Source organism: Chryseobacterium binzhouense, assembly GCF_007474545.1.
GTDB lineage: Bacteria > Bacteroidota > Bacteroidia > Flavobacteriales > Weeksellaceae > Chryseobacterium > Chryseobacterium binzhouense.
Map to the genome: position 1 here is coordinate 1 of NZ_VKOG01000003.1, position 115,343 is coordinate 115,343.

General features: G+C 34.3%; 103 protein-coding genes, 4 tRNA genes, 1 other RNA gene and 1 pseudogene (1 of these 109 running past the window's edge). 58 read left to right on the forward strand and 51 right to left on the reverse strand.

Annotation, left to right across the window (positions count from 1 at the left end):
* Positions 1 to 12 precede the first annotated feature (12 nt).
* The 7 genes from FNE73_RS08685 to rpsU form a co-directional block, all read right to left on the reverse strand.
* Positions 13 to 86: transfer RNA gene (locus FNE73_RS08685), tRNA-Thr, on the reverse strand.
* 92 nt (positions 87 to 178) lie between these two features.
* Positions 179 to 251, reverse strand: a tRNA-Gly gene (locus FNE73_RS08690).
* Positions 252 to 337: 86 nt separating this feature from the next.
* Positions 338 to 418: transfer RNA gene (locus FNE73_RS08695), tRNA-Tyr, on the reverse strand.
* Positions 419 to 438: 20 nt separating this feature from the next.
* A tRNA-Thr gene (locus tag FNE73_RS08700) sits at positions 439 to 512 on the reverse strand.
* Positions 513 to 616: 104 nt separating this feature from the next.
* Positions 617 to 910, reverse strand: a complete 294-nt coding sequence (locus FNE73_RS08705; protein WP_143884244.1) for an HPF/RaiA family ribosome-associated protein — start codon at positions 908 to 910, stop codon at positions 617 to 619.
* Entirely contained in the window at positions 907 to 1,794 is an 888-nt protein-coding gene (locus FNE73_RS08710; protein ID WP_143884245.1) for a tyrosine-type recombinase/integrase, read from the reverse strand. The genes FNE73_RS08705 and FNE73_RS08710 overlap by 4 nt, the downstream gene beginning before the upstream one ends.
* A gap of 79 nt (positions 1,795 to 1,873) precedes the next feature.
* Positions 1,874 to 2,071: a 30S ribosomal protein S21 gene (gene rpsU / locus FNE73_RS08715; RefSeq protein ID WP_062697349.1), complete on the reverse strand. Its 198-nt coding sequence runs from the start codon at positions 2,069 to 2,071 to the stop codon at positions 1,874 to 1,876.
* 134 nt (positions 2,072 to 2,205) lie between these two features.
* Between rpsU and ssrA the strand changes: the two genes are divergently transcribed.
* From ssrA to FNE73_RS08795, 16 genes are all read left to right on the forward strand, one after another.
* Positions 2,206 to 2,607: a transfer-messenger RNA gene (gene ssrA, locus FNE73_RS08720) on the forward strand.
* Between the two features lie 161 nt (positions 2,608 to 2,768).
* Entirely contained in the window at positions 2,769 to 4,031 is a 1,263-nt protein-coding gene (locus tag FNE73_RS08725; RefSeq protein ID WP_228429989.1) for a site-specific integrase, read from the forward strand.
* A complete protein-coding gene (locus FNE73_RS08730; protein WP_143884247.1) occupies positions 4,021 to 4,809 on the forward strand; it encodes a hypothetical protein in 789 nt (262 codons plus the stop codon). Before FNE73_RS08725 ends, FNE73_RS08730 begins: the two co-directional genes overlap by 11 nt.
* A 74-nt stretch (positions 4,810 to 4,883) precedes the next feature.
* Positions 4,884 to 5,177 carry a helix-turn-helix domain-containing protein gene (locus tag FNE73_RS08735; protein ID WP_143884248.1) on the forward strand — a complete coding sequence of 98 codons (294 nt, stop codon included), beginning with the start codon at positions 4,884 to 4,886 and terminating at the stop codon, positions 5,175 to 5,177.
* Positions 5,178 to 5,205: 28 nt separating this feature from the next.
* Positions 5,206 to 6,177: a hypothetical protein gene (locus tag FNE73_RS08740; protein ID WP_143884249.1), complete on the forward strand. Its 972-nt coding sequence runs from the start codon at positions 5,206 to 5,208 to the stop codon at positions 6,175 to 6,177.
* A 48-nt stretch (positions 6,178 to 6,225) separates the two neighbouring features.
* Positions 6,226 to 6,963, forward strand: a complete 738-nt coding sequence (locus FNE73_RS08745; protein WP_143884250.1) for a hypothetical protein — start codon at positions 6,226 to 6,228, stop codon at positions 6,961 to 6,963.
* 1 nt (position 6,964) lies between these two features.
* Positions 6,965 to 7,402, forward strand: coding sequence for a hypothetical protein (locus FNE73_RS08750; RefSeq protein WP_143884251.1), 438 nt, complete (start codon positions 6,965 to 6,967; stop codon positions 7,400 to 7,402).
* A gap of 65 nt (positions 7,403 to 7,467) precedes the next feature.
* Positions 7,468 to 8,142: a recombinase family protein gene (locus FNE73_RS08755; RefSeq protein WP_143884252.1), complete on the forward strand. Its 675-nt coding sequence runs from the start codon at positions 7,468 to 7,470 to the stop codon at positions 8,140 to 8,142.
* A gap of 535 nt (positions 8,143 to 8,677) precedes the next feature.
* A complete protein-coding gene (locus FNE73_RS08760; RefSeq protein ID WP_143884253.1) occupies positions 8,678 to 9,121 on the forward strand; it encodes a hypothetical protein in 444 nt (147 codons plus the stop codon).
* 67 nt (positions 9,122 to 9,188) lie between these two features.
* Positions 9,189 to 9,668: a DUF4352 domain-containing protein gene (locus FNE73_RS08765; RefSeq protein WP_185147321.1), complete on the forward strand. Its 480-nt coding sequence runs from the start codon at positions 9,189 to 9,191 to the stop codon at positions 9,666 to 9,668.
* Between the two features lie 10 nt (positions 9,669 to 9,678).
* Complete coding sequence (locus FNE73_RS08770; RefSeq protein ID WP_143884255.1) at positions 9,679 to 10,338, forward strand: ATP-binding protein; 660 nt, start codon at positions 9,679 to 9,681, stop codon at positions 10,336 to 10,338.
* Between the two features lie 3 nt (positions 10,339 to 10,341).
* Positions 10,342 to 11,379: a hypothetical protein gene (locus tag FNE73_RS08775; protein ID WP_143884256.1), complete on the forward strand. Its 1,038-nt coding sequence runs from the start codon at positions 10,342 to 10,344 to the stop codon at positions 11,377 to 11,379.
* 1 nt (position 11,380) lies between these two features.
* Positions 11,381 to 11,821, forward strand: coding sequence for a hypothetical protein (locus FNE73_RS08780; RefSeq protein WP_143884257.1), 441 nt, complete (start codon positions 11,381 to 11,383; stop codon positions 11,819 to 11,821).
* Entirely contained in the window at positions 11,818 to 13,320 is a 1,503-nt protein-coding gene (locus FNE73_RS08785; RefSeq protein WP_143884258.1) for an EVE domain-containing protein, read from the forward strand. Before FNE73_RS08780 ends, FNE73_RS08785 begins: the two co-directional genes overlap by 4 nt.
* Positions 13,298 to 13,666 (forward strand): ASCH domain-containing protein, encoded by a 369-nt coding sequence (locus FNE73_RS08790; protein ID WP_143884259.1) that lies wholly within the window; start codon positions 13,298 to 13,300, stop codon positions 13,664 to 13,666. Before FNE73_RS08785 ends, FNE73_RS08790 begins: the two co-directional genes overlap by 23 nt.
* A gap of 139 nt (positions 13,667 to 13,805) precedes the next feature.
* The gene (locus tag FNE73_RS08795; RefSeq protein WP_143884260.1) at positions 13,806 to 17,609 is read left to right on the forward strand and encodes a hypothetical protein; all 3,804 of its coding nucleotides are present in this window, start codon (positions 13,806 to 13,808) and stop codon (positions 17,607 to 17,609) included.
* Between the two features lie 625 nt (positions 17,610 to 18,234).
* Here the strand turns inward: FNE73_RS08795 and FNE73_RS08800 are convergent.
* From FNE73_RS08800 to FNE73_RS08815, 4 genes are all read right to left on the reverse strand, one after another.
* Positions 18,235 to 19,431, reverse strand: a complete 1,197-nt coding sequence (locus FNE73_RS08800) for a hypothetical protein (protein WP_143884261.1) — start codon at positions 19,429 to 19,431, stop codon at positions 18,235 to 18,237.
* A 73-nt stretch (positions 19,432 to 19,504) separates the two neighbouring features.
* The gene (locus tag FNE73_RS08805) at positions 19,505 to 20,884 is read right to left on the reverse strand and encodes a hypothetical protein (RefSeq protein ID WP_143884262.1); all 1,380 of its coding nucleotides are present in this window, start codon (positions 20,882 to 20,884) and stop codon (positions 19,505 to 19,507) included.
* A gap of 55 nt (positions 20,885 to 20,939) precedes the next feature.
* A complete protein-coding gene (locus tag FNE73_RS08810) occupies positions 20,940 to 21,512 on the reverse strand; it encodes a hypothetical protein (RefSeq protein WP_143884263.1) in 573 nt (190 codons plus the stop codon).
* A 10-nt stretch (positions 21,513 to 21,522) separates the two neighbouring features.
* Positions 21,523 to 25,731 (reverse strand): DUF4347 domain-containing protein, encoded by a 4,209-nt coding sequence (locus FNE73_RS08815; protein WP_143884264.1) that lies wholly within the window; start codon positions 25,729 to 25,731, stop codon positions 21,523 to 21,525.
* A gap of 137 nt (positions 25,732 to 25,868) precedes the next feature.
* Here FNE73_RS08815 and FNE73_RS08820 point away from each other — a divergent pair, with 137 nt between their 5' ends.
* Positions 25,869 to 26,495: a LuxR C-terminal-related transcriptional regulator gene (locus FNE73_RS08820; protein ID WP_143884265.1), complete on the forward strand. Its 627-nt coding sequence runs from the start codon at positions 25,869 to 25,871 to the stop codon at positions 26,493 to 26,495.
* On the forward strand, positions 26,492 to 28,453 hold the full coding sequence (locus tag FNE73_RS08825) for a sensor histidine kinase (protein WP_143884266.1): 1,962 nt from the start codon (positions 26,492 to 26,494) through the stop codon (positions 28,451 to 28,453). Before FNE73_RS08820 ends, FNE73_RS08825 begins: the two co-directional genes overlap by 4 nt.
* A gap of 306 nt (positions 28,454 to 28,759) precedes the next feature.
* On the opposite strand, the gene FNE73_RS08830 is transcribed toward FNE73_RS08825, so the two are convergent.
* Complete coding sequence (locus FNE73_RS08830; RefSeq protein ID WP_317129885.1) at positions 28,760 to 29,752, reverse strand: tyrosine-type recombinase/integrase; 993 nt, start codon at positions 29,750 to 29,752, stop codon at positions 28,760 to 28,762.
* Positions 29,736 to 29,999 carry a hypothetical protein gene (locus tag FNE73_RS16890; protein ID WP_228429992.1) on the reverse strand — a complete coding sequence of 88 codons (264 nt, stop codon included), beginning with the start codon at positions 29,997 to 29,999 and terminating at the stop codon, positions 29,736 to 29,738. Before FNE73_RS16890 ends, FNE73_RS08830 begins: the two co-directional genes overlap by 17 nt.
* A gap of 221 nt (positions 30,000 to 30,220) precedes the next feature.
* Between FNE73_RS16890 and FNE73_RS08835 the strand changes: the two genes are divergently transcribed.
* From FNE73_RS08835 to FNE73_RS08870, 8 genes and pseudogenes are all read left to right on the forward strand, one after another.
* Positions 30,221 to 30,604: a hypothetical protein gene (locus FNE73_RS08835; protein WP_143884267.1), complete on the forward strand. Its 384-nt coding sequence runs from the start codon at positions 30,221 to 30,223 to the stop codon at positions 30,602 to 30,604.
* 375 nt (positions 30,605 to 30,979) lie between these two features.
* A pseudogene (locus FNE73_RS08840) lies at positions 30,980 to 35,407 on the forward strand (CusA/CzcA family heavy metal efflux RND transporter).
* Positions 35,408 to 35,411: 4 nt separating this feature from the next.
* Complete coding sequence (locus tag FNE73_RS08845; protein ID WP_143884268.1) at positions 35,412 to 36,551, forward strand: efflux RND transporter periplasmic adaptor subunit; 1,140 nt, start codon at positions 35,412 to 35,414, stop codon at positions 36,549 to 36,551.
* A gap of 200 nt (positions 36,552 to 36,751) precedes the next feature.
* Positions 36,752 to 37,138, forward strand: coding sequence for a hypothetical protein (locus FNE73_RS08850; RefSeq protein ID WP_143884269.1), 387 nt, complete (start codon positions 36,752 to 36,754; stop codon positions 37,136 to 37,138).
* A 76-nt stretch (positions 37,139 to 37,214) separates the two neighbouring features.
* Positions 37,215 to 37,658, forward strand: a complete 444-nt coding sequence (locus tag FNE73_RS08855; RefSeq protein ID WP_143884270.1) for a thioredoxin family protein — start codon at positions 37,215 to 37,217, stop codon at positions 37,656 to 37,658.
* 10 nt (positions 37,659 to 37,668) lie between these two features.
* A complete protein-coding gene (locus FNE73_RS08860; RefSeq protein ID WP_143884271.1) occupies positions 37,669 to 38,595 on the forward strand; it encodes an FAD:protein FMN transferase in 927 nt (308 codons plus the stop codon).
* An 84-nt stretch (positions 38,596 to 38,679) separates the two neighbouring features.
* Entirely contained in the window at positions 38,680 to 39,036 is a 357-nt protein-coding gene (locus tag FNE73_RS17065; RefSeq protein ID WP_143884272.1) for a DUF4266 domain-containing protein, read from the forward strand.
* 35 nt (positions 39,037 to 39,071) lie between these two features.
* Entirely contained in the window at positions 39,072 to 40,250 is a 1,179-nt protein-coding gene (locus tag FNE73_RS08870; protein WP_143884273.1) for a DUF3570 domain-containing protein, read from the forward strand.
* A gap of 82 nt (positions 40,251 to 40,332) precedes the next feature.
* Here FNE73_RS08870 and FNE73_RS08875 read toward each other — a convergent pair whose 3' ends face one another.
* Complete coding sequence (locus tag FNE73_RS08875) at positions 40,333 to 40,869, reverse strand: hypothetical protein (RefSeq protein WP_143884274.1); 537 nt, start codon at positions 40,867 to 40,869, stop codon at positions 40,333 to 40,335.
* Between the two features lie 285 nt (positions 40,870 to 41,154).
* On the opposite strand from FNE73_RS08875, the gene FNE73_RS08880 reads away from it, so the two are divergent.
* From FNE73_RS08880 to pyk, 5 genes are read left to right on the forward strand one after another with little or no spacing between them, the layout of a single operon-like run.
* Positions 41,155 to 41,394 (forward strand): acyl carrier protein, encoded by a 240-nt coding sequence (locus tag FNE73_RS08880; protein WP_002976354.1) that lies wholly within the window; start codon positions 41,155 to 41,157, stop codon positions 41,392 to 41,394.
* Between the two features lie 31 nt (positions 41,395 to 41,425).
* On the forward strand, positions 41,426 to 42,670 hold the full coding sequence (gene fabF / locus FNE73_RS08885; protein WP_143884275.1) for a beta-ketoacyl-ACP synthase II: 1,245 nt from the start codon (positions 41,426 to 41,428) through the stop codon (positions 42,668 to 42,670).
* A 10-nt stretch (positions 42,671 to 42,680) separates the two neighbouring features.
* Complete coding sequence (gene rnc / locus FNE73_RS08890; protein ID WP_143884276.1) at positions 42,681 to 43,445, forward strand: ribonuclease III; 765 nt, start codon at positions 42,681 to 42,683, stop codon at positions 43,443 to 43,445.
* Positions 43,423 to 43,896, forward strand: coding sequence for an IPExxxVDY family protein (locus FNE73_RS08895; RefSeq protein WP_143884277.1), 474 nt, complete (start codon positions 43,423 to 43,425; stop codon positions 43,894 to 43,896). The genes rnc and FNE73_RS08895 overlap by 23 nt, the downstream gene beginning before the upstream one ends.
* Positions 43,889 to 45,334 carry a pyruvate kinase gene (pyk, locus tag FNE73_RS08900; protein ID WP_143884278.1) on the forward strand — a complete coding sequence of 482 codons (1,446 nt, stop codon included), beginning with the start codon at positions 43,889 to 43,891 and terminating at the stop codon, positions 45,332 to 45,334. The genes FNE73_RS08895 and pyk overlap by 8 nt, the downstream gene beginning before the upstream one ends.
* A gap of 73 nt (positions 45,335 to 45,407) precedes the next feature.
* On the opposite strand, the gene FNE73_RS08905 is transcribed toward pyk, so the two are convergent.
* The 4 genes from FNE73_RS08905 to FNE73_RS08920 form a co-directional block, all read right to left on the reverse strand.
* A complete protein-coding gene (locus tag FNE73_RS08905; protein ID WP_143884279.1) occupies positions 45,408 to 46,700 on the reverse strand; it encodes an aldehyde dehydrogenase family protein in 1,293 nt (430 codons plus the stop codon).
* Positions 46,701 to 46,862: 162 nt separating this feature from the next.
* Positions 46,863 to 47,783, reverse strand: a complete 921-nt coding sequence (gene hutG / locus FNE73_RS08910; protein ID WP_143884280.1) for a formimidoylglutamase — start codon at positions 47,781 to 47,783, stop codon at positions 46,863 to 46,865.
* Positions 47,784 to 47,795: 12 nt separating this feature from the next.
* Positions 47,796 to 49,040, reverse strand: coding sequence for an imidazolonepropionase (gene hutI / locus FNE73_RS08915; RefSeq protein WP_143884281.1), 1,245 nt, complete (start codon positions 49,038 to 49,040; stop codon positions 47,796 to 47,798).
* 106 nt (positions 49,041 to 49,146) lie between these two features.
* Positions 49,147 to 49,605 (reverse strand): DUF1569 domain-containing protein, encoded by a 459-nt coding sequence (locus FNE73_RS08920; protein ID WP_143884282.1) that lies wholly within the window; start codon positions 49,603 to 49,605, stop codon positions 49,147 to 49,149.
* 294 nt (positions 49,606 to 49,899) lie between these two features.
* On the opposite strand from FNE73_RS08920, the gene ruvB reads away from it, so the two are divergent.
* From ruvB to coaE, 3 genes are read left to right on the forward strand one after another with little or no spacing between them, the layout of a single operon-like run.
* Positions 49,900 to 50,922 (forward strand): Holliday junction branch migration DNA helicase RuvB, encoded by a 1,023-nt coding sequence (ruvB, locus tag FNE73_RS08925; RefSeq protein ID WP_143884283.1) that lies wholly within the window; start codon positions 49,900 to 49,902, stop codon positions 50,920 to 50,922.
* A 43-nt stretch (positions 50,923 to 50,965) separates the two neighbouring features.
* Positions 50,966 to 51,832: an MBL fold metallo-hydrolase gene (locus FNE73_RS08930; RefSeq protein WP_143884284.1), complete on the forward strand. Its 867-nt coding sequence runs from the start codon at positions 50,966 to 50,968 to the stop codon at positions 51,830 to 51,832.
* Positions 51,833 to 51,840: 8 nt separating this feature from the next.
* On the forward strand, positions 51,841 to 52,479 hold the full coding sequence (gene coaE, locus FNE73_RS08935; protein ID WP_143884285.1) for a dephospho-CoA kinase: 639 nt from the start codon (positions 51,841 to 51,843) through the stop codon (positions 52,477 to 52,479).
* A 133-nt stretch (positions 52,480 to 52,612) separates the two neighbouring features.
* Here the strand turns inward: coaE and FNE73_RS08940 are convergent, their stop codons facing one another.
* Entirely contained in the window at positions 52,613 to 57,139 is a 4,527-nt protein-coding gene (locus FNE73_RS08940; RefSeq protein ID WP_143884286.1) for a fibronectin type III domain-containing protein, read from the reverse strand.
* Positions 57,140 to 57,570: 431 nt separating this feature from the next.
* Between FNE73_RS08940 and FNE73_RS08945 the strand changes: the two genes are divergently transcribed.
* Complete coding sequence (locus tag FNE73_RS08945) at positions 57,571 to 59,694, forward strand: Tex family protein (RefSeq protein WP_143884287.1); 2,124 nt, start codon at positions 57,571 to 57,573, stop codon at positions 59,692 to 59,694.
* 10 nt (positions 59,695 to 59,704) lie between these two features.
* Positions 59,705 to 60,283, forward strand: coding sequence for an RDD family protein (locus tag FNE73_RS08950; RefSeq protein ID WP_143884288.1), 579 nt, complete (start codon positions 59,705 to 59,707; stop codon positions 60,281 to 60,283).
* Positions 60,284 to 60,348: 65 nt separating this feature from the next.
* Here FNE73_RS08950 and FNE73_RS08955 read toward each other — a convergent pair whose 3' ends face one another.
* Entirely contained in the window at positions 60,349 to 60,525 is a 177-nt protein-coding gene (locus FNE73_RS08955) for a histone H1 (protein WP_130913526.1), read from the reverse strand.
* A 303-nt stretch (positions 60,526 to 60,828) separates the two neighbouring features.
* Here FNE73_RS08955 and FNE73_RS08960 point away from each other — a divergent pair, with 303 nt between their 5' ends.
* Both FNE73_RS08960 and FNE73_RS08965 read left to right on the forward strand, forming a co-directional pair.
* Positions 60,829 to 62,019: a hypothetical protein gene (locus tag FNE73_RS08960; protein ID WP_143884289.1), complete on the forward strand. Its 1,191-nt coding sequence runs from the start codon at positions 60,829 to 60,831 to the stop codon at positions 62,017 to 62,019.
* Between the two features lie 226 nt (positions 62,020 to 62,245).
* The gene (locus FNE73_RS08965) at positions 62,246 to 63,067 is read left to right on the forward strand and encodes an SMI1/KNR4 family protein (RefSeq protein WP_143884290.1); all 822 of its coding nucleotides are present in this window, start codon (positions 62,246 to 62,248) and stop codon (positions 63,065 to 63,067) included.
* Positions 63,068 to 63,252: 185 nt separating this feature from the next.
* On the opposite strand, the gene FNE73_RS08970 is transcribed toward FNE73_RS08965, so the two are convergent.
* The 3 genes from FNE73_RS08970 to FNE73_RS08980 all read right to left on the reverse strand — a co-directional run bounded on the left by FNE73_RS08970 (position 63,253) and on the right by FNE73_RS08980 (position 66,519).
* Positions 63,253 to 65,394 carry a catalase gene (locus FNE73_RS08970; protein ID WP_143884291.1) on the reverse strand — a complete coding sequence of 714 codons (2,142 nt, stop codon included), beginning with the start codon at positions 65,392 to 65,394 and terminating at the stop codon, positions 63,253 to 63,255.
* Positions 65,395 to 65,567: 173 nt separating this feature from the next.
* The gene (locus tag FNE73_RS08975) at positions 65,568 to 65,795 is read right to left on the reverse strand and encodes a hypothetical protein (protein ID WP_143884292.1); all 228 of its coding nucleotides are present in this window, start codon (positions 65,793 to 65,795) and stop codon (positions 65,568 to 65,570) included.
* 127 nt (positions 65,796 to 65,922) lie between these two features.
* Positions 65,923 to 66,519: a Crp/Fnr family transcriptional regulator gene (locus tag FNE73_RS08980; protein WP_143884293.1), complete on the reverse strand. Its 597-nt coding sequence runs from the start codon at positions 66,517 to 66,519 to the stop codon at positions 65,923 to 65,925.
* A gap of 396 nt (positions 66,520 to 66,915) precedes the next feature.
* Here FNE73_RS08980 and FNE73_RS08985 point away from each other — a divergent pair, with 396 nt between their 5' ends.
* From FNE73_RS08985 to FNE73_RS08995, 3 genes are read left to right on the forward strand one after another with little or no spacing between them, the layout of a single operon-like run.
* A complete protein-coding gene (locus FNE73_RS08985; RefSeq protein WP_143884294.1) occupies positions 66,916 to 67,380 on the forward strand; it encodes a PA2169 family four-helix-bundle protein in 465 nt (154 codons plus the stop codon).
* Between the two features lie 20 nt (positions 67,381 to 67,400).
* A complete protein-coding gene (locus FNE73_RS08990; protein ID WP_143884295.1) occupies positions 67,401 to 67,625 on the forward strand; it encodes a hypothetical protein in 225 nt (74 codons plus the stop codon).
* A gap of 56 nt (positions 67,626 to 67,681) precedes the next feature.
* Positions 67,682 to 68,278 (forward strand): YciE/YciF ferroxidase family protein, encoded by a 597-nt coding sequence (locus tag FNE73_RS08995; RefSeq protein WP_143884296.1) that lies wholly within the window; start codon positions 67,682 to 67,684, stop codon positions 68,276 to 68,278.
* 53 nt (positions 68,279 to 68,331) lie between these two features.
* On the opposite strand, the gene FNE73_RS09000 is transcribed toward FNE73_RS08995, so the two are convergent.
* From FNE73_RS09000 to FNE73_RS09025, 6 genes are all read right to left on the reverse strand, one after another.
* A complete protein-coding gene (locus FNE73_RS09000) occupies positions 68,332 to 68,709 on the reverse strand; it encodes a response regulator (protein WP_143884297.1) in 378 nt (125 codons plus the stop codon).
* Positions 68,710 to 68,867: 158 nt separating this feature from the next.
* Positions 68,868 to 70,331 carry an OmpA family protein gene (locus tag FNE73_RS09005; protein WP_143884298.1) on the reverse strand — a complete coding sequence of 488 codons (1,464 nt, stop codon included), beginning with the start codon at positions 70,329 to 70,331 and terminating at the stop codon, positions 68,868 to 68,870.
* 301 nt (positions 70,332 to 70,632) lie between these two features.
* The gene (locus tag FNE73_RS09010) at positions 70,633 to 70,842 is read right to left on the reverse strand and encodes a hypothetical protein (protein ID WP_143884299.1); all 210 of its coding nucleotides are present in this window, start codon (positions 70,840 to 70,842) and stop codon (positions 70,633 to 70,635) included.
* Positions 70,843 to 70,892: 50 nt separating this feature from the next.
* Positions 70,893 to 71,150 carry a hypothetical protein gene (locus FNE73_RS09015; RefSeq protein ID WP_143884300.1) on the reverse strand — a complete coding sequence of 86 codons (258 nt, stop codon included), beginning with the start codon at positions 71,148 to 71,150 and terminating at the stop codon, positions 70,893 to 70,895.
* 120 nt (positions 71,151 to 71,270) lie between these two features.
* Entirely contained in the window at positions 71,271 to 71,723 is a 453-nt protein-coding gene (locus FNE73_RS09020) for a PA2169 family four-helix-bundle protein (protein ID WP_089744456.1), read from the reverse strand.
* A 109-nt stretch (positions 71,724 to 71,832) separates the two neighbouring features.
* Positions 71,833 to 72,429, reverse strand: coding sequence for a Crp/Fnr family transcriptional regulator (locus FNE73_RS09025; protein ID WP_143884301.1), 597 nt, complete (start codon positions 72,427 to 72,429; stop codon positions 71,833 to 71,835).
* 210 nt (positions 72,430 to 72,639) lie between these two features.
* Here FNE73_RS09025 and FNE73_RS09030 point away from each other — a divergent pair, with 210 nt between their 5' ends.
* Entirely contained in the window at positions 72,640 to 72,810 is a 171-nt protein-coding gene (locus FNE73_RS09030) for a lmo0937 family membrane protein (RefSeq protein WP_130913537.1), read from the forward strand.
* A 499-nt stretch (positions 72,811 to 73,309) separates the two neighbouring features.
* Here the strand turns inward: FNE73_RS09030 and FNE73_RS09035 are convergent, their stop codons facing one another.
* Entirely contained in the window at positions 73,310 to 75,022 is a 1,713-nt protein-coding gene (locus tag FNE73_RS09035) for a helix-turn-helix domain-containing protein (RefSeq protein WP_143884302.1), read from the reverse strand.
* Positions 75,023 to 75,256: 234 nt separating this feature from the next.
* Between FNE73_RS09035 and FNE73_RS09040 the strand changes: the two genes are divergently transcribed.
* The gene (locus FNE73_RS09040) at positions 75,257 to 75,601 is read left to right on the forward strand and encodes a hypothetical protein (protein WP_143884303.1); all 345 of its coding nucleotides are present in this window, start codon (positions 75,257 to 75,259) and stop codon (positions 75,599 to 75,601) included.
* A 162-nt stretch (positions 75,602 to 75,763) separates the two neighbouring features.
* Here FNE73_RS09040 and FNE73_RS09045 read toward each other — a convergent pair whose 3' ends face one another.
* The gene (locus FNE73_RS09045) at positions 75,764 to 77,365 is read right to left on the reverse strand and encodes a pyruvate dehydrogenase complex dihydrolipoamide acetyltransferase (protein WP_143884304.1); all 1,602 of its coding nucleotides are present in this window, start codon (positions 77,363 to 77,365) and stop codon (positions 75,764 to 75,766) included.
* A 109-nt stretch (positions 77,366 to 77,474) separates the two neighbouring features.
* Positions 77,475 to 78,476: a pyruvate dehydrogenase (acetyl-transferring) E1 component subunit alpha gene (pdhA, locus tag FNE73_RS09050; RefSeq protein WP_143884305.1), complete on the reverse strand. Its 1,002-nt coding sequence runs from the start codon at positions 78,474 to 78,476 to the stop codon at positions 77,475 to 77,477.
* A 124-nt stretch (positions 78,477 to 78,600) separates the two neighbouring features.
* Here pdhA and FNE73_RS09055 point away from each other — a divergent pair, with 124 nt between their 5' ends.
* Positions 78,601 to 79,203: a phosphatase PAP2 family protein gene (locus tag FNE73_RS09055; RefSeq protein ID WP_143884306.1), complete on the forward strand. Its 603-nt coding sequence runs from the start codon at positions 78,601 to 78,603 to the stop codon at positions 79,201 to 79,203.
* A 9-nt stretch (positions 79,204 to 79,212) separates the two neighbouring features.
* Complete coding sequence (locus FNE73_RS09060; RefSeq protein ID WP_143884307.1) at positions 79,213 to 79,701, forward strand: BlaI/MecI/CopY family transcriptional regulator; 489 nt, start codon at positions 79,213 to 79,215, stop codon at positions 79,699 to 79,701.
* 31 nt (positions 79,702 to 79,732) lie between these two features.
* On the opposite strand, the gene FNE73_RS09065 is transcribed toward FNE73_RS09060, so the two are convergent.
* Positions 79,733 to 80,095, reverse strand: a complete 363-nt coding sequence (locus FNE73_RS09065) for an RNA recognition motif domain-containing protein (RefSeq protein WP_089744441.1) — start codon at positions 80,093 to 80,095, stop codon at positions 79,733 to 79,735.
* A gap of 412 nt (positions 80,096 to 80,507) precedes the next feature.
* On the opposite strand from FNE73_RS09065, the gene FNE73_RS09070 reads away from it, so the two are divergent.
* The 10 genes from FNE73_RS09070 to FNE73_RS09115 all read left to right on the forward strand — a co-directional run bounded on the left by FNE73_RS09070 (position 80,508) and on the right by FNE73_RS09115 (position 90,755).
* Complete coding sequence (locus FNE73_RS09070) at positions 80,508 to 80,903, forward strand: acyl-CoA thioesterase (RefSeq protein ID WP_143884308.1); 396 nt, start codon at positions 80,508 to 80,510, stop codon at positions 80,901 to 80,903.
* Positions 80,900 to 81,460, forward strand: coding sequence for a helix-turn-helix domain-containing protein (locus tag FNE73_RS09075; RefSeq protein WP_143884309.1), 561 nt, complete (start codon positions 80,900 to 80,902; stop codon positions 81,458 to 81,460). The genes FNE73_RS09070 and FNE73_RS09075 overlap by 4 nt, the downstream gene beginning before the upstream one ends.
* A gap of 152 nt (positions 81,461 to 81,612) precedes the next feature.
* On the forward strand, positions 81,613 to 84,345 hold the full coding sequence (locus FNE73_RS09080) for a heavy metal translocating P-type ATPase (protein WP_143884310.1): 2,733 nt from the start codon (positions 81,613 to 81,615) through the stop codon (positions 84,343 to 84,345).
* A gap of 44 nt (positions 84,346 to 84,389) precedes the next feature.
* Complete coding sequence (locus tag FNE73_RS09085) at positions 84,390 to 85,100, forward strand: DUF72 domain-containing protein (protein ID WP_228430029.1); 711 nt, start codon at positions 84,390 to 84,392, stop codon at positions 85,098 to 85,100.
* 115 nt (positions 85,101 to 85,215) lie between these two features.
* Complete coding sequence (locus FNE73_RS09090) at positions 85,216 to 86,082, forward strand: polysaccharide deacetylase family protein (protein ID WP_143884312.1); 867 nt, start codon at positions 85,216 to 85,218, stop codon at positions 86,080 to 86,082.
* Between the two features lie 211 nt (positions 86,083 to 86,293).
* Positions 86,294 to 86,953 carry a YggS family pyridoxal phosphate-dependent enzyme gene (locus FNE73_RS09095; RefSeq protein ID WP_143884313.1) on the forward strand — a complete coding sequence of 220 codons (660 nt, stop codon included), beginning with the start codon at positions 86,294 to 86,296 and terminating at the stop codon, positions 86,951 to 86,953.
* 56 nt (positions 86,954 to 87,009) lie between these two features.
* A complete protein-coding gene (locus tag FNE73_RS09100) occupies positions 87,010 to 88,194 on the forward strand; it encodes a sigma-54-dependent transcriptional regulator (protein ID WP_089744428.1) in 1,185 nt (394 codons plus the stop codon).
* Between the two features lie 71 nt (positions 88,195 to 88,265).
* Positions 88,266 to 89,630, forward strand: a complete 1,365-nt coding sequence (locus FNE73_RS09105) for an MATE family efflux transporter (protein ID WP_143884314.1) — start codon at positions 88,266 to 88,268, stop codon at positions 89,628 to 89,630.
* Between the two features lie 278 nt (positions 89,631 to 89,908).
* Positions 89,909 to 90,208, forward strand: a complete 300-nt coding sequence (locus tag FNE73_RS09110) for a hypothetical protein (RefSeq protein WP_143884315.1) — start codon at positions 89,909 to 89,911, stop codon at positions 90,206 to 90,208.
* 100 nt (positions 90,209 to 90,308) lie between these two features.
* A complete protein-coding gene (locus FNE73_RS09115; RefSeq protein ID WP_089744421.1) occupies positions 90,309 to 90,755 on the forward strand; it encodes a phosphohydrolase in 447 nt (148 codons plus the stop codon).
* Here the strand turns inward: FNE73_RS09115 and FNE73_RS09120 are convergent.
* The gene (locus FNE73_RS09120) at positions 90,752 to 91,468 is read right to left on the reverse strand and encodes a DUF2490 domain-containing protein (protein ID WP_143884316.1); all 717 of its coding nucleotides are present in this window, start codon (positions 91,466 to 91,468) and stop codon (positions 90,752 to 90,754) included. The genes FNE73_RS09115 and FNE73_RS09120 overlap by 4 nt on opposite strands.
* Before the next feature lie 51 nt (positions 91,469 to 91,519).
* Complete coding sequence (locus FNE73_RS09125) at positions 91,520 to 93,331, reverse strand: TonB-dependent receptor plug domain-containing protein (RefSeq protein ID WP_143884317.1); 1,812 nt, start codon at positions 93,329 to 93,331, stop codon at positions 91,520 to 91,522.
* 371 nt (positions 93,332 to 93,702) lie between these two features.
* Between FNE73_RS09125 and uvrA the strand changes: the two genes are divergently transcribed.
* The gene (uvrA, locus tag FNE73_RS09130) at positions 93,703 to 96,492 is read left to right on the forward strand and encodes an excinuclease ABC subunit UvrA (RefSeq protein WP_143884318.1); all 2,790 of its coding nucleotides are present in this window, start codon (positions 93,703 to 93,705) and stop codon (positions 96,490 to 96,492) included.
* 57 nt (positions 96,493 to 96,549) lie between these two features.
* Here the strand turns inward: uvrA and FNE73_RS09135 are convergent, their stop codons facing one another.
* On the reverse strand, positions 96,550 to 97,956 hold the full coding sequence (locus tag FNE73_RS09135) for an APC family permease (protein WP_143884319.1): 1,407 nt from the start codon (positions 97,954 to 97,956) through the stop codon (positions 96,550 to 96,552).
* Between the two features lie 143 nt (positions 97,957 to 98,099).
* Between FNE73_RS09135 and FNE73_RS09140 the strand changes: the two genes are divergently transcribed.
* Positions 98,100 to 98,609 (forward strand): DUF4920 domain-containing protein, encoded by a 510-nt coding sequence (locus FNE73_RS09140; protein ID WP_143884320.1) that lies wholly within the window; start codon positions 98,100 to 98,102, stop codon positions 98,607 to 98,609.
* A 36-nt stretch (positions 98,610 to 98,645) separates the two neighbouring features.
* On the opposite strand, the gene FNE73_RS09145 is transcribed toward FNE73_RS09140, so the two are convergent.
* Entirely contained in the window at positions 98,646 to 99,755 is a 1,110-nt protein-coding gene (locus FNE73_RS09145) for a M14 family zinc carboxypeptidase (protein ID WP_143884321.1), read from the reverse strand.
* 795 nt (positions 99,756 to 100,550) lie between these two features.
* Between FNE73_RS09145 and FNE73_RS09150 the strand changes: the two genes are divergently transcribed.
* A complete protein-coding gene (locus FNE73_RS09150) occupies positions 100,551 to 101,084 on the forward strand; it encodes a helix-turn-helix transcriptional regulator (protein ID WP_143884322.1) in 534 nt (177 codons plus the stop codon).
* A 57-nt stretch (positions 101,085 to 101,141) separates the two neighbouring features.
* Here FNE73_RS09150 and FNE73_RS09155 read toward each other — a convergent pair whose 3' ends face one another.
* The 14 genes from FNE73_RS09155 to FNE73_RS09220 all read right to left on the reverse strand — a co-directional run.
* Entirely contained in the window at positions 101,142 to 102,308 is a 1,167-nt protein-coding gene (locus tag FNE73_RS09155) for a proline dehydrogenase family protein (RefSeq protein ID WP_143884323.1), read from the reverse strand.
* A 64-nt stretch (positions 102,309 to 102,372) separates the two neighbouring features.
* Positions 102,373 to 103,302: a UbiA family prenyltransferase gene (locus FNE73_RS09160; RefSeq protein WP_143884324.1), complete on the reverse strand. Its 930-nt coding sequence runs from the start codon at positions 103,300 to 103,302 to the stop codon at positions 102,373 to 102,375.
* A 10-nt stretch (positions 103,303 to 103,312) separates the two neighbouring features.
* Positions 103,313 to 104,245 (reverse strand): mevalonate kinase family protein, encoded by a 933-nt coding sequence (locus FNE73_RS09165; RefSeq protein WP_143884325.1) that lies wholly within the window; start codon positions 104,243 to 104,245, stop codon positions 103,313 to 103,315.
* Between the two features lie 65 nt (positions 104,246 to 104,310).
* Positions 104,311 to 105,852 (reverse strand): MFS transporter, encoded by a 1,542-nt coding sequence (locus FNE73_RS09170; protein WP_143884622.1) that lies wholly within the window; start codon positions 105,850 to 105,852, stop codon positions 104,311 to 104,313.
* 304 nt (positions 105,853 to 106,156) lie between these two features.
* Positions 106,157 to 107,335, reverse strand: a complete 1,179-nt coding sequence (locus FNE73_RS09175) for an acetyl-CoA C-acyltransferase (protein ID WP_143884326.1) — start codon at positions 107,333 to 107,335, stop codon at positions 106,157 to 106,159.
* Positions 107,336 to 107,350: 15 nt separating this feature from the next.
* Positions 107,351 to 107,749, reverse strand: coding sequence for a hypothetical protein (locus tag FNE73_RS09180; RefSeq protein WP_143884327.1), 399 nt, complete (start codon positions 107,747 to 107,749; stop codon positions 107,351 to 107,353).
* 148 nt (positions 107,750 to 107,897) lie between these two features.
* A complete protein-coding gene (locus FNE73_RS09185; RefSeq protein WP_143884328.1) occupies positions 107,898 to 108,980 on the reverse strand; it encodes a hypothetical protein in 1,083 nt (360 codons plus the stop codon).
* Between the two features lie 96 nt (positions 108,981 to 109,076).
* A complete protein-coding gene (locus FNE73_RS09190) occupies positions 109,077 to 109,751 on the reverse strand; it encodes a hypothetical protein (protein WP_143884329.1) in 675 nt (224 codons plus the stop codon).
* Positions 109,717 to 110,271: an RNA polymerase sigma factor gene (locus FNE73_RS09195; protein WP_143884330.1), complete on the reverse strand. Its 555-nt coding sequence runs from the start codon at positions 110,269 to 110,271 to the stop codon at positions 109,717 to 109,719. The genes FNE73_RS09190 and FNE73_RS09195 overlap by 35 nt, the downstream gene beginning before the upstream one ends.
* A 107-nt stretch (positions 110,272 to 110,378) precedes the next feature.
* Positions 110,379 to 111,353, reverse strand: coding sequence for a zinc metalloprotease (locus tag FNE73_RS09200; protein ID WP_143884331.1), 975 nt, complete (start codon positions 111,351 to 111,353; stop codon positions 110,379 to 110,381).
* A 180-nt stretch (positions 111,354 to 111,533) separates the two neighbouring features.
* Positions 111,534 to 112,793, reverse strand: a complete 1,260-nt coding sequence (locus tag FNE73_RS09205) for a nucleoside permease (protein WP_143884332.1) — start codon at positions 112,791 to 112,793, stop codon at positions 111,534 to 111,536.
* A gap of 19 nt (positions 112,794 to 112,812) precedes the next feature.
* Complete coding sequence (locus FNE73_RS09210; protein WP_143884333.1) at positions 112,813 to 113,412, reverse strand: bifunctional nuclease family protein; 600 nt, start codon at positions 113,410 to 113,412, stop codon at positions 112,813 to 112,815.
* A gap of 276 nt (positions 113,413 to 113,688) precedes the next feature.
* The gene (locus FNE73_RS09215) at positions 113,689 to 114,636 is read right to left on the reverse strand and encodes an electron transfer flavoprotein subunit alpha/FixB family protein (RefSeq protein ID WP_143884334.1); all 948 of its coding nucleotides are present in this window, start codon (positions 114,634 to 114,636) and stop codon (positions 113,689 to 113,691) included.
* A 108-nt stretch (positions 114,637 to 114,744) separates the two neighbouring features.
* On the reverse strand, positions 114,745 to 115,343 hold the 3' portion of the coding sequence (locus FNE73_RS09220; RefSeq protein ID WP_143884335.1) for an electron transfer flavoprotein subunit beta/FixA family protein. It continues 148 nt past the right edge of the window; the window shows 599 of its 747 coding nt (coding positions 149–747); its start codon lies off the right edge, out of view; the stop codon is at positions 114,745 to 114,747.

Below are 115,343 nucleotides of genomic sequence, written 5' to 3' on the forward strand. Positions count from 1 at the left end.
TATATTAAATTGAGCTTCCAGAGGGATTCGAACCCACGACCCCGAGATTACAAATCACGTGCTCTGGCCAACTGAGCTATGGAAGCAATTTAACTGGTGAACTGAGGCTGTAAGAGAACTCTACTCTACCGCTACATCAGTAGTTAAAAATAATACTTTTAAAAAAAGCATTTATTTGAGCGGAAGACGGGGGTCGAACCCGCGACATTCAGCTTGGAAGGCTGACGCTCTACCAACTGAGCTACTTCCGCAATTTTGTTTCCAAAATTATTGGTAAACGCTGTGCAAACTTAGGAAATTTCCTGTATTTATGCAACTTTTATTATAATATAAAATGTGGGGAGAGCAGGATTCGAACCTACGAAGCCGAAGCAACTGAGTTACAGTCAGTCCCATTTAGCCACTCTGGAATCTCCCCAGATATTTTATATTAAATTGAGCTTCCAGAGGGATTCGAACCCACGACCCCGAGATTACAAATCACGTGCTCTGGCCAACTGAGCTATGGAAGCAAATAAAAAAAGAATTCAAAAGATCGCTGTTCCTTTTTTGCGTGTGCAAATATAGAACGGATTTTTTGAATTCTCAAACTTTTTATGAAGTTTTTTCACATTTTTTATGAGGCTAATTCTTTTTTCTTGATTAACAGTTTCTTAGCAGTATCTACACATAAATCCAAGCTTTCTTCAAAACTTGCACTTGTCTTTTTAACAACGATATCATCTCCCGGAACCGCCAAAATAAGCTCAGTCGTCTTATTTGATTTATCTGAATTATTTTCCACTTTTAAAAAAACCTTGCATTCTATAATTTTATCATAAAATGTGTCGAGCTTACTTACTTTTTTATTAACGTGCGCTTCGAGCGGTTCGTGTGGAGTTAAGCCGATTGCTTGTACTGAAATCTTCATAATTCTTCTTTTTTAATTGCTCTTGGATGAGCCTGATTAAACACTTTTTTCAACTGTTCAATATTGGCATTGGTGTACACCTGTGTGCTTGCAAGACTTGAATGACCCAATATTTCTTTTACTTTCGATATCTCTGCCCCATTGTCTAAAACATGCGTCGCGAAGCTGTGTCTTAAAATATGAGGACTTCTTTTCTGTTTAGAAGTAACAATACTAAGGTACTTATTAACTACTATATAAACAAATTTTTCGGTGAGTTTTTTTCCCAATCTGTTTACAAAAAATAAATTTTCAAATTCTTTCTTAGGCTTTCTCGTTTCCAGATAAGATTTTAACAGACTTCCTAATTTTTCGGAAATAGGAACATATCTCTCTTTATTTCCTTTTCCTAAAATTTTCAATTCATTTTTATACAAATCTACATCCTCAAATTTCAAGCCACAAAGCTCAGCTTTTCTCATTCCGGTCTGGTATAACGTTTCAACAATGCATTCGTCAAGCAGATTTTCAATTTCCGGAAAGACTTTACTATTTAAAATCTCCATTTCTTCCTGTGACACCGGAATTTGTTTTTCAGCATAAAACTTTAGAGAATTGATAGTTTCCAGAGGTGAAACATCAATTTCACCCAGCCTTAAAAGAAATAGATAAAAACTACGCAAAGTAGAAAGTTTGCGGTTAACTGTTCTTTTAGAAACTCCTTTTTCATTAAGATCAACGATAAAATTCCTGATAATTTTCTTATCCGCCTGAATAATATTGTCCGAAGCCTCTGTTTTGAGATGAAACAAGATAAAATCATCAAGATCCCGCCCATAACTTATGATAGTATGAGGAGAATATCTTTTTTCATATTGTAAGTAATCTAAGAATTTATCCCGCATAATGTAAATATAAAAACAAAAAATCACTTACTAAATAAAATTATTTAATAAGTGATTATTGTATGTATTAAGAAAAATTTTAAGCCTGCTCCTCTTTGCTAAGATTTCTTTGCTTATGAGCAGCTTTCAATCTAGCTTGTCTTAATGTTACAGAAGGCTTGATAAACTGTTGTCTAGCTCTTAGCTGACGAACTGTACCAGTTTTGTCAAATTTTCTTTTATATTTTTTTAATGCTCTGTCGATAGACTCTCCGTCTTTTACTGGAATTATTAACATATATTACATCTCATTTTGGATTGCAAAAGTATGTATTTTTAATTAAACGACAAAATTATCGGTTATTAATTTTTCATCTTTAAACAAAATCTTACTTTTTAAACAAAAAATCTTATCTTTGCAGAACAATTCATGGGGTTGACTGGTTTCGACAGCAAGACCAATGGATAAGTAAGCATGCAGAGAACCGCAGCGCAATCTCTTAAATCTTTTGCTGCGAAATTTTAACTGGCAACGAAGAGTTCGCTCTTGCAGCTTAATATCGAAGTATAGTAGATCAAGCGTTTTCCCGAAGATGTTAGTAGGGAAGCAAGATATTCCACAAATGCTCTGTTCTGCGGCGTTTGATTCTGGGATATAGGAATGCGGAAATAAGGCTTTAGATGCTTCGGCTAAAGCTCGAAAACCTCAGAAGATAAGCTGGAAGTTGGGTGTCTGCTCTCTGCTTCCCGTCGAAAACCAATAGCAGAATAAGCATGTAGAAAGCTTATGTATTGCTTGTTTGGACGAGGGTTCGAATCCCTCCAACTCCACTAAGATTAATTTCAGACACCTTTAGGTGTCTTTTTTTATGCTTTAAATACAGGGTTTTACAAAGGTTTTAAGAAAAAGTAAAAACAATTAAAAGTAACTAAACTTAAAAAAACCGTCCCCAATAAATCCCCTTTTCGTATCTTTGATAGATAACCAGAGTTTTATGGGGAATGTAAGTTTTGTTCTTAAAGAACCTAAGTCGATAAAAAAGACTTCAATTGTGCTAATATTTCGATACAGTAATCAAACTGTAAAAATTTATACGAAGCAATCTATTGAACCTATATTTTGGGATAAATCTAAGCAGCGAGTAAGGCAGAGTTTGAAAGTAAATTCTGCAAAAATTAATTCGTTGCTGAATGAAATGGATTCAAAAATTGTAAAGTTGTATGATAAAGTTTTGGAAGACTATGAAAGAAATCCAGAGCCGAAGGAATTTAAAAATTTATTTGAGCTAGAATATTTTCAGAACAAACCTCAGTTTTCTAAAAGAAAAGTAAAACTTTTAATGGAGGTTTTTGATGAATACGGACAAAGAATGATTTCTGAAAACAAACCAAGCTCAGCGGACAAATACAGACAGGCTAAACAAAATCTTTTAGATTTTTCTAAAGATTTAAGTTATAATGTTCAATTTGAAACAATGACAAATGAGTTTAGGAATCATTTTATTCACTATCTAAGGCATAATAAAAAATATGCAGAAACTACAATCCATCGAAAATTAAAATTCATAAAAACGATTGTACACTATGCTTTAGATTGTGGATACATCAGTGGAGTCAAGGTTAATCTTAGGAAATTCGGAGTTGCTGATGTTATTCCAGATAAAATTGCTCTAACACAAAACGAATTAAAGGAAATTGAAAATTTAGATCTAAGTCAAAATCTAAGATTAGATAAAATCAGAGATAGATTTTTGATTGGTTGCTATACAGGACTGCGATTTTCAGATTTCATTAGACTTAACAAAAACCACATTATTGATGAAAGGTATATTCAATTAAAGCAGGAAAAAACCAAAGACGTTAACACGCAACCATTTTGGAGTGAGGTTCGTAAAATTTTTGAAAAATACGATTATGAATTACCAAAACCTATTTCTGAAAGTAACTTTAATCTTTATCTCAAAGAAATCTGCGGATTGTGTGACACTTTAAAAAAAGAACAGGAAATCACAGAATATGAAGGAGGGAAAGCAAAATCTGTTTACAAACCCAGATTTGAATTGGTAACCTCTCACACAGCCAGAAGAACCTTTGTTACACTAAAAGCGGAACAAGGATTAGCTCTGGAAGACATCGCTATAGCAACAGGACATAAAAACATTAAAACTTTACAGGGTTATATGAAGCTTGACGCAAAGCAGAAAGCGGATAGGTTGGCATTAATGAGTAAAAAAATATCAGAGAAAAATGGAAAATAGAATACAACAAGAAAACCGCTTTATTTCAGCAATTTTATTAGGTGTTTTTGTTTCCGATAAGATTCTTGATTACGACGGCTCTGTTGATTCTTTAAAACTAAACGTAAATGGGGAGATTAATTTTATCTACAGACCAGAGATTCTTGAAGACTATCTTTATGTTGCTAACAACTTTTTTCAAAGTTTAACCTTAGACAAAGATTTGGAGGTTGATGATTTGAAATGTTTTGTTCAAAGTCTTTTTGAGGAGCATTTAGAATGTTTTATTTTAACATTAAAAAAAATGCTGAAAAATGAGATTACATCATTTAACAATTTTGATTTCATAATAAAGTTTACAGGAACATATTTCAGCAAATACCTTACAAAAGAATATATTTTGGAAAGGCTTGTTTTTAAATTCAACGATGATAATTTACTCAGTAAATATTCTTTTCTAAAACCATACTTAAACAACACTACAATTCCTCATACTGATTTTGATACTGACATCTTTAAGAACGAAACTGGATTTTTGATTTTTAAAGATTATTATCAATTATATATTGTAAATGAATATAAAGATTTCGGCTTTATCTTTCAAAGTTTGAAAGAAGATAAATTAATCCACAACATTCGTCATATAGATTTTGCAAAATGGTTGAGTACAAAAAAATACATTACCCAAGAAATTTATAACGAAATTGACTTAAAAAAAGGATTTGAAAGTTTGAACAAATTAACTAATGCCGCAAGATTAAATTCGTACATAAATCTTAGGGAGAAACATCTAAAGTGAGTTTTCCGATTATCGGAAAAAACGGACGATAATAAGCAAGTATATAAACTCAATTTGCACCAAAATTTAACAAGATGGTGCAATTAATCACATTATCAGTAGAGGATTTACATACTATTATCAAAAGTGCTGTTGGGGAAGCTTTGCAAAGCTCGCAGCCTCGACAGAAGGAAAATGATGAGGATGCTTACCTGACTCGTCAACAAGTATCAAAATATCTTCATTTATCTTTAACGACCTTAGACACCTACACTAAAGAAGGATTATTGACTAGTTGCAAAATTGGTCACAGGGTTCTATACAAAAAATCTGTTATTACTACTTCACTTCAAGACAAAATTAATGCTGTAAAACACAAGTCTAAATAATAAGTAAAACTTATCTACAATTTTTGGTATGTTAGGCTTTACAATTGACAGCATTAAACTTTTCGTTAGTTGGGAACAACTAGAAAAGTTTGACTATGAAACGTTTAAGAAAAAACTTAAAAAAGTTAAAAATTACAAAAAATATTATAGGGATAAAAATGGCTATATGGCTTGGACAAAAGGTACTTACAGAAATTTTCATATTAATTTTTCTAAAAGTAAAGGAATATATCTGGCTGGAAGTATTTCTAATTATTATAAAGACTACTCTAGCTTACTCAGCTATTTTGAATTGAAGCAAGCTATAGAAAAATTAGGTTTAGAACTCGATTTATGCTTAAATGATGCAAGGATTTATAGGATTGATTTAGCCTTAAATATCCAAACTGATAATCCTATCGAGCAATACTCTCATTATCTTTTTGGTGATCTCTCAAAATTTAAAAGATTAGAGCAAGATAAAGGTGTATTGTTCAAAACCACTAGTAAGTCATTCTGCATTTACAATAAAAGTCTACAATTAAAACAAAAAAAAGGTATTGATTGCCGAGATGTTTTAAGATTGGAATTTAGACTTTTAAAAGGTGTTAGCAAATTCTTTGGAGTAGAGAAAATGAAAACCAGTAATCTCTACAATACTGAAATCTTTTTAAAACTTCTATACGGCTTCCAAGATGTTTATAATAGAATTGAAAAAAAACGCATACCAAAAGACTTTTCTGACTTAGAATATATAAACCCAAAAATATTATCTAGTTGGATGAAGATAAAGAATGTTGTTAGTGAATTTGGGGGTGAATCAGAATTTTACAGAATGATTGAACAAGCTGATTTGGAGGGTAAATTTAAAAACGCCAATGATAAAAGCCGTTGCAGGAAAGTCATCAGAGATTTATCTAATAATGACCTAACTACAAAACCTCATCCCTTTATCTCTGAAATTTCAGAAAAAATCGACCTCGAAATTGAAAAATTCAAAACCAATATAACTAACTCATAATCAATATTTTATATTTCGTGTTTGCGAAAATTTTTGTATATTTAAGTAATGAAAAATACAGATTTACAGATTTTTACAGCAAGCTTTGAGAGTCTAAATACCAAGTCTTACGAAGGTTATACACTTATTAGTGTTGTAGGTAAAGTATATGGTAATTTCAGAAGCTCTGAAAAAATAAGAAAGTTGGTAGGATTTAGCATTTTCAGAATGTACAGCAATCAGAAAGCTGGAGATTTTTTAGCCTGTAACATACTTTACCGAAAAAAGCTTGAGAAAAAAGGAATAGAAAAATTATTAACTAACATAAACCAATTCTGTAAAGAAGAAAACAACAGCAAAGTTGTTTTGCTTGGGTATGGGGAGGGAAGGGAGTTTTGCTACAGGCACATCTTTGCAGATTTTTTAAGGGGCAATCAAATCGCTGTGAAAACAGAGGGATATATTGACCAATCCATCCAACAAAAATACTGGAATGATGACATTTATAAACTCCGAGGTCATTACAATTTAACTAATCAATTCGTTGGAAAGACTTTAGAGAGTATGGAATGGACTTTTGCTAAAACTATGCAAAACAACCCTCATTTCTATTGTATCCGTGAGAAATTCAATGATAACTTCAGCTTTTTGCAGATAGTTTCCCACATAAGAAGTTTTGGAACTTTAGTTGAGTTTGAAAATATAATTTATAGAGTTTGGACTTACAAAAATCACTCCTATTGGACGATGCCAAGTGATTTACTTGATGAGGACGTAGACTTAATTAACAGGAAAATCAATTTGTAAAATGGACAAATTAGACACATACAAGGAGGCTGCTAAACAAAACAGGGATTCCACTACCTCTAAAAAGAAAAAGCTCTTGAAGGTACTAGAAAAGACCATGGGAGTTATCCAACCTGCTTGCAAAATGGCAGGAATAAATAGACAGACTTTCTACAACTGGATAAAGTCTGATTCTCAATTTTATGAAGATTATCAAGATTTATTAGAAAAATCATTAGACTTTGCAGAAACATCTTTACTTAAGCAGATTGCCGATGGAAATACAAGAGCAATAATCTTTTTTCTGAGTAATAGAGGAAAACATAGAGGCTATCGTCTTAGTAATTCAAAGAAAGCCAATTATCGCAATAATCAGAAATGTTATAATGAAGTGGAGAATATGTCTGATACTGAACTAATGGAAATTATATGTAAAGAATATCACATAAAGACAGCTTGAATTTAATTCATTACATTTCATAAACGAGCGTTCAAGAATCATTACAAAATTATCAAATTAAAAAAATGAAAAAATATATTGCCTATTACAGAGTTTCAACAAAACAACAAGGAAGTTCTGGCTTGGGCTTAGATGCTCAAAAAACAATGGTCAGAAATTATCTCAAAGAAGATGATATGTTGATTGATGAGTTCGAGGAAGTGGAGAGTGGCAAAAATGACAACCGACCTCAGCTACTTACAGCCATAGAAAAAAGCAAGAGTGAAAGTGCAACCTTGCTCATCGCCAAATTAGATAGACTTAGCCGTAATGCTGGGTTTATATTTTTACTGAAGGATAGCAATGTGGATTTCAAATGCTGTGATATGCCAGAGGCAAATTCGCTTACTATTGGGATAATGGCTGTACTTGCACAGGAAGAACGTTTATTGATAAGTAAGCGTACTATTGATGCTTTGCAAGAACTAAAATCCAAAGGCGTAAAACTTGGCAACCCAAAGAATTTAACTCCAGAAGCCAGAAAGATGGGCAGTGAAGCGATGAGGTTAAAAGCTCTACACAATGACAACAATAGAAAGGCAACTGCACTAATAGTTTCTTTACGAAATGCAGGGAGTAGTTATGGCAAAATCGCAGATGAACTCAATAAGAGTGGTTTCAAGACCAGTAGAGGCTGTGAGTTTAGCTCATCTCAGACTCTGGTTTTGTATAACCGATTTTTGCAATGTCAAAATGCTTGACGAAAAAAGACTTCAAATAAAACCCTTAAATCATCTGGAATTTTAATAACAGCGGAGATAAGAAATAAAGTGTTTATATCGCATTAAAAAGCACCAAATTTACGATAAGTTATAAACTAAATCACTTCAAATACTTATGGATAAAGAGATTTTTGTATCAACGAAAATTAATTGAAAATAATTTATATATTTGTTAATAACGAAAAAACATAAAAATTATAAGAACAAATTAAGGTTGTAAATAACATATAGATATTGCGTTAAGCAGTTCATTTTCTTTGCTCAAATACTGGTAATATTTTAAACAAAAAGAAAAATGGCTGTAAGATGCACCCGACTGGGTGTGTTTTGCTTCATTTCTTTTTGTGGGTTATACCAGTAGCCAGAGCAGAGGATGATGTCATTTCACACCCTTTCTCATTCTGGTAAATCAAATCTATATGAAAAAAAATCTTACTCAAAAATCCATTAAAATAATCTTAGCTACGGTAAACCGTAAAAAACTTCCAAGAATTAACTTTTATTTTGCATTCTGATGAAATATAATAAGTTGATTTTTGGAAGTGTTGCAAGTCTCATTCTCGGGACTTTAATTTATATTCTTTTCAGGTCATCCACTCTTAAAGTCTTCACATGGCTGGATTTTGTAGGAATACATATTCTTGATAGTAAAATTAGAAAATCGGCTCTGGCAACTTCTAACTACATTCCAGATTGGGTTTTGATGTCTCTTCCAGACGGATTGTGGCTGTTTTCCTACGTGTGCCTAATGCTTTATATATGGAAAAATTCTATTACTTTTTTTAATCTCTTTTGGATTAGTGTCATTCCAGCTATCGCCATTGCTTCCGAGGTAGCCCAAGGCTTGGGGATTTTACAGGGTACTTTTGATACTATGGACTTAATATTTTATTTATTTGGAGGTGTGCTTCCTCTCTATATTTTTAAAGATTCAATTAATTATAAACTTAAATTTTAACCTCATGAACAAAAATTTTAAACATTTAGCTTCTGCCTCTGCATTCGCATTTTTCTTATTCATTGCTATGGGCAGTGGAGATGATAAAAAATCTTCAACAACATCATCTACCAGTTCTGCAAGTGCGGAAGCAGCCAGCTACAAGAAAGTAGGGGAAACTCTACCCACAGAATATTTTGATGTAACAGTAAATACAGTGAATGTCAAAAACTCTGTTAGTACAGGAAATGAGTTTGTGGATTTATCTGCTGAATCAGGAACACGTTATCTCATTATTAATACGACATTCAAGAACACAAGCAACGAGAGCCGTACACTAATAGATGGAGAAGTTTTGGTAAATTATAAAGGAAAGGATTACACATTTGACAAATCCGAAACAATAATGTTAGATGGCTGGGGTTTGATGCTTGATCAAATCAATCCTCTTACAACCAAAACTACCAATTTAGTTTATAAAATTCCAGCAGAATTGATAGGAACGGCATTCTATAAGCCTGGACGTTCTGGAAGCGATGACTTGATTGATTTGGGTACAATTAACTAATAACAAAATTGTGAAAAACCTTTTTGCTGTTCTAATTTCAGAACAGCATTTTTTATTTGATTTTAACTGTTTTTGCTTTTGTAAGACTAAAAAATATTATTATTTTGTACAAAGGAAATTACTTAAATCGATGTTCAAAAATATTATTTTCATAGGAGGTATTCATGGAGTTGGAAAAAGTACAATTTGCAAACATATTTGCAGCGAATTATCTATGGAATATTTGTCCGCAAGCGAACTATTAAAATGGAACGGCATTAATCAAGATTCAAAAAATAAAAAGGTTAAAGACATTTCCGATAATCAAAACCGCCTAATTGTTGGGTTGGAAAATATTATTCAGAAGGGTAAATTTTATTTGCTCGATGGGCACTATTGTCTACTCAATAGTAATAACGAAATTTTAAAAGTTCCAATAGAAACCTTTGAACAAATCAATTCGATTTCTTTTAATCTGGTTTTAGGTAATATCTCTGAGATTAAGCAACGCCTTGAAGCAAGAGACAACAAACCTTATGATTATGAATTACTACAACATTTTCAGGATGAAGAATTGGCTTATGCAAAATATTTGTCGAAAAAATTTAATGTACCTTTGAATATTGGAGAAAATAACGATTATTTGAATATTTTGGAGTCACTTTGTAAAACAATTAAAAGGACTAATTAAATAATGGAAAACTCTTTCTTCGTTTTTACAGATAAAAACAATCCCGTTCAATTAGAGCGTTTTCACATCTGCACATGGGAGTTTAACAACAACAGTTCGTTAGTTGAGTTTGGTTTTGAAATATCTAGAGATTCAATAAAAGATAATAATTTAACTATTTCTCTTTTTATCCCTTGGGTTACAAGGACTTGTGAAGCAAAAGATTTATATGAAAAACTGAGTATTCCAGAAAATAGTCGTTTTATTTTTAATGATTCGGTTGCAAGTACAGATTCATTGGATGGAGGGAGAAATAAATTAGGTGTTATTCATAAATTCAGCGGAAGGAATGAGCTCTGTATTTTACCTGTAAAGGTTGAAATTGTGAACGAAAATTTAGTTTCAGCCACTTTAAACCTTCAACCTTATCAAGAATATAATTCAGATTCCAAACCAAATATTTATTTTCGATTTTGGATTAAACCATCAGTGCCTTATATATCTATGAGAAAGAAGGGAATAAGTAAATCTACAATCATTTATGATATTAAGGTTAACGAACAAAGAAATATTCCGGATAATAAAATCTCTTATTTCAGCGACAAAGCACTATGTGCAATAAAGAATTGTTTTTCGTTTAATATTGTTCCTAACAAATATGATATTGTATTTTTTGATAACTCTTCCTTAAAGAATGTAAGAACTTTAGAATATGATTCTTTCAATAAATATTTAGGAGACAAGAGGGTTAAAAAAGATGAATTGATTGTCGTTTTTAATAAAAAGCAAAGTATTGAATCCTATTCTTTTTTCTCAATTTATTCAATGGAAAGAATAGGTACAGGGCAGTTTGCTTTGGCAATACTTATAAGTATTATTTGTGGTATACTATTATTTATTCCCTCTTATCGCAAGACTTTTAATCCTGAAATTTCATTTCTAAAAGTTTGGAACAAATTGCCCTTTGAGATTTACTTAGCAATTACTATAGCATTTGGAATGATTATATACTTTGTTTTACCATGGTTAAAAAACATTTTATATAAAATTAGAAATTTATAATATGAGCGAAATATTTGATTGTCCAAAAGAAGAGATTTGGGAAAAACGTAGAATGTGGGTCTATGATGAATTAGAAAAAGCAGAAGTCGGGATTCACTCTGTGAGTGATCACTCTACTGCTCTTTTTATGGATTTGCAAAAAGCATTTTGTGCTGGTGCTTGGATTTCTGTAGTCGTAATGTCAATATCTGTTATTGATTCACATCTCCGAGAAGAAATTTCTGATAAGTCTATCGGTACGGCAAAGTTACTACAAGAATTCTATGAAGGAGAGGGGATAGACTGGCTAAGAAAACTACGAAACCGATATGTACATCATAATATTGATAATCCTTTTCTTGAAACGAATTGTTGGTATGATGAGCAAACAAGTTTAGAAAAAGATGCTTACAAGGCAATGAGAATGACAATTTCTGCATTATTTCAAAATCCATTTATATGAAAGCACTACTAGATACTAACATTATAATTCACAGAGAAGCATCCAAAGTCATTAATCAGGATGTAGGTATATTATATCGTTGGCTGGAGCGTGCAAAATATACTAAATGCGTTCATTCCTTAACGATCGCTGAAATTGAGAAATACAAAAATCAACAGACAGTTGAAACTTTTCAAATAAAATTGGGCAGTTACGAACAATTAGAAATTCCATCACCTTTGCAAGAAGAAGTTAAAGTTATTTCAGAAAAAGTTGATGTTAATGATAATGATAAGAATGACACACAACTATTAAACGAAGTATTTATTGGTCGAGTTGATATATTAATTACAGAAGATAAAAAAATTCGTAAAAAAGCCATTGAGTTAGGTATTGAAGATAAAGTTTTTACTATAGATTCCTTTCTTGAAAAGACTTTTGCTGAACATCCAGATTTAGTAAATTATAAAATACTAAATGTTCAAAAGTTAAAATTCGGAAGAATAAATCTTGATGATGACTTTTTCGCAAGTTTAAAAGAAGATTATTACGGTTTTGATAAATGGTTCATTAAAAAATATGATGATGAGGCGTACATAACTGTAAATTCTAACAATGGATTACTTCTTTCTTTTCTTTATCTAAAAGTTGAAGATAAAAGTGAAAGTTATGCAGATATAAGTCCTTTATTCATTCCAAAAAAACGATTAAAAGTTGGAACATTTAAAGTTATCAATAATGGTTTTCGCTTAGGTGAGCGGTTCATGAAAATTATTTTTGACAATGCCTTAAAGAATCAAGTGGATGAAATTTATGTAACAATTTTTGATAAAAGAGATGAGCAAAAAAGATTGATAGAGATGCTGCAGCAATGGGGATTTATTTTATGGGGAAAAAAAAATGAGGAATTAGTTTACGTGAGAGATTTCAGCAAAAAAATTAATGAAAGCAATTTAAAGCATACTTACCCATTTATTTCAAGAAATAATGACTCTTACATTGTACCAATTTATGAAGAATACCATACAGAATTATTGCCCGATTCAATTCTAAATACTGAATCTCCAGAAGATTTCGTAGAAGATTTCCCACATAGAAATGCTATAAACAAAGTGTATGTTTCTCGTGCAATATTACCCCATCCCAAAAAAGGAGATAATATTATATTTTACATGACGGGAGGTTATTACAAAAGCGTTGTTTCTACAATTGGTATTGTTCAAGAAGTAAAAACCGATTTTACTGATGAAAATGATTTTATTATATATTGTAGAAAAAGAAGTGTTTTTCCAGAAGACAAATTACTTGCAATATGGCGTTACAAAGACTCAAAGCCTTTCGTAGTTAGTTTTTTATATGTCTATTCATTCCCACATAGAATTAATATGAAGGAGCTAATCGATTTAAGGGTTTTAGGTGGTGTAAATGATGCCCCTAGAGGATTTAAGCCCATTACAAAAGAACAATTTAACATTATATTACAAGCAACAAAAAGCGATGAGAGTTTTATTATCGATTAAACCAGAATTTGCATTCAAAATATTTGAAGGAGTTAAAAGATTTGAATTTCGTAAAGTAATTTTCAAAAACCCAAATGTACGGACAGTAGTTGTATATGCATCTTCTCCTGTTCAACAAGTTATCGGAGAATTTGAAATTGACGATATATTAAGTTCTAATCCAAATGAAATTTGGGAACAAACAAAAAAATATTCTGGAATTTCAGAAGACTTTTTTTACGAATACTTTGCAGATAGAGAGATTGCTCACGCAATTAAAATAAAAGAAATTAAAAAATATAAGACACCTCTTTCTTTAAAGGAGGATTTCAACGTTTTACCTCCACAATCATATTTATATTTGTGAAAATTGGTTTCCTTTAGTAAAGAATATCAATAAGAAAAATTAAATGCTGTCCTAAAACTAGGACAGCATTTTTTTATCTATAAGCAAAATGGGTAATCAGTCTCTTGTTTATTAAATTTGTAATATTAAAATAATTTATATGAGATTTATAAATACAAATGACATAGAAATGTGGTCTAATAGTGTTGATTGCCAATGCCATTTACCACATTTAATTAGGAAATTGATTTTGGCAACCGCAGACCAAACTAAAATTAGAAGTATTCAGTTTCCCTACGGAGAAGATGTGCAAGTTGGCGGATATGATGGAGAACTTACAACAGAAGTTGGGAATATTTTTGTCCCTGATGGAGAAAGTGTGTGGGAGTTTGGTACAACCAATAAAAAAGGAGGAAAAGCAAATGATGACTACGATAAAAGAAAAAATAACCCATTAGGAAAGATGTCATCACAAACAACTTATATAAATGTTAGTGCAAAAAAGTATCGAGATAAGAAGAAATGGGCAGATGAAAAAAAAGGAGAAAATTTTTGGAGAGATGTTAGATATTATGATGCTATTGATATTGAGCAATGGTTAGAGTTATCTCCTACTGTTGAGGTCTGGCTTGCAGAAAAATTAGGAAAGCCTATTACAGGTATTTATACGCTTGATGAGTATTGGAGACGTTGGAGTGAAAATGGTAAAATAAAAATAGCTCCCGAAATCTTATTAGGTAATAGCAGGGAAAAAGAAATTGATTCATTAAAATCTTTTCTTAGCAATGACCAAAACAAATTGTATATAAAATCTAAAACTATAGATGAAGCGACAGCATTCCCATTGGCATTTTTAAGACATAATGAGAACGATTTTCAAAAAGCAATTGTTGTTATTGATAATCGGGAAACTTTTAGCAAATTTATTCAAAATGATGTCGCATCAATTATTTTAATAAGATTTAAGGCGGAAGGCACAGACCTGTCTGGAGCAACACAAAGAGGACATAAATTAATCATTCCGATTAGTATGTCAGATGAGCCAACAGGTTCAGAAAAAATACAACTACCATTAGTATCGAGGGATACGTTTGAAAATGGATTAAAAAAAATGGGTGTTGATTCTGAAAAAGCACGTCTTCTCACAAAAAATTCAGGTAGAAATATTTCAGTACTAAAAAGGCTTCTCCAATTTGATGATAATACAAAACCAAAATATTTGAAAGATGCCGAAGTCTATGATATTCTTCCAATTCTTCTTGTTAACAAATTTTCTGAGCAGAGAGAAGGAGATAGAGAAATAATTGAAAAATTGAGTGGAAAACCTTTTGCAGAGTATATCAAGTTTTTGAAAGAATTAATTAATCTGGAAGATTCTCCAGTATATAGCATTAATGGAATTTGGCAGTTAGTATCTCCTCCTGATACTTGGTTATATTTTGCAAAATATATTACAAAAGAACAACTTGAAATTTTTAAAGAAATATGTTTAACCGTTCTTAGTGAAACTCGTCATAAATACACTATTCCTTTAGAAAATAGAGGTATATATTTTGAAACCCCAGAAAATAGGTCTAAATATTCTTCTGAACTGAAGACTGGTTTGTCAGAAACATTAGCCATAATTTCTGTATTCGGCGAAGAGAATGGATTAAATTCAATACTGAGTGTTATGTATTATGTGGATGGGATTGTGCAAAAAATTCTTGAAAATAATATTCTTGTATGGAGGTCATTGTCTCGTAACTTAATGATTTTAGCAGAAGCCTCTCCAGATGTTTTTTTAACTAACCTTGAAAGAATAATAAAAGATAATTCCGCTAAAAGTTTCTTTGAAGAAGAAAAAAGTTTTATAGGGGGAAATGCTAATGACCTTCCCACTATTTTATGGTGCTTGGATATTATAGGTTGGATGCCTGAACATCTTCTAAGGGTTTCTATGTTGTTATGTGAACTCATTAAATTATCTCCAGAAAAACTACCTACCTTAAATACGCCTATCAGTAGTTTACAAAGTCTTTATAGGGTCTGGTATCCACAAACAAATGCAAATGTAGAAGAGAGAAAGGTAATTCTTGAAATTTTAATTAAAAAACATCCCGAAATTGTATTTGAATTGTTACATCTTCTAATAGATAAAGGTTTTGATACTGCTTTTCATACGCCAAGACCAAAGTGGAGGTTGTTTTCAGAAATTAAAGAAATTAGAGTAACTCAACAGGAAGTTTTCTATATGAGAAACTTCTGTATAGATAATTTTATTGTCCTATCAGAAAATAATTTAGAAAGAATTCTTATTCTTATTGATGTTCTTGATAAATTTTATTGGGATAAGATAGACGTTGCTCTAAAAACAGTAGAAGATAGTTGGCAGAATTTCTCAGAAACAGACAGAAATATAATATATAATGAGTTTAGAAAACAAATTGGAAAACATAGAAGCCATCCAACAGCGAGATGGGTATTACCCCCAAATATCTTACAAAAGTTAGAAAATATTGCTTTCAAGTTCAAAAGTAAAGATGAAATATTATCTGATTCTTATCTATTTGAAGAACAATATCCAGAGTTTATAGAAGGAAAGCAAATTAGAAATTGGAAGAAAAACAATGATGAAATACTTCAACGGAGAATAACATTTGTTGAAAAAATAATAGAGAAATATGGTGTAGTTAAAATTTTTGATATGGCAAACGAGACAGAACATCCGTATTTATATGGGAATACTTTAGCTCTATGCATGAATCTAACCGATGATGATGTTTTATTAGTATATGGATTAATTGGCTCTCAAAATCAAAAACATTATTCTTTATCAAGTAACTTTATAAGAGGACGTGAAAGTAAAACAAGTTTGGATGTTCAAACGGAAATTCTATATAGATTAATAAAATCTGGAATTTCAAATCAAGCTATTGTAAATTTTTTATGTTCATTATGGGATAGCATTAATTTATGGAAATTTGTTTCTGATTTGAATAATGAAGAAGTGGAAAAATTATTTTGGAAATCCAAGCAAGGTTTTTTATACGCTAATGATAAGATAGAACTTTTTTATGCCTTAAAAAAATTACAGCAATTTGGCAAAGCGATTACTTTTCTCAATACTTTGGGTTGGGGAGTATACAATCATAAAGAACGCCTAACATCAGAAGAAATCTTAAAATTTCTGGAAGATTTAAGATTTGAAAATTTTGATGACACAACTCATCTTGACCATTACCAATTCGAGCAGATATTAGAATTACTGTATTCAAGAAACGATTATGATATAGTGCGTGGTGCTAATATAGAAATGAAATATGCTTTTATATTCACAAATTCTGATTCTCATTCCCCAAAAAATCTTTATAAATTGATGTCAGAAAAGCCAGATGAATATTTTGGATTTCTAGCTCAAATATATTTACCAGAGGATGAAAATTTAAGAGAACAAGAATTAGAAAAAATCAAGAATAACCCAAGTTATCCAGAAGTATATAAAGCAGGATGGAAAATTATGGATTCTTTTGATATGATACCTAGTTTACTTGAGGATGGTTCTTTAAATGGAGATGTGTTGAATAAATGGATGGAAGAAGTTAAAGAACTTGCTAAAATAAATTGTAGAGAAAAAATTACTGACATTAATATAGGACATCTACTAGCAAAGTATCCTATTGATATATCAAAAAACAAAGGTTTTCCTAACGAAATTTATGAAGTATTAGAGGGGGATAATGCAAGTGATAAAATGAGGCAAGCATTTGAAATACAAATTTCAAATAGTTTAGGAATGACAACAAGGGGTGCTTTTGATGGTGGAAGCATTGAGAGATATAGAGCTTCTTTTTTTGATAATCTTTTCAATGAAACCAAATTAATATATCCAAAAGCATCCTCAATATTTAGAAGCCTTAGAGATAAATATTTATTGGATGCTAAAGATGAAGATGGGCAGGCATTATTAAGTAGTTTAGAATAGTTGATGCGGAAAAAATTCATTTTGTTCTCCGAAAAAATGCTGAGAATAATTAGTGTATAACTAACTGGCTTAAGTGATTTCTCGGTTGCTAAAAAGGGCAATTATCGCATCAAATATAATGATGTACAAAGTTAGTCCAGAACCATTATCTCTTTGTAAATAATGCCTCTAAAATAGCAAATGAGCGAAAAAGAATGATTCTAACGAAGCTACTTGAAGGATTTGAAGGAAATTTGACCTCATTAAAATACGCCAAGATTGCTAAAACTTCTGTAGATACTGCTTTTAAGAGATATAAACGATTTGGTAGAAAAGGAATTTTACTCAAAGCGGATTCAGGTGGTAGAAGTACAATTGTTAGTTGAAGCTTTAATAAGCGACCCCAAAACCATCCCCTTATGAAAATGAAATGTAAATAAATTATTTTAAAATTCTAATTATCAATTTCTTATGTAAATTATAAGGTAATCCCTCCAACTCCACATAAACCCCTGTAAATTATTTATTTGCAGGGGTTTGTATTTTTGGGTGCTAATTTAGGTGCTAAATAAATTTTCATTAATATTTTGTATTTTACTAAATTTAGTGATATTCAAATTTCAGAACCATAATTTAATTGATAAAACTATTTAGCTACAACAGGTGTAGTATCTGTTCCACCACTATTTGAAATCGTAATATTTCTTGTCCCAGCATCACTAATAAAAATGTTATCAATAATGAGGCAGGTAATTTCCCATCTAAATGAAACGGAAGTGTGATTAGCGATATTAGGTAACCAAGGTATTGTGTCGGCATAATCTGCATAAATGCTCCACGTTTGTGTAGCGCCGCCTGACTTGAAAGGATAAATATTTGGTATTACTGCTCCTTGCCTTGTTGTAGTATCTGATGTTGGCTTTGATACATATAAAACTCTTTCAATTCCACCACTATCAAAACCTTTTAATACAGCATTAGTTATAATTAATGTGTAATCTGCGGCACGTATATTCGTATTAAAATTACTAACAAATTCATCACTTCCTGTACTAAGATTATATTTTACTGTCGTAAAGGTTTTATTGGCTGTAGATCCTTTACCTATTACTCCATTTGCGTCTACAAATAGAGGAACTTGGGCTACAAAAGTTTGGTTTTGTGTAGCAGAAGCAGAGCCGTTAGATTGCGTATAAATACTATTAGTAGCTTTATCTGTTGGCAAATTTCGAAAACGAACATTGCCAGAAACATCTAATGTCTCAGTTGGAGTAGTATTTAATATTGCCACTCTGTTATTAGTACCATCAACAGACAAAGTATTCGAATCAATATTCACCATATCTACACCAGTACCGATGATGTTCAGTTTATTGGTAGCAGAAACCGAACTTATTGTAGTGGGTTCTGTTAAAGCTCCTCCAAGTTTTACATTAGTACCAATTGCATTAAGACCATTAGAAGCAGTGAGTAGACTTGAAGTAGCACTATCTGAAATTTTTTGCCAAAAATCACCATCAAAATAGTAGTATCCTACCGTAGTTACATTTTTTCTTTGAGAAGTTGATGGTGCAGCTGCCCCAGAAGTATCGGTAACATATATTAAAGCTCCTATTTGATTGGTTCCGTACAGCGATTCTCCTTTTGCAATTAATTCTGCTCTGGTTAATCTTGGTGCTTGTAGACCCGTCATATCGGTTGTTAAAGACACCCCTAAATCATCTACCTTCCCATTAACATCTAAAGTTGTTTTGGGGGTTTCGGTATTAACACCTATTCTTCCACTTTGCGAGTATGCAATACTGAAAATAACTAATGATGCTAAAGATAAACTTTTTTTCATTATATATTTTTATTTTAATAATATATATTTTATTTTAAAAATCTTAATATTATAAATTTTAAAAAACTAAAAACTACGGAGTTGTTACCTTTGTAGAGTTCAAAGAACCGTCATCATTTACTGTGATTTTAAAGGTAGATCCATTTGGCGAAGTAAGAATGATACCTGTGCTTGCTGTAGGATAATAACTGCTACCATCTACAACCGCTTCTGTAACATTCCCCGCAGAACCAAGCGTAGCAGGTACTGTTACATTTACTAATCCTGTAGCATCTAAATAACCAACTTTACCTTTATTAAGGGTTGTGGAATCTGCAATACCATTTGCATTTGTTAAAGTAGTAACGGTACTACCATCACCATCCCAAACCAATATTTTTTTACTTGTATTGGTGCTAAAATTAGCTAACGGGGCATTGATATAAAAAGCATCTGATGTAGTATCTTGAATAGAAAATCTACCCGTAAGTGAAGTTGGAACAGATGTACCAAAAGGTAAAACGTCTGAAACAATTACTTTTCCATTATGATTAATAAGAAAAGCAGGTTTTCTAACTCCAGTTGCTGTATTTATGGTTGATGAAGGGTCTGCTCCGTTTGGTGTTACTGTAATTCTAAGAGCTGTACCTGCTGTTGTAGCCGACCAAGCTTCCGTAGAAAATGCTTGTATTGAAGCTCCTGCGGTTTCATTCCAACCGCCAAAGGTTGAACCAGACCTCTCTGCTTCACCTGTATAGGAAGACATTACAAATTGTCCTAAACCAATACCAGAACCAACTGCGGTTGGAGCACTAGCAGAACTACCTTGAGCAGATTTTCTAAGAAATAAAGTTGGCCCGTTCCCAATTCTGTCTAAATAGTTTGCCGTAATACCATAAGTATGCAAGGTACCATTAGGATTAACTGTTCCAAGACCAAATCTATGGGTATCGGTATATACCGCTTTTTGATAATTGGTTCTATCTGTTCCGGTAGTGAGAATAGAGGTTTCCGTTCTTGCTGGACCACCTGCACTTTGTGGGCCATTGGTACTGCTAGATTCAGCAACTACATCTTTCCAAATATCTTGTGTGGTATCACCAGATGCACTAGAATTTCCTGCAGATAATTTTATCCAAAATTCACCATCAAAATAGTAATATCCTACCGAGGTTACATTTTTTCTTTGAGAGGTTGATGGTGCATCTGCACCAGAAGTATCGGTTACGTATATTAGAGCACCTTTCTGATTGGTACCGTATAGCGATTCTCCTTTTGCAATTAATTCTGCTCTGGTTAATCTTGGTGCTTGTAAACCCGTCATATCATTTGATAATGATGCGCCGAAACTATCTACTTTACCACTAACATCTAAAGTTGTTTTTGGTACTTCTGTATTAATACCTACTCTTCCGCTTTGTGAGTATGCAATACTAAAAAGAACTAACGATGCTATAGATAAACTTTTCTTCATTATTTTATTTTAAAATTCTTAATTATTTTATTTTAAAATTCTTAATTATTATATATTATTGAGCAGACCAAAACGTCCAGTTTTTACCATTATAAACACAGAACATATTATTGGTAGTGTCGTAAACAATAGCTCCAGGTTCTGGTGTTATTACCGATTTATAATCTTTTACAAGAGGTAAAATCATCGCCTTGTCGGTATCTTCTAAAACCAAAACTCCTGGAATACTTGAAGGCGTTTTTCCTATTGATACCTTTGCAGTAGGCTTTTCTGTAATACCTGTTGCATTTTGTAAACTTGGGTCTACCACGCCGTCTGTAGCAACAGTAAGATCTCTCCAGATAGATATCGTTGTTGAGTTTTCAGCTGTCGCAACTGCAAGTTTTACTTTTTTGGCATCAATATCATAAATTAATGTTCCTGGAACAGATCCACTCGCTACACTTGCCTCATCAGTAATCCAAGGTAGAACCAGAGCTTTTTGCTTGGAAATGTCGTTAAGATCTGTTGTATTTCCAGAATTTCCAAATTCTAAAGATGCACCAGGGGTAACACTAGATTTCCCGATAGCGACCTGTGCATGTGCTGCACAGGTGGCTAGAGTGAAAATAAATATATACTTTTTCATCATTTAATTATTAATTCGTTGGACAATCTTGCTTATCAAAACACTTCCAGCCAGCTCTTGTTGAATCTGTATTAATTCTCAAACAGTTAGAACGAGAATCATAATACATCATTCCTTTTACAGGGGCAAGAATAGCAGGAGTAGTATCTGGTTTCAATGGTTCTCCGATATTTGTTCCTGTAGATTCACTTGGCATTCTATTGATAACAAAACCTTTGGTTTTTGCTTCTAGAACCGTCCAAGCTCCTGTTCTCACTACTGGCCATTCTGTAGAACCAGAACCAGCTCTACCAAGTGTGGTGATCCCATGTTTACCAGAAATTGCAGGTAATGAAGCAGTAGGAGCAGTTCCTGGCTTATAACAAGCGGCTGTACATTCTAATAAATTTGTAAGAGTATCATCATATGCAGAACCAATAGATTGCCCATCGACTACATCATAATCCGTGATATTATTATTAATTGGAACACCACAACTAGTAACACAAGAACTGGTTGCACAAATATTAATATTCACAGGTTGAGCAGTCAAAGTACCACCAGCTGTTACAAGATCAATTTTTCCAAATGATGCGCCTCCTTCAATCGCATCAGCACAACCATCATCGTCACTATCTAAATCTAATCTGTTGGGTATACCATCTCCATCCGAGTCTGGATCGAAACCTGAACAAAGAGATTTACTAGCGGCATAAGCAAACATATTTACTAAAAGTTTATCATTGTTTGTAGTTATAGTTGGACCTTGAGATACACCTCCTAAACTGGTCAGCATATCCACATCTGCAACAAATATGTCTCCATATAATTGGTCAAAATAAATTACTGTTTTTTTAGCTGAAGCACCAGTAGAACTATCCCTTGCCAATGCTAAAGCAGAACAACCCGGTGTAAAACCAAATACACCTTGATAAGAACCATTCTGCTCAAAATTAGGAACATAACCAAATGGACCATCAAAAACTTCAGTCTGCGAACCAAGAGGTGTTGGAACACCAGGATTAACATTACCAGATATTGGAGTTGCACCGAAAGGTTTGGTTTGAGCTTGGGTAACAATCATTACATGTTTAGGATCTCTGGTCCATAATTTGAAAGCATCAAACTCTGCCGCCGACAAAGAAGTATTTGTACCATTTCTATCTATACCTCCTATAAAGATGATATCCAAATTAAAACGCACCAAATCTTCATAGGTAATTTGTTTACTACCAAATGCCTCTGGGGGGGTAGCACTAGGATTTCCATAAGCTGGACCGGTACCCTCCATAGGGACTAACTCAAGCTCCGCAGGGAAAGTACCATTAGGACCAAAATTGGCTAAATTGGTGAGTTTAGGAACTGAACTGGTATTCATAAATCCACCATCAAATGTGTATCCTGTGTCCGTAGTTCCAGTATGTCTGTCATTTGGAACATATCCAACTCTCAATTTAGCGCCAGGTATAGTACAACGTTCTACAGCTTTTTCAGTTTCATCAAGAATACCATCATTATCATCATCTAAATCATCAAAATTTATTATACCATCTCCATCCGAATCTGTACAACCATCACCAGAAATATCTTGAGTAACATAAATTATAGTAGGTGAAGAAGTTTGTAAGTTAAAAGGATTTCTATATTGTACTTTATACTCACCAGCGGATAAATTCGAGAATTGATAAGTGCCAGAAAAATAGGTAACTCCCCCATCAATACTATACTCATACGCGCTGTTAATGGGTGAAGTAATGGTTATACTCCCTGTGGTATCAGTACAAGTAATATCCTTTTTAGTTACGGTTGGCGCTGCAAAGTCTACACCTGTTATACTAGCAGTTACCACTCTGGATTCGCAATCTATGCCCGTATTATTTTTTATTTGAATGGTATACGTACCAGTACCTAATCCTGAAAAAACATTACTCGATTGCCAAGCACCCCCGTTTATTCTGAATAAGAAGTTAGCAACTGGAGTTCTATTTACTGTAATACTTCCATTTGGTGGATTAGTGGTAGAATCGACTACGACTAAGTTTGCAGAAGTAAGATTTATTGGTGAATTTAGGGTTAACGTTCTGCTTGCAGAAATACAACCAGTTGTAGTATTTCTCTTTACAACAGTGTACGTGCCCGGTTGCAAACCTGTAAAATTATTGCTTGTACTCCAAGTAGTACCACCATCAATACTATATTCTATACCTGTTTCTGGTGTTGCTAAATTATCCACTAATATGGCACCATTTGCAGGAGAACAATCTGTTGGTTGGGTAACACCTGTATTTGTAGGTGTTGCTACTGTAGGGCCAGAAATAATTCTAGAAATTGTAGGGATAATTGGTGTACATAGTGAAGATTTCACTCTATACCCGACAGCATAAGTTCCAGCAGCTAGATTAGTAAAAAATCTAGAATCTTGCCATGTATTTCCTCCATTGATGGTGTACTCATAAGTAGCATTATTATTATTTATAGTAATTGATCCATCTGGGGTAGTACAACTTGTGGCATTAGTACTAGTTGCGGAAACTGCGGATAAAGCCGAATCACTATTTACACCAACTGCAACATTAACAATATTAGAAACACATCCTAATCTTCGGATTCTAACATCATAAATACCCGGTTTAAGATTAGTTTTTACGTTAGTAGCTTGCCAAGTATTTCCACCATCAAAACTATATTCAGTTCCTGTTGTAGTTACATTTACGGTTAAGGAACCTGTTCCTACAGTACCGCAAGGATTAGAATCTACAATTGTGATCTGAGTTGTTGCTAAAGTTAATATACCTCCAACGTTAGTATTTACGATTGGTGATACGCAACCATTTGCATTTCTATAAGCCACTCTGTAAGTTCCTCTTGCTAAATTTGAAAATACATTACTTGTTTGAAAAGAAATCCCTCCATCTATACTATATTGAAAAGGAGAAGGATTTGTTGCTGTTACTGTTGGTGCCGTTACTGTAATCGTTCCATTTGGATTAGGTGTACATGTGGTAACATTTGTTGTTGTAGCAACAGGGTTTGCAAGAGTAGTTGTACCAAAAACAATAGATGTAGGAGTTGCACTAACACAACCTGTGGAGGTGCTTCTTAAAACAGCGCTGTACGTTCCAGCTGCTAAGTTGTTAAATATTCTAGAGGTACTAAAGGTAGCTCCCCCATCAATACTATACTCTACTCCAGTTACAGCATTAAGTGTAATAGATCCATTAGGCGTCGTACAATTGGTAACTGCTGTAGCTGTACCTGCTGCATTTGCTGGTTTTGCAGGACCTGTTAAGGTAACAATTCTTACGTTTGAAACACAACCAGAAACCGTATTTCTTATAAACGCACGATAAGTACCTTCTGTAAGGCCACTAAAAACACCTGATAATTGCCATGTAACACCATTGTCTATACTAAATTCATTATTAGGACTTGCAGTTGCTGCAGATGCAACAAGAGTAATAGAACCATTAGGCGTTGGACAACTTGTTGAATTGGTAGAAGTACTTGCTGTTCCATTAAATGCAGGTCTTACAGGAACATCGGTTAACGTAACCGTAGAGGTTGTAGAAACACAACCTGGTTCCGATATTTTTCTAACTCTTAAAGAATAACTGCCTGCAGGTAAGCCGGAAAAAATATTGCTGAGTTGGTAAGTTATCCCACCATTAATACTGTATTCTCTATCCGCAGTTGCCGTAAATGTAATTGTTCCATTACTGGCAGTACAGAAGGTATTATTAGTAGTAGTTACAGCGGGCAATGCAGGTGCACCAGTTGTACACGCTTGTAGATTACCTAGAAAGTTTTTAGGAATCATGATGTCACTCGATTTTCCTACTTCTAGTAACCAGTCTCCATCTTTTCCTGTAATATTAGTAGAGGCAGAAACTTGAATTTTCAGCTCAGATTCTAAATAAGCAACAGCTTCTGTACCTTTGCTTCCTTTTCCAAATTCGCAACCATAGATATTAAGGTATTTAATATCCTTGGATAGTTTGGGTCTTAAAAAACTTGCTATTTGTTGAGCGTTTTTCCATTCTCCATTTATCAACAATTCTCCCGATTTACCATGTGAGTAAACATGATATACAGAGCGGTTAAAACCGCTACTGATATCACTCGTATTTACCTCAATCCCTTGATCGAAATAAAAATTGGAAGTTTCTTTTGCATCAAAACTTTGACAAAAAAACAATAACAAAATAACTTTGAACGTAAATAAAAATTTTTTTTTCATCATACATAAAATGTTTTAATTCAAAATTTGTTTTCTCTAACATATTGAAGTACAAAATTATTCCATTGAAAAGTCTCAGGTAATGCCGATCATTATGTATATTTAATACCTAAAATTAGGTATATCAAGAATTACTAATAATGATTAATTTTACACTTATGAATGCAGTATTGCTTGATGACCACAAACTTTTTTCTATTTCTGTAAAAATGCTATTAGAAGAAGAGCATATTTTTGATAAAATCGAATGTTTTGATGTGGTTGACGATTTTGAAAAGCATCTGTCTAAGGAAAAGACAGGTATCCTTTTTGCAGATTATTCCATACCGGAAGTGGATATGACCCAAAAAATCGCAAGATGGAGCCAGCAATATCCTTCTTTAAAAATCATTATTCTAAGTGGAATTATAGATGCATCTGCTATTTCTGAACTCATCAGTAAGGGAGCAAAAGCATTTTTATCAAAGTCAGCAAGCATAAAAGAGATAAAAGATGCCGTAAAATGGGTAATGAATAACCGTGTTTATATCTCTAATGATATGAAAGACGCAGTACTGAATGCAACTTTTACAGACCATCAAAGGCATTTCACCCCTCGAGAAAATGAAATTATTTATTGGATAAAAAAAGGAAAGTCTATTAAAGAAAAATCTGCTATTCTCAATCTGAGCGAGCATACCATTATCGTCCACCGAAGAAATATTATGAGAAAAGCCAATGTAAAATCTATAAATGAACTCATCATAAAACTTAATAACACGCCATGAAAAAATTTTTCCTATTTTTTTTCATTTTTACACAGCTATTTTCTATTTTGGCAAACGAGCCTCAACAAAAACCGAGAGATTATCAAAAAAAACTCAACTTACAAGAGGCCGAAAACATCATCAAAACGATGAGCTATGACCAAAATAGCGAGAAAGATTTTCTATTTCTTAAAAATAATTTTACCAGACTTCTCCAAGAAAATAAATCCAGAGAACAAACCATAAAATCGCTTTCTGCTCTATCTCTTATTTACATCAACTTTCCTCAATTCTCTTCCCAGAAAGAAAAAACAGAAATCACAGACCAATTGATAAAGGTGTTGAGAAAAGACAACAAGGGTTTTGAGAAATTTTTCCCATTGGCTCTGCTATCAAAAGGTTTACTCTTGCAACAAGAAAAAAAATACAATTTAGCAGACTTGTATTACGACGAAGGAATTGCTTTTTCTCAAAAGAATAAAATTTACAACTTTATTACCGATCTGTATAATATAAAAGGAAATATGTACGAAGAAAAATTGCAGTATTACGAAAAAGCAATTTCCTACTACGATTCTGCGATGGTAAACATCAAAAAAAACATAAAAGAACCCAAATATCTAAACGCCTACTACTCTCAAAACATTTTTAAAGCCCAAGCCAATATTAAAATCTATTTGGACACCAAAAACCCAACCAATCTTACGGAAGCAGAAAAATTACTAAACATTATTTTTCAAAACAAAATTATACGCAATTATACCTCGGCTTACAGTTTACTATCTCTGATTTATTACCTGAAAAACGATTACAAAAAATCACAATATTACATTAACCTCGCTACAAAAAAGGAATATTACGAGGTAAAAGACACCCTCTACAACGACAATCTCATCAACGGTATAAAAGCCCTAAATCTTATTCGATTAGGAGATGAAGAAAACGCTCTGAAATTAGTGAAATCCATAGAAGTTAACAACATCAATCATATTCTTAAATTACTGTTGTTTAGCGAATTGTACACGATTGAAAAAAACAGAGGAAATTACGAAAAGGCGCTTCTCTATCAAGAAGAAATGACGAAAATAAATGAAAACAACAATTTCTTGAACTACCGACTGAAAGTACGAGAATTGGAGCAAAAAAACAAAGAATCTAAAAGGGAAGTAGAAATCAATAAACTAAAAATCACTAAAAGAAACCTCATTATTTTCATTATCATTATTGCCAATATTGTCTTTATCATCCTAGCGTACTATTACTACCAAAACAGAAAGAAAAAGAAGAAGCTAGAAATGTTGCAAAACGAAATTAGAAATATCACCAATTATGAAAAACAAAAAATAGAAATCGAAAAAGAATTTGCGGTACAAGAAATTCAAAAAAAGATCTCGACCCAATTACATAATGACATTGGAGCAACATTAGTTACAACAATCAATTTCTTTAAAGTAAAAAGAAAAATTGAAAATAAAGAATCTGACTTGGCTTTTTGGGATGCGCTTATCGAAGATTTGCAAAAAATATATGCCAATGTGCGTACAAAAAGTCACGAATTACATACCCCTGTTACACAAAATAAGATCAATGATTTTCTACAAAATCTAGAAAAAAATATCAATCTTGTTTTCAAAACCCAAGATAATATTAACCTTTCAACAGCATTTAAAATCGCTCCCGAAACCGAACTGAGCTATGCCCAAAAACTGATTATACTTTCTACCCTGAAAGAAGGTTGCAGTAATATTGTAAAGCACTCGAATGCTAAAAATGTGGATATAAAATTAACCGAAAACCAAGAAGAAATTATCCTTGAAATAGAAAATGACGATAAGAAAAAACGTATAAAAACTCCCACGAAATCATATCAAAGTGGAATGGGATTACAGATGCTGAAAAACGAAATAGAAAGTAATAATGGAACTCTAATAACAAAGAATAATTCTGGATTTTTATTAAAAGTGGTGTTGAAAAAATGATATTCTATTATAGTACAATGAGCGTTGATTAAAACAATGGTAAACCTCAAAAAATCAATTATTTCTTTAAAATGGTAACTAAAGAAATTATCCAGTTTTTCATATTCGATTAGAAATTCGTTCTTTGTTTTTTCTGTTAATACTTCCTGTTCAGCTCTATATTTTGCTTTTCTAATTCTTTCGGAAAGTAATTTTTTAATTTTATCTCCTTTAATCCAATAATAAAGCATCATTGGGTAGCCCACAAGCTCCTCCCAAATATACCAACGTCCGTATAATTTCTTTTCATTCATTCTTAAAACAGTGTTATTTAAAAACCTCATTCATGTAATTAACTTTATCTTCTTCGCTTGGTCTGTAATAAGCGTTGAAAACCTCTAAACTCGTGTGTCCTGTATAACTCATAATCACTTTATCTGGAACTCTTTTGTTTTTCATTATCGTGATAAAACTTCTTCGCGCGGTATGGGAAGAAATTCTTTCCCAAAATTCAGACTTCATTTCCACTAATTCATCACCGTATTTCATTGTTTTTTTAATTTCATCTGTAAACTCCAATTCTTGAAATACTTCTTTAATGTACTCATTCATTTTCTGGTTCGTAATATTGGGCAAATTGTAATCGTACTTTTCAAGAATAGATTTAGAGACGCTGTTTAAAGGAATTGCTAAGTTTTTGGATTTACTTTTCAAATCAATCACTCGGATAAAATTGCCATCAATATCACTTCTGGAAATTTTACTGTAATTACCATATCTCATTCCCGTGGTACAACCAGAAACGAATAAATCACGAACTCTTTCCAATCTTTTGTTTTTTGTAAAATCGTGATTGTAAATTATCTCAACCTGTTCGTAATTCAAGGCAATTTCATCAGTCCTGAATTTAGGCGGTTTCTTAAAACTAATAAAATCATTATTGTAGCTATATTTTTTGTTTAATGCCCAAAGTAAAAAAGTTTTCAATAATCCTACATTTCTATGAACGGTATTTGCTGAATGTTTTCTATCTTCAATACAAAATTTTAAAAATTTATTAAATGTTTTACCATTGAATTTCCCTAACGATAACTTGTGATTTGCTTTATTTTCGAAATCTTCCAATAAAGTCTTATTACACTTGTAGCGTTTAAGCGTTGAATTGGATATTGAATTTCCAGAATAATCATTTTCTTTTTCCTCAATAAATTCCTCATAAATTCTAAAAAAATCATTTTTCGATTTTGTTTTTTTAAATTCTTCATCGAATCTTTGTCGTAAAAGATTTAAAGTCAGTTCTTCATTAATTCTTATAACGATTAACTATTTCAGTGAAAAAACCACTATATCTGTCTAATTGCTTTTTAATGCTTCTATGATTTTCAGCTCTTCGGGTTCTTCCATTCAAATCATTTGGCTGTCTATTTTCAAAATCCCATTCAGCAGGTGTAATTTTTTCTCCAGTAGAATAGATGAAATTTTTGTTTTCATTCCCAAAATAAGAACGGAAATAAATAAGTGTTTCCTTCTCGGAGTTAGGTTCTTTAAGTTTAAAAGTCGAATTCATTAGGTGCTAATTTAGGTGCTAGTACTTCTATATTTAGATATAAAAAACACCTATATTCATTTATGCAAATACAGGTATAATAATGATTAATAGAGTGTTTATATATTAAGAAATATAATAGGTTCATTTTCCTCCAACTCCACAATGTACAAACCATCCGATCAGGATGGTTTTGTTTATTTAAAACCATTCTTAACGAAACATTTTATAATTTTGCAGAAGTGAAAAAACTGATCTCAATACTATTGCTTAGTTTATACTTGGTTTCTACAACCGAGCTGTATCAGTTTTTGAAAGTTCCGGTGCTTATTGAGCATTATATGGAACACAAAGAGCAGAATCCTAAACTTACAATCGGTTCATTTTTCAAAATCCATTATGATAATCCGGTAAAAGATTCAGATTACACCAAAGACCAGCAGCTTCCTTTCGTCTCGCACGAGGCACATCTCGTAGTTGTTTTCACTCCCGTAACTCCGCTTACACTCTTTTTTTCTGAAAAAGAAAACAACCAGATTATTAAATCTAATCCAACTTTTTATAAAAGCATCTTTTACAATAAAGATATTCTCAATTCCATCTGGCAGCCGCCGAAATCTTGTTGATTTTTTTCTGAATTCCTCTCAAATATCACTTTGGGAGATTGCTGATACTTATTGGTCAATTTTATACAGTTTTTTATTTGGGCAGCTAATCCGTCCGAAGTTTATCTTGAGCTTGAAGGATTCCCGCTTTTTTGTTCCAACGAAGAGCTCCACTCAAATCGAGGAACGAGATTCGCCGATTCAAAAATTGAAGGTAAAAGAATGAGGCACTTCGGGCTGCAAACCAGTATAAATTCCAGCGATTAAAATAGGCATTAATTGGTATCAGACCATTATTATTTATTCATAAGCATTTGCTAGAATCGTAATTCAAATAGAGATACTTATCTGTAAAACTATTTATCTATTATCTGCTAATAAACTCAACAAATCATTATGCTTACAAAAATCATTGAGTTTTCTGTAAAGAACAAACTCATCATTGCGCTGTTGATTTTGGGATTGATAGGCGTGGGTTCCTATCAGGTTACCAAACTTCCGATAGATGCAGTTCCCGACATTACCAACAATCAGGTGCAGGTCATTACCATTGCTCCTTCATTTGGAGCAACAGACATCGAAAGATTAGTGACATTTCCCATAGAACAGGCGAACAATAATATTTCAGGATTAAAAGAAATCCGCAGTTTTTCTCGGTTCGGTTTATCGCTCGTTACCATCGTTTTCGAGGATGATGTAGATATTTACTGGGCTAGACAGCAGGTGGCAGAAAGACTGCAGCAGGTTCAGACCCAGATTCCGCAGGGAATCGGAACTCCCGAATTAGGTCCTATTTCCACAGGTTTAGGCGAAATTTTCCAGTACGTGATCCGTCCCGAAAAAGGCTACGAGAAAAAATACGATATTACAGAACTCCGCACCATTCAGGACTGGATTGTCAGAAGACAGCTTCTCGGTGTAAAAGGCGTTGCCGAAGTCAGCAGTTTCGGAGGAAAACTGAAACAGTACGAAATTGCCGTCAATCCCGACAGGTTAAACGCTTACGGAATCACCATCAACAATGTTTTCGATGCTTTAAACACCAATAACCAGAACACAGGAGGAGCTTATATCGAAAAAGGACCGACCGTTTTATACATCCGGAGCGAAGGGTTGATTGGCAATATCGAAGACATCAAAAATATTGCAATTGCTTCCAAAACCAATGAAATTCCATTATTTATAAGAGATGTTGCAGAAGTGAAAACCAGCTTTGCCACAAGATACGGTGCAATGACATTCAACGATCAGGGAGAAGTTTCCGGAGCAGTGGTGATGATGCTGAAAGGCGAAAACAGCAATCAGGTTATTAAAAATGTAAAAGAAAAAATTGCACAGATTCAGAAAACCCTTCCGAAAGGAGTCGTAATAGAACCGTTCCTTGATCGTACCAAAATGGTAAACAATGCCATCGGAACCGTTGAGAAAAACCTTACAGAAGGTGCATTAATTGTTGTATTTGTACTGGTTTTGTTCCTCGGAAATGTACGCGCCGGATTGCTCGTGGCTTCCGTAATTCCGCTCGCAATGCTTTTTGCCATCTGTATGATGAATCTTTTCGGAGTCAGCGGAAACCTGATGAGTCTCGGTGCACTGGATTTTGGTTTGATTATCGACGGTGCGGTGATTATTGTAGAATCCGTTCTGCATCAGTTCAGCCATAATTCAAAATTCAAAAAAATATTCTCCGTTGTAAAAGAAGAAATGGATACTATTGTTACCGATTCTGCCGGAAAAATGATGAACAGTGCCGTATTTGGACAGATCATCATCCTGATTGTTTATCTTCCGATTCTTACCTTACAGGGAATTGAGGGGAAAATGTTCAAACCGATGGCACAAACTGTCGCTTTCGCTTTATTAGGCGCATTTTTATTGTCGTTAACCTACATTCCGATGATGAGCTCTTTACTCTTAAGAAAAAGAAGTTCAAAACCAACCTTATCAGACCGGATGATGAAAAAAGTAGAGAAACTCTATCTTAAAACACTGCTTAAAATTTTAAGAGTTCCGAAAATGGTATTTTCCATCGTGGCGGTACTTTTTGTCTTGGCAATTTTCATTCTCAGCAGAATGGGAGGAGAATTTATTCCTTCCCTTGAAGAAGGAGATTTTGCTGTTGAAACCAGAGTTTTGCCAGGAAGCAATCTCAATACAACCATTGAAAGTACCCAAAAAGCTGCTCATATCCTGAAATCAAGATTTCCTGAAGTACAAAAAGTCGTGACAAAAATCGGGAGCGGGGAAGTTCCTACAGATCCGATGCCGATGGATGCTGCCGATTTGATGGTGATCCTGAAAGACAAAAAAGAATGGACTTCCGCATCTACATTTCCGGAACTGGCAGAAAAAATGACCAAAGAGCTGCAGGATGTTCCTGGTGTAACGGTAAGTTTCCAGTTTCCGGTGCAGATGCGTTTCAATGAACTGATGACGGGAGCAAGACAGGATGTCGTGGTTAAAATTTTCGGAGATGATCTTGACGTTCTTTCCCAAAATGCCCAGAAACTTGGTAAAATTATTGAAACTGTGGACGGAGCCCAAAATCTTTACATCGAACCGATTGCCGGAATGCCGCAGGTAACCATAGAATACAACCGTCCTGTTATTGCACAATATCATTTATCCATTTCCGACATCAACCGGATTGTGAATGCCGCATTCGCAGGTCAGAGTACAGGTCTCGTTTTCGAAGGCGAAAAACGTTTCGATATGGTCGTTCGTCTTGATTCCAAAGTCCGTAAAAATGTGGATGATATTAAAAACCTGTTGGTTCCGACCCCTTTCGGAAACCAGATTCCGCTTTCTCAGCTTGCAAAAGTTGAAGTGAAAAACGGACCAAACCAGATTCAGAGAGAAAATGCACAGCGCAGAATTGTCGTTGGATTCAACATCAAAGGAAGAGATGTTCAGAGCATCGTGGAAGAACTTCAGACTAAAGTAAACAAAGAGATCAAACTTCCGACAGGTTATTATATGACTTACGGAGGTTCTTTTGAAAACCTAAACAATGCAAAACAGCGTCTGATGATTGCCGTTCCGGTTGCTTTGGCGCTTATTTTTGTAATGTTGTTTTTAGCATTCGGCTCAGTAAAAGAAAGTCTGCTGATTTACACCGCAATTCCACTTTCAATTATTGGCGGCGTATTTCTTCTGGCTTTGAGAGGAATGCCTTTCAGCATCAGTGCAGGTGTTGGATTCATTGCCCTTTTCGGAGTGGCGGTTCTCAACGGAATCGTTCTCATCTCAGAATTCAACAGATTATACAAAAGCGGAATCCGGAATATTGTAAGAATCGTAATTGATGGCGGAGAATCCAGACTTCGTCCGGTTCTGATGACGGCTTTCGTAGCATCTTTAGGATTTATTCCTATGGCGCTCAGCAACGGAGCAGGAGCGGAAGTTCAGCGTCCGTTGGCAACCGTGGTGATCGGAGGTCTGCTCGTTGCAACCTTCCTTACCCTTTTTGTACTGCCGCTTCTTTATGTAACCATTGAAAAAGGATTTAAAATGAAATCGCCATCATTTGGAAAACGCAAACGCCTATAAAGAAAACGCGATTACATATGACCTTTAAAAAACAATAAATATCTACATATGAAAAATAATCACAAAAATATAACGGCTGTATTCATATTGCTATTCAACTTTGCAGGATTTGGATTGAAGGCACAAACGCCGATCAATCTTCAGACTGCGATCAATACCGCACTGGAAAACAACAGAAATCTTAAAAACGAAAAATTGAAATCTGAATATTCCAAAGCTTTGATAAAATCGGCAAATGATATTCCGCAGACTGGTGTAACGTTCGACTACGGACAGATCAACAGTGCGTACAACGATACGAAATTTGGCGTTTCGCAGAACATTGCTTTTCCGACAGTGTATAAAAAACAGAAAAATGTATACACCGAGGAATGGAAAAAATCTCTGCTGAATGTTTCCCTGAAAGAATATGAACTTAAAAAGGCAGTCAGCCTTACCTTTTACAACATTCTGTACTGGAAGGAAAAAGAAAAACTGCTGAATGAAATCCTGAAACTGTACACCGACTTTTCAGACAAAGCGAACCTCAGACTGAAAGCCGGGGAAAGCAATATTCTGGAAAAAACAACCGCTTCCAGCCAGAAATCGGCGATAGAAATTCAGTTAAAACAATTGCAGCAGGAATTAGCCGTTTTAAAGATCCAGTTTCAGTGGCTTTTGAATACGGAAACCGATTTTATTCCCGAAGATTCAAAATCTTTTGCCAATTCTTTAAACGAAAAACTGGCGGATCATCCTTTGCTCAAAATCTGGGAACAGCAGAAAAACATTTCCACAGAACAGATTGCACTGGAAAAAGCAAAAATGCTTCCCGGTCTGCAATTGGCGTACAACCTGAACAGTTTTAAAGGATTAGGTCCGGATGATAAACTCTACAATGCAACACCTCAGTTTCATTCGGTTCAGGTCGGTGTTTCGCTTACGATATTTTCGGGAGGTCAGAAAGCGAGAATTGAAGCTGCAAAAGTTGCGCAGTCTGTTGCAGAAAGTGAACTGAAAAACGCTGAATTCAACCTTCAGAATCAGCTTAAAAAAGCCAGAGAAATCTATCAGTCCAATCTGGAAATTGTTTCAAAATATGAAAGTTCCGACCTGAAAAATGCAGATGTTATTACCGAAACGGCGAAAAGACAGTTTATCGGCGGAGAAATCAATTACCTTGAATTTGTGATCCTCGTGAATCAGGCAGTACAGCTTAAAAACAATTACACCGATGCAGTCTGGAAACTTAACCAAAGCGCCATTGAACTGGAATACCTTACTTTAAATCCGTAAAAAAATGAAATCAATTTCAATATATACCTTATTAATAAGCTTTTTTGTATTCATTCAATGTAAAAAAGAAGAAGCTCCCAAACAGGAAAAAAATATCCCGAAAGACGAAAATATAGTCACTTTAACGGATGCTCAGTTAAGAAATGCACCGATAGAAACAACCACACTTTCGTTACAGAATATCGCTTCCACCCTGAAATTAAACGGGATGATCGATGTTCCGCCTCAAAATCTGGTTTCTGTAAGCATTCCGCTTGGCGGTTATCTGAAATCCAGTAATCTTCTTCCGGGAATGCCGGTTTCCAGAGGTCAGGTGATTGCCGTGATTGAAAATCCGCAGTTCATTCAGCTTCAGCAGGATTATTTACTGGCAAGATCCAAAGCACATTTTGCAGAACTGGATTACAACCGTCAGAAAACACTGAACCAAAGTCAGGCAAGCAGTAATAAAGCCATGCAGCTCGCTCAGTCTGAAATGAACAGCCAGAGAATTTTAATGAATTCATTGGCGCAGCAGCTCAGACTCATCAATATCAATCCGGAATCTTTAAAATCGGGAAGCATTACGAAAAGCGTTCCGGTGTATAGCTCAATCAACGGATTTGTAAGCAAAGTGAATGTGAACATCGGAAAATATGTAAATCCTTCGGATGTGCTTTTTGAGCTTATCAATCCCGATGACATCCACCTGAATCTTAAAGTGTACGAAAAAGACCTGGAAAACCTGAAAAAAGGACAGCGTTTCGCAGCATATACCAATGCAGATCCGGGCAAAAAATATTATGGGGAAATTCTTCTCATCAGTAAAGATATCAGTCAGGGCGGTTTAGCGGAAGTTCATTGCCATTTTGATCAGTACGATCACAGTCTTGTTCCGGGAATGTATATGAATGCCGAAATTGAAACCAGCACCTCCTTTTCCAATGCAGTTCCGGAAGAAAGCATCGTGAATTTTGAAGGCAAAGACTTTGTTTTTGTTGAGGTTAAAAAGCAGACGTACCGATTGACTCCGGTTACTTTGGGGGAAACGGAAAACGGATTTATCCAGATCCTCAATTTTGATGATTTTAAGAATAAAAAGATCGTGACCAAAAATGCTTATACGCTTTTGATGAAGCTTAAAAATACGGAGGAAGAAGAATAAATATTAAGTTTAAAGTAATTTGATATCATTATTCGTCAGTTAAAAATGTAAAGTCTGTCTGAACCAATTTCAGAATTAATTCAGACAAGTTTATAGTTTAAACAATAAACTAAAGCTGAACAATTTATTGAACATTTTAGCGTTATAATCCGGATTAATTTAAAATCATTCTTAACGGGAAATTTAATAAATTTGATTGTGTGAAAAAGTTGGTTTCCATATTGTTACTATCCTTATTCTTGGTTTCTACAACCGAGCTGTATCAGCTTTTTAAGATTCCAGCTTTGGTGGAACATTATTGGGAACATAAACATCTTAATCCGGAAATGCCGCTGATCGCATTTTTCAAAGCACATTACGATCATCCTGCAAAAGACGGAGATTACGGTAAAGACAGAAAACTGCCTTTTATTATCCACGCAAAACCATTAAACCTTGTTTTTACACTTCAGCAAGGTTTTCAGTTGGAACTTCAGAATAACTCTTTCAAAATTTCTGTGTCTCATAAAATTCCTTCAAAAGACGAAGATTTCTGCTACAAAGGATTTACCGGGTCTGTCTGGGAACCGCCGAAATCTATTACTTAAAACCATTTGAAATTTTGATTTTACTTTAATCAAAACACATCATTTATTTTTCAAAATCATTATAAAATTTAAAATAATGAAAACATTATTATCAGCCATTCTTATGGTTGTATTATCCGTTGGTTTCCACGCACAAAGCAGACTGGAAAACGCAAAAAAAACCGCAGCAGAAAACAAAGAACTGATTCTGCTTAATTTTTCCGGCTCAGACTGGTGTATTCCGTGTATCAAGCTTCATAAAAATATCATCGAAACAGAAGATTTCAAAAAACTGGAATCTGATAAAGTAATTGTGTACATCAACGCAGATTTCCCGAGAAATAAGAAAAATCAGCTATCTGCCGATCTGAAAAAAGAAAATGCCTCTCTTGCCGATGCATATAATAAAAAAGGCTTGTTTCCGTATACACTTCTACTAAATTCAGAAGGAAAAATTCTGAAAAGCTGGGAAGGACTGCCTTCAGAAAATGCACTGGCTTTCAGTAAGGAAATCAGGGAAATCAGGGAAAATCAAAAATAAAATAATAGAGATGCTTAGAGAATTCAAAAGACCTCAGAAACTGATGGGGAATGCTTTTGAAATTACCGTTGTAAGCGATAATGAAAAACTTGCTTATGATCATATTGATGCAGCCATTGCCGAAATCCGAAGAATCGAAAAGCTTTTGACTACTTTCAGCGATGACAGTCAGACTAATCTCATTAATCAAAATGCGGGATTAAAACCCGTGAAAGTAGATTGGGAAATTTTTGACCTTATTGAAAGAAGCTTACGGATCAGCAGAATTACAGACGGTTACTTCGATATTTCTTACGGCGGAATCGATAAAAGTTTCTGGAATTTCGACTGTGAAATGAAAGAACTTCCCGATCCCGAAAAAATAAAAGATCATCTGAAACTGGTTAATTATCAGAATATTATTCTCGATCGCGACAATCAGACCGTTTTCCTTAAAGAAAAAGGAATGCGCATCGGTTTTGGAGGAATCGGGAAAGGATATGCCGCAGAAAGGGCAAAAAGAATTCTTCAGGATAGAAATGTGAATGCCGGAATTGTAAATGCTTCCGGCGATTTGACAACTTGGGGAAATCAGGCGGACGGAAAACCCTGGACTGTAGGAATTGCCGATCCCGACAATGCAAAACAGCCTTTTTCTTATATGAATATCACCGATATGGCGGTTGCAACGTCAGGAAATTACGAGAAATTCGTGGTCATCAACGGTAAAAAATATTCTCATACCATCAATCCCAAAACAGGAATGCCTGTTTCGGGCGTGAAAAGTGTTACAGTATTTTGTCCCAACGCAGAAATTGCCGATGCAATGGCGACTCCCGTCAGTATTATGGGAATCGATGCCGCACTCGGTATGATCAACCAGATCAATCATCTGGAGTGTATCATCATCGACGATGAGGACAGAATTTATTCATCTCAAAACATTAATTTAAAATAAAATACTTTGTTTATCAGAACAAAATCCTCGGTATCTGATTCATACTAAAGCAATTAAATCAACTTTAAAAACAAATCAATACAAATGACAGACCTTATAAAACAAACTCAGAAGCTTTTCGGATATTTATTTGGGCAGCTTTCTCCGTCTTCCACTCCCGCTTTTTTGCTCGTTCCTCACAAAAAGAGCTCCGTTCAAGCCGGGCTGCGAAGATTCAACGTTTTAAATTACAAAACCATTGCAGTTCTTTCGATAGTAACAATTCCTTTGCTGAATTCCTGTACCACTGTAAAAGAATACGAAAAAAATAAGCTCAACGATGCCGAAATGGTGCTCGGAAACAGAATCATTGAGAAGACCGAACTGAGCTTTCAGTCTTACAGAGAAGGTTCTTCAGGAGTCAATGCCGGAAAAGTGGGCGGTGGTTGCGGATGCAATTAAGAAAAGAGAATGGTAAAAATTTAATGTGATCTACAATGAAAAAAATAATCATAAGTGTTGTTGCTCTTTTCGGAATATTTAATGCAAAAGCACAGGAAAACACAAATAACGAACAGCCCAAAAAGCTGACTTTTGAAGAAGCTAATTTAGTTTCTAGTTACTACAAACAGGACGGAAACAATTCTGCCGTTACAGGAGGAATCGGCTCAGAAAAACTGACCGATATTTCCAACACGATCGATGTAACGATGGTGAAATACGATAAAAAAGACCGTAAAAATAAATTCAATGTAAGTGTCGGGATTGATCATTATACTTCCGCATCTTCGGATATGATTGACCTGAAAGCGAATTCATCGGCTTCCCACGCAGACAACAGAATTTATCCTGCATTAAGCTGGAGCCGCGAGAACGAAGAAAAAGGAACTACCCTGCTTGCTGCAATTTCTTCTTCCAGCGAATATGATTATCAATCATACAGTGCCAATATTGGTTTTGCAAAAAAAACACCTAACAAGATGGGAGAATTTACCGCTAAATTTCAAGCTTTTCTGGATCAGGTAAAAATGATCGTCCCAATTGAACTCCGAAATGATCCTTCGGTGCAAAGTTCGGGAACACAAGGAAGAAATACTTTTGCCTTGTCTCTGGCGTACTCACAGATCATTAATCAAAATTTCCAAATTGAAATTTTGGGGGATGCTGTTCAGCAGACAGGATATTTAGGTCTGCCATTCCATAGGGTATATTTTAATGACAATTCTGTTCATCAGGAAGCTTTGCCGGATAAAAGATTTAAAATACCTTTGGGAGTGAGAGCTAATTATTTCCTGGGAGACAAAGTGATTCTGAGAGCGTATTACCGTTATTATACGGACGATTGGGGCTTGAAATCCAATACTTTCAGCTTAGAGACACCGGTGAAAGTTTCACCTTTTGTTTCGGTGAGTCCTTTCTATCGTTATTATTCTCAGACTGCGGCTAAATATTTTGCGCCTTATCAGCAGCATACGGCATTTGACGATTTTTACACCAGCAATTATGATCTGTCAAAATTCAACAGCCATTTTTACGGAGCAGGAATCAGAATCAGTCCGAAGAACGGATTATTTGGCGTAGAACGACTGAATATGCTTGAAATACGGTACGGACATTACACGAAATCCATCGGGATGAAATCTGATATTATTTCGTTAAATTTAAGGTTTAAGTAAAAATCAACATGACCTGCTAATAATTTTGCGGGTCATGTACTTTAATTAATGATGGTTTTACAAACCCCTGAATTTTATACAATTAAAGATTGGCTTTTAATCCAATTAAATTTAAAGCAGACTGGCTGAGATAAATTTCTCCAAGTGAAACAAGTGATTCAATATCTGCAAAACCCTGAAAAATTTGTTCGTTTTTATTAAAAGACAATTCTATTGAAGAATTATAAGATACCGTTAATCTTGCGACAGAAAACCCGTTATAGGCAAACTCAAAACCCTCAAACAATATCTTTGCTTCAGCTCTTTGAAAAAACCTTTTCTCATCTAAAATTTTATTTCCTGAATTTTCATCAGTACTTATCTCCTGATTGTGTGGTAAAGATTTCCAAATTTGATAATTTTTAGGTTCCTTAAGAACATTTCCTTTCTCGTCTAGAGGAACAAACATATCCAGACGAAGAGGCATTCTGAGAAATTTTGCATAATTATTCATCAGATTGAGTGTATGAAGGTCTGCATATCCTTCATTAGAATAATATTCAATCACAAAATCCGTCATTGGAATTAATCTCTGATCAAAAACCGGCATATCTAATTCTCTTATGAAATCAGTTAGCAAATATATAGTTTTAAAAGCCTGCCGAAAACCATTTAATCTAGTTTAAAATAAATCAAAATAAGTACGAGTTACTTCATTTAAAATAATTCACGGGTAAAAAAATTATTTTCTATTAAAAAAAATAAGATTTAAAACCACATCAGTCATAAATAATTGATAACTAAAAGACTACCTTTATTCAGATTAAATAATGTATGTTCTTTCCACAAAAAAGAGGAAAAAAATGTTTTATCGTAAAGAATTTTATATATTTGCACCATCTAACAATTAAAAAAATAATTTACTATGTCAGACATTGCATCAAGAGTAAAAGCTATCATCGCTGATAAGCTTGACGTTGAAGAAACAGAAGTAACTCCTGAGGCTAGCTTCACTAATGATTTGGGAGCAGACTCACTAGATACAGTTGAATTAATCATGGAATTCGAAAAAGAATTTAACATTCAGATTCCTGATGATCAAGCTGAAAAAATTACTACTGTAGGGCACGCTATCGCGTATATAGAGGAAGTAGTAAATAAATAATATCTTCAACAAAGGAAAATTTTAAAAGTTTATGGAATTAAAAAGAGTAGTTGTAACTGGTTTTGGCGCAATAACACCAATAGGTAATAATGCGAGTGAATACTGGGAAAGTCTTGTAAAAGGCAAGAGCGGAGCCGCTCCTATTACTCTTTTTGATGCCAAAAACTTCAAGACTAAGTTCGCATGTGAGGTTAAAAATTTCAATCCATTGGATCATTTCGACAAGAAAGAAGCTAAAAAGATGGACAGGAATACTCAACTAGGACTTGTCGCTGCAAGAGAAGCAGTAAGTCATTCTAAAATTATTGAAGACAATGTTGATAAAAACAGAGTCGGCGTAATTTGGGGATCAGGAATAGGAGGTCTTGAAACTTTTGAAACAGAAGTTTTGGGTTGGGCAAATACGGAAATTCCGAGATTTAATCCTTTCTTTATTCCTAAGATGATTGCGGACATTACACCGGGGCATATTTCTATTGAATATGGCTTCCATGGTCCCAATTACACTACAGTTTCGGCTTGTGCCTCGTCAGCAAATGCATTAATTGATTCTAAGATGCTTATCCAGCTCGGTAAAGCAGATGTTATCGTCTGCGGAGGATCTGAAGCTGCTGTTACAGCAAGCGGAGTCGGAGGTTTTAATGCAATGATGGCACTTTCTACAAGAAATGACGACCCTACAACAGCATCACGCCCATTTGATAAAGACAGAGACGGTTTTGTATTAGGTGAAGGAGCAGGCTGCATCATTCTTGAGGAGTACGAACACGCTGTGAAGCGTGGAGCAACAATTTATGCAGAATTATTAGGCGGCGGTATGAGTGCTGATGCACATCACATGACAGCACCCCATCCTGAAGGTTTAGGAGCTTATCTGGTAATGAAAAATTGCCTGGAAGACGCAGGACTAACTGCTGATGAAGTAGATCACATCAATATGCATGGTACATCTACTCCATTAGGAGACATTGCGGAGTCTAACGCAATTTCAAGATTATTGGGTGAGCACGCTTATGACATTCAGATCAATTCTACAAAATCAATGACAGGTCACTTATTGGGTGCTGCCGGTGTCATTGAGGCAATTGCTGCTTTGGGAACAATTATTCATGGTATCGTTCCTCCCACAATCAACCATTTTACTGATGATGAGAACATCGACAGCAGACTGAATTTCACATTCAACGAAGCTGCAAAAAAAGATGTAAAAGTTGCCATGAGTAACACATTTGGATTTGGTGGACACAATGCCTGTGTTCTGTTTAAAAAAATCTAATTATTACTGAATGGAGTTACAGAAATATTTTTCTAAATTCCTCCTCAAACAAAGAAAAAGAAAACTTACTGAAAGAGATTACTTTCTGAGTACAGAGCTAAGCAAAATCTTAGGCATTCAAATTCAGAATATCAGCTTTTACAGAGAAGCTTTTTCAGCTAAAAACTCTTCTAAAAATCAGGAAAGCAATTACGAAAGACTGGAGTTTTTAGGAGATTCTGTTTTGGGTACAATTATTTCCTGCCACTTGTTTCATACTTATCCTAAAGCTAATGAAGGGTATATGACTCAGATGAAATCTAAAATTGTAAACAGAAAAAATCTCAATAAGCTAGGGGAAGATTTAAAGCTTACCGATCTTTTACAGAAAAACAACAATGCTGTTGCTTTAGGCGAAAACATTTCAGGGAATCTCTTTGAAGCCTTAATTGGTGCGGTTTATCTGGATTTCCAATACGAAATCTGCAAAAAAATCGTTTTAGAAAAACTGCTTACCCCAACGGAAATCAATAAGCTTGAGAATAAAATTGTAAGCTACAAAGGTCTTTTGCTTGAATGGAGCCAGAAGAAGAAAATTAATATAAAATATGAAACCTGCGAAGAAATTCAGGTAAACAAATCTGTTGTTTTCCGCTGCCATGTGTGGCTTGGTGAAGAAAAGATTGCAAATGCCACAGAAACTTCAAAGAAAAAAGCTGAAGAAAAAGCAGCACAAAGAGCATTTTATATTTTAAATAAAAAAGAAAATATACTTGGAAGTCCAAAAACTTTATGATTTTGATGAAACTGAATTTGAAGATATTACCATAGGCTTGGTAAGATTAGCCAAACATATTCCCGATCATGAGTTTTTTTTCAGGATTAATCAGATCAATGATTTAACATTTTCAAGAATAAACGATCTTGTTTATAATGGTTTGTACTACGATTTTTCGTTTCCCCGATACGAAGCATATCATAAATACACCAAAACATGCTTCACATTTATTTCCAACAAATCCTCGGAAAGCAAACAAAAAAAGCTACAGACCGAACTCTTCTCAGAAGAAGATAACATTAAATTTTTATTAAATAATCACCCAGAAGTAGAATATATTCTGCATAGTTCGGAACAATTTCCTGATTTTTCCGTAATTTTACTGGCTGAAAATCTTGTATTTCCAATTCAAGATTATAAATTGAGTTCGGAAGAAGAACTCTATCAAATAATACAATATTATGAATAAGTATTTAAAGAAGACAAAAATTATTGCAACACTTGGTCCTGCTTCGTCATCGAAGGAGGTTATGCTGGGACTTATGAGAGCGGGTGTTGATATTTTCAGAATAAATTTTTCACACGCAGATTACGACCTAGTTAGTTCAAATATTAAAATCATCAGAGAACTCAACAAAGAGTATGGCTATTCGGTAGGTATCTTAGGAGATTTACAGGGTCCGAAATTACGAGTAGGCGTTGTAAAAGAAGGATCTTATCTTAATCCCGGAGACATTCTTACTTTTACCAACGAAAAGATAGAAGGTGACTCTACCAAAGTTTACATGACCTATCAACAGTTTCCGCAAGATGTAAATGTTGGCGAAAGAATATTAATTGACGACGGAAAACTTGTACTTGAAGTTTTGGAGACTAACAAGATAGATACCGTAAAAGCAAAAACCATTCAGGGTGGACCATTGAGTTCAAAAAAAGGAGTAAACCTTCCTAACACCAATGTTTCTCTTCCTGCCCTTACTGAAAAAGATATTCAGGATGCCAATTATATGCTTGATCAGGAAGTTGACTGGATTGCTCTTTCTTTCGTACGTCACGCACAGGATATTATTGATCTTAAAGAATTAATTTCTAAACATCCAAAAGGTCATTTTAAAACTCCTATCATTGCTAAAATAGAAAAGCCGGAAGGTGTAAAAAATATTGAAGAAATTTTGCTTGAATGTGATGGATTAATGGTTGCACGTGGTGATCTGGGTGTTGAAGTTCCGATGGAAGAAGTTCCTGCTATTCAGAAAAACCTTGTAGAAAGAGCGAGATTTTATTCTAAGCCTGTCATCATTGCCACTCAGATGATGGAAACAATGATCAATAGCTTAACTCCAACAAGAGCAGAAGTGAATGACGTTGCCAATTCTGTATTAGACGGAGCAGATGCAGTGATGCTTTCCGGGGAAACTTCTGTTGGAAGATATCCGGTTCAGGTGGTTGAAAACATGGCAAAAATTGTAAAAAATATTGAGACGACACATTTTTATCAGCATAAAAATGAGCCTATCGAAAAGGATTTTAACTGTATTGACGACAGATTTATTACCAATAGAGTCTGTCTTGCTGCGGTAAGAATTGCTAAAAGCACCAATGTTACTGCGATTGTTACTCTTACAAGTTCAGGATATACCGCTTTCCAGCTTTCTGCACACCGTCCGAATTCCCATATTATTGTTTACAGCGGAAACAAAAGAGTAATTACGATGTTGAATTTACTTTGGGGAGTTCGAGCATATTATTATGATATGAACAAGCCAACTGATGAAACCATCATCCAGGTAAATATGCTGACACATAATTACGGATACATTGAAAGCGGAGATTTTGTCATCAATATCAATGCTACTCCATCTTATGAAGGTGGTAAAACAAATACATTGAGATTAACAACGATTTGATACAATCAGTTTAATATAAAGAAACCTCACAAATTTTGTGAGGTTTTTTATAATTATTTTTGACTATTAAACCTTATTTTGCTAAAATAGTTTTTGCAGTGACAAACTCTTTCAAAGCCAATAAAGAAAGTTCTGTTCCATAGCCGGAAGATTTTGTGCCTCCAAAAGGAAAACGAGGATCAGAACTTGTCATTCTGTTGATATTTACCGTTCCCGATTCTAATCCTTCAATATAAAACTGCTGTCTTTCTTTATTTGTAGTCCAAACCGAGTTAGCCAGCCCGAAAGGAACATTATTTGCAATTTCCAGTGCTTTATCATCGTTTTCAGCAATCATAATCATTCCTAAAGGACCAAAAAGCTCTTCCTGTAAAATCGGATTTCCTTCTTGAACTCTTATTAATCCCGGATTAAATTCGTTATCTGATATTCTTTCCAGCGGAAGTATCACTACCGCACCGTGGGTCAATGCTTTCTGATACTGTTTTTCAAGATCATCTGCCAAATCAGATTTTGCCATTCCTCCCAATTTCGTTTCCTTCAGTTTAGGATCGGCAGGAACATATTTTTTATATTCTTCAATGAATTTCGGAAGAAAATCAGATTCAACATCTTTCTGAATGATAAATCTTTTTGCGGCAACACAGGTTTGCCCGCAGTTTTGCAGTCTGGCTAAAGCTCCGACTTTGGCTGCTTCATCCAAATTAGCATCATCTAAAACAATAAAAGCATCGCTTCCTCCTAGTTCTAAAAGTGATTTCTTAATATTTTTTCCGGCAATTGATGCTACTTCCGCTCCTGCTTTTTCACTTCCGGTAAGACTTACGCCTTTTATTACTTTATGTTCCAGAATTTCCTTCACATCACGATGTCCTACTTCCAGATTCTGAAAAACACCTTCAGGAAAGCCAGCTTCAATAAAAACTTTCTCAATAGCATTTCCGCTTCCGAAACAAATTGATGCATGTTTTAGCACTACTGTATTTCCTGCCAGAATTGCAGGTGTTGCAAACCTTAAAACCTGCCAGAAAGGAAAATTCCATGGCATAACACCAAGAATTACCCCTTTGGGAACATAATGTATTTCCGAAATACTATATTCAGATTCTATTTTTTCAGGAAGTAGAATATTTTCAGCTTCGGCATAATAATTCATCATTAACGCACATTTCTCGACTTCTGCGATAGACTGAGAAATAGGCTTATTCATTTCATTTGTTATAATTTCACCGAAAAATTCAGATTTGTTTTTAAATATTTCCGAAGCTTTTGCAATAAGTTTCTGTTTCTTTTCAAACGGAATTGTCTTCCATTCTTGAAAAGTTTTTTCAGCTTTTAATAGCTTATTTTCTATTAAATTTTCCATGTTAATTTTGTATTAAAGACAATGAGTCTTTTGCTTTTCATAAAGCATTATTATGATTACAAATGCTGTTCCTTGTAACTTGTATAGCTAATAATTAATTCTATGAAATAAATATTTCTTATCCGTCAAAAGAATAATGGTAAAATGATAATTGCTAAAGATCTAAATCATAAACCACTCATTGGCTAGGCTTGCAGCGAGTCTTGATGTGCGATCCTGAATATCAAAATCAGGATTGACTTCTGCAATATCAAGCGCTGCCAGTTTTTCATTTCTAAGTATATGCCTGTATAAATGCATAAAAGCTGCATCTGCAAAAATCCCGTTATAAGCGAATGCGGAAACTCCCGGTGCAATTGAAGCATTAAAAACATCCATGCAAATAGTCATATAAAGAATATCAACAGATTCTGCCAATTCATTCACTCTTTCGTATACAGAAGGAAGATTTTCAAAAAATAATTCATCTGCCAAAATATATTTCATTCCAAGCTGATGAGCCGTATCAAAGAGTTTTAATGTATTGGAATTTCTCTGAATTCCGATATGTAAAGAGTTGATTTCACCTTCTTGTGCAATTTGCCAAAAACCCGTTCCTGAACTTGCTCCTACTCCACTTTCCGGCTGTCTGTTATCGAAATGAGCATCAAAATTAACAATCCCGATTTTATGCTCAGGAAAAGCTGTTCTGATTCCACGATAATGACCGAAAGTAACTTCATGTCCACCGCCTAAAACTAATGATTTACCACCTTTTAGTAAAACCTTTGACACATTTTTAGCCAATAAGTTTTGAGCACTTTCAAGATTTGTATCTTCACAAGTGATATTTCCAAAATCAAGAAGAGAAAAATCCGGAAATATTACCGGAAAATTAGCTATATTTTTCCTTATTACATCAGGTGCTTTTTTTGCTCCCTGCCTGCCTTTATTTCTTCTAACTCCCTCATCCACAGCAAAACCGTGCAAAACAAAATTATTTTTTGAAATCAGATCATAATTGCTTTCCTGTATTACTCTTTGAAATATTCTGTGGTAAAGGAGCTCTTCTCCGTCTAATCTTCCCTGCCAAATAGTATTCATTGTTTCGATTATTTAACTTGTAGTGTAACTTTGTTCGACTTTGAATCCATCAATATATACATTCTCAGCGTTTAAACTACCCTGATTGTAAAGAACATTCTGAAAATTGTCGGTTTTAAAACATATAAAATCAGCTTTATATCCTTCTACCAGTTTTCCCCTGTCTTCCAGACCAAGAGCGAAAGCCGATCGGAAAGTTATTCCGGCTAAAACTTCCGCAGTTGTAAGTTTCTCAAATGTTGCTATAATTGAAGCTTGCGTAATCAAATTTCCCATCGGCGCAGAACCTGGGTTCCAGTCACTTGCTATTGCGACAATGGCTCCTGCATCCAAAAGTTTTCTTGCCGGAGTAAATTTTTCGCCCAATCCTAAACTGGCTCCGGGTAAAGCTGTCGCTACAGTATCTGAATTTGCTAAAAAATCAATATCATCATCAATTGTTGCCTCAAGATGATCAGCAGATTTTGCGCCAACTTCTACTGCAATTCTCGAACTTCCGGGTGTAAACTGATCTGCATGTACGGTAATTTCAAATCCTAAATTTTTAGTTTTAAGTAAAAACCCTTTACTTTCTTCAGGCTGAAATGCTGATTTCTCAATAAAAATATCAACACGTTTTGCTAAATTCTCTTCTTTAACTTTCGGAAGAATTTCATCTACAATATATGCCAAATATTCTTCGTTACTTCCATCAAAATCTCTTGGTTTCAAGTGAGCAGAAAGACACGTTGGAATTAGGGTTGCTTTTGTCAGAATTTGTGCTTTTTTAATGATACGAAGCATTTTCAATTCGTTTTCAACATCCAATCCATAACCGCTTTTTACTTCGATGGTTGTAATTCCAAGAGAAATTAAAAAATCAATCCTCTGCAATAAAGTTTCCAGTAATTCTTTTTCCGAAGCAGCTCTTGTATGCTGCACAGAACTCCAGATTCCGCCTCCGCTTTCAGCAATTTCGAGATAAGTTTTTCCTGCATTCCGCATTGCAAAATCGTTCGCACGATTTCCGCCAAAACAAATGTGGGTATGAGAATCTACAAAAGCCGGAAGAGCAATTTGTTCTCCTTCAATGATTTCTAATTCTGCATTTTGGTATTTGGATTTTAATACTTCAAAATTTCCTACCTGCTGAATTTTATCATTATTGAGTAAAATTCCACCATCAGTAATTATTTGAAGCTGTTCGTCAGAAAGTTTTCCTCTTAGCGGAAGATTGGCAAGCGTTACAACTTGCTTGAAGGGACCTATTAATTTCATTTATTTTCTCTGTAGATTGATACTAAATACTTTGGTGGATAGAATTCTAATTCCCAAATGTAGTATAAAAACCAATTTTGGAAGTTCATTTTTTTTATTTTCTCAATTATTTTATAATATCTTCAATTATTTCTAAATGATGTTTTGTGTGTATTTCAAGAAAAATTTTAGTCTGCCTTAGCCTAAGTTTTCCGAAAAATGGATGTTCAAAATATTTGTCTGCAGATAAATTTTCTAATTCTTTAATTTTATACCGCGTTTTCGATATATGCATCAATAAATCGTTATTATCAATATTTTCTTTTGGTTGAACAACTTTTGGTGATTTAGCTTTTCCTCTCGGTATTTTTTTCATTGTCAAAACTACAATTCTAATAAAGTTAAATTTCCATTTATAGTCATTTGGATTTGATTGAATTAGAAAATTTATAATCTCATCTAATGTCAACAACGAATGTTCTATATGCCATCCAACATTTGCTGGAGAAACTTCCTGATTTAATTCTCTACAAAATGGAATTTTATCTTCTAATTGATCTAACAGTTTCTCTAATTTGTTCTTCATTTTTTTTTAATCATCTTATTTGTTGAATTATCATGACAATTACTTTCTCATTTAAAAGTTAATGTACAATCTTTTTTTTTGGATAATTTTTTAATATGACACCCACTATATGGAATATTCGGTGCTTTCTATAAAAACAAATATTTCGTAAAATCCCTTGTTAAGAAGTTTATCCTAAAGTTTTATCAAAAATACTTAAAATATCTGTTGTTCTCAAATCTTAATTTTTCATCCATTTCTCATTCTAAACCTTAGACTAAAATTCCTATCTTTACAGTAAATGAAATTGAATAAATGCCAGATTTTTTACATCCAGATAAAGACAATTATTCCAGCGAAGAGCTGATGCAGGAGCAGCAAATACGTCCTCAGAGTTTTAAAGATTTTGCCGGTCAAAGAAAAACACTGGAAAATCTAGAAGTGTTTGTAACTGCAGCCAAAAAGCGTGGCGGTGCGCTGGATCATGTTCTTTTGCACGGTCCGCCCGGTTTGGGCAAAACTACCTTAGCTAATATTATTGCGAATGAATTGGGTGTAAACTGTAAAATTACATCAGGTCCGGTTTTGGACAAGCCCGGAAGTTTAGCCGGTTTACTGACCAACCTTGAAGAAAATGATGTGCTTTTCATTGACGAAATTCACAGGCTTTCTCCTATTGTAGAAGAATATCTTTACTCTGCAATGGAAGATTATAAAATAGATATTATGCTGGAAACCGGTCCGAATGCAAGAAGTGTTCAAATCGGGCTGAATCCTTTTACTTTAGTGGGAGCAACTACCAGAAGCGGAATGCTTACCAAACCTATGCTCGCAAGATTTGGAATTCAAAGCAGGCTGGAATATTATACTATTGAATTATTATCAATGATCATTATCCGAAGTGCCGGTGTTTTAGGAATAAAAATTTATGAAGATGCCGCCATTGAAATTGCAAGACGCAGCCGCGGAACGCCCAGAATTGCCAATGCTCTTTTAAGAAGAGTAAGGGATTTTGCTGAAATTAAAGGAAATGGAGAAATTGAAATTGAAATTACAAAATACGCTTTAAATTCATTGAATGTAGACGAATTTGGCTTAGATGAAATGGATAACAAAATTATGCGTGTCATGATTGAAAACTTTAAAGGAAAACCTGTAGGAATATCAGCTTTGGCAACTTCTATCGCAGAAAATCCTGAAACTTTGGAAGAAGTGTATGAACCTTTTCTTATACAGGAAGGATTTATCATCAGAACTCCGAGAGGACGAGAGGTAACAGAAAAAGCATATAAACATTTGAATATTGCTAAACCGAAAAATCCGGGAGAACTTTTTTAAATCACCACTGAATTAAAATCAATGAAACCAAAAAAATATATCAATGAAACTATATCCTATACAATGCGGAAAATTTAAGCTGGACGGAGGTGCCATGTTCGGAGTCGTCCCAAAGAGTTTGTGGGAAAAAACAAATCCTGCAGACGAAAGAAATTTAATTGAACTGGGAACGCGTTCCCTCCTGATAGAAGATGGAAAAAAATTAATTTTAATTGACTGCGGTCTCGGGAACAAACAGGATGATAAATTCTTTGGACATTATTCGCTCTGGGGAGATGATACTTTAGATAAAAATCTTCAGAAATATGGGTTTGTTAAAGAAGATATCACCGATGTATTTTTGACTCATCTGCACTTTGACCATTGTGGTGGTGCTATAGAATGGAATGACGACAGGACAGGATACAGACCTGCATTCAAAAATGCACAGTTCTGGACTAATGAAAACCACTGGAAATGGGCAACAGAACCAAATGCGAGAGAAAAAGCAAGCTTCCTGAAGGAAAATATCATTCCAATACAGGAAAGTGGTCAATTGAATTTTTTACCGCTTCCTACAACCGGAAATTACGGCTTTGCACCAGATTTAAAAATGGATGTAATTTTTGTGGACGGACATACAGAGAAACAAATGCTTCCTGTAATCCAATATCAGGAAAAAACCATTGTCTTTGCTGCTGACTTAATTCCAACAACAGGACATATTCCACAAGTGTATGTAATGGGATATGACACAAGACCTTTATTAACGATAGAAGAAAAAGCTAAGTTTCTGAAACAATGTGTAGAAAATGATTATCTTCTGTTCTTAGAACATGATGCTCATCACGAGCTTGCAAGTCTGAAAATGACTGAAAAAGGAGTTCGTCTTGATGAAACTTTTAGTTTTAATGATGTTTTTGGATATTAATTTTAGTTATGGAAGATTTATTGAATTCGGAATCAAAAAAAACAGAACCCTATCCCTCATTAAGCTCAAAAATAATTGGTCTTACAGGAGGTATTGGCTCGGGTAAAACTACTGTAGCAAAATTTATAGAAAACTGTGGATTTCCGGTTTATTACTCGGATGACAGAGCCAAAGAAATCGTTAACGATAATACCGAATTAAAGATAAAAATAAAAGAACTGTTGGGTGATGAGTCTTATAATGAAAATGAGCTCTACAACAGGAAATTTGTTGCTAAAAAAGTTTTTGAGAATGAAAATCTATTAGACCAGTTAAACAAGATTATTCATCCCGCAGTTCGTATTGATTTTGAGAATTGGGTAAAAAATCAAACCAAATATTTGATCTTCAAAGAAACTGCTTTACTGTTTGAGCTAAAGCTTCATTTAGAATGTTATCAATCTATTTTAGTAACCGCAGAAGATAATATCAGAATAAAGAGAGTGATGGATCGTGACCTTAAAACTTATCGGGAAGTACAGTCTATCATGGAAAATCAAATGGTGGAAAAAGAAAAAATTAAGTTAGCTGATCATATCATTTACAATAATGGAAATTTGGATGATCTGAAAGAACAAACAGAGAAAGTCATTTTCGAGATAGAATAACCACAATTTAAATTAACAAAGTCACTGAAAATTCTCAGTGACTTTTTTGTATAATAGCTAAAGATGGTAAAAAATAAGCTCTCATTTCTGAGAGCTTATTCAATTTTTCAATTCAAGAGAAGAATAATTTTGATTATTCCTTAATGAATTTTTTCTGAGCAGTACCTTTTACGTCATCAATGTCTATTACATAAAGTCCGTTGATTAGTCTGCTTACATCGATCTTATTGTTTAAAATGATTCCGCTTGAGATTAACTGACCCGAAGCACTGTAAATCTTGTAATTCGCTTTCTTACTGATGTTTTTAACATTCAGTATGGTGCTTACTGGGTTCGGATAGATAAGAATATCTGTCTGGTTTACTGCATTATCTACAGGAAGTTTAGAAATTCTTACCGTATAATCTTCCACTTCACCATCTGCAAAACTTGTACAGTTTACAGGTATAGAACCTTTAGACATCGCTACTCTCATCACTACATATTTGTAGTCTGTCATGCTTACAAATGCATCAGCAGGAACGGTGAATGTAGCACTTGCCGTAGGATTGGAGTTCGGTCCGTCTGCAAGAATTCTCTCATTAAGATCAAACTCTCCGTTTCTGTTGAAATCAATCCAAACAGCTACACCAGAATCAGATGCCTGAGTTTTATTGATCACAATCTGGTTACCTGCAGAACCCTGAACCATTTCTATAAAAGCATCAGGATCATTAGTATAATTCGTATACGTGGATGCCAAAGAAACTTTAGTCATCTCAGGTTTGCCCGTTGGTCTGGCTGTAACTTGTGAAATATATTCAGTAGTTGAATTAGCAGATTGCATCGGACAGTAAGTAACCGTTGGGGTTGTGAAGTAGTATGGAGGAGTAAAGTTACCCGGTGTACCACTGCAAACATTGGCTACCTGCATCTCATATTTCGTTAATTCAAGAAGACCCGTAACAGTATACGTATTGGTGTTTACCGTAATCGTATTCCAGCCAGGAATTCCAACTTTTCTGTATCTGAAGATATAAGAGTTTGTAGCTCCAGGTCCTGTAAATGCATCCCAAACCACTACTGCACTGGTAGGATTAAGCTGAGTAATGGTAAGTCCCGGTGGCGGTACCTGACACAGTCTTACCGTAGTAAACACCTGAGGATTGGAGAAGTTATTCGGTGTGGTTTCTCCAACACAGATATTCGCTACCTGTACTTCATACGTTACAAATGAACTTAAACCTGTAATCGTGTAAGAGTTCAATGGCGGCTGTGGCAATGTAGGAGCTGAAATAGTGATCCATGTTCCTGTCCCTACTTCTCTGTATCTTAAAATATAATTCGCACTTGCTACAACAGGATTCCATGTTACTACTGCCGAGTTAGCAGTAACATTGCTTACCACTACATTCGGAGGCGTAGGATCGCATCGAGTGGTAAAGGTTCTGATTGGCGTGAAAGTTCCTACTGAAGTATTACAAACAGCTGCAATCTGTACCTCATACTGCGTGGCAGGCGTTAAACCTGTCAGCTGATAAGGAGGAATACCGGTGATGGATGATACATTCACTGAAGTCCATGCAGAAGCAGGAGTCGTTACAGGTCTGTACTGAATAACATAGCTCAGGTTATTCGCTGCCGGTGTCCATACGATATTGGCTGAAGTATGCGTAATGGTATTGAAGGTAGGAGTTCCAGGCGTTGCATTGCTGCATGGTCTGAGTCTTACCGCATAATCTTCTACCTCTCCATTAACTGGTCCTGTACACATAACCGGAGCACTTGTACGTCTAAGTGCTACTCTCATAGTAGTAGTGTACGGTCCGGTGTAAGTACTTGGCTGGTTTGGAACTGTAAATGTCGCAGTTACAGGAGTGGTAGTACTTGCTGCTGATATTAAAATTCTTTCATTATCTGCAAAAACTCCGTCTCTGTTATAATCAATCCATGCCGTTACTGCATCACTGTAAGTGGTACCATCCCACCCTTTTCCAACTGAAATCTGGTTCCCGACAGAACCTATTTCAAGGTTGATCACTGGAGTTGTATAGCTCGTGTAGTTGGTCTGAAGAGTCGTATTGCTTACCACAGGGAAGTTAACAGGCGTTACCGTTACATTGGCAATATAATCATTGGTGCCTGTTCCTACCATCGGACAGTAAGACAGTGGCGGTGTCGTAAAGTTGACAGAAGGACCAAATGCACCCGGTGTCCCGTTACAAATCGTCTGAACCTGAACCTGATAAGCGGTCTGCTCGGTAAGTCCTGTAATCGTGTAAAAACTCTGACCGGTAGGCGTTCCTGTTGGTAAAACCTGTCCCGCTGCAGATGGAAGCCATGGTCCGCTTGGACTAAGTCTCCACCTGATAACATAATTGGCTCCTAAAGTCGGAGTCCACGAAACTAATGCCGTGTTGTGGGTTGGGGTCACATTAACAGGAGTTGGAGGCGCTGTTGTACAAGGTAAAAGGTCAATAAATTTAATTTCATAATCTTCTACCTCGCCATTGCTTGTTAAATTAGCACACGCATCGGAAGGAGTAAGAAAATATACGATCACCCGCATCTTAATCTTACTTGGTCCAGAATATGCATCTACAGGAACTGAAAAACTTGCAGTAACAGGAGTTGTATTAGAATATCCCAAATTCATAATCCTCTCTCCTCCCGGTGTTCCGACAGGATTGTTATTAAATATTCCATCTCCGTTAAAATCAATCCACGCATATGTAGAATATGTTCCCGAAGCAATAGACCTTCCTACAGAAAGTGTATTATTATTAGTTCCTCTTATTAAAGTAATTGTTTTTGTTGGATCTGTTGAATAATCTGTGTAAGTACTTGGTCCTGAAGGATTATTAGTAGCAGGAACATAAGTACCTATCATAGAAATATTACTGATATAACCATTCGTTACCGTTGCTGTTCCAGAGCCACAATACGTAAGAGCAGGGGTAGTAAAGTCAACAGGTGTAGAAAAAGCTCCCTGAGTTCCACATATTGTTGCCACTTCTACCTGATATTGTGTCTGCTCTATCAATCCTGAAAGCGTTACGTTATTTACAAAAGGTGTAGTAACATTAATCGTTTGCCAAGGTCCTGAAGGCAGCACCCTGTACCGTACAACATAAGTTGCTCCCTGACTTGCAGTCCATGAAACCGAAGCTGATGTAGCGGTAACATTGTTAACCGTAACATTAGCAGGAGGCGCATTAGTACATGGTGCCAAAATAGTTCCTACCAACTGAAGTCTCGGAAGAACCGAATATCTGCTGGTCGCAGTTGGCGGATTGGCAGGATCAGGATTATTGGTTGTATTGTAATAAAGCATTCCTCTATTGGCTCCTGCACTGTAACTTCCCCAATTAGCAGTACATGATGTGCCTGTAGAGTTTTCATCAACCGCAACTACTACATTACTGGTTCCATCCCATAGGAATGGTGTTGCGAGCGGTATCTCCACCCAGGTTCCGGCGGTCATTGCAGGAAGTATTCCCGAATAAACCTGAGTCATAGCTCCTGCAGAAATCCAGCTGGTTGTAGTAGAAAAATCATTTTGAGCAGTATTGCCCATATAAACCACCCATTGATTATAATTTCCTTGAGTTGTTGCCGTACTGGATACAAAAAACCTGATTGACGTGATATAATTGTTAGTTCCTACTGCTGCTGAAACTTCAGCACCTGTATAGATTTGCTGAGAATAATTAAATCCTGAACACGAGTAAACAGGTAAAAAAGCGTGCGTTGCAGTTCCGCCACCAATCTGACCCGGTGTAAAAGGTTCTCCTTCCACCCAGACTGACTTATCAGAAGCAGAGCATACCGATCTCACCCACCAGTAATAAGTTGTTCCTGAAACCAGAGGAGAAATCGAAGCCGATGTCCCCGGAATTATAGTTCCGACTGTTCCGGCTGTTGGTGGAGTATTAGTAGTTGAGTAATAATACTCATAACCACCTGCAGGAGCAGGAGCAGGAGCCAAAGGCGCAGCCCAGTTTAGCGTACCTGAAGTCGGCTGTACATTAGACACAGGAAGAGTAACCGGCTCAAAACAGCTCGGAGCCTGAATCACCTGGATCTCATCCAAAAGCACATCATCGTAAAAATAACCATTACCCGACACGTCTTTATCAACTGTAAATTTAAGCTGTACAGTAGATCCAACATAACTTGCAGCCAAAGCAACACCTACCGTTCTCCAACCAGAATCGTTGCTGTTATCAGACCAAATCTGAACCCAACCACTACCATCGTTAACAGCCAGTTTGAGTTCATTGTTTGAGTAATTAGGAAGCGTTCCTGTAGATGAAGTGAGATGATTTTTAAACCATTCAAATTTCACATAAGGATTCGTAAGTCCTGTAAGATTAATCTGCGGACTGATAAGCTCAACATTATTTTCGTTGGTATAAGGCGAGCTTGCATCTACCCACGCAAAAGTTCCCGCAGGTTTACCTCCGTTTCCAGTGGCTCCATAACCTGCAGAACCGCTAAATTTCCATCTTGCGTTTGCACTAGTGGATGTTGTTGTGGGATTTTGGTTTGTCCAGCAGGCAGGAAGTGATCCCGTGCTGAACGACTGTAAAAACGGGACGGGTAACGGCGCACAGGTTTGTGCCGAAACCTTGAACTGCATACACAGCAAGAGTCCCAGAATCATTAGAAATCTGTTCATAATTGTTTAGAATAATGGATTAGTAATTTGTTTAAAAAACTTCTTCGACTAAGAAATTTTAAATTTTTCGTAATAGAAATAAAAATAGTAGAGGTTTTCCCCATAGGCGATAATTTATTTGTTATTGAAACCAAATATAGGTTTTTTATTTTAATTAAAATATAAAAAAAGATGTATTTATTTTAAAATATTAACAAAAATAAAGCAAATTAATCACTAATTATTTATCAAAAAATACCCCAAAATAAAAAAAAACTATATTTTAAATATTCAAATATTAAAATAACATTAAATTGTCAGTATTAGTAAAAAAACTAATTACAGAAAATTTTTCTTTTAAAACAAAATAGTTTCAGGCAGAAATAATTAATGCAAATGATATCTCAAAGCTTTAATAAAAAACCAGTAATTTAGCCATCCTAAAAATGACAATGAACGCAATAGCCTACATAAAAAATAACGTTACTGTACCGGAAAAAAGTATAACGGCAACAATCAGACTTTTATCTGAAGATTGCACCGTCCCTTTCATTGCCCGTTACCGAAAAGATGCAACGGGAAATTTGGACGAAACACAAATTGAGCAGATTTTAAAGCTTAATAAGCAGTTTGAAGATATTGTTAAAAGAAAAGAAGCTGTTCTGAAGTCTATTGAAGAACAAAATTCTTTAACCGCAGATCTGAAACAAAAAATTGAACAAAGTTTTGACATTCAGGAGATTGAAGATTTATATTTACCTTTTAAAAAACGCAAAAAAACAAAAGCTGATGCAGCCAAAGAAAAAGGACTTGAGCCACTGGCAAAAATCATCATGAGCCAAAAAGCAGATGATATACAGTTTTTAGCCTCAAAATATCTGAATGAAAATGTATCTTCCGAAGAAGACGCTTTACAGGGAGCAAGAGACATCATTGCAGAATGGATTAACGAAAACATGTATGTCCGAAAAAATCTGCGCCGGCTTTTCCAGAGGAAAGCCATGATCACTTCCAAGGCTGTAAAAGCAAAAAAAGACGAGGAAGCTGCACAAAAATTTTCTCAATATTTTGAATGGGAAGAAAGCCTCACCAGAACTCCTTCTCATCGACTTTTGGCAATGCTGAGAGCAGAAGCAGAAGGCTTTGTGAGAACCAACATCAGTATCGACAAAGACGAAGCATTAGAATTTATTGAAAACGCAATTATAAAATCTGATAACGAGTGTTCTGAGCAGATTTCATTAGCTATAAAAGACAGCTACAAAAGATTACTGGAGCCGGCAATTTCTAATGAAGCCCTACAGGAAGCCAAAGAAAAAGCAGATAAAAAAGCCATCGAAATTTTTTCTGAAAATCTTGCGCAGCTTCTGTTGGCTCCGCCATTGGGAGAAAAAAGAATTTTAGCCATAGATCCGGGTTATAAAAGCGGGTGCAAAGTAGTCTGTCTGGATGAAAAAGGCGATTTGCTGCACAATGAAACCATTTATCCTCATCCTCCGCAAAACGAGAGCGGAATGTCAATGAAAAAAATCCGCTCTATGGTAAATGCCTATAACATTCAGGCAATTTCCATCGGAAACGGAACGGCAAGCCGGGAAACGGAATTTTTCATCAAAAAAATCGGTTTTGAGAAGCCTATTCAGGTTTTTGTAGTTTCAGAAGCGGGCGCATCGGTTTATTCTGCAAGCAAAATTGCAAGAGATGAATTTCCGAGTTTCGATGTTACCGTTCGCGGAGCTGTTTCTATCGGACGAAGACTTTCTGATCCTTTGGCTGAACTGGTAAAAATTGATGCAAAATCAATCGGAGTCGGGCAATATCAACATGATGTAGATCAGACTTTACTAAAAAACGAACTGGATTCTACGGTAATGAAATGCGTTAACTCAGTTGGAATTAATCTGAATACAGCCAGCAAATCTTTATTAAGCTACGTTTCGGGAATCGGAGAAAAAATGGCAGAAAACATTGTGAATTACCGGACAGAAAACGGCGCATTTGAAGACCGGAAACAATTAAAAAAAGTTCCGAGACTGGGCGAAAAAGCCTTTCAGCAGGCAGCGGCTTTCGTAAGAATTCATCATGCCAAAAATCCGCTGGATAATTCTGCCGTACATCCCGAAGCCTACGGAATTGTTGAAAAAATGGCAAAAGATTTAGGCATAAAAACAAACGAACTTATTGCTGACAAACAGAAGATTGCTTTGATTCAGCCTGAAAAATACATTACAGACCAAATCGGGATTTTAGGAATACAAGATATCCTGAAAGAGCTGGAAAAACCCGGACTTGATCCCAGAAAAGCGGCTAAAGTATTTGAATTTGACCCTTCCGTGAAAAAGATTTCAGATCTGAAAATCGGAATGATTCTTCCAGGAATTGTCAATAATATTACTGCTTTTGGATGTTTTGTAGACCTCGGAATTAAAGAAAGCGGTCTGGTACATATTTCTCAGTTGAAAGACGGCTTCGTTTCCGATGTAAACGAAGTGGTAAAACTTCACCAGCACGTTCAGGTAAAAGTAACCGAGATAGATGAAGCCAGAAAAAGGATTCAGCTAAGTATGATTTTGTAATACACTTCAATTGAAAATTTCAGAAATAAAGGAAAGAAAAATTATCCACAGACCTACGCTCAGCTTTGATGATTACGGAAATAGGATTTATCATTCTTACGAATATTATTTACCGTATAATCCGGGGTTTAAAGGAAATGAAACCCAGAGACTGTTTGCAAAATGGATAGATATGGCATTATTTGTTGTTATCTTTCATTATGCATTCAGCATACAAATCATTGCGGGCATATTGCTGTCCATAGTTTGTGTCATTATTTTAGGAGCGCTGTCCGAGTTTTATTTCGGAACTACTTTGGGAAAAAAGATATTTAGGATAAAAGTTATTGATGATGAAGGAAATCATCCCGATTTTCGGACTTCGTTAAAGAGAAATATTTTATGCCTGGCTAATCTTTACCCCACTTTTTCTGAAGCAACTTCCGGAAGTATTGCCATGGGAACACGTACCACAATACAAATGCACTTTAGCATGCATCTGAACAATAAAATGTGTACAACATATATTATCAAAGAAAGCAAGATAACGGAAATAAAAAGTCTTCTGGAAGACACCCGATCAGCAAACAACAGTCATCGTATCGACTGAAAAGTTATTTTTACCTGAATTTTACAATAAAAAAACAGAGCCGGCTTTTAGAGCCGGCTTCATTATTATTTTTTTGATTCTTCAACAGAAACTTTTCTGAATTCTTTGAACAATTTGCTTAGTTCCAAAGCTGATTTACGAGCTCTTGTACCTGCTGCCTTGTTACCTTTTTCTGCTTGTTGGCTTGCTTCTGTTGTAAACGCTTCAAACTCCGCGTTGATTTTTTCGATAAGTTCTTTCATGTTTATAATAATTTTAGGATGCAAATATATGCTTTCAGATGGTTTCCGCCTAACATCAAAAAGAAAAAAACCATGTAAAATGAATATTTATGGTATTTTCTTCAGCCTTTAATGGCATTTGAGAGCGAAAAATGCATTGCAGCAACGTGGCAGAGCAGAATTTATTACGGAAAACCTTAATTTTTGTTAAGTGGGTTTTCTTATATTTGAGAAATTATAATCTAGATTTACGCATTGCGTTAATGGTGGGTTGACGCAATGCGTGAATGTAGAAGATATAGCCAATTATACAAACAGCAGAGAATGACTGGAAGATACAAAAAAAGCATATTAGAACTTTTATCAAACCTCCATGAATCAAAAATAAATCCTTTCGAGAATATCGAAAAATGGTTAATTCTACAGGAAAAACTCTTAAGTAAAACTATTTACATTGAAAATAGAATTCGAACATGTAAAGAAGAAATTAAGGAATTACAAAGGGTAAGAAAAAATCCAGCACAAAGATTATCAAAAGAAGAATCGATAAATGTAAAAAGTAAAATTAAAGAATTAGACTATAATATAGATGAATATCATTGGCTTCTTTTGATTTTAAAAAGTATTGGAGACGGTATTGCTTTTACCTTTATTCATAAACTTGATATTAAACCACAGAATTTTAAAGAATCACCAGGATTTCTTTCTGGAAAGAAAGGTTTAATTCTAGAGAAAAAAATATTAAGACATTCGTTTAAAAATGGTTTAATTGCTATTCTTAATGATTTGACATCTGTTTTAAAATATGCAGATGTAACTATGATAACCGAGGATGGATTTTTCCCTATTGAGGCTAAATCTAGTGAAATGGACAATGAAAGGATTCGAAGACAAGCCGAGAAGACAAATAAACTATATAAATATCTTGAGGAGGACGAAATTGTTAATTTATATGGTGAAGATGGGCAGATTATGCGAAGAGTCGCATTGTGCAGTGATGAGATTAATTATCAAAAAGAATTTAGCAATTTACTTGAATCAGCAAGGGTTAAAGGATACGATTCTTATAAATTTGAAGATGGATTTTCATGTATAGTTGCATTTAAAGAATTTGACACGAATGAAGTACTTGATAGTGTTGTAAAAGGAGAAGGTTTTACAACTCCATATTTTTTTCATTTAAACATGTATAAATTTATGGGATATGGATATTATCCATTTTCGTTATTATTCAATTCAGCGGAACATTATTGGGATTTTTTGGAAGGAAATATAAATGTGATAGTTTTTATAGATTTCTCGGCAATCGAAAAAATTTCAGAAAATTACGGATATAATGTAGAAAGAGCTAAAATGGAAGATTACGCTTTTACCTTTAAATCTAAAAATGAAAAAAATGAAGTCTCATCATTTAGTATGTCTGAACATTTCTTTTTTAGAACTTTTATGGAAATGGTATCATTAAAGTGGTTACTAAATGACACTTTTCTAAGATTTAAGAATAGAATCGACTAAATAACTGGCCATAACAAGGGTTTGGCGAAATGGAGGGTTAAAGTTATAACTTCAACATTTACACATCTTTCGCCGCATAAGCCGATTTTATTTTCTTTTTCATAAATTAGCAAATTGAAATCAGCTTATGCTACTGTGGTGCAAAAGTGAATTTTTGTACTTCCTTTTCCGCCACTGTCGCCAAGCCCCAAACCTCTATCTGTAATTTTACACTAACCACGCAAAATTGGAAAAAATTGAAAAAAATTTATACAAAGAATATTTTGAAACTTTAAAATATTATCTAACAATTCTTAATATTGATAAGGATAAAAGAATACTTGGTTGTACAGAGGAAGAAATAGAAAGTATAAAATCTAAAAAAGAAAATTTTCCACTTGCATATGAAGAATTTTTGCGAAGTATTGGAAAATCTTTTTTATTTGAATTTATGAATGCCGAAAATATGGCATTTGAGGATTTAGATTATATCAATGAATTTGCAAATGAAGTATTTAGCAATAATTCCTTGGAATTAGAAGATGAGTTTGTAGTAATTTCAGAAAGAAGAAATGATTATATATCTTTAATTTTTACGGAAAATGAAAACCCTCAAGTTTGGATTATGAGTGAGTGTTGGGATAAAAAAAATGGAGAGAATTTATCAATTAGAACAGAATCATTTACAGATTTAATGAATCTATTTTTTAGAGAAATATTACAAAATCATACAGCGTCTTTTCATTTTGTTTCAAGTAAAATAAAAGATACTGAAAAATATATTCGGAATAAATATATTTGCTGGGTCAAAGGTCTAAATCAAATAAAAGAAAAAATTGATGATAATAAAAATGACAATAGTTTAGTTAATCAACTAAACCAGTATTTTCTCAATTATTATTTACCTAATAAAAATACCTTTGATAAAATATTGAATGATAATAAGCCTGAACAAAGTAATAAAAAATCAGGAAAAATTACTACAGAAGATAGTAAAATACAGCAAAAAAAATACAATTCTGAAAAAAAACAATCGCTATTAAAAGTATTTTTAAATTTTTTTAAATAAAAACTACAGACAACAAGGTTATGGCTATTCTCCACGGAATTTTGGGCTGGCTTTATGTGATTTATTTTGCTTTGACCGATAACAAATAAAAGCACCTTGTAAAAATACAAAGTGCTTTAAGTATCAAAATATCATATTCTATGATCAAGGATCTAAAATGACCTTCATACAGTTGTCATCTTTTTTTATTTCATTCCGTTTCTTTGTTTTTCCAGCTTCCAGGCTCTGTGAGAGGCAATTGCTGAAATGAAATTCTGATCTCCACAGTTGTTTTCCTCGAGAATTACTGCATAATCCTCATGTTTTTTGGTATAAATGTCCGTGTGATCATAAATAAGCTCTGTATGATTCCCGAAATAAATTGCCTTACAGTGACGGTAAGCTTCATTGATGAAATCCAGTACGCCGTTTTTATAATCAGGTTGAACCCAATGATGGGTAGAATTTTCTCCAGAAACCACATACACAGCATCAAAACAAACGCTTGCCGTACTTGTAATGGAATGATGAGGCATAAATGTGATGCCGTTTTCACCTTTTACCGGAATCATTTCCGGAGCTACAAACTCTACTACTCCACCCTGCTCTTCAAGTTTATTCTTAAGACCGGAAACACTTTCATCGTTAAAACCGTCTGCAATCAGAAAAGCAATTTTTCTGCTTTTAATGGAGTCTTTTATCGTATTTGCCATGCTTAATGCTTCAGAGACTTTTGTTTCAGGCTCACGCTCTTCACTCTGCAATGATTGGGAATCCGCATCTGCAGGAATACTTCCGTTGGGTTTTTCTAATATTTTTATTTCCACAGCAAGCTTTGAAGCTACTTTTTGAGCCAGTTCCTTATCAATAAAGTTAAGCTGACTTACCATTCTCTCACGAATTGCCGGAATTGTTACTTTGGTCAATTCAAAAATTAAAGCTTTCTGCAAGTGTTCTTTTTCATAATCCGCCTGACTGTTGTAAAACAATTTTGCCTGAGAATAATGATCAACAAAAGATTCACTTCTTGCTCTGATCTTTGTTCCGCTTATTTTTTCGCCATACGAAGCAAAGCCGCCATCTTTTATCATTGCCTGAAAAGGACATCCTCCGCCAATAGAATTAGGCTCATAGCTTACCTTTCCTTTTGCAATCTGCTGTCTCATATGACCGTCACGCTGATTGTTGTGAACTGTATTTATTGATCTGTTGATAGGAATTTCGTGGAAATTCGGCGATCCTAATCTGGAAAGCTGGGTATCTGTATACGAAAACAATCTTCCCTGAAGAAGAGGGTCATTGGTAAAATCTATTCCCGGCACAATATGCCCAGGATGGAAAGCAACCTGCTCTGTTTCGGCAAAAAAGTTGTCGGGATTTCTGTCTAAAGTCAATGTACCGAAAATCTCAACGGGCACAACTTCTTCAGGAATAATTTTGGTGGGATCCAAAAGATCAAAATCAAAATCAAATTCATTTTCCTCAGGCACAATCTGTACTCCGAAATCCCATTCCGGGAAAGCTCCTTTTTCTATTGCTTCCCAAAGATCACGACGATGAAAATCAGGGTCAAATCCTGAAATTTTCTGAGCTTCCGGCCATGCTACAGAATGAACTCCCAGTTTTGGTTTTAAATGAAACTTAACAAAAGATGCAACGCCTTCACTATTAACGAATCTAAAGCTGTGAACACCAAAACCTTCCATCATTCGGTAACTTCGCGGGATGGCTCTGTCGCTCATCAGCCACATAATCATGTGCATACTTTCCGGCATTAATGAGATAAAATCCCAGAATGTATCATGTGCCGACGAAGCCTGTGGAATTTCATGATCAGGTTCTGGCTTTACGGCATGTACCAAATCCGGAAACTTGATGGCATCCTGTATAAAAAATACAGGTATATTATTAGCCACAAGATCGTAATTTCCTTCTTCTGTATAAAATTTTATGGAAAAGCCTCTTACATCTCTTGCAAGATCGGTACTTCCCCTGCTGCCTGCTACTGTTGAAAATCTTACGAAAACAGGAGTTTCTTTGCCGGCTTCAGACAAAAATTTTGCTTTGGTATATTTTTCCATGCTTTTGGAGAGTCTGAAAACTCCATGTGCACCAGATCCTCTTGCATGTACAATTCTTTCTGGAATTCTTTCATGGTCAAAATGGGTAATTTTTTCTCTCAGGATAAAATCTTCAAGAAGTGTTGCTCCTCTCTCATCTGATTTGAGTGAATCCTGGTTGTTGTTGATTTTTAAGCCTTGGTTTGTCGTCAGTTTTTCACCGGAATTATCGGTGGTATATTGTTGTAACTGATCAACTTTCGGATTGTTTAAATTGTCTTTTTTCATAAAATATTGGTGATTATATTCAAAAGAATACCTTCCTGAAAAATTTATTGTCAGGTAAGTATAAAGTAAAATTTTAGCTGAATAAAATGTTCAGCTAAAACATAAGGTATGTATCCATTACAGACATCCGCAAAAATGCTGTAAAGATTAATGGTTTTAATTATAAAACTTTCTTAGCGACGATTAGGAGAGGCAACACTATCTCTCATCATTTGTGATGAGTCCGGTCTTCCCTGTGCATTTAATGCTGCAGTGTCGGAAGGCGGAAGTGCCATAGATGTATCTGTTGACATATCGGCTGAATTCATAGTATCAGTCTGATTGTCTACCTGCGTTTTTTCTTTTGAACAGCTGATTACAGTAAGCCCAAGAATAAGGGCACAAAAAAAATACGTTTTCATATAAGTAATATTTATTGGTTTTGGTTATCCAAATTTAACCTTAAAATAACTTACATCTTATGACTTCAATCATATCAAACTTTATTTTACAAAGAGATTACGTTAGAAAAGATAATTTAATCAGAAATTATACACATATTTTTCCGTTACAAATTTTGAGCAGATTTTCTTTTTCTAACTTTTTGACGGTTCGAATTACAGTCTCTACTCTGAGACCTGTAAGACTTGCCAGCTGCTGCCTGGAAAAAGGAACAATATATTTGAAAGGTTCCGGCTGTTTATGATGGTGTTTCAGAAGTTCAAAAACTTTACAGATTCTGTACGACGGTTTGTTTTCTGATAAAGTACTCAGCATTTTGTGACGATAAAACATCCTGTCTGAAGTATATGCCATAATGCTTTTCATAATTTCGTCACAAGACTCTATCAGTTTGAAGAAATTTGATCTGGAAAGCTTCCAGATTTCTGTATCTTCAATTGCAACAGCATTAATGCAGTAAGGATGATCACTCCATAAAAAGGTTTCGGCAAAACAGTTTCCAATGGTTGGAAAACTGTGTATAAACTCGCTTCCATCGTCTCGATAAGTATTTAGCTTAACAAGACCTTTAGAAATCTGGTAATAAAATTTTGGATAAGAATTTTCTAGAAAAATGGTTTCACCTGCTTTGTATAGCTGTATTTCAGCATCATTTTTAATGAGTATTTCTTCATTTATAACCATAAATTTTCTAAAGTTTATTTTTTATGAAAGTCAGGTATCTGTAAGTACACCTGTAGAATTTTAAAAGCCAGCAAAAGTATCATAATAACATCAAAAAAATTATGATCAGCAACATAAACCCGCTAAATAGAAGATAAAAAAAATTTAATTTTCACATACCACATATATTATGCTTGGCATATTGATTGCAAGTTATACAGTACACCATCACCAAATATATTAATATGAATCAACTTGCCTGCAAATCGTGGGCAAGTTTATTTTTATATTTAAGTATGGAAATTCTGTTGTTTATAACACATCAATTATTGGCGTTATACTTATAAAATAATATCATTGCATACCACAAACATTTTCAGAGGCATACAAATTGTAACTTCATTCTAAAAGTATACAATGGAAAAAGCAGAAACCACCAATGTTTTAAACGATCTTCTACAAATAACCAACGACAGAATCAGAGGTTTTGAGAAAGTGGAAGGAAAAGTCTGGGAAAATTACTCCGGATTAAAAGGTGAATATGAAAAAATGATTTCACAGTCTAAAATGATGAAAGTTGAAATTATTAATCTTATTACGGAAAGAGGAGGAGATCCTAATGACAGTACTACGGTAGCGGGAAATCTTCACAGAACCTGGATTGACATCAAAAATTCGCTTCCTACAAGCAATAAAGACATGGAAACGCTTGAAAATGTTGTTTTTGGTGAAAAAAATGCTATTGAAGCATACGAAGAAGCTTTAAAAAGCGGAAATCTTGATAACGATAGCCATAAAGTAATTTCTGATCAGCTTAATAGTCTTAAAATTTCTTATGAACAGTTCAGTGAAATTGAAAAGTATAAAAGCAGAGAAGATTAATTTAAACAAATAAGAATACAATGAATTATCAGGAAGCTTTAGCTCATAAAAAAGAGTCATTAAAAAATGCCGACAAAAATGTTCTGGATATGTTTCATCTCGTCATTGCTCCTGCGAATACAGATGATGCCAAAAAGTTTATGGATGATTACCTGAAAAATCCGAGTGATTTTGATGATGAAAGCTGTAAAAATTACTCCTCGGATAATGAGTATGAAGTAATGAGTTTTAAAAAAGAAAATTGATTTTCACATGGTCTGATAATTGTAATTAATGAAAGTAAATCATTTAAAATATTATTATGGAAACAAAAAATGCAACTGCTAAAAAAAGCACAGCGAAGAAAAACACTAAAAATACTACAAAATCTTCAAAAACATCATCATCGAAGACTGCTGCAAAAAAAGACGCAGCTAAAGATCTGAAAGATTTATTTGAAGATTCATTAAAAGATATTTATTGGGCAGAAAAGGCACTTTCTAAAGCGCTGCCAAAAATGCAGAAAAATGCAACAGATCCTAAACTTAAAAAAGCAATCGGCGATCACCTGGAAGAAACAAAGGAACAGATTACCCGTCTTGAAGGTTGCTTTAAATCTTTAAAAAAGAAAGCGCAGGCAAAAAAATGTGATGCAATGCAGGGATTGCTGGATGAAGGCAAAAGTATCATGGAAGAAACAGAGCCCGGTGCAGTAAGAGATGCCGGAATCATTGCTGCCGCACAAAAAGTTGAGCATTATGAAATTGCCACTTACGGAACTTTAGCTGCGTATGCCAAAATACTTAAAGAAAAAGACTGTCTAAAATATCTTATTGAAACACTGGACGAAGAAAAAAACTGCAATAATCTTTTAACGAAAATTGCTGATACCAATCTGAATTCAAAAGCTATGAAATAAATTTTCAGACAGTAAAAAAAAATATCCTTCATAATAACGATGAAGGATATTTTTTAATGGCTTAATCTTTCGGCATAAAGATATTTTTCAACCATTCTTTCAAGCTTATTCAGATCAAATGGTTTAGCAATAAAATCATCAGCCTGAGCCTTTTTTGCGAGTGAACTTATATCGCTGTTAGCGGTCATGTAGATCACCGGAATATTTTTATAACTATCTTCATTTCTTAAAAGCTTCAATGCTCCTATTCCACCAATCTCGGGAATCCAGTTATCCATTAAAATTAAATCCGGAAAAAAAGCACCTACCCGATCCAGAATATCCTGAGAGGTCTGGGAGATTTGCACTTCATAACCGTTCTCTGCAAAAATAATTTTGAAAACATCAAGAATGGACTGATCATCGTCAAAAATTAGAATTTTCTTTTTCATATCTCAAATATTTCACTTCAAAATTACTCCCTAAACGAAATACCATATTATGACTTGAGTAATGTTTTATTACAAATAAATTCCTTATAGTAGATATATTATAACAACAAAAAGACCGCCATTTTATATGGCAGTCTCACATTTAGAAGTAATTATTTTTATTTTGCTTCAAAATATACTCTTCTATTAGCTCTGTTTTTCCATTCAGGACATTTAGAAGCCGGGTCACATTCAGGATATTTCAGATCTTTCTTTCCATTTCCTTTAGAATTAAGCTTAGTAGCCTCTACCCCGTTTCTTACTAAATAATCTTTTACGTTTCTAGCTCTTTTTTCAGATAAATTTTGGTTGTACGCTTCCGTTCCTCTGGTATCTGTAGCACCAATTACAGTATAACTTCCATTTGAAGAATTGATGTAATTAACTGCATTATTTAAAATTGGTGTATTAGAAGGTAAGATTTTATCTGAGTTAAGATCAAATTCGATTCCGTCTAATTTAGTTTCAGCTTCAGAAACCATTCCACCGGTATTGTTTGCCGGTCCTGTAGGACATCCCTGATTTTCAACCGGTCCCGGAACAGTTACACATTTATCATACAAATCAATCACTCCGTCCATATCTACATCCAAAGCAACACCTGCACCGTCAACTCTTGCACCTGCAGGAGTATCAAGCTGTCTGTCCCAGTCATCACAAACTCCGTCATTATCGGCATCACCGCTTTTACATACTTCAAGATCGTTTACTTTAGATTCCAAAACATCCATTTTGTAGTAAATTTCCTGTAGCGGATCATGCCACATCAAATGAGAATCGTGTTTTCCTAAGTTGATGCTAAGACCTAAAGTTGCATTGAAAAAATTGTCTGAAACCTGATCTTCTCTTCTGTTGATAGCGCTATATTGTTCTCCTCCACCATCAAACTGATCGTCTGTGGTTACAACATACATTACTCTACCTTCAAGATCTACTCTGTTGCTGATTTTATATTTAAGACCGGCTCCCGCTTGTCCGAAAAATGAAAATCCGCTGAATGGCTTCACTTCAGTCATTAACCGTTGCCCAAATTCGTCTTTCTGATATGCTCTGTAAGCTAAAGTTCCGATACCAGCATATCCATGAAGTGCCCATCTGTAAGGAGATTTGTTATCAACCCTTCTTAAAAGGTTTGAGAAATTAATATCCCCCAATAAAGATATTGCATCGTACTGTGTTCTGGCTCCTACCTGCTGAGTAACAGATGCGTTTGCAGGCGCATCGTCTTTAGTATTGAACCATCCTTGTCTTGTTTCACCGCGGTCATACTGCAATTTTAGACCGAAAGCATGAGTAATAGCTTTATCAACACTAAAATAAGCTGAATAACCAAAAAGATTTTTACCGTTTCCGTTTTTAATTGAAGTAAGATCTGCGGACTGCATCAACGGTACCCCGGCTCCAAAAGAGATTGACCAGTCATTGAATCTTTTAGAAGACTGATTAAAACGTTGTACATTGGCAGAACCAGAACTAAATGTGTTCGGATATTCAGTATTATCCACAACTTGTAAAGAATCCTGCGCCAATGCTGCAGTAGGAACTGCAATGGCAAGCGATAAAATTGCTAGTTTTGATTTCATATAATTTATTTATTTGATTGTTTAATTCTTAAAAAAAAAAATTGAAAATTGAACAGATGTTAATTATAAAATTTTATGATAAAACATTAGAAAATTAACATAAGTAGTGTGCCGTCTCATATCCAATTACCATACCAAAGAAACAAAATGATAGTTTTAAGTTTATTATTTAAATCATGTTGTATTATTAAAAAAATAACAATTTATAAAAGTTGATAAATAATTAATTTTTTTCAAAATGATTGATTTATATATTTCTCAATGAAAATAATACAATAATACATTTATGGTAATTGATAATTTAAGCACAAGACCTTGAAAAAATTTCACGTCCCAAATAGAACAAAAGATGCAGAGAATTTGACGGTACAAAAAGCTGAATATTATTAGAATTAATCATTTTAAACTTCCAGCTGTATTTTTTACAGTAATGAAGTATTTGCTGTAGATCATTATCCAGCAGAGCAAGTGTTACAGAAATTTCCTGATTATTAATAGTAGATGGATTCATATATATTCTGATTGGTCTATCTTCCCTTTGCAATCAGCATGCCACAGAACTCACTCGTCTCTAAAAACTTTTATAGATTCATCCGAGAAAATGATGGCAATTTCGACAGCAGATTCAAAATCAATTATATGACTTTTATTATCTTCATCTTTATTGTCAAGATTATATATGGTAACTTCAAAAGGATCATGCGTTATAACAGCAGGTTTACCTTCAACGACTTTTCTTTTTTTATATAGAACTCTTACGTTTTGAATAAGTGAAGTATTATCAATAAATTCTTTTTTTAGCTCAAAAGTTATTTCCATAGATTATTTATTAGGTATTAAAAAAAACAATCCTAAAAATCACTCTTTAGGATTGCAAAATTGTAACATGTGATCAATATGGATCACAAAATCAAAAATCAAAAATTAAAAATTTGAATTCTAATTTTTCATTTCGTTTAAATTACTGAATTTGTTATAAGAAGATTTTAGATGATGAAGCTGATCGCTCACAATTCTTGAGCTTTCCGGACACAAATCTCCACTGTCTAAAGCATCCTGATAGGCGTCTATTGCTGCTTCTTCACCAAAAACCACATTTTCTAAAGTAGACTCTGTTTTATCACCGGAAAATGAATTTTTAACATCAATCCATGCTCTGTGGATTGCTCCTGCTGTACTTGTAGTATTGTCTGCATCTCCTCCTTTTTCACGGATAAGACTCATCAGTTCAGATTTCATGGTTTGCGACTGACTTACCATTTGATCGTAATCTGCTTTCAAAGGAGAATACGTTTCCCAAACTTTGTCTTCTACTTTAGAAAATCCTTCAATTCTGTCGTTCGTAATGTTCAGTAGATCGTTTAATACTGAAACTGTTCTTTCGTTTTGCATAAAAATATTTTTTGTGATGTGTTTACTTTCTTGCAACGACCATACCATAAAAGGCATTTTATAATTAAAAATTAAAGATGTGGTATCTTTTTAAGTCAATTATTTTTTTTTAAACATAAATTTTACGATTGATAATTTTTAGAAAGTTTTCTTTTTCCAGCTGTTTCACAGTACGGATAACTGTTTCCACACGTAATGCCGTTAAAGAAGCCAGCTGTTGGCGCGTAAGAGGAATTTCATATTCAAATTTTTCGGAATCCTCATTATAGCTTCTATAGTAATCTAAAGCTCCTTTCACTCTTACTGCTGGTCTTAAAGAAGAATTGTTATCAAGCATTATATATTTGTGATAAAGTCTTTCTGAAAGAAACTTATTGATATCCCTGGATACATGAGGATTTTCATCTAATAACATCTCAAATTTTGCTTTAGGTAGTTTCAAAATTGTACATTCTTCGAACGTAATTGCATTTACAGGATATGTTTTATCAATAAAAAGCAAAAGTTCACAAACACTTAATCCTTTTTCCAAAATCGCAAAAATAAGTTCTTTACCTTCTTCGTTATAATTGTTGAGCTTAATTCTTCCTTCTACAATCTGATAATAGTATCGGGGACTATCTCCTTCACTAAAAATAACATGGGACGGCTGAAAAGTTTCGGTTTCTGCTCCGTATCTCATAAGAAGATCTTCATGTATCAGCATAGCTTAATTTTTTTAGGTTTAATAAAGTATTCAAAGAAAGTATCTGTTGTAAACATCTAACAACAATTATTCCAATGCAGGAATAATTTTAATGTATAAAAACCAAGCATATTTCTATTTTTTAAAAAATTTTGCAATTTTTTTGAATAAAACTACATAAAGGCATAAAAAGTGTATTGTATGAGTACAACCAAATAAAAATTATATATTATGAGAAGTATTTTGTGGCTTGTAGCCGTTATCTGCATCATTGCATGGCTTTTAGGAATGTTGGGAATTATTCCCGGAATGGACACAGGAAGTTTAGTACATGTCTTATTAGTAATTGCAGTAATCGTTATCGTGATTAATTTACTTACGGGACGAAAACCACTTAATTAAACTAAACAAATTAAAAGAATAAACAGCTGTCAATCGGCTGTTTTTTTTTTGCTTTTAACTAAGAAACAATAAAAAAGAGTATTTTTTAGTTATATAACCGGAGGGTTCAGTCTATATATCATCAAATTATTATTTAATTTTCAAATATTTGAAAATCAATCATTTAAAAATCTATATACCATTCTAGTTTTATAAATTTTTACGTTAATATTTATAAATGCTACCCACACTTGTTTGCCAAAGAAAATATATGCTTATATATTTGTTACAGAAAAGCATGAGACACTAATCATTCATATATAACTTTTCATCATTCAGTTTTCATGTAGAATATCAGGGTTCGGACAAGCTAGGAACATGAACCCTGTTCTCTACAATTCCAGAAATATTTTTTGATGAAAATCACCATTTATACCATCACATTATATTAATAAAAAAATCTAACCTTCTTTGCGAAGGTTAGATTTTATTTTTTGTAAAGTATAACTTTTTCTAAGAATTATTCTTTTGATCTTTCCAGCTCACTGATTCTTTTCTTAATAAAATCTGCCGGTCTTATACCATTTTGTTCAAGAAAAATATTAGAGAAACTTTGCCGGTTACTAAAACCAGCCGCTGAAGCAATGTGTTCAATTGAATACTTTCTCCACTCCTTATCATGATAAATTTTCTCGGTAGCGAAATTGATTCTTAAGACATTAATATAAGTGTTGAAGTTACTGCCTTTATATTCATTAATTACTTGTGACAGGTAAGAAGTATTTGTTTTAAACTGTTCAGCTAATTTTTTTAATGTCAAACCTTGTTCAAGGTAGCCTTGATTTTTTTCAAAGTTCTGTATGTCTTTCAATAACTTTTCAACAATACTATTATCAAACTTAATATTTTTCTCAGAATCAGCTATTGGCTCTTGCTTTACCGGAATTTCAACAGGCTGCTGTTGCTGCTGTTGCTGTTTTTCTTCCATTTTCTTTAGCAGATCTTCATAACTTTTTTGGATTTTTTTCTGTTTCTTAAGCCTCATATAAATTACAAAAGCAAGAAATCCAATAACAACTACACAAAATAAAAGCAAAATTTTACTGAAGGAATTGCTTTTTTCTAAATCTTCTTTAGTGTCCAAAAGCCTTTTGGTATCATATTCTTTATAGACACGTGTAGATAAATATTTAAAATCAGCTGCAATGATGCTATCCGCTTTCAATAGCTGATTAGTATAATACAACTCCTCCTTATGATTTTCTCTTTTCTTGTAAAATTCTATGAGTTCTTCATAATTTGTTCTTAATTCCGGAAGAATAAAGGTGTTTTTATTGAAAATTGAATCTACTTTTTTATAGTTCTCAACTTCTTTATCATGATTTCCAAGAATTTCATAACTTCTACCTTTATAATAATAAATATATGAAATCCATGTAAAGTCATTAACTTTAATTAATTCAGGCAAAGATTTATCAAAATATTCAATGGCTTTATTATAGTTCTTCTTTCTAAACTCTGAAATACCTATGCTTTTATTAAAATAGCTCTTCTCCAGATAAAAATCTTTAGAATCAGGTAAAGTCTTTATTCCTTCTTTTAACAATTGATCAGCCTGCGCATTCTTATCAAGCATCTGATAACAGACAATCGCTTGGTGAAGTGAGTTAAAATAACCCTTTCTATTGTTAAATAAAAGGTTTTTGTGCAGATTATCACTCAGCTTTGTTTCAAAATACCTTATGCAATCATTAAAAATTTCTAGAGCCTCGTCGTAGTACCCTAAATAACTTTTAACAACACCAATATGATATAAATTTTGATATTTTAAAAAGTCATCTTTAGAATCTTTTAAGTGCTCATAAGCTTTTAAGTATTCTTCTAAAGCTAACTGAAACTTTCTCTGGTTAAAATAATATATTGCACCTTTACTTAAAAAAGCATCACCAATCAAATCTTCATCTCCTGATTTTTTTGCTGCTGCTATTGCACTATCAGCATAGTTCAATTTATTATTTGATGAATATAATATCGCATCTTTGTATGCTTGAAAAAGCTCTTTATGGTTATTTTCTGACTTGGCTTTCTTTATATATTGATTAATAAACACAAATGCTCTTGAATCATTTTCTTCAAAACCGTAATATTTCTCTCTCAATTTAGAATAATAATCCTGTGCATACAGTAATACAGTAAGCATAATAAAGAAAGAAGTAAAAATTTTTTTAATCATTGATATCTCCCTGACAAATTTTCATCAAAAATACATAAAAACTATTTATAATAAGCTATTTTAAACTGATCTGTTTAAATTTTTAAACAGCATTTTTTTATTAATGCTTTTATTACAAATTGTAAAAATTTATAAATCAGACCCCCTGTTTCTTGCTTTAAGTACAGATTTTGACTACTTTCGAGCATCTAAAATTATCAAAAAATAGTAAGTTTAATCATTAATCCTAGTACAATGAAAAACAATTTTATAGCACTTAGCTTAGCAATTATCGGAATTTGCACAGTTGCCTGCAGGCAGTCTGATGAAAACTTTGATGAAGATTTTAAAGCATCTAAAGAAAATGTTGAAGAACCTCAAATGACAGCAAGAGATTCGACAGGAATAAACCCAGATCCACCAAGAAACGGTACACATTGGAAAATAGCAGGTAAAAACAAGGAGAATCCAAAAGAGACACCTGAATCAGGAAGTCTAATAGTTATAAAAAGAGATACCATAAATACTCCAACAACTGATATAGGTGATAATGGCGGTGGTGATCCTCCTAGAAATGGAACACACTGGAGAACAAAATAATAAGACATTTTTATTTAACAACTACTACTTTCTAAAATTAGGAAGTAGTTTTTTTATGATAATTATCCATCTTTAATAAAGTACTCTGTACGTCCACTTATATTATTAAAAAAACCTTCCGAATTATGGAAGGTTTTAATAATATAAAAATCGTAATTTCTTTTACAGTAATAATGTTAGGGGACTTTCTAAATATGTTTTCAAAGTTTGTAAAAACTGAGCACCTGTAGCGCCATCTACTACTCTATGATCACAAGCTAACGATAATTTCATTGTATTGCCCACTACAATCTGTCCGTTTTTAACTATTGGTTTTTCAACAATTGCACCAACAGAAAGAATGGCAGAGTTTGGCTGATTGATAATACTTGTGAAAGTTTCAATTCCGAACATTCCTAAGTTTGAGATTGAGAATGTAGAACCCTCCATTTCATTGGCTTTAAGACCTTTCGATTTGGCTCTTCCTGCCATATCTTTTACAGCAGAAGAAATCTGAGTATAAGTCATCTGATCAGTATTCTTCAAAACAGGAACAACCAATCCGTCTGGAATAGCTACTGCAACACCGATATTGATATTTCCTCTATGAATAATTTTGTCTCCTGCCCAGCTTGAATTCACCTGCGGATGTTTTCTTAAAGCAATTGCTGTAGCCTTTATAATCATATCATTGAAAGAAATCTTTGTGTCTGGTAAAGAATTGATTTCTTTTCTGGCTTCAATTGCTTTATCCATATTGATTTCTACCATCAGGTAATAGTGAGGCGCAGTAAACTTGCTTTCGGAAAGTCTTTTGGCAATAATATTTCTTACCTGAGAATTCGGAGTTTCTGAATCTTCACCCTGTACAAAACTTAAAGCAACCTGAGTCGCTGCAGGACTTGCAGACGGAACTGAATCAGCTGATTTAGCAGAAGGCTGATAGTTTTCAATATCTTTTTTAACAATTCTTCCGTTTTCACCAGATCCTTTTACAGAACTGATGTCTAAACCCTTCTCCTGAGCCATTTTTTTAGCTAAAGGAGAAATAGCAACTCTGTCATTGTTGCTGGTTGCTGCTGATTGTTGATTGTCAGTTATTTGTTTTGGAGCTTCAGCTTTTTGTTCAGCAGGCTTTTCTGATGATGAAGCAGCGGCTTTCGGAGTTCCAACTCCTGAAACATCTGTTCCTTCAGGTCCAATAATTGCCAAAACCGAATCAACTGGAGCAGCTCCACCTTCTTCAACGCCTTGTTTTAACATAACGCCATTGAATTCAGATTCAAAGTCCTGAACAGCTTTATCTGTTTCGATCTCGGCTAATAGATCACCTTCTTTAACAGTATCTCCTACGTTTTTATGCCATTTCGCCACTTTTCCTTCCGTCATTGTATCAGAAAGGCGCGGCATTGTGATTACTTCCACCCCTTCATGAGCTTCTGAAGAAGTTTGTTCAGTAACGGCAGTTTTTTCTTCAGTTGTAGATTCTTTTTCTGATGAATCATTACTGGGAGTACTTCCGCCTGTTAATCCTGAAATATCTTCTCCCTCTTTTCCTATAATTGCAAGAACAGAATCTACAGCAGCAGCGTTACCTTCTTCTACACCAACATACAAAAGTGTTCCTTCCATTTCAGACTCAAAATCCTGAACAGCTTTATCCGTTTCTATTTCGGCTAAAATATCGCCTTCTTTTACTTTATCTCCTACTTTTTTATGCCATTTCGCCACTTTTCCTTCCGTCATTGTATCGGAAAGACGCGGCATTGTAATTACTTCTGCCATAATTTTTTTTAATTTGAAAATTTGGTAATTTGGTAATTTGAAAAATTAAAAAAGATATGATAATAGATCAGTTTCGAATTTTCAAACTTTCAAATTGACTCATTATCTGTTAGTTTTCTAATTTATCTAAGAATGGATAATCTTCCTGAGCATAGACGTATTCGTATATTTTTTCAGTATCCGGATATGGTGAGTTTTCCATAAATTCAATACATTCCTCAACGAAATCTCTTGATTTATTATCCATTGCTTCCAGCTCTTCTTCAGTTGCCCAGTTATTTTCTAAGATTCTTGCCTTGATCAACTCAATAGGATCATCTTTTTTAGCAATAGAAACTTCATCTTTAGATCTGTATGGTTCTGCATCAGACATTGAGTGACCTCTGAAACGATACGTTCTTGCTTCAATGAAAGTAGGTCCATCTCCTCTTCTTGCTCTCTCTATAGCTTCATAAGCAGCTTCAGCCACTTTTTCAGGATCCATTGCATCTACTGCGAGACAAGGCATTTCGTAACCTAAACCTAACTTATAGATGTCTTCGTGATTGGCAGTTCTTTTTACAGAAGTTCCCATTGCGTATTGGTTGTTTTCAACTACAAATACCACAGGAAGTTTCCAGTTCATTGCCATGTTGAAGGTTTCGTGAAGCGAACCCTGTCTTGCAGCACCATCACCGAAGAAACAGATATTTACTGCTTTTCTGTCAAAATATTTATCTGCAAAAGCAATACCCGCACCTAAAGGAATTTGTCCCCCAACAATACCGTGACCACCGTAAAAACGATGTTCTTTGCTGAAAATATGCATAGATCCTCCCATACCTCCGGAAGTACCGGTTGCTTTACCGCAAAGCTCTGCCATGATTCTCTTAGGATCTACTCCCATCGCCATTGGGTGAATATGACATCTGTAAGCAGTAATCATACTATCTTTGGTTAAATCCATTGCGTGCGTAAAACCTGCAGGAATAGCTTCCTGACCGTTGTACAAGTGTAAAAAACCTCTGATTTTTTGTTTTAAATAAAGAGAACGGCATTTGTCTTCAAACCTTCTCCACATTGTCATATCTTCATACCACTTCAGGTACACTTCTTTAGAAAATTCTTTCATGTGTTAGCTCTTGCTTATTTATAATGAAATAGTTGAGCAAAAATATAAAAAAACTTTGTTTTTATTATATACGGAGCAATTGTTTTTTTGGTTATAGTGTTATATTTACATTTCAGAATTATTTATGGAAGAAAAAACAACTTCATCACTGCATATTGTATCAAGATTAATCTCAGACTTTTTCAATCCTCTTGTTTCGCTTTTTATTTATTTTGTGTATTTAAGCTTTAAAATTTATACATTCAAAGAAGCAGTTATGCACTTTCTCCCTATTTTGTTGTTAACAATCTTTCCGATCATTATTTGGATCTACTGGAACGTAAAAACAGGCAGATACACCAATATGGATGTGTCTAACCGGGTACAAAGGAAAAGTTTGTATATTTTTATAGCGGTCTGTATAGTTTTGTATCAACTGTATCATTATATAATGAATGGCTTTCTGGATTTTGTCATGCTTTTCATTCTTGTACTTCTTTTTGCATTGCAGTACAGCAATTTGTACATCAAAAGCTCTATGCATACTGCTTTTAATGTCTTTGTTGCGGCATTGTTTTATGATTCTAATTGGAGAGCTGGCTTATTCTGGCTTTTCATTGCTGCTTTGGTAGGCGTCACAAGAGTTATATTGCGTCGACATACCGTAAAAGAAGTATTTATGGGAGCTGGTATCGCATTTATGGTATCTTTTGTATATCTTTATTGCAATATTCACTTTCAACATTAAGAATATCTTATGAAAATTAACCATCTTACATCTGCTGAAGAAAATCTAATGAAGTTATTCTGGAAACTGGAAAAATTTTACCTGAAAGATGTAATGGAACAACATCCGGAGCCTAAACCTCATCAGAACACAGTTTCTACTTACCTTAAAATTCTTGTTGAAAAAGGATACCTTTCTACAGAGAAAGAAGGCAGAATTTTCAGATATTCTGTTATCGTTCCTGCTGAAGAATATAAAAAGTTTTTACTGAGAGAACTTTCTCATCAGTTTTTTGATGATTCAGGAAAAGAAATTTTGGACTTTTTATTCAAAGAAAAGCTGATCTCGCAAAAAGACCTGCAATCTTATTTTGATTTGAAAATAGAAATGAAACCTGTAAAAATAAAAGAGCCAAAGCTTGAATACGCAGAGGAAATTCTAAACCCAAAGAAAACTAAGAAAGAAAAAGTGAAGAATAAGGAAAAGAAAAAGAAGAAAAAAGATCAGAACAGGATATAAAAAAAGCGGCTAAAAAGCCGCTTCTTGTTTTTTACCAACGGTTTCCACCGCCATTTCCGCCACGGCTGTTTCCGTAACCACCGCCGTTTCCACCACGATTGTTACCATAACCACCTCCGCTTCTGTTATTATCGAAACTTCTTCTTGGTTTTTCTTCTCTTGGCTTAGCTTCAGAAACATTAAGAACTTTTCCGTTAAATTCTTTCTGATTAAGCGCGTCAACAGCTTGCTGACCTTCTGCGTCACCCATTTCGATGAATCCGAAACCTCTTGAGCGACCAGTTTCTCTGTCTGTTACGATTTTAGCTGATGATACATCGCCAAATTCTGCAAATAAATCGTGCAACTCATACTCTTTAGTTGCGTAGTTGATGTTTGAAACAAAAATGTTCATTTAAAAAAAATTAAAAAATTAATAAAAATTGGGGATATAAAAGAAAAGCAACATAATAATGAACATAATATTGATTCCAAATATAAACGTCTGCAAGATACAATTTATAATTGCATGACAAAGTATTTTTTAAATTTATTTTAGTTAATTTTTCAACCAAAGGATTATTTTGATAAAAAGTATTAATTTATGATCAAATTTCCATGAATAAAATTTAAATATCATAGGTTCTGGATAATATTTGTAGTTTTTGAATTTAACAGTTTGTTTCATAAAAATCAGTAAAATAAATTAAAACCATTTATTCTAAAGCAAATGATTGAGAATATAAATTGCTGTTTTAAGATTACTAAATTCAGTTAAGTTGAAAATGCAGGTTTTAAAAACTAAATTTGCAGTACAATTATAAAAAATGAATTATCATACAAGAAAATGGGTAAAACCTGAAGACTTAAATCCTAATCAATCTCTTTTTGGAGGACGGCTTTTGCAGTGGATTGACGAAGAAGCGGCTTTGTACGCAGTAATTCAGTTGGAAAACAAAAAAGTGGTAACGAAATTTATCTCAGAGATCAATTTTGTAAGTTCTGCAAAACAGGGAGATATTATTGAAATCGGTATTGAAGTTACAAGCTTTGGTTCTACTTCTCTTACTTTAAGATGTGAGGTAAGAAATAAAATGACACATCAGACCATTATTACAGTTGACAGAATTGTGATGGTAAACCTTGATGAGAACGGCAACCCTGTTCCGCACGGAAAAACTCAGGTAGAATTTGTGAAAGACAGAATCAAGTTAAAGGAATGAAAATATTCATAAAAAATATGGTTTGCGGAAGATGCATTGCAGCTGTTTCGGCCATTTTTGATGAATTGGGTATTAAAATTAAATCTATCAACCTTGGTGAAGTAGAAACAGTCTCTTCGATTTCAGAAAAAGATACTACACACATTGAAAACCGTCTTTTGGAAACTGGTTTTGAACGAATCAAAGACTCTTCACATCAGTTGACCGATAAAATCAAAAGCATCATTATCCTGAAAATCAGCAGTCTTGATATTGAAGAAAATTTTTTGATCTCAAAATTTCTAAGTTCAGAATTAAGCAAAGATTACAGTTTACTTTCCAAAACTTTTTCTCAGAACGAGAATGTTACCATTGAGCAGTTTTTTATCCTTCAAAAAATTGAGAAAGTAAAAGAACTGCTTCTATATAATGAATTTTATTTAACAGAAATTGCTGCAAAACTTGGCTATAAAAGCGTGCAGCATTTATCTTCACAGTTCAAAACAATTACAGGCTTCACTCCTACTGAATTTAAAAAACTGAAGGTTCACAGCAGGAAACCACTAGATCAGATCTGAAAATCACTTAGTTTATAGTTATTTAGTCGTACATTTATTCAGTTTCCCGGTCAAGTAATTCTTACAGCTAACTAAATTCTATAACTATTATCCCTAAATTTATAACAGCTTACAAAATCCTTTTCGGAAATTTGTAAAATAAATGTAAAATCATGCACCAAAAATATAAAGTCTTAGGGATGACCTGTTCAGGTTGCCAGAAAAAAATTTCAGAAAAACTTAATAGCCTGAAAGGAATCTCTGCCGAAATCAACCTTGAAGAGAGCACTGCCGAAATTCATTCGGAACAGGAAATCAATTTATCACAGCTCAATCAGTCACTTTCTGAAATTGGAAATTATAAGCTCGAAGATCCAAAAAAATCTGATAACACTTTTATAAAACCGCAGGATCGGGTTTCTCCTTCATCCGTTTATTATTGTCCGATGGAATGTGAAGGTGATAAAGTCTATTTTCAGCAGGGAAAACGATGTCCGGTCTGTAATATGTTCTTAGTTCCGATTGAGGAAAAATTAGCAAAAGATCCGAATTATAAACCTACTTATTCGTCAACAAATCTTCCAGAAAACTTCAAAAACCATATTGGAAAATATTACTGTCCGATGTTTTGTGAAGACGATAAAGTGTATGATGAGAAAACAGACTGCCCTGTTTGTCACATGCATCTGGAAGAAATTACGGAAGATCTGGTTAAAAATTCTGTATCACAATCTCACCATTATCATCATGAAGTTAAAACACCAAAAGTTACAGATGATATGGCAGGAAGATATTATTGTCCGATGTTTTGCGAAGGTGATAAAACATATGATAGCAATGTAGGCTGTCCGGTCTGCGGAATGGATCTGGTAAAATATCCGGAAAAAGGTGAAGAAGAAAGTGATGATACTTACAACATTTTAAAAAGAAAATTCATCATTTCTTTGGCTTTTACCATTCCCGTTTTTGTTTTATCAATGGGCGGAATGTTGGTTGATTTTCCTTTCTCACACAACATTCAAGGAGTTTTTGAATTAATTTTAACACTTCCTGTCCTGTTTTATTCCGGATGGTTTTTGATGAAAAGAGGCTGGGTTTCTTTTAGAACATGGAACTTAAATATGTTCAGCTTAATTGCTTTGGGAGTAACTGCAGCATTCATTTTTAGCGTTATCGCACTAACGTTTCCTGATTTGCTTCCGCACGAAATTCGAGGACACAACCATAAAATTCCTTTATATTTTGAAGCCGTCTGCGTGATTATGACTTTGGTAATTCTTGGTCAGCTGATGGAAGCTATAGCCCATAAAAAAACAGGAAATGCCATTAAAGAACTGATGAATCTTTCTCCCGATGAAGCGAATCTGATGATTAATAACGAAGAGAAAAGAGTTCCGCTTTCCGAAGTGAAAATCGGGGATATTATAAAAGTAAAACCAGGTGAAAAAATTCCTGTTGACGGAAAAATTATCGACGGAAACTCTACTGTTGACGAAAGCATGATTACGGGAGAGCCCATTGCTGTTGAAAAAAATAAAAATGATCTGGTAACATCAGGAACCATCAACGGAAATCAGGTTTTCATCATGAAAGCAGAGAAAGTAGGCGATGAAACTTTGCTTTCCAAAATTATTAAAATGGTGAATGATGCAAGCAGAAGCCGCGCTCCTATTCAGAAACTTACCGATAAAGTTGCAAAAGCTTTTGTTCCTGCCGTAATAGTTGCTGCTGTTATCACTTTCGTGCTGTGGCAGATTTTCGGACCGGAAAACCAAAAGACCCTGTACGCTTTTATCAATGCTGTGGCGGTTTTAATTGTAGCCTGTCCCTGTGCTTTAGGATTGGCAACACCAATGTCTTTGATGGTAGGAATCGGAAAAGGTGCTAAAAACGGAATTTTAATTAAAAATGCAGAGGCTTTAGAACAAATGAATAAAGTAAATGTTCTGATTACCGACAAAACAGGAACTTTAACGGAAGGAAAGCCATCGTTGGAACATATAGAAATTACAAACAATTTTGATCAAAGTTTAATTTTAAAATTAGCCTATTCATTAAATCAAAATTCAGAACATCCACTTTCAAATGCTGTGATAAAAAAAGCAAAAGACGAAAATATTACTGCTGAAAAAGTAGAAAAATTTGAAAATATTTCGGGAAAAGGCGTTAAAGGAATTATTAATGGGAAAATGGTTTATTTGGGAAATGAGAATCTTTTGGTTTCACATAATATTCAAATTTCCGGAGATTTAAAATTAAAAGCTACCGAAATTCAGTCAAAAGCGCATACCATTTCATACATTGCTCAGGAAAATGAGGTATTAGGATTTATAAGTTTCACAGACAAAATTAAAGAAACCTCCAAAAAAGCCATTCGACATTTGATAAAGGACGGGATTGAAGTAATCATGATGACAGGAGACAACGAAAATACCGCAAAAGCAGTTGCTGATGAGCTGGGAATAAAACACTTTAAAGCCAATTGTCTTCCTGAAGATAAACTGAACAAAGTAAAAAAACTTCAGCAAAAAGGAAAAATTGTTGCAATGACCGGTGACGGAATCAACGATTCTCCTGCTCTGGCACAGGCAAATATTGGGATTGCAATGGGAACCGGAACCGATGTGGCAATAGAAACGGCAGAAATTACCTTATTAAAAGGTGATATTACGGGAATTGCAAAAGCAAAAATTTTAAGCGAAAAACTATTGAGAAACATCAAAGAAAATTTATTCTTTGCATTTATTTATAATGTTTTGGGAATTCCGGTTGCGGCAGGATTGTTGTATCCTTTTTTTGGAATCCTTTTGTCACCAATGATTGCGGCGGCAGCGATGAGCTTCAGTTCTTTATCGGTGATTTTAAATTCATTGAGACTGAATTCTGTAGATCTGGATATTAAATAAATTATTAATTCTACGAAACAACAATATGAAAGAAGGTAATATCTATCGGCTGTTCAGGTTTCTATAATAACGACTGGAAAGGCTCGCTATATCCCGAAAATGCCCAAAGCAAAGATTTCCTGACTTTATATTCTAAAGAGTTTAATACCGTTGAGATCAATTCAACTTTTTACAGAAAACCTACGGCAAAAACATTATTGAAATGGTTTGACGAAACACCGGATGATTTCAGATTTTTTATTAAAATCCCTAAGACCATTTCGCACGAAAAGTGCCTGAAGGACTGCAAAGAGAAAATTAAAGAATTTTGTAATCATATTGGGACTCATTTACAGGATAAACTTGCAGGTTTTTTGTATCAGTTTCCTCCATCATTCAAAAATACGGATGAAAATCTGGATTTAATCACCAATAATCTTGATTTTGACTATTTAAATGTGATTGAATTTCGTCATAATTCGTGGTGGAATGATGACGTTTATTCAGCTTTATTCTCAAAAAATATTATTTTTTCGGGTGTTAGTTTCCAGGGAAATCTTTCTGATGAATTGATCATTAATCATCCGCAACTGTTTTATTATCGTCTTCACGGAAAACCTGTTCTTTATAAATCGGAATATCCTCAAAATGAATTGGAAAATTTAGCCCGAAATATTTTAAATTCAGGTAAGAAAGGCTTTATTTTCTTCAATAATACTTGGGGAACAGCAGCAGTAAAAAATGCTGTTGAGCTAAGAACAATGATTCAAAAATAATTTTAGCTGAAATTTCATTAAAAAGTGAAAATAATATAAAAATGTGGTACAAATTTTGCTAAATTTACCGTGTAAAATTTAACAATTTTTAACAATTTAATTTCCACTAATTTTTATGAACAAAACTTTTGCGGAAAAGTCTTTAAAACAGACTTTTCTTGGGATGTTTGCAGTGATGAGTGCAGCATCAGCCTTTTTAACTGGTTGTAACCAGAAGTATGAAACAAGAGAATCTGAAAAGATTTTCACAGAACAGCCTCCCCTCGCAAAAGTCCCCGTCACCGTAGAAGATGAAGAAGTTCCTGCAGATAAAAGAGTTATCTATCTCACCTTTGATGACGGTCCAAACCGCGGAACCGAAAACCTTCTGAAAATTTTACAAAAAAGGAATGTGTGTGCTACAGCATTTTTAATAGGAAAACATGCATCAGACAGCAAAAAACAGAAAGCTGACCTTGAAAATATGAGAAGCAATAATCTGATAGAGCTTGCCAATCACAGCTATGCCCATGCCCATCATAAATATTCTGAATATTACAAAAATCCCGAAGCAGTAGTACAGGATTTTAACCGTGCAAAAGACAGCCTCAAACTTACCGGGAAAATTGCAAGAACACCCGGAAGAAATATCTGGAGACTCAACAATATCAACGTAACAGATATTAAAAGCTCTTCAGAGGCTGCTAATCAGTTACAGAAAGCCGGATATAAAGTCATCGGCTGGGATCTTGAATGGAAACCTACCCATAAAATGACACTTAAAGGAAATCACGAAGCTATGCTGAAAAAAGTGGACAGTATTTTCTTTAATGATCTTGAGGAAACATCAAGACATCTGGTATTTCTTACACACGATCAATATCTTACGGATGCAGATTCTGTGGAAGAACTGGATAAGTTTATTGTCAAACTTCAGAAATCTAACAGGTTTGTTTTTAGAAAAATTTCGTCATATCCGAAAATTAACGAGGTTCTGAATTGATTCCACACATATTTAATGAAGCAGTTTAAAAACTAAACCATTAAAGAAAATAAGAAGTTAAGCAATATTAAGAAAATCAATAGATTTTAAATAAGACAATCAAAATAAGCTTAACTTAATACTCTTAACTTCTTACTCAGCGATTCTAAACTTCTGTAAAATCTCTGAGATTTATTTAATTTTTTATTTTAAAATTCAGAAATTTGCAGTTATGAGCATTCAGGAAAATTACAATGAAATAAAAAGCAGACTTCCGGAAAATGTTGAATTGGTAGCGGTTTCTAAAACACATCCGGTTTCAGCAATTCAGGAAGTTTATGATCTCGGACAAAAAGCTTTTGGCGAAAACAAAGTACAGGAGCTGTCGGAAAAACAGCCGCTGCTTCCGAAAGATATCAAATGGCATCTGATCGGGCATCTTCAGACCAATAAGGTAAAATATATTGCAGAATTTATTGATACTATTCAGAGTGTGGATTCCGAAAAACTTCTGAATGAAATCAATAAAGAAGCCGCGAAACACAACCGCAAAATAAAGGTTTTGCTTCAGGTGAAAATAGCTGAAGAAGAAAGCAAATTTGGTCTGGAAATTTCTGAAGCGAAGATTTTGTTTGAAAAATTTACTATAGGTGAATTTCCAAATATTGACATCACGGGTTTAATGGGAATGGCAACATTTACCGATGACGAACATCAAATCAGAAAAGAATTTTCAGTATTGAAAAATCTTTTTGATGACCTGAATCATACTCACAAACTCAATACTTTATCAATGGGAATGAGTGACGACTTTCCTATTGCCATTGAATGTGGTGCAAATTCGGTACGTGTCGGCTCTGCAATTTTCGGAAAACGAGATTATTCAAAATAGAGATTTAGGAATGATATTTGCTAATAATCAAGCAAAAATTAACTAAATTTGCAACTATGCAAAAAATCCTTATAGTAGAAGACGAAAAAGCAATTTCCGGAGTACTTCACAGTATCCTTTCCGATGAACTTACTGATTATGAATTTGTAATTGCCGATGACGGTCTGGAAGGCTACAAACAAGTTGAAAAAGAAGATTTTGCATTGGTGATTTCAGACATCAAAATGCCAAAACTTTCAGGTACTGAACTTTTAAAGCAAAGCTTGAACCTGAAACCTGAGTCTACCTTTATTATGATTTCCGGTCATGCTGATATTGATTCTGCGGTTTCTTGCCTGAAAGATGGAGCTTACGATTTTATCTCTAAGCCTATTGACATCAACAGATTAATTACCAGCGTTAAAAATGCTTTAGCAAAAGAGACATTAAAGAAAGAAAATAAAAATCTGCAGTCTGAAAATAAAACTCTGAAAAAGAAAGTCAGCAAAAAATACCAGATGATTGGTGAATCTGCTCCTTTGAAGAAAATTCAGGATATGATCGAAAAAGTAGCTGCTTCCGATGCAAGAGTTTTGATTACAGGTCCCAACGGAGCCGGAAAAGAACTGGTTGCTCATGCCATTCATAACCTGAGCGAAAGAACAAGAGGACCAATGGTAGAAGTAAACTGTGCAGCTATTCCTTCCGAATTGATAGAATCTGAACTTTTCGGGCACGTAAAAGGTTCGTTTACAGGAGCGATCAAAGACAAGCAGGGAAAATTTGAACAGGCAAACGGAGGTACCATTTTCTTGGACGAAATTGGTGATATGAGCCTTATTGCTCAGGCAAAGGTTCTAAGAGCATTGCAGGAAAGCAAAGTTTCACCGGTAGGAAGTGATAAGGAAATCAAAGTAGACGTAAGAGTTTTGGCTGCAACCAACAAAAATATGCAGACAGAAATTGAAGCCGGGAGATTCAGAGAAGATTTATATCACAGACTTTCTGTAATTGAAATCTATGTACCGCCTTTGGATGAAAGAAAAGACGATATCAAACTTCTGGTTGAGCATTTTGCCAAACTTATTTCTGAAGAGCACGGAACTGCTTTGAAAAGTTTTGATGATACAGCTATTGACGCATTGAAAGAGCTTTCCTGGACAGGAAATATCAGAGAGCTGAGAAATGTGGTAGAAAGATTGATCATTCTTGGTGGAAACACTGTTTCTAAAGAGGATGTTGCAAGTTTTGTAAGGAAATAATTTAATCATAAATTAAAATAAATTCTAAAAATTTGCAGTAACTATACTGCAAATTTTTTTTGTAAATTAAAATGGCTTTTTTAAATAAAAACTACACCAAAGAAGCACTTACACTAGCTCTTCCGGTGATGCTTACGCAGGTAGGACAGGTTTCTGTAAACCTTTTTGATAATATTATTGTAGGCAAACTTCTGGGAGCAGATGCATTGGCGTCTGTATCTTTAGGCAACGGGGTATTTTTCTCAATGTTTGTTTTAGCTCTGGGATTTTCTTTTGCTATTCCGCCTTTGGTTTCAGAAGCGCATTCTCAGAATGATCATAAAACCATTAATTCTGTTTTCAGCCATGGCTTTGTTATCAATATGTCTGTCGGAATCATTCTTATGGCAATATTATTGGCAGGAATGCCACTGCTCTATCATTCTGGTCAGCCTGAAAAAATCATTCCAGATACTGTAGATTTTCTCACGATCATGGCAATCAGTATTATTCCTTTCATGGCTTTTCAGACTTTAAGAGAAGTTTCAGAAGGATTATCATATACAATTGGAGTAACGAAAGCGACCATTATTGCCAATGTCATCAATATTGTACTGAACTATGTTTTCATCAAAGGACTTTGGATTTTCCCTGAAATGGGGGTTAAAGGATCTGCTTTGGCAAGTTTGATCGCAAGAATTTTTATGGTTATTTTTCTTTATTATGTTTTATTAAAAGAGCCTAAAACCAGAATATACATCAAAGAGTTTTCTCTGAAATTGCAGGTTTTTTCAAAAAAAATGTTTGAAAAAATGGTAAGACTGGGCTTCCCTACTGCTTTACAGATGTTTTTTGAAGTAACCGCATTTGCAGGAGCTGCATTTATCTGCGGATTGATTTCTGCTCATGATATAGCTTCGCATCAGATTGCGTTGAGTATGGCTTCTTTCACTTTCAATTTGTGTATTGGTTTCAGCGTTGCATCAACCGTGATGATAGGAAGAAAATTGGGCGAACAAAACTTTATAGAACTCAGAAAGATAGGAATCAACAATCTCAAAATTTCTTTTCTCTTTATGTGTCTTTGCGGATTGCTTTTCATTTTAGGACGAAACATTCTGCCTACATTTTTCACAAAGCCTGAAGAAGTGGAAGTTATCATGCTGGCGGCAAAACTGATGATTATTGCAGCTTTATTCCAGCTTTCTGACGGAATTCAGGTAACGGCTTTAGGAATGCTGCGAGGTTTACAGGACGTGAAAATTCCGTCTATTTATACTTTCATTGCGTATTGGCTGATTACTATTCCTTTAGGATATTTTCTTTGCGTAACGATGGAAATGGGCGCATTCGGAATGTGGATTGCGCTTGGATTGGGACTTACGATCTCTGCGATGATGCTTGTAAAACGTTTTCTTAATTTATCCGCAAAAAGAATTAAATCGAATCCCATATAATTAGAAGCGGTCTTTTGATCGCTTTTTTTATTTTGAATATTTAAAACAGCATCAGTAAAAGTTTTAGAAAAAATCGGAATGAAATACAACAAAGATTTTAATTTTGATGGTCATGAAGGAGTGTTTTAAAAATAAACAATGTCGGTTTTTAAATATAATAATCTGGTTAAATTTTCGTTAAAATAATTTAGTAATTCCAGAAATATGGAAATAGTATGTATATTAGTCTGAAATTACGAATAAAATAACAACAGTTTATTGATAAATAACATTTAAAGATGAAAATTTTAATTTTTGGTTTACTTACTTTTTCTGGTTTGATTTCAGCACAGACAGAAATTAAACCGCTTCCGATAGACCGTTCACAGCTTTTTAATAAGGAGAATACGAAAATCTTAGACTCAGTTTCTACAAATCCGTTAGACAGTTCGATTGCAAAACTATACAAAATGCCTGTTCATAAGCCGGAAAATATCAATTCACACTCTGCGCTAAAACTTAAGACAGCAGACAGCACCAAACATAAAATGCCAAACGCACTGGAACCTGTTTTGAGATCTAAAATCGCCTCGAAATAACATACTCACTATCGTCTGTGGATAAAATTATGAGATTTATATCCTGAATCAATGAGTTTGTCTCGTATGTTTTTTATTTTTGTATTTAGTTTTACAAAAAATGACAAAAGAGGAACTTCTGAACAAGGCTATAAAAATAGCAGACAAGGCACATAAGGGTCAAAAAGATAAATATCACGCTCCATACATCGCTCATGTTATGCGTGTAATGGAATACGGAAAAACACTTGACGAAAAAATTGTAGGTGTTTTGCACGATGTTGTTGAAGATCATCCTGAAGAATTCAGCTTTGAATATTTAAGATCGGAAGGTTTTCCTGAATATATTCTCTTTGCAGTGAGCTGTCTCACCAAATTTGATCCTGATGAGGTGTATGATGATTTTATAAAACGTACCGAAAGATCTCCGCTTGCCGTAGCTGTAAAACTGAATGATCTTCGCGATAACATGGATTTGAGAAGGGTAAATCGTGAGCTAACCCAGAAAGATATCCACAGATTTAACAAATATCTGAAAGCGTACCGCTATCTTTCAGAAAAGTATTAATCAAGCCCCGGAAAGTGATATGTTTTTTTCTCACTTCCGCTGTCATCAATATTAATATTGAGTGCAAAATAAACAAAGTGAAGATTACGGTTTCCTTTTGCTTCAAATTCTCTTTGCCACAGATAGCCGCAAAGGATTCCGAAATATTTGTCAATCTGATATCCCATTCCGCCATATACCCTGTTTCTTGCGAAAGTTGGCTTATTGGGGCTTACAACAAACATTTCATCAAACGCGTTGGCAAAAACAGTTCCAGGTTCAACTTTTTTTGAATTAAGCGGCACAGTAACATTTAGTCTGTATCTGTAACGCATTCTTTCTGATTTTACATCTTTTTTAGGATCATAAAAATAAGATTTTTCAGCACGGAATCTATTTTCAAACTTTACAATCCCTTTTCGGAAATCAATGACATCCTGCAGCCAGATTCTTAATTCTTCTCTGTTAAGACGCTGGTCTCTATAGGTTACATATCTGCCGATTCCAATGAAAGGCTTATGATTTTTGGTAAGATTATAGCCTAAACCTCCTTTTATTTCGTAGTAATCCGGATAAGAGTATTCTTCAATCCCACGGAGCTGAGTTTCTCCGTACAAGAAAAATTTCGGATGAAACTTATAGGTAAGAGTGATAGCATTAAAACTTGAAATATGTTCCTGCGATTTCACCAAATTAAGGCTTATAAGTAAAGCCAAACTTAAAATAAGTTTCATCCAAAAAATTTTTGCAAAAATAGAATAATTAACAGTACCGTAATATTAAGTTTACTTAATATTAATATTGTAAGATACTCCTAAATGAAACCATCTTTGAGGCATTGGCACACCAAATGTTTCTGTATATTCTGTATTGGTTACGTTGTTAATCAAAGCATAAACCGAAAAATTATTTTTATTAAAACTGATTTTTTCGTCTAAAAGATGATAGCTTCCCAGATTTATTCTGTCATTATATCGGTATACCAATTCATTGGTGAAATACTTCAGAAATCTGGTCTGAAGTTTTGCCACCAACTGATGTTTAAGATTATCAAGAGCATAACGCGAATTAAGCCCGTTGATATCTTTAAGTTTATTATCCAGATAAGTATAACCTAAAGTATATTTCATCCAGCCTAAAACCTGATGGCTGATTTCTGCTTCCAATCCCTTAATTTCAGTATCTCCGATATTTCTTGAATACCAGACCGGATCCTGCAGTGAAATTTTAGTCCAGTCAATTGCATTGTTGGAACCTCTGTAAAAACCACTTAGTTTGGCTAAGATATTTGCATTCTGGTATTGATAGCCAAGCTCTGCATAAACAGCACTTTCGGGCAATAAGTCAGGATTCCCCTGCTCAGTTTTACTTGTATAGTACAAGTCGGTAAAAGTCGGTACTCGGTGAACTTTTGAGATATTACCATAGATTTTGTTATTTTCAAAAAATGTATATCCCACATCAAGTCCCGGATAGAAGAAGTTTCCGTTTGTAGAATAGTTTGCCCACGATGCTCCCGGAGAAATGTTCAATTTATTATCAAAAAATGAAAAATGGTGTTCAAAAAATACCTGTGTTACAAAACGTTCTCGGTCACCTAAATTATTACTGGATAAAAATTCTTTTCTCAACTCAACACCTAATCCTGTTGTACCCAAACCTGAAGTATAGCTGGAATTTACTTCTCCTCCTACATTATTTCCGATATGCATATTCCTGTAGATTTCAGGTTTTTGTCTGTTGAAAAGATACATATCCTGACCTCTTCTCCAGTAAACATTAGAATTGAGCTTAAATTTGCCAAAGCTCTGCTGATGGGCAACACTGATGATAGAGGCCTGTAACTCCTCATACTGTTCTGTCGCAAGTGGTGAAGCATAGAAACCGTTGGCTCCGAACTTTTTCTCTGAAAACCCTGCCTGCATTTTCAGACTTCCGTTTTTGATATTGAGCTGATTTTGGTAAAATACATTTCTAATATCAAAATCGGTATTATATCGGTAACCTTGGGAAGAATTGGAATTTGCCTGTAAAGAATTTGAGAACTTCTCGTTTCCTACATTTGCATTAAATCCAAAACCGTACGTTTCATAATCTCCGGCATTGGCACTTATTTTTACATTCTTCCCAACATGAGTTTTAGTAATAATATTGATGGCACCTGCATACGCATTTTGTCCGAACCTTCTTGCTGCAGGACCTTTAATTATTTCTATTCTCTCAACATCATCCAGATCTACAGGAATATTAAGAGAATTATGTCCGGTTTGAGAATCATTCATTCTGATACCGTTGATGAGAATCAAAACCTGCTCAAAAGAACTTCCCCTAAAACCCACATCACTCTGTACTCCGTTGGCTCCTCTCCTTCTGATATCCATTCCCGGAACCTGCTGCAGAATTTCATCGATACTTACTGCCGGAGAATTGAGAATTTCGTCTCTTGTGATAATTGAAATATTCTGGTTGGCGTTTTTATAAGTCGTTGCAATAAATTTTCCCTGAATCTGCACCGAATCTATATCAGATGTTTTTATCTGAGCTTCTGTATAAAGTGTACCTAACAAAAAAATTATTGTTCCTAATTTTCTTTTCATAACAGTCATTATTTTGAAGCTTTCAAAATTAGCAGACTTTCCTTAAACTAAAACGTGATACTTATCATAAAAAAAAGATGCAAATTGCATCTTTTAAAAAACATTTTCGATCTACCTTTTTCTCATTAAATGTGTAATTAAATCTCTGAATAGCTTTCTCATTTAATTACAATTTTATAAGTGTAATTTTAAAACAAAATCTATTATTACACAACATAATTTTTAATAAATCAGTAATAAATAATTTTTAAAAAGAAAATATTACATCATAATTCAATTATATAATATTTATAAATAGCTTTTGTATTTTAGGATTTGAATAATAAGAAAAACCATCAAAAATTCGTAATTTTGTTGGTCTTAATATTAATATGGCTGCAACAACAGAAATAGATATAAAAAAACAGGTTTTCGTTAAAAACGCACATCTTAACAACCTGAAACACATAGATGTTCTTATCCCGAAAAATAAACTGATTGTCATAACAGGAGTTTCCGGAAGCGGAAAATCTTCTTTGGCATTTGATACCATTTATGCGGAAGGACAAAGAAGATATGTAGAAAGTTTAAGCTCTTATGCTCGTCAGTTTTTAGGTAAACTGGAAAAACCGAAAGTTGATGATATTAAAGGATTGGCTCCTTCCATTGCTATTCAGCAGAAAGTGATCTCATCCAATCCAAGATCTACAGTTGGCACTTCGACGGAGATTTATGATTATATGAAGCTGCTTTTCGCAAGAATCGGAAAAACCTATTCACCCGTTTCGGGCGAGGAAGTAAAAAAAGATTCGGTGACGGATGTTGTAGATTTTATTAAAAATTCAAAAAAAGAAACACCGTTTTTATTAACGGCTCCACTCAGTTTTGATATTGACAATTTTACTGAAACGCTTAATATTCTTAAGCTTGCAGGTTTCACAAGACTTGAGGTCAACGGAAATGTTGCAGGAATTGAAGATCTGGAGAGTTTTGGTTTTGTTCCCGAAAAGGAAATGATCATCAATCTCGTTATCGACCGTTTTACCTACGAAGATGACGAAAGTTTTCTTCAGAGACTTGCAGATTCTATACAGATGGCTTTTTATGAAGGAAGAGGATACTGCGCACTTAAAAATACCGAAACCGGAAAAATAAAAGAGTTTTCTAATAAAGTTGAACTCGACGGAATTGAATTTCTTGAACCGAATGTTCATTTTTTTAGTTTTAATAATCCATACGGAGCCTGTCCTACCTGTGAAGGATATGGAAAAGTGATCGGAATAGATGAAGATCTGGTTATTCCGAACAAAGCTTTGTCGGTTTTTGAAGATGCTGTTGCTTCATGGAAAGGTGAAAGCATGAGCGAATGGAAAAAAGATTTCATTAAAAAAGCAAATGACTTCCCAATTCACAAACCTTATCATCAGCTTAGTAAAGAGCAGAAAAACTATCTCTGGAAAGGTGACGGAAAAAGCAGTTTCCCATCTCTGAATAATTTCTTCAAAATGCTGGAAGAAAATTTGTATAAAATTCAGTACCGGGTAATGCTTTCACGTTATCGCGGAAAAACGCTTTGCCCTACCTGTGAAGGTTTGCGTCTGCGTGAAGAGACCGCTTGGGTAAAAATTGATTCACACAATATTCAATCAATGATAGAGCTCCCGCTGGATGAGCTTTTACCTTTAATTCAAAATTTAAAGCTTTCTGAACATGACCAAGAAGTTGCTAAAAGACTGCTGTACGAAATCACTACAAGACTTGAGTTTTTACTGAAAGTAGGTTTAGGTTATCTTACCTTAAACCGTACTTCCAACACACTTTCCGGTGGCGAAAGCCAGAGAATTAATTTAGCAACAAGCCTGGGAAGCTCTTTGGTAGGTTCTATTTATATTTTGGATGAGCCGTCCATCGGTTTACACTCAAGAGATACAGAAAATTTAATTGAAGTTCTAAAAAATCTCCGCGACATCGGAAATACCGTTATTGTAGTAGAACATGATGAAGATGTGATGAGAGCAGCCGATTATATTATAGATATTGGTCCTGAAGCTGGATATTTGGGCGGTGAACTGGTTTTTGCAGGTGACTTTAAAGAACTGAAAAATGCAGATACGCTTACTTCAAAATATTTAACCGGAAAATTAGAAATAAAAGTTCCTGAAAAGCGTAGGAAAGCAAAAGAATTTATTCATATTAAAGGAGCAAGATCCAACAACCTGAAAAATATTGATGTAGATGTTCCGTTGGAAAGTCTAGTCGTTATTTCGGGAGTTTCCGGAAGTGGAAAATCTACTTTAATGAAAGAAATTCTGACGAATGATATTCAGATTCAATTGGGAATGGGCGGAAAAAAGGGTGATTATGATTCAGTGGAATTTCCAAAGAAATTGATCAAGCATATTGAGCTGATTGACCAGAATCCAATCGGAAAATCTTCACGTTCCAATCCTGTAACGTACCTAAAAGCATACGACGACATCCGTGATCTTTTTTCTAAACAGAAAAGTGCCAAACTGATGGGCTACAAACCCAAACATTTTTCTTTCAACGTGGATGGCGGAAGATGTGACGAATGCAAAGGAGAGGGCGTAATCAATGTTTCGATGCAGTTTATGGCAGATATTGAGCTGGAATGCGAGGTTTGCAAAGGAACCCGTTTTAAAAACGAAATTCTTGAGGTGAGGTTTGACGAAAAGAATATCTCGGATATTCTTCACATGACCGTAGATGAAGCACTGGAATTTTTCAGAGAAAATAAAGAAGATAAAATCGTAACCAAACTGACACCTCTTCAGGATGTAGGTTTAGGCTATCTACAGCTCGGACAAAGCTCTTCCACTCTTTCGGGTGGTGAAGCGCAACGTGTAAAACTGGCTTCTTTTTTGGTGAAAGGAGTAACCACAGACAAAACTTTGTTTGTGTTTGACGAACCTTCAACCGGACTTCACTTTCACGATATTCAGAAATTGCTGAAATCTCTTCAGGCTTTGATTGATTTGGGACACTCTGTAATTGTTATCGAACATCAACCCGATATTATGAAATGTGCCGATCATATCATAGATATCGGTCCTGAAGCAGGAAAACACGGCGGAGAAGTTGTTTTTGCCGGAACTCCAGAAGATTTAGCGAAAAACAAAAAATCGCACACCGCAAAATATATTGCAGAAAAGTTGGGTTAAATAAAGAAATTTAGAATAAAAAATAAGCGTTGTAGTAACAACGCTTATTTTTTTATATTATTTTTTACCCCTGTTAATAAAATAATACACCGGAAGTCCGATCATTACCATCAAAAATCCGGGCCATGTATATTGCTGTTTATAAATAAGAAGCAATACGCAGAAACCGGTTCCGATCAGCAGATAAATAATCGGAGTAATCGGGTAAAGCCATGTTTTGTACGGTCTTTCAAGTTCTGGTTTTTTTATTCTAAGATAAATAACGCCGAATACGGTAATCATATAAAAAAGTACAATCACAAACGAAATCATATCTAAAAGATTACCATACTGTCCGCTCAAACATAAAACCGATGCCCAGATTCCCTGCATCCAAAGCGCATTTTCAGGAACCTGATTTTTATTATTCTTAACAGCAGATTTGAAAAACAACCCATCATTTGCCATTGTCTGGAAAACTCTTGAGCCTGCCAGAATCAGTCCGTTGTTACACCCAAAAGTGGAAATCATCACCAAAACAGCAATAATAACTGTTCCCGCATTTCCGAAAATATTTTGTGAAGCCGAAACTGCAACTCTTTCGTTAGCTGCAAAAGCAATAGAATCCCGGTCTAAAGCATTAAGATAAACAAAATTAACCGCAATATAAAGCAGCATCACCGCAGAAGTTCCTAAAATCATGGCTTTGACAACATTTTTTTTCGGATTTTCAATTTCGCCCGAAACAAAAGTTACGCTTTCCCAGGCTACAGAACTGAATACCGAACCCACCATTGCGGCAGCAATACCGCCTAATAACGCCATTCCGGAAATAGATTCCCAACCTGTCTGAAGAAAATTTCCTTTTATATCTTTATCCAGATTATTAAATGCATCGGTCCCAAAGCTGAAATTTTCTGCCAAATGAGAAAAATCTACCAGTATAAATCCTAAAGCAATAAGACCTAATAATGCAAGAATTTTTGACCCTGTAAAAATATTCTGTAACAATTTACCGCTTTCTACACCCCTCGTATTGATATAAGTAAGCAGAATAATCACTAAAATTGCCAGAATCTGGATCCATTTAATCTGAAATTCTCCACTCTGAAATATAGGTGCCGCATCATTGAGCCACGGAACAAGGTAAGCGGTAAATTTTCCGAATGCCATTGCTACGGCTGCGATAGTTCCGGTCTGAATAACGGTGAAGAGTCCCCATCCATAAAGGAAACCCATTTTCTTTCCGAAAATTTCTGTGAGATAGGTGTATTGTCCCCCAGCTTTAGGGAAAAGCGCCGATAATTCTCCGTAGCTTATTGCAGCAGCCACCGTCATTATTCCCGTGATAATCCAGACTACAATAAGCCAGTAAGCCGATCCCAGATTTCTCATCATATCGGCACTTACGATAAAAATTCCGCTGCCGATCATTGAGCCCATCACGAGCATGATGGCATCCCAGAGTTTTAGTTTTTTCTGCATAATATAGTATTGCATCAAATATAGAAAAATAACAGTTTCCTTTTTGAATTTGTTTACTATTTTGATAATCAAATGTGATTTATCATTTAATTTCTTTGTCTGCAATTAAAAATTTATTATTACTTTTGAAAAAATTATTAATAATGAAATTTAAAGCAATATTACTTTTAGCATCATTAAGTTTATCTACTTTGGCTTTTTCTCAGGAAACACAAAAAATGGGACCACCGGAAGGAAGCGCATTGGTAGGTGATATCTATGGAGCAGGAATAGATACTAAAACAGAATCTAAAGCAATAAGCACGGAGAAACTTGGAAAAAAGCTTAAAAAAGCCAATAAAAAAGTTGAAAATGTAGCGATCAAAGGAAAAGTAACTGATGTTTGTGACAAAAAAGGATGCTGGCTGACAATTGAAACTGAAGACAATTCCAAATTGTTTGTAAAGATGAAAGATTACGGATTTTTTGTTCCTACTGCTTTAAAGGGGAAAAATGTAGTTTTGGAAGGCAGTGCAGAGAAAAAAGTAACTTCTGTGGATGAGCAAAAGCATTATGCTCAGGATGCTAAAAAACCACAAGCTGAAATTGATGCGATTACAAAACCTAAAGAAGAAATAAGATTTGTAGCCAACGGAATTAAAGTGGTTAACTAAATAAAAGAAAAGCGGAATCAATTTCCGCTTTTTTTATTAATCTTCTATTGTAAAATTTACTTCTGCATCCAGTTTTGGGTATTTGCTTTCAGAAACGAACTTTTTCCCGGTACAGTCAATCTCGATCCATCCTTTTCTACCTTTTACATCACCCGCTTCCATCACAAAAGGAATAAACGAAATCTCTTCTTTACCATTCTCAAAAATCTCACGGTACTGAACGGCAATATCCAAGATACATTCATGATCTGTGTTCAGCTTTACATTCCTGTAAATTACATCATAATGAGTTTCTTTATTTTCGGGAATATCATTATAAATTTCCCAGCCTTCTGTTCCTGAACGAAGTTTACACATTGCATCCAGAGCATAATAAAGCGCAATTGTGTAATATTTTCTTGTTTCTTTTCTCGTATAATCATCAATAAAATGCCCGCCTTCAAACAAGATTGTCGGCATTCCGGATTTTATAAAATTATCGCCTGTAGATGCAGGATAAAATTCATCAGAATATCTTCCGATACTGTTTGGAATTAATTTTTTGAGCTTTAGATAAACTTCAGCGATTACAGCCATACATTGTTTACGGTTTTCAGTTACCTTTCGTTCTTCATTTTCGGCAGGAGCTAAAAAGGAGAGCGTAGCAGGATGTAGCCCGTCAGTTGTAAAAATAGTTCGCTGCTCATGAAGATTCAATGCATAATCATATTTTTTAGAAGCAGCTATTTTTTTCAGAATTTTTATTTCCACACTTGCTTCATTATGAAAATCACGGTTAAGATCAATATCTGAAGCATTCAGACGAGTCCATTTTTCGGAACCGTCAGGATTAAGCATAAAAATAAAATCAAGCTTTATTTTTTCAAATAATTCTTTTTGAATCGCAGGCTCTTTTTTTAAAGTTTCCAAAAGATCTAGCATAGCGTGCGTAGCATTTGATTCGTTCCCATGCATTTGCGACCAGGCTAATACAGTAATCTCTCCACTTCCTATTGAGAATTGATAAACAGGCTGATCTAAAAAAGATCTTCCAATCTCCTTAATATAATCGCTGAAATTCTCCTCTAGATAATTAAATAATTTTTTAGGAGAAATATACCGAGCAGGAAAGTTAGGATTGGGTATATAGAAATGTTCAAAATTCATTTAATGTTAGTTTACATTGTTCAAATTTAGGTATTTGAGAACAAAAAAACCAATTAACATTTGTGAAATAACTAAACATTTACAATTGTCGTTTTGTCTGTTGATAAAATTGTGGATTAACAAAAATTTAATTATATATATTTAAAATCATCATATTCAATTATTTAAATTGTTTATATAAAGCTTAAAATGAAATTTACTTTAGGTATAAATATGCCGACTTTTCAACATTTGATTGTAAATAGATTAAACATGAATAATGTGGAAAAAGCTCTGAAAAAACATATTATACATTTGTAAATTATCGTTCTTATTTGTTTATTTTAACCATAATTACCTGATCCAATAGAATCTTATGACTTGAAAATTTATATGAATTAATTTTAATGCTTGGATTAATTAAAAAAGTTCTTGATACCGGAATTATTCAAATTTAGAATGAATCAATGCCTTTGCTAAGGTCTATATAATGGGTTGTAACCTATATATCCACTATCCTACTCCACAGAATCATTTACTATTCAAATAATTTTTTCTATAGATAACAGCCATGAATTTTAGAAAGACAAAAGTTGTTAAGTTTTATTAAAGCAGCTTATCTAATGCGTTGCTTTAAGTTGATAATAATTATACAATCTAAATACACTAAAAAACATTTAACAAATAAAATATTGATTATCAATTAAATAACGCCGTTACATTTGTTTACTAAAAGATTTAAATTTGTATACAAATGTATTTTAGTATTGTAAATTAATTTTTTACATTTGTAATTACGTTTATGAGACAAAAATTATGAGTTTAAATGAGAGAATTTCAAAAATTATAGAATATTCCGGATATACTTCTTCAGAATTTGCAGATGAAATTGATGTGCAGCGATCATCTGTTTCCCATGTAACTTCCGGACGGAATAAACCTTCTCTTGAATTTATTATAAAAATAAAATCCCGCTTTCCTGAAATTCTGTGGGATTGGTTGGTGAATGGCGATGGTGAAATGCTGAAATCTGATTTGCCTGCAGAAGAGAACGAAGAAATTATTGAACCGGAAAAAAACAAGCCTACTTCTCTACCCGATCTTTTTACGTTGATTAATGAAGAAACAAATTTGGAAGATAGTAAAGAGGAAGTAATGCCAACTTTTAAAACAACTTCAGAATCTGATATAATGCATAAAGTTCCGGAAGAAAGAAAAATATCCGATTCTCAGCGTTTAGAACAGAATAGTTCGGAACAAATTATTAAATCTGCTGAAAATCAGAACAGTAAGATCAAAAGAATTGTTTTGTTTTATGAAAACGGAAAATTTGAAAGTTTTGAACCGTAAATCAAAAAACTCCATCAGATGATGAAGTTTTTTGATTAATTTTTATTGAAAAGAAATTTATTTTCTTCTCCTTTCCAGTTCTTTTTTTATCAAGCCCAATTCTCTTCCAGTTTGACCAGCAACAGAAGTATTTTCTCTGGCTCTTCTGGTAAGATAAGGAACAACATCTTTTACAGGTCCATAAGGAAGATATTTCGTTGCATTATAGCCTTTATCCGCAAGATAGAATGTGATATTGTCACTCATCCCGTAAAGCTGTCCAAAATAAATGTTTTCATGATCATTGTTAAGACCTTTTGCTTTCATTTTGTCCATTACAAGCTCAGAAGATATTTCGTTATGCGTTCCGAAAAATGCAGAAACTCTGTCCAGATGATTCATCACAAAATCAATTCCTGAATTATAATTTTTATCAGAAGCATCTTTAGTTGGCTGTATATGATCCGGATACCCTTTTTGTACTGCTCTTTCTCTCTCTTTTTCCATGTAGGCACCACGAACTATCTTATAACCAATAAAATAGTTTTTATCTTTTGCCCGCTGAAGATGCTGCTCCATATATTCCAGTCTGCCCGTTCTGTACATCTGAATGGTGTTCCATACAATCGGTTTTTCCTGATTGTATTTCTCCATCATTTCTTCACACAGTTGATCTGCAGCATCCTGCATCCATGTTTCTTCTGCATCTACCATAACTTTTTTGTTGTTCTCATGGCAAAGTCTGCATACCTCATCAAATCTTTTTACTACTCTCTGCCACTCTTCTTTCTGGCTTGAAGTCAGCTCAGATCCTTTTCCTACAGCTTCGTAAAGATCAATTCTTCCAAAAGCAGTGGGTTTGAAAACAATAAAAGGAATAGCAGGATTTCCTACAGAAAATTTAACAATATCTTTAATCTCATTACAGACTGCATCAAAAGTTTCTTCGTCCTCTTTTCCTTCAATGGAGTAATCAAAAATACTTCCTACCCCTTTTTTGAAAAGCTGTTTAACCACTTTCATGCTTTCTTCACGGGTTTCTCCGCCTACAAACTGTTCGAAAAGTGTATTTTTAACAATTCCTTTCACAAAAGGAAAATCATTGTGGACAGTAAAATTCAGGACAGAGGTGCCAAGATTGGTTAATGCAGGCTGTTCAATCATTTTAAACATCCAGTACGCTTTTTTAAGCTGTGCATCTGTTTTATCTGCAAAAGCAACTTTAGTATCGTTAAAAATGGGCATTCTTTTATGTTAAATTTATTAGTACAAATGTAAGAATAACCACCACTTTATTAAAGTTTTTTCTTTATAAATTACCCTGAATTCCTGAAATAAGCATTGCCATAATTCCTATGAAAATCCAAAGTCGTAAAATATTGAGAGTTAAAACCTTAGATTGTTTTGAAGAATTAATTATCAAATAAACACATAAAATCATAACAAATATTCCCGTCACAAAATAATTGTACATAGAACCCGATATATCTGTTCTGGTGACAATTTTCATAGAAACTGCCATCGTGATAATAAGCAGTGATATGACCATTGTATTGGTCTTTTTTACATTAAAAAAGTTGGGAATTGTAATGTAACCAAATGTCTTATCAACACTTTTTGTCAACATATCTTTTACTATATCAACGCATAATAGAACCAAGAACAGAAAAATTGCCATCAAAAATATTTTAATGGAAAATGTTTCGTAATACACCATCATTCCAAAGAACGGATATAAAGTGAGACTGACGAAAGTGAGATTATTAATCACTAAAATACGGCTCAACTTATGGCTGTAAAACCACATAAAAAACTGGTAAACAATAAAAAATATAAGAACACGGTGAGAAATAAAGCTTGCAACCCCGAGCGAAATAACCGTCAGTATCAAATAAAAATACAGAAAATACTTTTGCTTGATAAAACGCTGTATTCTGGTTCTGAATGGTTTAACAAGATGATCTTTTTCCAAATCATAGAATTGATTAATGATTCCTCCTGCCAGAATAGAAAGAACTGTGCAAAAAATAATCCCATGAACTTTAAAATCAAACACAAATTTTCTGAAAGATTCTTCTTGGTTAAACAGAAAAAAAGTGGAAACATAAAGCGCAAAAGTAAGCAAGGCAGCCACAAAAAAACGTGCGCCTAAAAGAAAGCCCACGAATTGTGATAATCTGTATAGTAAAGATTTCTGGATATAATTTTTCTGTTGGAAACTCTCTTTTTCAGAAATCATTTCCAAGCTTTTAGAATCTGTAAATCACCTCCTTCTGGAAGCCATCAAGCATTTTTTCTGCTTTTTCGTAGTCTTTAGTAAACCCAAGAATATAGCCGCCACCGCCGCTTCCGCAAAGTTTAAGATAATAGGCATTGGAATCCAGACCTTTTTTCCAGATGTTGAAAATACTTTCTGGAATCATTGGACGGAAATGCTCATAAGCCCAGTGGGAAAGCTTCTTAAGATTTCTAAAAAACGGATTCATATCTTTTTTAAGGAAAGAATCAATACATGCATTATTGTACCTGATAAACTCTTCTTTCAGTGTTTTTCGGAAGCCTTCTGTCTTCATCTTTTCAAAGAAAATCTGAATCATTGGTCCCGTTTCTCCGGTAATACCGGAATCAATCAGAAATATGGCTCCTTTACCTTCCTCACCTTCGGGGATTGCTACTTTATCCAGATTTTCTTTATTTTCAATAAGAATAGGCAGATTCATATAGCAAATCAAAGGATCCATTCCTGAGCTTTTCCCGTGAAAGTAACTTTCCATTTCACCAAAAACAGCTTTTATATTTTTCAGGTTTTCTTTAGAAATGGTTTCAGGATTATGTTTTGTGAAAGAATATTTTTCAAAAATTGCTGCGACCAAAGCTCCTGAACTTCCAACTCCATATCCCTGAGGAATATTGGAATCGAAGAAAAGACCTTTCGAAATATCATTTTTAAAACGGCTGACGTCTAGCTTAAAACTTTCAGGAAGTATAAGGTTTTCTAAAAAATCTGCGTACTTCTGCAAATGATGATTAGATTTTTTTTCGAATTCTGAATCGGAATTTTGCTTTGAAAACTTTAAGGTTCCCTTATAAAAACTATACGGAACTACAAGACCTTGTGAGTCTTCTATCATTCCATATTCTCCGAAAAGGATTATTTTAGCATAAAATAAAGGGTTCGTCATTGTGTGTTAATATGTTTTTGCAAAGTTAAGATATTCTGCTGAATATTTAACAAATTTTAAGCCAACTATAAAGTATCCCTATCCTTTACTTTAGGCACATCCAAAAAACGAATTAAGATAAGTCCCACAAAGAAAAATATAGCCATCGAAAAGGCAGCAAATCGCATTCCTGATGCAGAAGGTAAAGCAACATCAATTTTAGCAAAAATTCTGATAAGCGTATCGTATTTGTCTATGAATAAAGCAAACACAAATGTTCCTACAATAATTGCCATTTTCTCAAGAACATCGTAAAAACTGAAAAATGTAGTATTTTCCATTGAATTTTCAGGCAGCAGCTTGGAATATGTAGATCTGGACATAGCCTGTAACCCGCCCATTACCAAGCCGACAACCGCAGCAACACCGTAAAACTGATATTCTACGGTAGGATTCTCTTTATTGAGGAAAAATGCCCAGATACAGGCAACAATCCATAAGATTACGGCAATAGAAATCACGTTTTTGTTCCCGATTTTTCTTGAAAGTCTGGAAAAAATAACTGCGCCAATAATCGCTTCGATCTGAATGATTAATAAAGTTCCGATCAGCTTATCCTGAGCCAGGTTGATTTCACTTTTACCAAATAGCGTTGCCATAAGGAAAATAGTCTGCATTCCTACACTGTAAAAGAAAAAACTTGATAAGAAAAACTTAAGATTTCTGTCTTTAAAAAGTCCTTTTCCTACTTTAAAAAGTTCTTTGAAGCTTTCTTTTGCTATATCTTTATAGAAGCTGATATTGTCTTTTAAAACCTCAAAAAAACCGCCCTGCTCTTCATGTCTTTTGAAGATGTTTTTATAATTTAAGAGTACTAAATCTTTAGGCAGCTTTTCTTTAACATCACCAAACTGAGGCAAGTGTTTGAAAGTATACTGTGAAAATCCGAACCACCATGCTCCCGTCAAAAGAAACGTAATTCTTGTAAATATAAGCTTCTGCTCTTCTCCTTTAGCCAAAACCATAATTAAAACCAGACAAAGAACAACCAAAACTACCGAACCAATATATCCGTATACATAGCCTTTTGCAGAAAGTGCATCCTGCTTGTCTCTTGTGGCAATATCCGGAAGAAACGAATTGTAAAATACCAGACTTCCCCAAAAACCAACACTCGCAGTAATACTGAACAATAATCCTAGAAAGACATTATGCATTCCTGTAAACATCGCCAATCCCATACATGAAGTGGCTCCGAGATAGCAGAAAAACTGTAAGAAAGACTTTTTGTTCCCAATGGTGTCGGCTAATGACGATAAAAATGGAGACAGTAAAACCACAATAAGGAACGAAATCGTTAAAGAATATCCGTAAACCGCATCCGGTTGATATTCTTTCCCCAAAATAGTAATCATATGTCTTACGGGAACATCAATCCACCTTCCGGTTTCCTGCACAAACTCTTTTTTTTCGTAAGCTGTGGTAATGATTGAATAATAAATTGGGAATATAGTTGAAGTAATAACCAGAGAATACACTGAATTTGCCCAGTCATAGACCGCCCAGGCTTTCATTATTTTCGGATTATTCTTGATATTCTGAGTCGGTTGAATTTCAGTTTGAGACATTTTCAAAACAATTAGTTTCACAAAAATAGAAAAACCGCTGAACATTCGGAGGTTTTTATTTTTTTATGATGAAATTTTATTGATTTATTAAAATAGAACACACAACGCAAAGATGATATATTATTATTTATTTTAAAGATCAGATACAAATCACTTTATTTCGCAAGACCTGAAAAATTATTTCTATTTACTCGAAGCCTTTTTTCTAAATTTAAAGCATAATATTTAAATAAAGGTTATTTAAAATAAAAAAATCCGGAAACTAAAAGTTCCCGGACTACAAAGATTTATTGAAAAACAATAATTATAAATTTTCGATAACAATTGCAGAAGCACCACCGCCGCCGTTGCAAATTGCTGCAGCTCCATATTTACCGTTATTTTGCTTCAAAATATTGATCAAGGTAACTATAATTCTTGAACCAGAGCTTCCCAGCGGATGACCTAAAGCTACCGCTCCGCCATTTACGTTTACTTTAGCAGCATCTAATCCCAAAATCTTATTGTTTGCCAAACCAACTACAGAGAAAGCTTCGTTAAACTCAAAAAAATCAATATCTGAAATTTCCAGACCTGCTTTTTTAAGAGCAATTGGCAATGCTTTTGCCGGAGCTGTTGTAAAGTTTTCAGGTTCCTGAGCTGCATCAGCATAAGAAATAATCTTAGCCAAAGGTTTCAGTCCTAGTTCGTCCATTTTTTCTTTAGAAACCAAAATCAATGCAGATGCACCGTCATTCAACGTAGATGCATTTGCTGCAGTAACTGTTCCTTCTTCTTTTTTGAAAACCGTAGGAAGTGTAGGCAGCCTGTCAAAATTCACAGATTTATATTCTTCATCTTCAGCAAATATTACAGGTTCTCCTTTTCTTTGAGGAATACTAACAGGAACAACTTCTTCTGCAAATTTACCTTCGCTCCATGCTTTTGCAGATCTTTTATAAGACTCTATTGCAAAATTATCCTGATCTTCTCTTGAGAAACTGTAATCTGTTGCGCACTTCTCTGCGCAAACTCCCATGTGAACCTTGTTATAAACGTCTGTAAGACCGTCTAAAACCATCCCGTCCTGCATTTTTACATCACCTAATTTAGTAGCATTTCTTGCATTATAGTAATGAGGAACCATCGACATATTTTCCATTCCACCTGCAACAATTACTTCTGCATCACCTGCTTTTATTGCCTGCGCTGCCATCATTACTGCCTTCATACCGGAAGCACAAACTTTATTGATTGTAGTAGAAGGTGTTTCGCTTGAAAGTCCTGCTCCTAAAGCTACCTGACGAGCCGGAGCCTGCCCTTCACCTGCCTGCAAAACATTTCCCATATAGATTTCCTGAACGTTTTTAGGATCTAAATTTATTTTGTCTAATGCTCCCTTTACCGCTGTAGCTCCCAATTTGGTTGCAGGTACAGTAGATAAACTTCCCATAAAACTTCCCATTGGAGTTCTTACTGCGGAAACAATGAATACTTCTTTCATGTGTATGATATTATTTTATTTATTTAAAATTACTTTAACTCTTTTGGATCCAAACATCAATATAAAAGCTCCTGCAAACTCAACAATCCAACCCCATTTCAGCTTTACGGTTGAAGCAAGGGTTTCTGTCCAGGATTTGAATGGAAGAAAACTGAAATAACTGAATGCCTGATATTTGGTTGCAAAAATGGTGAATGCAAAAAGAATTATCAGCAAAACAGCACTTATCCTGACCAGTTTCTGATAGCCATTCATCATTCCAAATAAGGCTAATGCACTTAAAATCCAGCAGATGATAGCAAGATAATGATCTACTTGCCAGTAATTCCAGTTCCCGATAATAGGAACATGAACCAACGGAAGAAAACTTCCCATGACAACTAAAACCAATCCTATAAGCTGAATATTTTTCATAAGTACTGAAATGCCAAAATACAAAAAAAAACATACTTATTACCAGTATGTTTTAAAATCAATTAATTAAATATGAATTATCAGAATATACAATTTATTCTATTATAATTTAATAAATATTTAACATTAAGATGATTATGTTATAAAATTAAAAATTTATATAAAGTAATTCTAAGCCTATCTGAATGCCATATTTGTTTGTGAAGCCCGCATTATTATTAAAAGCAGGTGTAAAATCTTTCTTTATAAATAAGTTGAATGCGCCATAACCAACAGACAATTTGCCTCCAAAAAGAAAATCATTAACAGATCCGGTAATATTCTCACGATAATTAACTCTATGATCATTGAAATTATTGTATAGAATCTGGCTTTGGCTAAGGTATCTCACACCACCGTATATCCCTGCCGTAAGCCTTAGATTCCCTTTTGAGTTATCAAGCATTTTTTCTTCGTTCTCTGTTGTATATTTAGGATTAAGAACAAAAACAAAATCTACAGGAACAACAATGTAATTGTTTGCTACTCTTGAAATTCTTAAATTACCTGCTGAAAAATCTTCCAGGAAAATCTGGCGTTCGTTCTGCACGATCACTTTAGAATCAGCGAGCCTGTAAGAATCACTTCTTGCACCCAGACCAATCCTGTAAAAAACAGGAGAAGTAAGTTTGCCCAGCTGACCTGTATACCGCACCTCAAAAGATAAAGACACTGATTTTCCGAAAATTACATCTGAAGATTTAGTAAACAGATCCAATGAAGCTGCAGATTTTGTAAGATTTGTAAAGCCCAGAGAAAAATTAACATCTGTGCCGCTCAACAATTCTTTTTTGCTTTTTTTAGGATCTCTAAAACTAAAAAGAGCATTGTTCTCTGCAAAAATTACCTCATTTAATCCATTCGCTTTTCCCATTACAGAATTCTTCACCAATTCTTTGGTTGCATCTTCCAAATGAGATTTTTGCAAATCTACTTTTTCATTAATAATTTGTTCATACTTCTGAGCTATTTCAGTTTTTTGTTGTTGTTTCTCTTCCGCAGAAAGTTTTTTCTCCTTAAAAGTTTTTTCAAGCGAATCCAGTTCAGCATTCATTTTGCCTTTTTCCGAAACAATGATACTATCAATTTTTTTAGAATATTTAATCATTTCTGAGTCTGTAAAAGGCTTTTCCTGAGAAAAACTGTAACTAAAGGCGAATAATGCCGCAATTAAAGTAATTTTCGTTTTCATATGTAGAGATTTTTATTGTTTTTACGTGGTTGATTTTGAAAAATATAATTCTTCCGTTCAGGTTAAATGAACAGTAAATAATGATGTGATAATAATTTACTTGTGATTTAAAGAATCGCTATAAATCGTAAAACCTAATATCTTAAGAGAATTGGGACCTTTTATCTTGCTCTTATCAATTACCCCAAATTTTCTTTGATCGCTGTAATTCTCTTCTCTGGTTTTATCAAGCTCATTTCCTAAAAGCAAATCATCTGAAGTGATGTAAACGATCTTTTTATTCTCTTTAACAGTAATTTTCGGAGTCATTTGAATTTTCTCATCATCAATAATTTTGATTTCAGAAATCTTGTCGGGTTCAGCAGCAATAATAAGATCGGGATATTTTTCATATTCTGCTTTTTTTAGATCCGATGCTATTTTAATATTTTTTTGAGCAATTTCAGGCTTAATATTGTCATCAATATCTTTTTTCTGAATTATTTTAGGAGGAATCCAATTATTATTTTGCACAGAATTCTGCGATGTTTCTTCAGCAATGGAAATTTTAGTTTGAGGTAATGAATGATCATTAAAAAAATAAACCCAACAACCTGTTGAAATCATTATAATAACAGCTGCTGCGTATTTCAACCAATGAAAAGACTGTTTTGAATGTGACAAATCCTTTTCCTCAAGTCCGGATTCAATTTTATCCCACAAGCTTGCAGAAGGCTTTATTTCAAGCTCTTCGTATTCAGATTTTAATTGTGTCAGTATATTTTTTTTCATTTCGTTTTTCTTTTAAATAATCTGAAATCCATTTTTTTGCTTTACTGAACTGGCTTTTGCTCGTTCCTTCAGAAATATTAAGTATTTCTGCAATTTCCTGATGTTTTTTTTCTTCGAAAACATAAAGATTGAATATCAACCGATAACCTGCGGGCATATGTGAGAAAATTTCTTCGATATTGATTTCAGTGGACACATTTTCATCTTCATCTTCCGGAAAGTCGTCTGCAATTTCAACATCTACATACATAACATTCTTATTTTTCCTGACGAAAGTAATGGAATCATTCACAACAATTTTCCTCAGCCAAAACGGAAAACTTTTCCATTCTCTGCATTCACTAATTTTGGAAAAACACTTTAAAAATGCATTAAGCAGGATATCTTCCGCATCATGAATATTATTGGTATAAGAATTAGCTACCAAAAGCATTTTAGCCGAAAACATCTCATAAAGTTCTTTTTGAGCTTTACGATCCTGTTTTTTTGCCAGCTTAAAATTCTCTTCCAGTCCCTTCATGAATCTAGTTTCTGATTATAAGACGAAACATTTTTGAAATAGTTGCCTAAAAATAAAAAAAATTTGCACCTTATTTCTAAAGTGCAAATTATGTTTAATGTAAATATTTACTGGGCAAAAGAATATCTCGGACCTCCCGGCTGAAATATTGCCAACATTCTGCTTTTCTGATCAGTAGAAAACATAAACATAGCGCGGTCGTCCACATAATCCATATAATTCATCGTCATTTCTACAGGATTTCCTGAGCAAGAACTATAATGCGGATAAGCCGGAGCACCATAATTAGCGGTATTATGAGAAGGAGTATCACCACAGAAATCATTGCCGCAAGTAGCATCTCCCCAAATATGACGAAGATTCATCCAGTGTCCCACTTCATGCGTACCTGTCCTTCCTAAATTGTAGGGATAAGTTGCCGTCCCTGTAGTTCCGAAATATTTTGAATCTATCACAACTCCATCTGTAGCAGAAGAACCACCTGGAAACTGAGCATATCCCAATATACCATTACCAATAGTACAAACCCACAAATTAAGTTTTGTTGTTGGAGACAAAGGATTTAATCCTCCCTGACTTGTTTTTTTCATTGCATCTCTGGTTCCCCATGATGTTTTCTTAGTAGACTTTCTTACTACCTGATCTAAAACAAAACGGATACCTACGTTAGCTTTTACTCCTGCAAACAAAGTTGGAACATCATTAAAATCCGTATTTGTAGCATTAAAATCTTTATTGAGAACATCAATCTGCGATTGAATTTGTGCCTGTGAAATGTTTTCGGCCGCTGTTCTGTACAAAACATTTACCAAAACCGGTATTTCGATGACACCATTTACCAATCTTGACTGAAAATTTTGCTGGATTTTCTGCTGGGTAAAGTTTTCTATATCAGAAATTCTTTTAGATAATCCGGGGTCTGTTGCCATCTGATCTTTCAAAACATCATCTGAAGCACACTTTCTTTTAGCTGAAACACTCGCCGTTTCTACTCCCGCAGATTCAGATTCAATCTTTTCATCAGATTCACATCCAATCAAAAACACACTTGCTATACATAGCATAAAAACTTTCTTTTTCATAATAATATCTTATAAATTAGGTTAAATAAAAATATATTTGTTAAATAAATTGCAATTCTTTTACAAATGTAATAATTAAAAATTAATCAAAAACAAGTGTGAATTAAATTTAGAATTTGTGTAAATAAAAAAATGCATTCTACGAAGAATGCATTTTTTCTGATTTTATATTAACAAAAATTAATGTGTAATTTCTTTTAATTGTGTAGGATCATGTTTGTGTTTGAAAAACAATCCGAATAGTATCGTTATTACCAATGCGTAACCTGCAAAAAGAAGCCAGATTTGGTGCCACATTTTATCACCGTTCTCTAAGGTAAAGTATTTAGAGATAATCCAACCGCTTCCAAAACTTCCTGCAATTGCACCAAAACCATTGGTCATCATCATAAAAAGACCTTGCGCGGAAGAACGAATTTTGTAATCTGTAGAAGTTTCCACAAAAAGAGAACCGGAAACATTAAAAAAATCGAATGCCATTCCGTAAACTATACACGATAAGATAATTAAACCTAATCCAAATCCGTAAGGATCACCATAAGCAAAGAATGCAAAACGTAAAACCCACGCAAACATAGAAATCAACATCACATTTTTGATTCCGAATCTTTTTAGGAAAAAAGGAATTGCCAAAATAAATGCAGTTTCTGAAAACTGTGATATAGACATAATCAAAGTAGAACGTTTTACTACAAAACTCTCTGCGTAAGCCGGATTTTTGCCAAAATCTGACAAGAAAACGTCTCCGTACATATTGGTCAGTTGTAATGCAGCTCCCAAAAACATTGAAAAAGTAAAAAACAATGCCATTTTGTAATTCGCAAAAAGCCTGAAAGCATTTAATCCTAATTTTTCTGAAACTGATGCACCTTTGGGAATAAGACTTTGTGGTTTGCAGGCAGGTAAAGTGAATGCATAAAAAGCCAAAATTACAGCAAAAACTGCTGCAATATAAAATTGATTTGCAGAAGCTTTATTATCGGTAAGATTGGTAATCCACATGGCAGCAATAAAACCTAGTGTTCCCCAGACTCTTATCGGGGGAAAAACTTTTACCACATCAAAGTTATTGTTCTTTAATATATAATAAGCAACAGAATTGGATAGAGAAATTGTTGGCATATAAAATGCCATAGCAATAAGCATGACCCAAAAAAATGTGTCCGGATTCTCTACCTGTGGTAAACAAACTAAGGCAATGGCATATCCCAAATGCAAAATTCCATATAATTTTTCGGCATTCATCCAACGGTCAGCAATGATTCCTGTAATTGCAGGCATCACAATGGATGCAATCCCCAATGTTGTAAAAACAATTCCAAATTCTTCAACGCCCCATTTCTTGGTTTCGAACCAGTAATTGGCAAATGTGATAAGCCATGCTCCCCAAACAAAAAACTGCAGAAAGCTAAGAATGGTTAATCGTAATTTTAAATTCATCTTATAAAAATATCTCTTTTTAATCTATTTTCTTTTTTCTCCTTTTTATTTCTTCCTGAATTTCAAGGGCTGTATCAAAATCTTCTTCCTTTACTGCTTCTTCCAGCAATTTCTGCAGTTCTTCCATTGAGACGGACTGTAAACCTTCTTCGGATGATACTGTTTCAGAGAATGATTCATCTTCTTTGGCAACTTCTTCCAGCTCAAGAAGAATTCCCGCTTCGTTCAGAACCTGCTGCGTAGTGAAAATTGGCGCATCAAAACGCACTGCCATTGCAACTGCATCTGAAGTTCTTGCATCTAAAATAAGCTCTTCCTGTGTTTGGGAATTTCTGAAATTGATATTGGAGAAGAAAACTCCGTCTACAATCTGATAAATAATAACGGAAACCAACTTGTAATTTGCCGAAACTATAAATTTTGAAAATAAATCGTGGGTAAGAGGACGCGGTGGATGAATGTCTTTTTCGAGACCTAAAGAAATGGATTGTGCCTCGAAGTTGCCGATGACAACGGGCAGTTTTATGTGTGTTTCTTCGTGTTCCAAGAGCAATGCATAAGCTCCAGATTGAGTCTGGCTGTACGATATTCCGCGTATGATGAGCTGTTTATAATCCATGACTACAAAGATAAATGTATTTTTTTATCTATACTTTTTATTTTTAAAATTTTATAGGTCTTTTAATTTCCCGGCTTACTTTGATGTAATGGTCACGCAGCCCGGCTTGAGCGGAGCTCTTTTTGTCGCGACCGAAGGGAGCGGCAAAAAAGCGGGAGCGGAAGACGGAAAAAGCTGCCATAATAAAAAAACTGTTTTAATAAAATAAAAATAACTCTTAAAAAAACTTCCGGAATAATAATTATCCCGGAAGCTTAATTATTGATAAAAAGTTTTCTAGCCTTTTATCGCCTTTATTTTTTCTGTCAATGCAGGAACAATCTGAAAAGCGTCTCCTACAACACCATAATCGGCTGATTTGAAGAACGGTGCTTCTGCATCACTGTTGATCACTACAATAGTTTTGGATGAGTTTACACCAGCCAAATGCTGAATAGCACCAGAAATACCGATGGCAATATATAAGTTAGGAGCAATTGCCTTTCCTGTCTGTCCAACGTGTTCGTTATGACCTCTCCACCCGATGTCTGAAACTGGTTTGGAGCAAGCTGTTGCTGCACCTAAAACACTTGCCAAATCTTCTACCATTCCCCAGTTTTCCGGACCTTTAAGCCCTCTTCCTGCAGAAACAACTACTTCTGCTTCTTTGAGATCTAATTTTCCTGAACTTTGCTCATGGGAAATCACTTTAGTATCTTCATTGGCAACAGCCAATTCTTTTACTTCTTCTGAACCTGCAACTGCATTTTCTTTCACACCAAAGGCGTTCTGAGAAACTGTAATGATAACTCCCGTTCCTTCTGCTTTTGCATGCATGAAACCTTTTCCTGAAAAAGCTCTTCTCTTTACCTGAAATGGTGAAATGCTTTCCGGGGCTTCCAATACGTTGGTGATTAAAGAATAATTCTTCATCACCGCCAACATTGGTGCTACAGAAGAAGCATCTGTTGTATGAGGGAAAATGATAATATTTCCTTCTGTCACTTCACTTACTGCCTGTGCATAAGCTTTTGCCGAGAAATTTTTAAGACCTTCGTCTTTAATATTGATCACATTAGTCGCTCCATATTTATACAATAAATCTGAAGAATCTGTTGGGTTTACAGAGATTGCGGTAACGGTGTCTCCTGCCTGATCAGCTACTGCTTTAGCATACGAAACTGCTTCAAAAGCCGCTTTTTTGTAAACTCCGTTTATATTTTCTGCGTATACGAATACTGCCATTTTAATTATTGTTTAAAGTTTAAGGTTTGATGTTCAAGATTTGAAATTTGAAGTTCAAATTTATTCTGCCAATTTCAGTTCCTGAATCTTTTTACTTTTACTTGGTTCTTAAATAACTTTAGCTTCTTCATGAAGAAGTCTTACCAATTCATCTAAATTATCAGGAGAAACCATTTTAACCGCAGCTCTTGGCGGAACTGAATCATAAGAAACTCCCTGAACTTTTACTTCGGAAGAAGTAGGCTCTACCACCTGCAAAGGTTTTGTTCTTGCAGACATAATTCCTCTCATGTTTGGAATAATCAAATCTTTTTCGTCTACCAAACCTTTCTGACCAGCAATTACAGCCGGCAATTTCACAGAAATTGTCTCTTTACCACCTTCAATTTCTCTTACTGCAGTAGCTTCACTACCGTTTACGTCCAAACCTACTGAAGCGTTTACGAAAGGCTGATTTAACAACTGAGCTATCATTCCCGGAACAGAACCACCATTGTAATCAATAGATTCTTTACCACAAAGAATTAAGTCATATCCTCCGTTCTGAGCAACTGAAGCAATTTCTTTTGCTGTAGAAAAACTGTCTTTAGGATCTAAATTTACTCTTATCGCATCGTTAGCTCCAATTGCCAAAGCCTTTCTTACCACAGGCTCTGTAGCGGCGTCTCCTACATTTACAACTGTAACAGTTGCGCCCTGAGATTCCT

Excerpts from the sequence above, each read along its gene's own strand:
- FNE73_RS09115 (WP_089744421.1), top strand. The coding sequence starts at position 90,309 with ATGACAAAAGAGGAACTTCTGAACAAGGCTATAAAAATAGCAGACAAG.
- FNE73_RS09180 (WP_143884327.1), bottom strand. The coding sequence starts at position 107,749 with ATGAAAAATATTCAGCTTATAGGATTGGTTTTAGTTGTCATGGGAAGT.
- FNE73_RS16890 (WP_228429992.1), bottom strand. The coding sequence starts at position 29,999 with ATGAATTCGACTTTTAAACTTAAAGAACCTAACTCCGAGAAGGAAACA.
- FNE73_RS08745 (WP_143884250.1), top strand. The coding sequence starts at position 6,226 with ATGAAAAATACAGATTTACAGATTTTTACAGCAAGCTTTGAGAGTCTA.
- FNE73_RS08870 (WP_143884273.1), top strand. The coding sequence starts at position 39,072 with ATGAAAAAAATAATCATAAGTGTTGTTGCTCTTTTCGGAATATTTAAT.
- FNE73_RS09165 (WP_143884325.1), bottom strand. The coding sequence starts at position 104,245 with ATGACGAACCCTTTATTTTATGCTAAAATAATCCTTTTCGGAGAATAT.
- FNE73_RS08995 (WP_143884296.1), top strand. The coding sequence starts at position 67,682 with ATGGAAACAAAAAATGCAACTGCTAAAAAAAGCACAGCGAAGAAAAAC.
- FNE73_RS08945 (WP_143884287.1), top strand. The coding sequence starts at position 57,571 with ATGAACGCAATAGCCTACATAAAAAATAACGTTACTGTACCGGAAAAA.
- FNE73_RS08825 (WP_143884266.1), top strand. The coding sequence starts at position 26,492 with ATGAAAAAATTTTTCCTATTTTTTTTCATTTTTACACAGCTATTTTCT.
- FNE73_RS09140 (WP_143884320.1), top strand. The coding sequence starts at position 98,100 with ATGAAATTTAAAGCAATATTACTTTTAGCATCATTAAGTTTATCTACT.
- FNE73_RS08775 (WP_143884256.1), top strand. The coding sequence starts at position 10,342 with ATGGAAAACTCTTTCTTCGTTTTTACAGATAAAAACAATCCCGTTCAA.
- FNE73_RS08790 (WP_143884259.1), top strand. The coding sequence starts at position 13,298 with ATGAGAGTTTTATTATCGATTAAACCAGAATTTGCATTCAAAATATTT.
- FNE73_RS09045 (WP_143884304.1), bottom strand. The coding sequence starts at position 77,365 with ATGGCAGAAGTAATTACAATGCCGCGTCTTTCCGATACAATGACGGAA.
- FNE73_RS09210 (WP_143884333.1), bottom strand. The coding sequence starts at position 113,412 with ATGGATTATAAACAGCTCATCATACGCGGAATATCGTACAGCCAGACT.
- FNE73_RS08990 (WP_143884295.1), top strand. The coding sequence starts at position 67,401 with ATGAATTATCAGGAAGCTTTAGCTCATAAAAAAGAGTCATTAAAAAAT.
- FNE73_RS09110 (WP_143884315.1), top strand. The coding sequence starts at position 89,909 with ATGAAAATTTTAATTTTTGGTTTACTTACTTTTTCTGGTTTGATTTCA.
- FNE73_RS08730 (WP_143884247.1), top strand. The coding sequence starts at position 4,021 with ATGGAAAATAGAATACAACAAGAAAACCGCTTTATTTCAGCAATTTTA.
- ruvB (WP_143884283.1), top strand. The coding sequence starts at position 49,900 with ATGCCAGATTTTTTACATCCAGATAAAGACAATTATTCCAGCGAAGAG.
- FNE73_RS09135 (WP_143884319.1), bottom strand. The coding sequence starts at position 97,956 with ATGCAGAAAAAACTAAAACTCTGGGATGCCATCATGCTCGTGATGGGC.
- FNE73_RS08765 (WP_185147321.1), top strand. The coding sequence starts at position 9,189 with ATGGGCAGTGGAGATGATAAAAAATCTTCAACAACATCATCTACCAGT.
- hutI (WP_143884281.1), bottom strand. The coding sequence starts at position 49,040 with ATGAAATTAATAGGTCCCTTCAAGCAAGTTGTAACGCTTGCCAATCTT.
- FNE73_RS17065 (WP_143884272.1), top strand. The coding sequence starts at position 38,680 with ATGACAGACCTTATAAAACAAACTCAGAAGCTTTTCGGATATTTATTT.
- FNE73_RS08980 (WP_143884293.1), bottom strand. The coding sequence starts at position 66,519 with ATGGTTATAAATGAAGAAATACTCATTAAAAATGATGCTGAAATACAG.
- FNE73_RS08740 (WP_143884249.1), top strand. The coding sequence starts at position 5,206 with ATGTTAGGCTTTACAATTGACAGCATTAAACTTTTCGTTAGTTGGGAA.
- FNE73_RS08880 (WP_002976354.1), top strand. The coding sequence starts at position 41,155 with ATGTCAGACATTGCATCAAGAGTAAAAGCTATCATCGCTGATAAGCTT.
- FNE73_RS09025 (WP_143884301.1), bottom strand. The coding sequence starts at position 72,429 with ATGCTGATACATGAAGATCTTCTTATGAGATACGGAGCAGAAACCGAA.
- FNE73_RS09030 (WP_130913537.1), top strand. The coding sequence starts at position 72,640 with ATGAGAAGTATTTTGTGGCTTGTAGCCGTTATCTGCATCATTGCATGG.
- FNE73_RS09205 (WP_143884332.1), bottom strand. The coding sequence starts at position 112,793 with ATGAATTTAAAATTACGATTAACCATTCTTAGCTTTCTGCAGTTTTTT.
- FNE73_RS08960 (WP_143884289.1), top strand. The coding sequence starts at position 60,829 with ATGACTGGAAGATACAAAAAAAGCATATTAGAACTTTTATCAAACCTC.
- fabF (WP_143884275.1), top strand. The coding sequence starts at position 41,426 with ATGGAATTAAAAAGAGTAGTTGTAACTGGTTTTGGCGCAATAACACCA.
- FNE73_RS08795 (WP_143884260.1), top strand. The coding sequence starts at position 13,806 with ATGAGATTTATAAATACAAATGACATAGAAATGTGGTCTAATAGTGTT.
- FNE73_RS08805 (WP_143884262.1), bottom strand. The coding sequence starts at position 20,884 with ATGAAGAAAAGTTTATCTATAGCATCGTTAGTTCTTTTTAGTATTGCA.
- FNE73_RS09055 (WP_143884306.1), top strand. The coding sequence starts at position 78,601 with ATGGAAGAAAAAACAACTTCATCACTGCATATTGTATCAAGATTAATC.
- FNE73_RS09195 (WP_143884330.1), bottom strand. The coding sequence starts at position 110,271 with ATGAAGGGACTGGAAGAGAATTTTAAGCTGGCAAAAAAACAGGATCGT.
- FNE73_RS08705 (WP_143884244.1), bottom strand. The coding sequence starts at position 910 with ATGAAGATTTCAGTACAAGCAATCGGCTTAACTCCACACGAACCGCTC.
- FNE73_RS09145 (WP_143884321.1), bottom strand. The coding sequence starts at position 99,755 with ATGAATTTTGAACATTTCTATATACCCAATCCTAACTTTCCTGCTCGG.
- FNE73_RS09175 (WP_143884326.1), bottom strand. The coding sequence starts at position 107,335 with ATGAAAGAAGTATTCATTGTTTCCGCAGTAAGAACTCCAATGGGAAGT.
- FNE73_RS09170 (WP_143884622.1), bottom strand. The coding sequence starts at position 105,852 with ATGTCTCAAACTGAAATTCAACCGACTCAGAATATCAAGAATAATCCG.
- FNE73_RS09100 (WP_089744428.1), top strand. The coding sequence starts at position 87,010 with ATGCAAAAAATCCTTATAGTAGAAGACGAAAAAGCAATTTCCGGAGTA.
- FNE73_RS09125 (WP_143884317.1), bottom strand. The coding sequence starts at position 93,331 with ATGAAAAGAAAATTAGGAACAATAATTTTTTTGTTAGGTACACTTTAT.
- FNE73_RS09105 (WP_143884314.1), top strand. The coding sequence starts at position 88,266 with ATGGCTTTTTTAAATAAAAACTACACCAAAGAAGCACTTACACTAGCT.
- FNE73_RS09200 (WP_143884331.1), bottom strand. The coding sequence starts at position 111,353 with ATGAAAAAGAAAGTTTTTATGCTATGTATAGCAAGTGTGTTTTTGATT.
- FNE73_RS09020 (WP_089744456.1), bottom strand. The coding sequence starts at position 71,723 with ATGCAAAACGAAAGAACAGTTTCAGTATTAAACGATCTACTGAACATT.
- FNE73_RS09185 (WP_143884328.1), bottom strand. The coding sequence starts at position 108,980 with ATGAAAACGAAAATTACTTTAATTGCGGCATTATTCGCCTTTAGTTAC.
- FNE73_RS09215 (WP_143884334.1), bottom strand. The coding sequence starts at position 114,636 with ATGGCAGTATTCGTATACGCAGAAAATATAAACGGAGTTTACAAAAAA.
- FNE73_RS09035 (WP_143884302.1), bottom strand. The coding sequence starts at position 75,022 with ATGATTAAAAAAATTTTTACTTCTTTCTTTATTATGCTTACTGTATTA.
- FNE73_RS08975 (WP_143884292.1), bottom strand. The coding sequence starts at position 65,795 with ATGAAAACGTATTTTTTTTGTGCCCTTATTCTTGGGCTTACTGTAATC.
- FNE73_RS09000 (WP_143884297.1), bottom strand. The coding sequence starts at position 68,709 with ATGAAAAAGAAAATTCTAATTTTTGACGATGATCAGTCCATTCTTGAT.
- FNE73_RS08855 (WP_143884270.1), top strand. The coding sequence starts at position 37,215 with ATGAAAACATTATTATCAGCCATTCTTATGGTTGTATTATCCGTTGGT.
- FNE73_RS08860 (WP_143884271.1), top strand. The coding sequence starts at position 37,669 with ATGCTTAGAGAATTCAAAAGACCTCAGAAACTGATGGGGAATGCTTTT.
- FNE73_RS09065 (WP_089744441.1), bottom strand. The coding sequence starts at position 80,095 with ATGAACATTTTTGTTTCAAACATCAACTACGCAACTAAAGAGTATGAG.
- FNE73_RS08940 (WP_143884286.1), bottom strand. The coding sequence starts at position 57,139 with ATGAACAGATTTCTAATGATTCTGGGACTCTTGCTGTGTATGCAGTTC.
- uvrA (WP_143884318.1), top strand. The coding sequence starts at position 93,703 with ATGGCTGCAACAACAGAAATAGATATAAAAAAACAGGTTTTCGTTAAA.
- FNE73_RS09190 (WP_143884329.1), bottom strand. The coding sequence starts at position 109,751 with ATGAAAAAAAATATACTGACACAATTAAAATCTGAATACGAAGAGCTT.
- FNE73_RS08985 (WP_143884294.1), top strand. The coding sequence starts at position 66,916 with ATGGAAAAAGCAGAAACCACCAATGTTTTAAACGATCTTCTACAAATA.
- FNE73_RS08955 (WP_130913526.1), bottom strand. The coding sequence starts at position 60,525 with ATGAAAGAACTTATCGAAAAAATCAACGCGGAGTTTGAAGCGTTTACA.
- FNE73_RS08725 (WP_228429989.1), top strand. The coding sequence starts at position 2,769 with ATGGGGAATGTAAGTTTTGTTCTTAAAGAACCTAAGTCGATAAAAAAG.
- FNE73_RS09090 (WP_143884312.1), top strand. The coding sequence starts at position 85,216 with ATGAACAAAACTTTTGCGGAAAAGTCTTTAAAACAGACTTTTCTTGGG.
- FNE73_RS08755 (WP_143884252.1), top strand. The coding sequence starts at position 7,468 with ATGAAAAAATATATTGCCTATTACAGAGTTTCAACAAAACAACAAGGA.
- FNE73_RS09155 (WP_143884323.1), bottom strand. The coding sequence starts at position 102,308 with ATGCCCATTTTTAACGATACTAAAGTTGCTTTTGCAGATAAAACAGAT.
- FNE73_RS08780 (WP_143884257.1), top strand. The coding sequence starts at position 11,381 with ATGAGCGAAATATTTGATTGTCCAAAAGAAGAGATTTGGGAAAAACGT.
- FNE73_RS09005 (WP_143884298.1), bottom strand. The coding sequence starts at position 70,331 with ATGAAATCAAAACTAGCAATTTTATCGCTTGCCATTGCAGTTCCTACT.
- pyk (WP_143884278.1), top strand. The coding sequence starts at position 43,889 with ATGAATAAGTATTTAAAGAAGACAAAAATTATTGCAACACTTGGTCCT.
- FNE73_RS09080 (WP_143884310.1), top strand. The coding sequence starts at position 81,613 with ATGCACCAAAAATATAAAGTCTTAGGGATGACCTGTTCAGGTTGCCAG.
- FNE73_RS08905 (WP_143884279.1), bottom strand. The coding sequence starts at position 46,700 with ATGGAAAATTTAATAGAAAATAAGCTATTAAAAGCTGAAAAAACTTTT.
- coaE (WP_143884285.1), top strand. The coding sequence starts at position 51,841 with ATGGAAGATTTATTGAATTCGGAATCAAAAAAAACAGAACCCTATCCC.
- FNE73_RS09075 (WP_143884309.1), top strand. The coding sequence starts at position 80,900 with ATGAAAATATTCATAAAAAATATGGTTTGCGGAAGATGCATTGCAGCT.
- FNE73_RS09040 (WP_143884303.1), top strand. The coding sequence starts at position 75,257 with ATGAAAAACAATTTTATAGCACTTAGCTTAGCAATTATCGGAATTTGC.
- FNE73_RS08920 (WP_143884282.1), bottom strand. The coding sequence starts at position 49,605 with ATGAAGAACAAATTAGAGAAACTGTTAGATCAATTAGAAGATAAAATT.
- FNE73_RS08820 (WP_143884265.1), top strand. The coding sequence starts at position 25,869 with ATGATTAATTTTACACTTATGAATGCAGTATTGCTTGATGACCACAAA.
- hutG (WP_143884280.1), bottom strand. The coding sequence starts at position 47,783 with ATGAATACTATTTGGCAGGGAAGATTAGACGGAGAAGAGCTCCTTTAC.
- FNE73_RS09015 (WP_143884300.1), bottom strand. The coding sequence starts at position 71,150 with ATGGAAATAACTTTTGAGCTAAAAAAAGAATTTATTGATAATACTTCA.
- FNE73_RS09010 (WP_143884299.1), bottom strand. The coding sequence starts at position 70,842 with ATGAATCCATCTACTATTAATAATCAGGAAATTTCTGTAACACTTGCT.
- FNE73_RS08930 (WP_143884284.1), top strand. The coding sequence starts at position 50,966 with ATGAAACTATATCCTATACAATGCGGAAAATTTAAGCTGGACGGAGGT.
- FNE73_RS09095 (WP_143884313.1), top strand. The coding sequence starts at position 86,294 with ATGAGCATTCAGGAAAATTACAATGAAATAAAAAGCAGACTTCCGGAA.
- FNE73_RS09160 (WP_143884324.1), bottom strand. The coding sequence starts at position 103,302 with ATGATTTCTGAAAAAGAGAGTTTCCAACAGAAAAATTATATCCAGAAA.
- FNE73_RS08735 (WP_143884248.1), top strand. The coding sequence starts at position 4,884 with ATGGTGCAATTAATCACATTATCAGTAGAGGATTTACATACTATTATC.
- FNE73_RS08710 (WP_143884245.1), bottom strand. The coding sequence starts at position 1,794 with ATGCGGGATAAATTCTTAGATTACTTACAATATGAAAAAAGATATTCT.
- FNE73_RS08750 (WP_143884251.1), top strand. The coding sequence starts at position 6,965 with ATGGACAAATTAGACACATACAAGGAGGCTGCTAAACAAAACAGGGAT.
- FNE73_RS08845 (WP_143884268.1), top strand. The coding sequence starts at position 35,412 with ATGAAATCAATTTCAATATATACCTTATTAATAAGCTTTTTTGTATTC.
- pdhA (WP_143884305.1), bottom strand. The coding sequence starts at position 78,476 with ATGAAAGAATTTTCTAAAGAAGTGTACCTGAAGTGGTATGAAGATATG.
- FNE73_RS09070 (WP_143884308.1), top strand. The coding sequence starts at position 80,508 with ATGAATTATCATACAAGAAAATGGGTAAAACCTGAAGACTTAAATCCT.
- rnc (WP_143884276.1), top strand. The coding sequence starts at position 42,681 with ATGGAGTTACAGAAATATTTTTCTAAATTCCTCCTCAAACAAAGAAAA.
- FNE73_RS08785 (WP_143884258.1), top strand. The coding sequence starts at position 11,818 with ATGAAAGCACTACTAGATACTAACATTATAATTCACAGAGAAGCATCC.
- FNE73_RS08810 (WP_143884263.1), bottom strand. The coding sequence starts at position 21,512 with ATGAAAAAGTATATATTTATTTTCACTCTAGCCACCTGTGCAGCACAT.
- rpsU (WP_062697349.1), bottom strand. The coding sequence starts at position 2,071 with ATGTTAATAATTCCAGTAAAAGACGGAGAGTCTATCGACAGAGCATTA.
- FNE73_RS08815 (WP_143884264.1), bottom strand. The coding sequence starts at position 25,731 with ATGATGAAAAAAAAATTTTTATTTACGTTCAAAGTTATTTTGTTATTG.
- FNE73_RS08800 (WP_143884261.1), bottom strand. The coding sequence starts at position 19,431 with ATGAAAAAAAGTTTATCTTTAGCATCATTAGTTATTTTCAGTATTGCA.
- FNE73_RS08760 (WP_143884253.1), top strand. The coding sequence starts at position 8,678 with ATGAAATATAATAAGTTGATTTTTGGAAGTGTTGCAAGTCTCATTCTC.
- FNE73_RS09120 (WP_143884316.1), bottom strand. The coding sequence starts at position 91,468 with ATGAAACTTATTTTAAGTTTGGCTTTACTTATAAGCCTTAATTTGGTG.
- FNE73_RS09150 (WP_143884322.1), top strand. The coding sequence starts at position 100,551 with ATGAGTTTAAATGAGAGAATTTCAAAAATTATAGAATATTCCGGATAT.
- FNE73_RS09060 (WP_143884307.1), top strand. The coding sequence starts at position 79,213 with ATGAAAATTAACCATCTTACATCTGCTGAAGAAAATCTAATGAAGTTA.
- FNE73_RS08970 (WP_143884291.1), bottom strand. The coding sequence starts at position 65,394 with ATGAAAAAAGACAATTTAAACAATCCGAAAGTTGATCAGTTACAACAA.